The organism is Vibrio sp. 10N.247.311.14 (genome assembly GCF_041467715.1).
Classification (GTDB): Bacteria; Pseudomonadota; Gammaproteobacteria; order Enterobacterales; family Vibrionaceae; genus Vibrio; species Vibrio crassostreae_C.
In genome coordinates this window covers 1-86,611 of the sequence record NZ_JBFSVE010000017.1, presented here as the reverse complement: position 1 = coordinate 86,611, position 86,611 = coordinate 1, and the positions used below count along the sequence as shown (strand labels likewise).

Annotated in this window: 79 protein-coding genes, 3 pseudogenes and 1 riboswitch; of the genes and pseudogenes, 44 read left to right on the top strand and 38 right to left on the bottom strand. The window is 44.5% G+C overall.

The window, feature by feature from the left end; genetic code table 11:
• Positions 1 to 65: 65 nt before the first annotated feature.
• The gene (locus AB6F11_RS08670; RefSeq protein ID WP_005377002.1) at positions 66 to 356 is read right to left on the bottom strand and encodes a type II toxin-antitoxin system RelE/ParE family toxin; all 291 of its coding nucleotides are present in this window, start codon (positions 354 to 356) and stop codon (positions 66 to 68) included.
• Positions 346 to 594 carry a type II toxin-antitoxin system Phd/YefM family antitoxin gene (locus tag AB6F11_RS08665; protein ID WP_004730320.1) on the bottom strand — a complete coding sequence of 83 codons (249 nt, stop codon included), beginning with the start codon at positions 592 to 594 and terminating at the stop codon, positions 346 to 348. Before AB6F11_RS08665 ends, AB6F11_RS08670 begins: the two co-directional genes overlap by 11 nt.
• Before the next feature lie 204 nt (positions 595 to 798).
• Here AB6F11_RS08665 and AB6F11_RS08660 point away from each other — a divergent pair, with 204 nt between their 5' ends.
• Positions 799 to 1,299, top strand: coding sequence for a hypothetical protein (locus tag AB6F11_RS08660; protein WP_104216111.1), 501 nt, complete (start codon positions 799 to 801; stop codon positions 1,297 to 1,299).
• 61 nt (positions 1,300 to 1,360) lie between these two features.
• Here AB6F11_RS08660 and AB6F11_RS08655 read toward each other — a convergent pair whose 3' ends face one another.
• Positions 1,361 to 1,759 (bottom strand): hypothetical protein, encoded by a 399-nt coding sequence (locus AB6F11_RS08655; protein WP_102398497.1) that lies wholly within the window; start codon positions 1,757 to 1,759, stop codon positions 1,361 to 1,363.
• 195 nt (positions 1,760 to 1,954) lie between these two features.
• Between AB6F11_RS08655 and AB6F11_RS08650 the strand changes: the two genes are divergently transcribed.
• Positions 1,955 to 2,434 carry an Sbal_3080 family lipoprotein gene (locus AB6F11_RS08650; RefSeq protein WP_017068825.1) on the top strand — a complete coding sequence of 160 codons (480 nt, stop codon included), beginning with the start codon at positions 1,955 to 1,957 and terminating at the stop codon, positions 2,432 to 2,434.
• Positions 2,435 to 2,575: 141 nt separating this feature from the next.
• Here AB6F11_RS08650 and AB6F11_RS08645 read toward each other — a convergent pair whose 3' ends face one another.
• Together AB6F11_RS08645 and AB6F11_RS08640 are read right to left on the bottom strand one after the other, a co-directional pair.
• On the bottom strand, positions 2,576 to 2,929 hold the full coding sequence (locus tag AB6F11_RS08645) for a membrane protein (RefSeq protein WP_017068500.1): 354 nt from the start codon (positions 2,927 to 2,929) through the stop codon (positions 2,576 to 2,578).
• Positions 2,930 to 3,312: 383 nt separating this feature from the next.
• The gene (locus tag AB6F11_RS08640) at positions 3,313 to 4,890 is read right to left on the bottom strand and encodes an EAL domain-containing protein (RefSeq protein WP_102393748.1); all 1,578 of its coding nucleotides are present in this window, start codon (positions 4,888 to 4,890) and stop codon (positions 3,313 to 3,315) included.
• 381 nt (positions 4,891 to 5,271) lie between these two features.
• On the opposite strand from AB6F11_RS08640, the gene AB6F11_RS08635 reads away from it, so the two are divergent.
• Together AB6F11_RS08635 and AB6F11_RS08630 are read left to right on the top strand one after the other, a co-directional pair.
• Positions 5,272 to 5,682 (top strand): lysozyme inhibitor LprI family protein, encoded by a 411-nt coding sequence (locus AB6F11_RS08635; RefSeq protein WP_102393749.1) that lies wholly within the window; start codon positions 5,272 to 5,274, stop codon positions 5,680 to 5,682.
• 174 nt (positions 5,683 to 5,856) lie between these two features.
• Positions 5,857 to 6,648, top strand: coding sequence for a carbon-nitrogen hydrolase family protein (locus AB6F11_RS08630; protein ID WP_102393750.1), 792 nt, complete (start codon positions 5,857 to 5,859; stop codon positions 6,646 to 6,648).
• An 84-nt stretch (positions 6,649 to 6,732) separates the two neighbouring features.
• Here AB6F11_RS08630 and AB6F11_RS08625 read toward each other — a convergent pair whose 3' ends face one another.
• The 7 genes from AB6F11_RS08625 to AB6F11_RS08595 form a co-directional block, all read right to left on the bottom strand.
• Positions 6,733 to 7,734 (bottom strand): substrate-binding domain-containing protein, encoded by a 1,002-nt coding sequence (locus tag AB6F11_RS08625; protein ID WP_102398498.1) that lies wholly within the window; start codon positions 7,732 to 7,734, stop codon positions 6,733 to 6,735.
• 151 nt (positions 7,735 to 7,885) lie between these two features.
• Entirely contained in the window at positions 7,886 to 8,830 is a 945-nt protein-coding gene (rbsK, locus tag AB6F11_RS08620) for a ribokinase (RefSeq protein WP_102398499.1), read from the bottom strand.
• A 206-nt stretch (positions 8,831 to 9,036) separates the two neighbouring features.
• Positions 9,037 to 9,915: a ribose ABC transporter substrate-binding protein RbsB gene (rbsB, locus tag AB6F11_RS08615; RefSeq protein ID WP_102398500.1), complete on the bottom strand. Its 879-nt coding sequence runs from the start codon at positions 9,913 to 9,915 to the stop codon at positions 9,037 to 9,039.
• Between the two features lie 127 nt (positions 9,916 to 10,042).
• Positions 10,043 to 11,029, bottom strand: a complete 987-nt coding sequence (gene rbsC, locus AB6F11_RS08610; protein ID WP_102393752.1) for a ribose ABC transporter permease — start codon at positions 11,027 to 11,029, stop codon at positions 10,043 to 10,045.
• Complete coding sequence (gene rbsA, locus AB6F11_RS08605) at positions 11,026 to 12,531, bottom strand: ribose ABC transporter ATP-binding protein RbsA (protein ID WP_102398501.1); 1,506 nt, start codon at positions 12,529 to 12,531, stop codon at positions 11,026 to 11,028. Before rbsA ends, rbsC begins: the two co-directional genes overlap by 4 nt.
• A gap of 89 nt (positions 12,532 to 12,620) precedes the next feature.
• A complete protein-coding gene (gene rbsD, locus AB6F11_RS08600; protein ID WP_029224920.1) occupies positions 12,621 to 13,040 on the bottom strand; it encodes a D-ribose pyranase in 420 nt (139 codons plus the stop codon).
• A 201-nt stretch (positions 13,041 to 13,241) separates the two neighbouring features.
• On the bottom strand, positions 13,242 to 13,556 hold the full coding sequence (locus AB6F11_RS08595) for a winged helix-turn-helix domain-containing protein (RefSeq protein ID WP_017060852.1): 315 nt from the start codon (positions 13,554 to 13,556) through the stop codon (positions 13,242 to 13,244).
• Between the two features lie 85 nt (positions 13,557 to 13,641).
• Between AB6F11_RS08595 and AB6F11_RS08590 the strand changes: the two genes are divergently transcribed.
• Complete coding sequence (locus AB6F11_RS08590) at positions 13,642 to 14,154, top strand: outer membrane beta-barrel protein (RefSeq protein ID WP_240698121.1); 513 nt, start codon at positions 13,642 to 13,644, stop codon at positions 14,152 to 14,154.
• A gap of 115 nt (positions 14,155 to 14,269) precedes the next feature.
• Here the strand turns inward: AB6F11_RS08590 and AB6F11_RS08585 are convergent, their stop codons facing one another.
• On the bottom strand, positions 14,270 to 15,313 hold the full coding sequence (locus AB6F11_RS08585; RefSeq protein WP_102320980.1) for an endonuclease/exonuclease/phosphatase family protein: 1,044 nt from the start codon (positions 15,311 to 15,313) through the stop codon (positions 14,270 to 14,272).
• Between the two features lie 337 nt (positions 15,314 to 15,650).
• Between AB6F11_RS08585 and AB6F11_RS08580 the strand changes: the two genes are divergently transcribed.
• The 5 genes from AB6F11_RS08580 to AB6F11_RS08560 all read left to right on the top strand — a co-directional run bounded on the left by AB6F11_RS08580 (position 15,651) and on the right by AB6F11_RS08560 (position 21,987).
• Positions 15,651 to 17,546, top strand: coding sequence for an extracellular solute-binding protein (locus tag AB6F11_RS08580; RefSeq protein ID WP_017068488.1), 1,896 nt, complete (start codon positions 15,651 to 15,653; stop codon positions 17,544 to 17,546).
• 12 nt (positions 17,547 to 17,558) lie between these two features.
• Positions 17,559 to 18,647, top strand: coding sequence for a microcin C ABC transporter permease YejB (locus tag AB6F11_RS08575; RefSeq protein ID WP_004730359.1), 1,089 nt, complete (start codon positions 17,559 to 17,561; stop codon positions 18,645 to 18,647).
• 31 nt (positions 18,648 to 18,678) lie between these two features.
• A complete protein-coding gene (locus AB6F11_RS08570; RefSeq protein ID WP_017060847.1) occupies positions 18,679 to 19,701 on the top strand; it encodes an ABC transporter permease in 1,023 nt (340 codons plus the stop codon).
• A gap of 9 nt (positions 19,702 to 19,710) precedes the next feature.
• A complete protein-coding gene (yejF, locus tag AB6F11_RS08565; RefSeq protein ID WP_102320979.1) occupies positions 19,711 to 21,333 on the top strand; it encodes a microcin C ABC transporter ATP-binding protein YejF in 1,623 nt (540 codons plus the stop codon).
• 117 nt (positions 21,334 to 21,450) lie between these two features.
• Positions 21,451 to 21,987, top strand: a complete 537-nt coding sequence (locus tag AB6F11_RS08560) for an RNA-binding S4 domain-containing protein (protein ID WP_017064730.1) — start codon at positions 21,451 to 21,453, stop codon at positions 21,985 to 21,987.
• A 184-nt stretch (positions 21,988 to 22,171) separates the two neighbouring features.
• Here AB6F11_RS08560 and AB6F11_RS08555 read toward each other — a convergent pair whose 3' ends face one another.
• From AB6F11_RS08555 to AB6F11_RS08510, 10 genes are all read right to left on the bottom strand, one after another.
• A complete protein-coding gene (locus tag AB6F11_RS08555) occupies positions 22,172 to 22,615 on the bottom strand; it encodes a F0F1 ATP synthase subunit epsilon (RefSeq protein ID WP_017060844.1) in 444 nt (147 codons plus the stop codon).
• Between the two features lie 14 nt (positions 22,616 to 22,629).
• Positions 22,630 to 24,015 carry a F0F1 ATP synthase subunit beta gene (atpD, locus tag AB6F11_RS08550; RefSeq protein ID WP_102398502.1) on the bottom strand — a complete coding sequence of 462 codons (1,386 nt, stop codon included), beginning with the start codon at positions 24,013 to 24,015 and terminating at the stop codon, positions 22,630 to 22,632.
• Positions 24,016 to 24,058: 43 nt separating this feature from the next.
• Positions 24,059 to 24,928 carry a F0F1 ATP synthase subunit gamma gene (gene atpG, locus AB6F11_RS08545; RefSeq protein WP_017064727.1) on the bottom strand — a complete coding sequence of 290 codons (870 nt, stop codon included), beginning with the start codon at positions 24,926 to 24,928 and terminating at the stop codon, positions 24,059 to 24,061.
• A gap of 46 nt (positions 24,929 to 24,974) precedes the next feature.
• Positions 24,975 to 26,516 carry a F0F1 ATP synthase subunit alpha gene (atpA, locus tag AB6F11_RS08540; RefSeq protein WP_104216112.1) on the bottom strand — a complete coding sequence of 514 codons (1,542 nt, stop codon included), beginning with the start codon at positions 26,514 to 26,516 and terminating at the stop codon, positions 24,975 to 24,977.
• A 9-nt stretch (positions 26,517 to 26,525) separates the two neighbouring features.
• Complete coding sequence (locus AB6F11_RS08535; protein WP_017060840.1) at positions 26,526 to 27,077, bottom strand: F0F1 ATP synthase subunit delta; 552 nt, start codon at positions 27,075 to 27,077, stop codon at positions 26,526 to 26,528.
• An 11-nt stretch (positions 27,078 to 27,088) separates the two neighbouring features.
• Positions 27,089 to 27,559 (bottom strand): F0F1 ATP synthase subunit B, encoded by a 471-nt coding sequence (locus AB6F11_RS08530; protein ID WP_017060839.1) that lies wholly within the window; start codon positions 27,557 to 27,559, stop codon positions 27,089 to 27,091.
• A 54-nt stretch (positions 27,560 to 27,613) separates the two neighbouring features.
• On the bottom strand, positions 27,614 to 27,850 hold the full coding sequence (gene atpE, locus AB6F11_RS08525) for a F0F1 ATP synthase subunit C (protein ID WP_004730405.1): 237 nt from the start codon (positions 27,848 to 27,850) through the stop codon (positions 27,614 to 27,616).
• Between the two features lie 47 nt (positions 27,851 to 27,897).
• On the bottom strand, positions 27,898 to 28,668 hold the full coding sequence (gene atpB / locus AB6F11_RS08520) for a F0F1 ATP synthase subunit A (protein WP_017060838.1): 771 nt from the start codon (positions 28,666 to 28,668) through the stop codon (positions 27,898 to 27,900).
• Position 28,669: 1 nt separating this feature from the next.
• Positions 28,670 to 29,071 carry a hypothetical protein gene (locus AB6F11_RS08515; protein WP_017060837.1) on the bottom strand — a complete coding sequence of 134 codons (402 nt, stop codon included), beginning with the start codon at positions 29,069 to 29,071 and terminating at the stop codon, positions 28,670 to 28,672.
• A 717-nt stretch (positions 29,072 to 29,788) separates the two neighbouring features.
• Complete coding sequence (locus tag AB6F11_RS08510) at positions 29,789 to 30,673, bottom strand: LysR family transcriptional regulator (RefSeq protein ID WP_017071346.1); 885 nt, start codon at positions 30,671 to 30,673, stop codon at positions 29,789 to 29,791.
• A gap of 157 nt (positions 30,674 to 30,830) precedes the next feature.
• Between AB6F11_RS08510 and AB6F11_RS08505 the strand changes: the two genes are divergently transcribed.
• The 7 genes from AB6F11_RS08505 to AB6F11_RS08475 all read left to right on the top strand — a co-directional run bounded on the left by AB6F11_RS08505 (position 30,831) and on the right by AB6F11_RS08475 (position 40,417).
• Positions 30,831 to 31,229: a RidA family protein gene (locus AB6F11_RS08505; protein ID WP_017060835.1), complete on the top strand. Its 399-nt coding sequence runs from the start codon at positions 30,831 to 30,833 to the stop codon at positions 31,227 to 31,229.
• 189 nt (positions 31,230 to 31,418) lie between these two features.
• A complete protein-coding gene (locus AB6F11_RS08500; RefSeq protein WP_102398504.1) occupies positions 31,419 to 32,879 on the top strand; it encodes an aldehyde dehydrogenase family protein in 1,461 nt (486 codons plus the stop codon).
• Between the two features lie 206 nt (positions 32,880 to 33,085).
• Entirely contained in the window at positions 33,086 to 34,081 is a 996-nt protein-coding gene (locus AB6F11_RS08495; protein ID WP_017060833.1) for a membrane dipeptidase, read from the top strand.
• A 230-nt stretch (positions 34,082 to 34,311) separates the two neighbouring features.
• Entirely contained in the window at positions 34,312 to 35,919 is a 1,608-nt protein-coding gene (locus AB6F11_RS08490; RefSeq protein WP_102398505.1) for a BCCT family transporter, read from the top strand.
• A 263-nt stretch (positions 35,920 to 36,182) separates the two neighbouring features.
• Positions 36,183 to 37,994: a hypothetical protein gene (locus tag AB6F11_RS08485; protein WP_102398506.1), complete on the top strand. Its 1,812-nt coding sequence runs from the start codon at positions 36,183 to 36,185 to the stop codon at positions 37,992 to 37,994.
• Positions 37,991 to 38,728: a DUF3726 domain-containing protein gene (locus AB6F11_RS08480; protein ID WP_017066505.1), complete on the top strand. Its 738-nt coding sequence runs from the start codon at positions 37,991 to 37,993 to the stop codon at positions 38,726 to 38,728. The genes AB6F11_RS08485 and AB6F11_RS08480 overlap by 4 nt, the downstream gene beginning before the upstream one ends.
• Positions 38,729 to 39,124: 396 nt before the next feature.
• Positions 39,125 to 40,417, top strand: a complete 1,293-nt coding sequence (locus AB6F11_RS08475; RefSeq protein ID WP_102398507.1) for an alpha/beta fold hydrolase — start codon at positions 39,125 to 39,127, stop codon at positions 40,415 to 40,417.
• Between the two features lie 171 nt (positions 40,418 to 40,588).
• Here the strand turns inward: AB6F11_RS08475 and AB6F11_RS08470 are convergent, their stop codons facing one another.
• The 6 genes from AB6F11_RS08470 to AB6F11_RS08445 form a co-directional block, all read right to left on the bottom strand.
• A complete protein-coding gene (locus AB6F11_RS08470; RefSeq protein ID WP_004730424.1) occupies positions 40,589 to 40,771 on the bottom strand; it encodes a hypothetical protein in 183 nt (60 codons plus the stop codon).
• Between the two features lie 282 nt (positions 40,772 to 41,053).
• On the bottom strand, positions 41,054 to 41,281 hold the full coding sequence (locus AB6F11_RS08465) for a PAS factor family protein (RefSeq protein ID WP_004730426.1): 228 nt from the start codon (positions 41,279 to 41,281) through the stop codon (positions 41,054 to 41,056).
• 267 nt (positions 41,282 to 41,548) lie between these two features.
• Positions 41,549 to 43,705: a cytochrome c gene (locus AB6F11_RS08460; RefSeq protein ID WP_102398508.1), complete on the bottom strand. Its 2,157-nt coding sequence runs from the start codon at positions 43,703 to 43,705 to the stop codon at positions 41,549 to 41,551.
• A complete protein-coding gene (locus AB6F11_RS08455; RefSeq protein ID WP_017064719.1) occupies positions 43,702 to 44,316 on the bottom strand; it encodes a cbb3-type cytochrome c oxidase subunit II in 615 nt (204 codons plus the stop codon). The genes AB6F11_RS08460 and AB6F11_RS08455 overlap by 4 nt, the downstream gene beginning before the upstream one ends.
• Positions 44,317 to 45,741 (bottom strand): cytochrome-c oxidase, cbb3-type subunit I, encoded by a 1,425-nt coding sequence (ccoN, locus tag AB6F11_RS08450; protein ID WP_102398509.1) that lies wholly within the window; start codon positions 45,739 to 45,741, stop codon positions 44,317 to 44,319.
• Positions 45,742 to 45,778: 37 nt separating this feature from the next.
• On the bottom strand, positions 45,779 to 46,153 hold the full coding sequence (locus AB6F11_RS08445; RefSeq protein WP_029235248.1) for a cytochrome c: 375 nt from the start codon (positions 46,151 to 46,153) through the stop codon (positions 45,779 to 45,781).
• Between the two features lie 461 nt (positions 46,154 to 46,614).
• On the opposite strand from AB6F11_RS08445, the gene AB6F11_RS08440 reads away from it, so the two are divergent.
• Together AB6F11_RS08440 and AB6F11_RS08435 are read left to right on the top strand one after the other, a co-directional pair.
• A complete protein-coding gene (locus tag AB6F11_RS08440; RefSeq protein WP_017060028.1) occupies positions 46,615 to 47,070 on the top strand; it encodes a hypothetical protein in 456 nt (151 codons plus the stop codon).
• Between the two features lie 9 nt (positions 47,071 to 47,079).
• Complete coding sequence (locus AB6F11_RS08435) at positions 47,080 to 48,105, top strand: GGDEF domain-containing protein (protein ID WP_017069848.1); 1,026 nt, start codon at positions 47,080 to 47,082, stop codon at positions 48,103 to 48,105.
• Positions 48,106 to 48,329: 224 nt separating this feature from the next.
• Here the strand turns inward: AB6F11_RS08435 and AB6F11_RS08430 are convergent, their stop codons facing one another.
• Both AB6F11_RS08430 and AB6F11_RS08425 read right to left on the bottom strand, forming a co-directional pair.
• Positions 48,330 to 50,762 (bottom strand): bifunctional diguanylate cyclase/phosphodiesterase, encoded by a 2,433-nt coding sequence (locus AB6F11_RS08430; RefSeq protein WP_102393762.1) that lies wholly within the window; start codon positions 50,760 to 50,762, stop codon positions 48,330 to 48,332.
• A 3-nt stretch (positions 50,763 to 50,765) separates the two neighbouring features.
• Positions 50,766 to 51,797, bottom strand: a complete 1,032-nt coding sequence (locus AB6F11_RS08425) for a PotD/PotF family extracellular solute-binding protein (protein ID WP_102393763.1) — start codon at positions 51,795 to 51,797, stop codon at positions 50,766 to 50,768.
• Positions 51,798 to 52,372: 575 nt separating this feature from the next.
• On the opposite strand from AB6F11_RS08425, the gene AB6F11_RS08420 reads away from it, so the two are divergent.
• From AB6F11_RS08420 to AB6F11_RS08395, 6 genes are all read left to right on the top strand, one after another.
• Positions 52,373 to 53,173 carry a PhzF family phenazine biosynthesis protein gene (locus AB6F11_RS08420; RefSeq protein ID WP_102393764.1) on the top strand — a complete coding sequence of 267 codons (801 nt, stop codon included), beginning with the start codon at positions 52,373 to 52,375 and terminating at the stop codon, positions 53,171 to 53,173.
• A gap of 123 nt (positions 53,174 to 53,296) precedes the next feature.
• Complete coding sequence (locus tag AB6F11_RS08415; RefSeq protein ID WP_102393765.1) at positions 53,297 to 53,800, top strand: YgjV family protein; 504 nt, start codon at positions 53,297 to 53,299, stop codon at positions 53,798 to 53,800.
• A 61-nt stretch (positions 53,801 to 53,861) separates the two neighbouring features.
• A complete protein-coding gene (locus AB6F11_RS08410) occupies positions 53,862 to 54,176 on the top strand; it encodes a cupin domain-containing protein (protein WP_102393766.1) in 315 nt (104 codons plus the stop codon).
• Between the two features lie 98 nt (positions 54,177 to 54,274).
• Positions 54,275 to 54,757, top strand: coding sequence for a GNAT family N-acetyltransferase (locus AB6F11_RS08405; RefSeq protein ID WP_017069854.1), 483 nt, complete (start codon positions 54,275 to 54,277; stop codon positions 54,755 to 54,757).
• Positions 54,758 to 54,922: 165 nt separating this feature from the next.
• Positions 54,923 to 55,180: a hypothetical protein gene (locus AB6F11_RS08400; RefSeq protein WP_017060020.1), complete on the top strand. Its 258-nt coding sequence runs from the start codon at positions 54,923 to 54,925 to the stop codon at positions 55,178 to 55,180.
• 131 nt (positions 55,181 to 55,311) lie between these two features.
• Positions 55,312 to 55,608, top strand: a complete 297-nt coding sequence (locus AB6F11_RS08395; RefSeq protein ID WP_102393767.1) for a hypothetical protein — start codon at positions 55,312 to 55,314, stop codon at positions 55,606 to 55,608.
• A gap of 127 nt (positions 55,609 to 55,735) precedes the next feature.
• Here AB6F11_RS08395 and AB6F11_RS08390 read toward each other — a convergent pair whose 3' ends face one another.
• A complete protein-coding gene (locus tag AB6F11_RS08390; RefSeq protein WP_102393768.1) occupies positions 55,736 to 56,233 on the bottom strand; it encodes a fasciclin domain-containing protein in 498 nt (165 codons plus the stop codon).
• Positions 56,234 to 56,471: 238 nt separating this feature from the next.
• On the opposite strand from AB6F11_RS08390, the gene AB6F11_RS08385 reads away from it, so the two are divergent.
• The 3 genes from AB6F11_RS08385 to AB6F11_RS08375 all read left to right on the top strand — a co-directional run bounded on the left by AB6F11_RS08385 (position 56,472) and on the right by AB6F11_RS08375 (position 59,404).
• Entirely contained in the window at positions 56,472 to 57,455 is a 984-nt protein-coding gene (locus tag AB6F11_RS08385) for a DUF2860 family protein (RefSeq protein WP_102393769.1), read from the top strand.
• A gap of 166 nt (positions 57,456 to 57,621) precedes the next feature.
• Positions 57,622 to 58,116 (top strand): GNAT family N-acetyltransferase, encoded by a 495-nt coding sequence (locus tag AB6F11_RS08380; protein ID WP_017060016.1) that lies wholly within the window; start codon positions 57,622 to 57,624, stop codon positions 58,114 to 58,116.
• Positions 58,117 to 58,191: 75 nt separating this feature from the next.
• A riboswitch (purine riboswitch) is annotated at positions 58,192 to 58,291 on the top strand.
• Between the two features lie 90 nt (positions 58,292 to 58,381).
• Positions 58,382 to 59,404 (top strand): adenosine deaminase, encoded by a 1,023-nt coding sequence (locus AB6F11_RS08375; RefSeq protein WP_102393770.1) that lies wholly within the window; start codon positions 58,382 to 58,384, stop codon positions 59,402 to 59,404.
• Positions 59,405 to 59,583: 179 nt separating this feature from the next.
• Here the strand turns inward: AB6F11_RS08375 and AB6F11_RS08370 are convergent, their stop codons facing one another.
• The 5 genes and pseudogenes from AB6F11_RS08370 to AB6F11_RS08350 all read right to left on the bottom strand — a co-directional run bounded on the left by AB6F11_RS08370 (position 59,584) and on the right by AB6F11_RS08350 (position 66,175).
• Positions 59,584 to 60,249: a DUF2057 family protein gene (locus tag AB6F11_RS08370; RefSeq protein ID WP_102332870.1), complete on the bottom strand. Its 666-nt coding sequence runs from the start codon at positions 60,247 to 60,249 to the stop codon at positions 59,584 to 59,586.
• A gap of 106 nt (positions 60,250 to 60,355) precedes the next feature.
• Positions 60,356 to 60,780, bottom strand: a pseudogene (locus tag AB6F11_RS08365) (hypothetical protein).
• Between the two features lie 13 nt (positions 60,781 to 60,793).
• Positions 60,794 to 63,181 (bottom strand): ATP-binding protein, encoded by a 2,388-nt coding sequence (locus tag AB6F11_RS08360; protein WP_102393771.1) that lies wholly within the window; start codon positions 63,179 to 63,181, stop codon positions 60,794 to 60,796.
• Complete coding sequence (locus tag AB6F11_RS08355) at positions 63,174 to 64,262, bottom strand: cytochrome-c peroxidase (protein ID WP_102393772.1); 1,089 nt, start codon at positions 64,260 to 64,262, stop codon at positions 63,174 to 63,176. Before AB6F11_RS08355 ends, AB6F11_RS08360 begins: the two co-directional genes overlap by 8 nt.
• Positions 64,263 to 64,612: 350 nt before the next feature.
• Positions 64,613 to 66,175 carry an arylsulfatase gene (locus AB6F11_RS08350; RefSeq protein ID WP_102393773.1) on the bottom strand — a complete coding sequence of 521 codons (1,563 nt, stop codon included), beginning with the start codon at positions 66,173 to 66,175 and terminating at the stop codon, positions 64,613 to 64,615.
• A gap of 344 nt (positions 66,176 to 66,519) precedes the next feature.
• Here AB6F11_RS08350 and AB6F11_RS08345 point away from each other — a divergent pair, with 344 nt between their 5' ends.
• The 16 genes and pseudogenes from AB6F11_RS08345 (at position 66,520) to AB6F11_RS08270 (ending at position 84,377) form a co-directional block, all read left to right on the top strand.
• Positions 66,520 to 68,067, top strand: a complete 1,548-nt coding sequence (locus AB6F11_RS08345; RefSeq protein WP_017060009.1) for an arylsulfatase — start codon at positions 66,520 to 66,522, stop codon at positions 68,065 to 68,067.
• Positions 68,068 to 68,259: 192 nt separating this feature from the next.
• On the top strand, positions 68,260 to 70,668 hold the full coding sequence (locus AB6F11_RS08340; RefSeq protein WP_102398511.1) for a tetratricopeptide repeat protein: 2,409 nt from the start codon (positions 68,260 to 68,262) through the stop codon (positions 70,666 to 70,668).
• A 149-nt stretch (positions 70,669 to 70,817) separates the two neighbouring features.
• Complete coding sequence (locus AB6F11_RS08335) at positions 70,818 to 71,801, top strand: MoxR family ATPase (protein ID WP_102393775.1); 984 nt, start codon at positions 70,818 to 70,820, stop codon at positions 71,799 to 71,801.
• A gap of 12 nt (positions 71,802 to 71,813) precedes the next feature.
• Positions 71,814 to 72,776 carry a DUF58 domain-containing protein gene (locus AB6F11_RS08330; RefSeq protein WP_017066900.1) on the top strand — a complete coding sequence of 321 codons (963 nt, stop codon included), beginning with the start codon at positions 71,814 to 71,816 and terminating at the stop codon, positions 72,774 to 72,776.
• Positions 72,777 to 73,319 (top strand): DUF4381 domain-containing protein, encoded by a 543-nt coding sequence (locus AB6F11_RS08325; RefSeq protein ID WP_017066901.1) that lies wholly within the window; start codon positions 72,777 to 72,779, stop codon positions 73,317 to 73,319.
• Positions 73,312 to 74,391 (top strand): VWA domain-containing protein, encoded by a 1,080-nt coding sequence (locus AB6F11_RS08320; protein ID WP_102393776.1) that lies wholly within the window; start codon positions 73,312 to 73,314, stop codon positions 74,389 to 74,391. Before AB6F11_RS08325 ends, AB6F11_RS08320 begins: the two co-directional genes overlap by 8 nt.
• Entirely contained in the window at positions 74,384 to 76,108 is a 1,725-nt protein-coding gene (locus tag AB6F11_RS08315) for a VWA domain-containing protein (RefSeq protein ID WP_102393777.1), read from the top strand. The genes AB6F11_RS08320 and AB6F11_RS08315 overlap by 8 nt, the downstream gene beginning before the upstream one ends.
• Positions 76,105 to 77,487, top strand: coding sequence for a BatD family protein (locus tag AB6F11_RS08310; RefSeq protein ID WP_102393778.1), 1,383 nt, complete (start codon positions 76,105 to 76,107; stop codon positions 77,485 to 77,487). Before AB6F11_RS08315 ends, AB6F11_RS08310 begins: the two co-directional genes overlap by 4 nt.
• A 78-nt stretch (positions 77,488 to 77,565) precedes the next feature.
• Positions 77,566 to 78,471, top strand: coding sequence for a LysR family transcriptional regulator (locus tag AB6F11_RS08305; protein ID WP_017064697.1), 906 nt, complete (start codon positions 77,566 to 77,568; stop codon positions 78,469 to 78,471).
• A 19-nt stretch (positions 78,472 to 78,490) separates the two neighbouring features.
• On the top strand, positions 78,491 to 79,231 hold the full coding sequence (locus AB6F11_RS08300) for a YegS/Rv2252/BmrU family lipid kinase (protein WP_102393779.1): 741 nt from the start codon (positions 78,491 to 78,493) through the stop codon (positions 79,229 to 79,231).
• Positions 79,132 to 80,091: pseudogene (gene tnpC / locus AB6F11_RS08295) on the top strand (IS66 family transposase); the annotation flags it as partial. The gene AB6F11_RS08300 and the pseudogene tnpC, both read left to right, overlap by 100 nt.
• A 377-nt stretch (positions 80,092 to 80,468) precedes the next feature.
• Positions 80,469 to 80,753 carry a hypothetical protein gene (locus AB6F11_RS08290; protein ID WP_240698612.1) on the top strand — a complete coding sequence of 95 codons (285 nt, stop codon included), beginning with the start codon at positions 80,469 to 80,471 and terminating at the stop codon, positions 80,751 to 80,753.
• Between the two features lie 44 nt (positions 80,754 to 80,797).
• Positions 80,798 to 80,920: pseudogene (locus AB6F11_RS08285) on the top strand (carboxylesterase family protein); the annotation flags it as partial.
• Positions 80,880 to 81,515 (top strand): hypothetical protein, encoded by a 636-nt coding sequence (locus AB6F11_RS08280; protein WP_102398512.1) that lies wholly within the window; start codon positions 80,880 to 80,882, stop codon positions 81,513 to 81,515. The pseudogene AB6F11_RS08285 and the gene AB6F11_RS08280, both read left to right, overlap by 41 nt.
• A gap of 109 nt (positions 81,516 to 81,624) precedes the next feature.
• Entirely contained in the window at positions 81,625 to 83,301 is a 1,677-nt protein-coding gene (locus AB6F11_RS08275; protein WP_102319826.1) for an amidohydrolase family protein, read from the top strand.
• A gap of 92 nt (positions 83,302 to 83,393) precedes the next feature.
• Positions 83,394 to 84,377 (top strand): GTP-binding protein, encoded by a 984-nt coding sequence (locus AB6F11_RS08270; protein ID WP_065584640.1) that lies wholly within the window; start codon positions 83,394 to 83,396, stop codon positions 84,375 to 84,377.
• Between the two features lie 312 nt (positions 84,378 to 84,689).
• Here AB6F11_RS08270 and AB6F11_RS08265 read toward each other — a convergent pair whose 3' ends face one another.
• A complete protein-coding gene (locus AB6F11_RS08265; protein WP_017064690.1) occupies positions 84,690 to 85,865 on the bottom strand; it encodes a threonine/serine exporter family protein in 1,176 nt (391 codons plus the stop codon).
• Positions 85,866 to 86,611 lie beyond the last annotated feature (746 nt).

The window sequence follows — 86,611 nt, the reverse complement described above, 5'->3', positions numbered from 1 at the left end:
TAAGTACCACATAAGTGTGGCAGATCCTCGGTAGGGGGAATCCATGTCATTCGTTGATACCGCAATCAATCATCTAACCTTTTCATAGCTTTACGGTAAACATCGCTACGTTCGCGTTTTCCGACTGCTAAGACGGTTACAATGATGACATCGTCTTCAACTTTGTAGACGAGACGGTAGCCCGATTGGCGCAGCTTAATCTTATACATGTTGTCAGCTCCAGAGAGTTTTGAAGCCGGAACATGCGGGTTATCTAAACGCTCGATTAGCTTTTTCTTAAATTGTTGTTGAAGCGTTGAGCCAAGCTTTTTCCACTCTTTGAGTGCACTCTTTTTAAAGTCGAGTTTATAGGTCATCAATATTTACCGAAATACTCTCTTCAGATTCACGCTCTTTCGCAATAGTTAGTAGTTCAAGATCTTCGAGTCTGTCCATCATCATTTCGTACGCTTCGGCTGGTACGCAATAAAATGCTGGCTCATTTCGGTTCAGTACAGCAACAGGTTCACCGTAAGCACTAGTTGCAACTTTCATAGGGTTAGCTTTCAACTCAGTAATGCTTGCAGCAACATCGGCTAAAATTCTAGTGGTCATTTAATAGGTCTCTTAAGTGGTCTTTATTTTGGTCATTTTAGCCTCAATCAAGCGGTATAACAAGTTGCTTAAGAGTGATTCGCAACACGTGGCATTTTTACTATGCGTTGGTTTATGTGTTTAAGGTATTATGCGGACGCTAAGGTATTGGGTTGCTTATACCTTAACGCGGCGTTTGCCTAATCCAATAGTAAGTGAGTCTATATGACAGATAACATTTGGGAAGACAGAGAAACACCAAATCTTGAGCACATTCTCGAATTGTTCAACAACACTGAGTTGGGTGCATATCTAACAGGTCATTTATTGCTTGAGTCAGTATTAGTTCAATTAATAGAGTTGAAGCTTGATGATAGTGAGAAGATAAACCCATTTAACATGAGTTTTCCTAATAAGGTTAAGTTAGCGCTTAATCGCGGTTTAATTTGGCAATCAATGGCTGATTTTTTGATCGAAATGAATCGTATCAGAAACAGGTTAGCACATCGTTTAGGTGAGCCCATTACTTTTGATTTAGTCTTTGGTTTAGCCAAGGTTGCTCACTTGGGCGGCGTTGATTTTTCTGATGACACCATACATTCTGATTATCAGTTGTCTCAACAGTGGTATGGTATTCAAGGAATCATCCAAGAAATATTCCAAAATGCCGCACAAGACCTTTCATTTATAATAGAAGAGCATGGTGGGGAATTTCAGTTTGCTTAGGCTAACAAACGTTTAAGAATCAACCCAACCAAACAGGGCGCCAATAACGGCGCCCTTTGTGTTAGTTGGACACGCTGTAAGTGTCGTAATTGCGAAGTAAGAAGATTGCGATACAGGCTGCGAGCATTGGCCAAGAGGCGAAGAACAGTAGGTTGTTGAACGGGTCCATGTATTTTCCAAAAGAGGCGAAAGTTGAGCCTGCATGCAAGACCAAAATGGCTCCGTAGGTGTACTTTTTCCACATGCCTACAACGAATGCGCCTAAAAATCCGAGCTGCGCGACACCCAGAGCCATCATCGCATTGTTCGAGATGTCGATGCCGTAAAAGCCAGACAGTACTTTTGTCGCGTGCTCAGGGACAAGGATCTTATCCAAGCCCCAGAATAAGAAGACGATAAAAATGCCGATTCTCAGCAGTAGTAGGCTAGTCGCCAGTTTGGTTTGAAGTGTCTTTTCCATGATATCCCTTGTGATGCATTCAATGATGCGATGATTTAAATGTTCATCAAAGGAGACCCATAGCCTTCGCGTTTTCTTTCGCAGTTTTTTAGTGCCTTATGTAACAAGGAATGTCTGATTAACCTTTGCTTATATAATATGTCATTTTTTTGATGTGGTATCATTCACGCAGTTAACTGTTAATGGATATATAACGTGAAAAAATACCTACTATTATCGCTTTCGGTTTTAATTTTGGCTGGTTGTGGAGCCCCTCGTTACACTGGGAGCGCGATTCCAGAACCTACGACTGAAGTTGATGTTGTTATCGTTAAAGACGCTGAAACACGTGAAGGGTTTTTAAATACTATGGAAACGTGGCTGCAAGATAACGATTATACCTACACCGTCGTACCTGATAAGTCGAAGCACGATCTTGATAAGCTGACATTGGAGTATGAAGGCCATTGGAGCTGGGACTTAGCGTTGTTCTTAAAGCAAGCGGAGATCAATGCTTATCAGAACGGACAAAGAGTAGGTGAAGTAGAATTTAAAGTCCCATACACGGCTAACCCAAACAAATTTGGTAATGCAGCTAAGCGTATTGGTTTTATGATGGATACGGTATTTGGTAAGAAAACTGCTGAAGAAGCAACGAAAGCAGCTAATTCATCAGATTCAAAAGCGACGAACTAGTCTAATTAGTTTACTAACTTATACCTTTGTTCGCTTTCTATTTTTCTTTAAGCTCTGCTCGAATAGACGAATAGACGAATAGACGAATAGACGAATAGACGAAGCCGTCGCTTTAAAGCTGCGGCTTCGCATCTTTTCATATTAATTAAAACTCTTGTCTGAAGTAATTTTTGCTAAACCAGCAATCAACTTCCAAAGCGTGTAGATCGCGGCAACAAGAAGAACAACATAGCCAATAACAAAAACGGCTGTTAGAGCGCCAATGATAGTAAGCACAATCGAAACAAAGAATGTTTTGGTGATGTTGTCGTAGTGATCCGCAAAGACAGTCCCTTGAGCATCGGACTTTTTAACGATGCCCCAAATACCACCTGCAAGAAAACTAATACCAGTAAAGAAGCCTAATAGCATTAACGCATACGCGATGATGGCATGAGTTTTTGCATTTTTGTCCTTCTCTGAGAGCCCCGTATTAATTACTTCAGTATTTTCCATGTGATTGATTCCTAGGTTAATTTAATCACGCACATGATACGGTATTATCTTGTTGATGGTCACGAATTAGTTGCTTGTTGCATATGTTACATGCTGCGTTGTGATGTGTTTGGTATTGTGTAGAGTGTATGTCTCACTGGGTCTTTGTTGATAAAAAAGACATTAACGAAAAGATTGATTGGAACAAAAATCACGCTGATAGCATGCTAGCGATTACGAGTAGTCATAAAACCAACCAAAACACGCGTCGATAATTTAAGTCACAAATATGGTAAAAGCCTGCCTGGGTGTAAGAGTGGGGAAACGTACCGTAAGCTAAAGTGACGCGTTGTACTAAGCATTATTCTGAACTGTATCTTCAGCGCTTATCCCATCGAACCTGTTTAAAGCTGCTCACATTTTGGTGTTGAAAAGGATGATTCCTCAACGTTATCGGACTCAAAATGCTGCTGCCTGAGTAAGCTGACAGTCAGGTTTATCGGCATCGGCTTATAAAAATAGAAGCCTTGGATATAGTCGACACCGAGCTTAGATAAGATTTTCACTTGGGATTCATACTCGACACCTTCGACGATGACTTGCATGCCTAAGGAGCGTGATAGTTGAAGCATGGACTCTAGCAAAGGGAGACCAAAGCTGGATTCGTCGGATATGTTTTTCACAAACACGCGATCGATTTTGAGAATGCTGAACGGGAACTGTCTTACGAAATCTAACCCTGCGTATCCTGTACCAAAATCATCAATCGCGACTCTGACGCCCCTGTTCGATAGCTTGGTTAGGTTGTCTCTAATTTTGACCATGTCGGCATCAGAACATTCACCATATTCGGTTACTTCAAAAACCACCTGCTTGAGGATCTCAGGGTGTCTTTTAAAGATGCTGATCACTTTGTTAGAGAAGTTACTGTTAGACACTACGTTGCGGCTGATGTTGACGCTGATGTACTTTGAGTCGAACACATCTTGATTGCTTTTCAACGTCATTAATACTTTGCGCAGCACGAAGTAGGTGAGCTCCTCAATTAAGCCTAAGCTTTCAGCAAGCGGAATGAAAATAGCCGGGGAGACGTTACCTTCAATTGGGTCGTTCCATCGTAATAGTGACTCACAGCCGACGATCTCATTGGTGTTTTGGTTAACGATAGGCTGCATGTGAACATGAAGGTGTTGGTTTTTTAGCGCACTTGAAAGCGAATATTCTAAGCTGCGTTGGCTCTGCTTTTTATGCTTGATGGAAAGGAGAATAATGGTGGTGATTCCGGCCATCAAAAAGCCAAACCATAAATAACTCAACATGAAGTGAAGATAAAACTGATACCCAATGTATGAGGTGATGGTCAATGGGTAGGTGTTTGATTGTATCCGCACCTTGGCGATTGATGAGTCAATATCGGTAGGGTGGATATCTCTTTTGATTACTTCAACTTTGGCCTGTATTCCATGGCTGCTCAGGTTTGTTTCAACAAGGTCATAGATGAAGTGTGGCGGAATCATCAGGCTCACTCCGGCATCTTCTTTGTTCGAGAAAATGAGCATGATGGACTGAACTTGCGTGATGGCCGAGTTGGAATACGACAGGGTTGTTAAATTCGGGTCGTCATTGAGTCGCTGCCTGATGGTGCTGTATAGGCGAAATGAAACGTCACCATCGGTGGTTGAACAGTAAAATCGGTTCTGTTTATTGAATACCGCTGCTTCTTTTACCCAATCGGCTTCAAAAACGTTTTGTCGAAGCTGTCTAACGATCGCGTCGCAAGACTGTTCAGGTCTAACTTCAGATAAAAAACGGTCGAACCTTGATTGGATCCTTTCTAACCTAGTTTCGACTAACCTTGATGTGTCTTCGGTTAATGTTTGGTAGTGATACGGTGTAAAAGGAATGAGCATTGCCATGGAAAAAAAGAAAGAGATGGCAAAGTAAAATGAAGTCTTGGCAATGTTTTGGTACTTGATATCCATAGTTGGAGAAGCGTTACCGATTTATGTGAGCATTCGATTTAATTTATAAAGTTAGCGTTTAGGTAGCAATATAAATAATTAATAGTGTGAATGCAGGCACGAATTATTGATATAAATAATATGTTTTCTAGTTTTACCAGCAAAATCTGAGCGTTATCTCATTTATTTGAGTTGGCGAGGCGTCATTTTTGATGATTTATGCGGATAACAAATGCTTATATCCTGATAAATTTTATTGTTATTTGCTCTGGCTGAATGAGCTGAATGAGCTGAATGAGCTGAATGAGCTGAATGAGCTGAATGAGCTAAATATTGAGCCACGTTTAAATAAATAAAGTCACGACACGATTCGTTTTGGTGGTGGCAGCATAAAGGATGATTATGACAAAACTGATATCGGCACTCATAGCGGTGTGCTTCTCATTCTCTGCGTTGGCCTACGAAGGTGTTGTAGATTGCGAGAATGCGATGAATACCATCGAGATCAATCACTGTGCGGCAATTGAGTTGGAATCTGCACAAGCGGAACTGGATAAATACCTTGCGGTCAGCTTTGAGCACAATGCTTACGATGCTGAGCTGGTGGCGTCAATTAAGAAGGCTCAGGAGAGCTGGCAGGCGTACATGACAGCACATTGTGACTCTGTGTACACCCAATGGCGTGAAGGTTCTATTCGAGGGGTTATGGCGCTTTCCTGCAAGACGACGTTAACCAAGCAGCGCACGCATGAGGTGTGGGTGAATTTCTTAACCTATATGGACAGCACGCCTCCCGTTTTACCAGAGCCTTAATTAGCGCCTTAGGCAGGTTTAAAATACGTACAGGACTGTGCACCTGCTTCAACCTTTGGCGGGCGAATAAGAAAGCGATAGGGGATTGCCTTACTCTTTCGTTCTTAGTTCTTAGTTCTTAGTCTCTAGCTTGAAGCATTACAGCTTGAAGTTTTACGTAGCAAGGATTCGATTTTGAATAATGTCAGTATCACGCTTATTCAGCTTGAAGTTGAATACAAAAACAAACAAAAGAATATAGATTCGGTCTCTGATCTTTTGCAAGCGGAGCCGTCAGTTGGCGATATTACTTTACTGCCTGAACTGTTCACTACTGGGTATATTTTTAATGAGGCTGAAGAAATTCATGAATTGGCTGAAGACTTCGCCGACAGCAGTACTATTGATTCATTAACTCAGCTTGCAGCGAAGCATGACACCTTGATTGTTGCAGGCATTGCCGAGAAAGATAGCGGCCAATATTACAACAGCGTCGTGGTTGTGGATGCTTCCGGTTTACGACACAAATATAGAAAAATCAGTCAAACCAAATTCGATAAGCAGTATTTCTCGAGAGGGGAGGAACGCCTCTCGTTTGAGCACAAAGGCTTAAAGTTTGGTGTCGCGATTTGCTTTGATATTTGGTTCCCGGAGATCATGAGAGGGTATCAGTCGGTCGACGTTATTCTTCACCCTGCCAACTTCGGTGGGCATCATAGTTTTGCCATTGCTCAAGCGAGAGCCTTGGAGGAAGGGTGTCACATGGTTACTTGTAATCGCGTCGGGCAAGATGTGGTTAATGCGTTTACCGCGACTTATTGTGGTGGAAGCCGAGCCTACTCACCCAAAGGGGAGTTAGTGACTAAACTTAACGACAAGCAATCGGTAGAAACCGTGAGTATTCAAGATCCCTCGATTGCGCCGCAATACAATGGCGTCGATGTGTTAGACGAAATACAGCAAATCGCATCTGTGTTGAATCGCTAAGAAGATAAGTGAAGTGCATTAGGAGCGAAAAGGGCAAGGTTTTTTAACCTTGCCCTTTGTTGTTTAGATCTCTAAGAAGGCGCTTTAAATGGCTTTTACGCTGCTTCGTTCAACAAGAGTAGGTTCAAGTTCAACGACTTGCGGATAAGCATCTGGAGTTTGTAATCTGCTCAAAAGCGTATCCACTGCGGTTTTACCTAAACGATGTTTTGGCTGGTGGACAGTGCTTAACGCGGGTGTCATGTACTTCGACAGGTGGATGTCATCGTAGCCAATGATAGACAGATCATTCGGAATCGATGTGCCATCTTGCGTCGCAGCGTGAATCACGCCCATCGCCATCATATCGTTACTGACGAACAAGGCAGACGGCATTTCGCCACGAGTTTTCAATGTCTGATAAGAGTCAAAACCACCGTCACATTCAAAGTTGGATTCAACAATCCACTTAGGGTTGATCTCTAAATTGGCTTCTTCCATTGCTTGCTTGAAGCCTTGATAACGAGACGAAGCTTGATTGCGGTGGAGTGGCCCTGTGATACAACCAATTTGAGAATGGCCGTTATCAATCAGGTGCTTAGTTGCCATGTAGCCACCTTGGTGCGAGTTGTCTTGGATCTTATCGCTCGCAAACAACATAGGGCCCCAATCCATTACTACAACAGGCAGTTCTGGGTAGCGCTCGAATACATCGATATGTTCTCCTTCAAGGGTAGAACACATTAGCATCAGGCCATCGACACGCTTTTGCAGCAAGGTATCGATAGAGGATTTCATGCGTTCGCTATCGCCTTCGGTGTTACACAAGATAAGGTTGTAGCCTTTTTCGTAGCAACGACGTTCCACACCCTTTACCACTTCGCCAAAGAAGGGGTTGGTGGATGTGGTCACTAGCATTCCTAAGGTTTTGGTTTGCTTCATTTTCAAGCTGCGAGCCAATGCAGAAGGCGCATAGTTGAGTTCTTTAGCCGCACTGTTAACACGCTCAGCAATCTCTTCACTGACAAAGCGTGATTTGTTGATCACGTGGCTCACGGTAGAAGTCGAAACCTTTGCGAGCCGTGCGATGTCTTTCATTGTTGCCATAAAAAATCCTTGTGGGAATAACCTTCCACGTTGGGCGATATTCTGCCTGAAAACAGGGGCTTATGCTTGTTATTTGTTGTTACCGAATTTGAAGGCTAACATCCGTTAACCACGGTTAGCTCAGGAGTTAAGCCTTCAAATAGCTATCAAGCTAAGCAGACAGTCGCTCTGCCAAAAACGCATCAGTTTCAGCTCGGCTTGGAATAGACGTTTGAGCACCAAAGCGAGTTACTGAAATTGCCGCCGCAGCGTGAGCAAACTTAATTGCGCGTTCTAGTGGCATATCTTCAAGCAAGCCTGTCACCAACGCGCCGTTAAAGGTGTCACCTGCGGCAGTTGTGTCTGTTGCTTCAACACGGAAACCTGCGATTAATTCACCTTCGCTGGCTTCATTGCCTTGACCGCGATGACTCACCCACACGCCTTTCGCGCCTAGCGTGATCATTACCGTTTCGATGCCTTTCGCATGCAGAGCCAACGCAGCCTGGTGAGCTGATTCGTTGTCCATCACGGTAATGCCGGTTAGCACTTCAGCTTCGGTTTCATTGGGTGTAATCACGTCAACACAAACAAGCAGCGAATCCGACAATGGACGAGCAGGAGCCGGGTTTAGAATGACTTGCGTGCCACTCTCTTTTGCTACTTTTGCTGCGTATTCAATGCCTTCAATTGGCGTTTCAAGCTGAGTTAGCAGGTATTTAGCGCCGCGAATCTTTTCTAGGTGTGGTTCGATTTGATCGCAAGTCAGCTTGTCGTTGGCTTCCGCAGAAAGACAAATACTGTTTTCGCCTATTGCTGATACTTGGATCATCGCGATGCCAGTAGGCGTGTTGTCTGCAACGATCACACCGTCGATGTTGATACCATCTTTAGCAAAATCTTGACGAATATTGATGCCAAATGGGTCGTCACCGACACAGGCGATGAAGCCAATGTCTGCGTTTAATCTTGCTGCCGCTACGGCTTGGTTTGCACCTTTGCCGCCAGGAATGACCTGATAGTTACCGCCAATCAAGGTTTCACCCGGACGAGGGAACGAAGGAACTTGTAGTACGTGGTCAGCGTTAACGCTACCTAAAACAATCAGTTGAGTCATGATACGAGCCTTATGATATATCGTATTTGAAAATGCATGGGTCTTTCTCATGGTATTCATTGCTAGCCTTGTCAGCGGCTTATGAGAAACAGCGATGCACTATCGGGTTTTGTTTTTATGTTAAGTCAGTGAGCTAATGAACTAATGAGTTAAGCAAAGCAGGGGATAGGGGACCCCCTGCTTTATATCGCGTTACCTAGTAACTATTACTTAGCGATGATTTTTAGAGGTACTGGTACGTACTCGTCTACTGTTTCGCCTTTCAGTACTTTGTCTGCCATTTCGATACCTAGAGAGCCGATTAGGTCAGGCTGTTGTGCAACCGTTGCGCCTAGTAGGCCGCGGTTAACTGCAGCGATGCCGTCGTCTGTGCCATCAAAGCCAACGATCATTACGTCTTTACCTGAAGCTTGAACTGCACGAAGTGCACCCAGTGCCATTTCATCGTTTTGAGCGAATACAGCTTGTACGTCTGGGTTTGCAGCAAGCAAGTTTTCCATTACGTTCAGACCTTTAGTACGGTCGAAATCAGCTGGTTGGCTTGCAAGAAGTTCAAGGTCGCTGCCGTTTACTGCGTTCATGAAGCCTTCACCACGTTCACGAGCTGCTGAAGTACCTGCGATACCTTCAAGTTGGATTACTTTCGCTTTTTCGCCCACTTTTTCCATGATGAAGTGGCCTGCCATTTCGCCACCGATTACGTTATCAGAAGCGATGTGGCTCACTACGTCACCACGGCTTGCACCACGGTCTAGTGTTAGTACTGGGATGTTTGAACGGTTAGCCATGCGAATTGCGTTAGACACGGCGTCTGAATCTGTTGGGTTGATCAGGATTGCCTTAACACCACGAATGGTTAGATCTTCAATGTTCGACAGCTCTTTGCTTGGGTCGTTTTGAGAATCCAGAACGATAAGCTTGTAGCCTAGCTCTTCAGCTTTCGCTTCTGCGCCATCTTTCATGGTTACAAAGAATGGGTTGTTCAATGTAGACAGAACGATTGCCATTGTATCTTGCGCCTGTGCAGACACAGATACTGTTGTAGAAAGAAGAGCAGCAGAAATAAGAGTCGCTAATTTTTTCATGGTGTAAGTCCTTTGTGTAGGGGGAGCTAAGAGGTGAGTCCTAGCTCGTTGTTACATTATTTATAGATTCTAATATTTTGAGGTAAAACAGGGTGTTACTTGTATTAACCTAGAGTGTGAATAGGTTTTATTTGTTTTTGTTGTCGACCAATACTGCCAGAAGAATAACCACTGCTTTTGCAATCATCTGGTAGTAAGAAGATACGTCTAGTAGGTTTAGGGCGTTGTTTAGGAAGCCGATAATCAGAGCACCAATCAATGTGCCCATGATACGGCCACGACCGCCAGCTAAGCTTGTCCCGCCAAGAACTACGGCTGCGATAGCGTCTAGCTCATAACCCATACCTGCGGTTGGTTGAGCAGATGACAAACGCGATGCCACGATGATGCCTGCCACTGCAGCTAGCAGACCACAGATTGTGTAAACACCGATTTTTACTTTGTCTACGTCGATGCCTGATAGGCGAGTTGCTGATTCGTTGCCACCCAGTGCGTAAACGTAGCGACCAAAGCGTGTGTGGTTAAGTAGGTACCATACTGCTGCGAATACCACGACCATGATCCATACTGGAACCGGTACACCCATTGCGTAGCCAGTACCGAACCAAGCGAATGCGTCTGCTGTGTCTGTGAAGCCTGTTGAAATAGGACGACCATCTGTGTAAACCATGGTTACGCCGCGAAGTAGTGTCATGGTGACAAGCGTTGCGATGAAGGCTTGAACCTTACCCTTAGCGATAATCACACCACTAATCGCACCTAATGCTGCACCTGCTACAAGAGCGGTTGGTACTGCGATCATCACAGGGATTTCCATGCCAATCATGCTGGCTGCGAACGCACCACAAAGCGCCAGTACAGAACCAACACTCAAGTCGATACCCGCGGTTAAGATAACCAGCGTCATACCTACAGCGATAATTGCGTTAACCGAGGTTTGGCGCAGAATGTTTAGGATGTTGTCGACAGTAAAGAAGTTCGGGTTTAAGAAAGAAACGACAACAATCAGGAAGAGCAAAGCAATCAATGACTTTTGATCAATCAGCCACTCTTTGCTGATTAACGGTTTTTTCTTTGGAGCTTCAGTTGTTTTGCTCATGGTTTTAGTACTCATGCTGCGTCCTCGTTGATCTTTTTACCGACCGCACACGCCAGTAATAATTCTTGGTTTGCTTCTTTAGCATCAAATTCACCGCTTACACGGCCTTCATGCATCACCATGATGCGGTCACTCATTCCTAACACTTCTGGCATTTCAGATGAGACTAAAATGATGCTCATGCCGTCGGCTTTAAATTTATTAATGAGTTGGTAAATCTCTTTCTTAGCACCGACATCGACACCGCGCGTTGGCTCGTCGAGAATCAGTACTTTTGGTTTGGTCATCAAGCCCTTAGCGATAGCCACTTTCTGTTGGTTACCACCAGAAAGGTTGCCAATAATCTGTTCGCGCGTCGGGGTTTTGATGTTGAATAGCTTGATGAAGTCATCTACTGCAATCACTTCGTCTTTATGTTGGATTTGACCGCTCTTTGTTAGTAGGTCAAGTGAACATAACGACATGTTTTCTTTAACAGAAAGCCCTAGAACTAAGCCATCGCCTTTACGGTCTTCAGAGATGTAAGCAATGCCATTCGCCAAGCCATCTTTCGGGCTTACAGGGTTGATGGTTTTGTTTTCTAGGTTGATGACGCCGCGTTCACTTGGAAGGGCACCGTAAATCACTTTCATCAGTTCGGTACGACCTGCACCCATTAGGCCAGATACACCAAGGATCTCACCGCACTTTAGAGTAAAGCTCACGTCATGAACACCAGAACCCGTCAGGCCAATCACTTCAAGACAAGTTTCACCATGGCTCTGGCCGATACGTGGATATTGTTCGTCTAACTTACGACCAACCATCATTTCGATTAGGCCATCTTCGTCGGTGTCTTTTACTTCACACTGACCAATGAACTTACCGTCACGCAGCACGGTGATGTCATCACAAATCTCGAAGATCTCTTTCAAACGGTGAGAGATGTAAACAATGCCACAGCCTTCATCGCGCAATTCGTTAATCACCTTAAACAGAGATTCAGTTTCGGTATCGGTTAGCGCATCGGTTGGTTCATCCATGATGATGACTTTAGATTCAAACGATAGGGCTTTCGCAATCTCTACCATTTGCTGCTCACCAAGGCTCAACTGACCTAGAGGCGTTTTCGAGCTGTGTTTCACGTTAAGGCGTTTAAGTAGCTTGTCTGCTTCTTGGTACATCTCGTTCCACAAGATGCGACCCATGGTGCCCGTGATTTCACGACCTAAGAAGATGTTCTCGGCGATGGTTAACTCAGGAATTAGGTTCAGTTCTTGGTGAATGATACTAATGCCTGCTTGTTGAGAGTCACGCGGTCCTTTAAATGCAGCCGGTTTTCCTTGGTAAGCGATAGCGCCGCTGTCCAAGTGGTAGATACCCGTAAGCACTTTCATAAGCGTGGATTTACCTGCACCGTTTTCACCCATTAACGCCATTACGCGTCCTGGGTAAACGTTGAGGCTTGCCTTATCCAGTGCTTTCACACCAGGGAAGGCTTTCTCAATTGAGCTAAGTTCTAAAATGGCTTGAGTCATGTCGGTTCCTTTACTCGGGGCCAGTTGTATTTGGTTGTGTCTATCTTTTTTCAGCAATGACGCTGGACTGTCGTTGCGTTTCGCATGAGCTAAAACGTTACGCCAGCTTGGAAAATAACATTTGCGTATGGCGTGCATTCACCAGTGCGAATCACCGCGCGGCTTTCATGCGTTCGCTGTTTGAATTCTTCATGAGTGATGTAAGTAATCGAAAGCGGTTTGCCGCAACGCGCTTCTTCTGTCTTGATCAAATCAATCAGCGCAGCGTGGTGCTCTGGGCTCACTTTCGCAAACTCTTCTGCAATCACAACGCCTTCAATTTGAGACTCATCCAGCATGGTTTTTACTGTCTGCTGAAAACTTGGAACACCGTGAGTCAAAGCAAGGTCTATGCGAGTCACATGATCCGGAATCGGCAACCCTGCATCACAAATCGTGATTTCATCTGTATGGCCAAGAGTCGCCACTAGGTAAGAGAGCTCAGAGTTTATTAGGGTACTTTTTTTCATATCACGACCTATCGAAAAATAACGTTTAATGGGTTGAGAACAACTCAAGAAAAAGCCATCGAAACGTTTCGATAGTGATAATAGTGTGTGATTTATCATTTGCACGTTTGATTGTTTTAGAGTGTGATAACGATCATCGAAACGTTTCGATGGGGCGTTTTTTGGTGATCTTAGTCACCGCCATTGATGGCATAAATCCTTTTACGTGGGTTCAATCGATAGCGCATATCCGAACTTACTAATGGTAATGATCTGGACGTTGGATGCTCTTAATCGCGCGAACACATTGCGTAGGTTATAGACTACGTTTGCAAGAACATGTGGTGACGAGAGTTGTCCGTCCCAACACACATCAACAATATGCTCTCTTGAAATCGGTCTTCCCACATTTTCCAATAACAAGCAGAGCACTGCTAATAGGCGAGGGCGCAAAGTAATTTTGTTTCCTTGCTGGTTGGTAATCGTTCGAGCGTCGATATCAATGATTAAGCCGTTGAAGTCTATTGTGTGGTTCATCGTGTTTTCTGTTCGTCTTATTCTAAATTGTGGAGGTTGAGCAAATTGGCCTGCTGTTGGAGCGGGTAATTATTTAAGTGTGCTAATGGTCGAAGTGGGCGGATTAACTGACACGATCAGTGAGCCTATTACTTTTAAAGCCGAAGACAATACTTACCGATTAATTGCTGGTTACAAATTTAACCGCATTGTTTCGGTTGAAGCTCAATACACAGATTTTGGTGATATCGCCCTGAAAACGAAATCTGGTAATAAGGTTTTCACTTGGACACCTCAAATCTTTTCGGTAACGGCGAACCTCGGTTACACGTTTGATAATGGCATTCGTCCATTTGGCACTATCGGTCTGTCGACTATTGATCTAGACATGAAGCTTGCTGATGGCTCTCGCCCTTCAGGAGATGGTTTTGATGATTCGGGAGATGGCATCCGTATGGGTGTTGGTGTTGGATATACGCCACCTACAATGTCTTCGTTGAGCTTTCGCTTAGCGTACGAAGCCGATGCTTTTGATATCGAAGATTACGAAAACGGACACAAGACAGAAGATACTGTTGTTCTGGATTCTTTCTACTTAGGCGCAATGTACACATTCTAAGTTTCATACTTTGCTAAACGGTAAATCGGTTTCTAAATGGGGCGTCGGTTAGCTCAACCCGTTTAGCTAAAGTGGAAGGCCGCAGTTTTTGACTGCGGATTTTTTATGTTTAACTCTAGGCTTCACGAATATGAGCGGTAACAGACACGATGGCATGGTCCGTACTGAATTGGTCGTGTTCAAAGCTTGGATTGGTGAGGTGATGGTCTAACACTGTGTAGCTAGAGATCTCCATCAAACTAGACGAGTTCTGACAATCAAACTCGTTCGACATCAAAATGTAGTCCAGTACAGACCCAGATGCGCCGTAGTAATGGGTTGGCTTACGCTGTTCAAGCAAATCTTCTTCATGTAGCTGATGGTAAAGATCCCAGCTGTCTTTTAATCGAAAGTGGGATAGCCAATGCTTGCTGTTTTCGTCTCGGTTGATTGAGTAACTCAACAGCCCTTTAAACTCATCATTAAATAGAGGCTTATTAAAATCACCCATCAACACAACAGGTTGATCGGTTTGGTAGCGTTGGTTGGTGATGTATTGATGCAGCATCTGAGCTTCTAGGCCGCGTTGGGCACTAGATAGCCAAGAGCCAAGCCGTTCTTGGTGAAAACGAGTGAGCGTGTCACTTTGTGGTTTTGCACCTTGCTGAGCGTTGTTCGTATCGACAGATTCTGCTTTTGGTTCTGTCGGACGTTGTGATTTGAAGTGCACCACATAACAGTCGGTTGAACCTAAATGGGGTAACGTAATCGTCGCGTGAACAGGTGTTCTGTTGAATGAGAATTTGTCGCCAAGGTTGAATGCTGTCAGTAACGTCGAATCTGGCGTAACAGGCTGAACGTTTTCAATCGGGTAACGGGAAGCAATACCAACGACAGGTGAGGTGTATAGGTAATCATCTTCAACGTGTGCGCTATCGACCACTGCAAAGTATGGATAACCTAGGTCGTTCATCAATTGCTCTAAAGACTGCGGGCTAAATATCTCTTGGAAGCCAATCACATCGCAATCTAATGAACGAATCGCTTCAGCCATCCAATGTTGCTTCTTCTGCCATTCTTCGAAGCTGTAGATGTTCTCAAAATCATAATAAGCATTCGGTGGCTCGAGATAGTTCAGAAGGTTGAACGTTGCGAATGTTATTTGGTTTGGTTTGTTCAAAGTGTCATTCCATTTAGACCTAGGCAGCAAGGATACTCCAGTAAAAGTATAGTTTGTTGATTATTTAGAACCTAAACTTCAATTTAGAAGCGAATCAAAGGAAATCTAAGCTGTGGAGGCTTGTGTCATTCAGGCTAAGCAATCAAAGCTCACTGCATCCAATAACTTCGAGTGGTGACGAGTAATTTGTAAATAAACCGTCAGAGATAGAGTGCTGATGGTTTTATTAGTTATTACATGATGTTAGATTTGAACCTATACTTGATTTAACGGCATGCATTCAAAGCCGATAAATCAACTTGAATATAGAATTCATGACATTTGAAGGGAGAGTCAAATGGGAACAGTTTTTCGACGCAAAGCCTCGCAACGCACTCAGTTTTTCAGGTTTAATTTGAAGTCATGTGCAATCATGTTGCCGCTTATTGCTTTACAACCCTCCGTTACTTACGCTTCTGAAACCCAATCAACTCCTGCTGTCACCGTTATTGAAACCACACAACTGGTTGGTTTTGGTGAAGCAAAATATCCAGCCGATTTCACTCACTTCGATTACGTTAATCCTGATGCGCCAAAGCAGGGCAAAGTGACCTATGGCAGCATAGGTACGTACGATAGCTTTAATCGATTCGGTTCCCGCGGCGTTGCTGCAAGTTATACCGGAGAGATTTACGATACCTTGATGTTTTCTCCGAGTGACGAGATTGATGCGTACTATCCATTGATCGCTTCAAAGGTTCGCTACTCCAGTGATTTCACTTGGATGGAAATCGACATCAACCCAAATGCTAAATTCCAAGATGGCGAGCCTATCACTGCGCATGATGTTGCCTTTACTTTTGACAAGTTCTCAACCGAGGGCGTGCCTCAGTATCGTGTGTATTACAAAGAGATTAAGTCAGTAAAAGCGGTCTCTGATTTGGTTGTTCGTATTGAAATGAACAGTCCAAACCGCGAAAAACTGTTTAGCTTCGCGCAAAGCACTCGTGTATTGCCGAAACATTTCTGGAAAGACAGAAAGCTGTCTGAGCCTCTAAGTGAGCCACCAGTCGGTAGTGGTCCTTATAAGATCATCAGCTACAAATCAGGCCAAAGTGTTACCTATGGTCTAGATGAAAACTACTGGGCAGCAGACCTACCAGTTAACGTTGGCCGCAATAACTTCAAGCAGGTGCAATACGATTACTACCGTGACGACACGGTAATGTTGGAAGCGTTCAAAGCAGGGGAGTTCGATCTTCGAACCGAGAATTCGGCTAAGTTCTGGGCTAACTCTTATACGGGCGCGAACTTCGATAAAGGCTACATCATTAAAGAAGAGATCAACCACGAGAAGCCTGAAACGACTCAAGGTTTCGTCTTCAACATTCAATCACCTGTGTTCTCGGATCCTAAAGTGCGTGAAGCGTTAACCTATGCGATGGACTTTGAGTGGATGAACAAGAACATGTTCTATGGTCAGTACAAGCGTACTCGTAGCTACTTCCAAAATACCGACTACGAAGCGAAAGGCTTACCAAGCGAAGCTGAAGTCGAGTTGTTGTCTCAATACAAAGATCAGATTCCACCGCGAGTTTTCACCGAAGAATTCCAACCACCCGTCACCGATGGTAGCGGTCGTATTCGTAGCCAAATGCGTACCGCTTTCAAATTGTTGAAAGAAGCGGGTTGGGTGCTGAAAGACAAAGTCATGACCAACGAAAAGACTGGCAAGCCGATGTCATTTGAGTTGTTGATTTACAGCCCAACCACGGAACGTATCGCAACGCCGGTTCAAAAGAACCTTAAGCGCATGGGTATTGAGATGAAGATCCGTACCATCGATACCACTCAATACATCAAGCGCTTGCGTGATCGTGATTTCGACATGGTTTCGTCGTCATTTTCCGCAAACCCTTATCCTAGCCCGAACTTAATGATCGTTTGGAACTCTAACTACATTGATTCTACTTACAATACTGCAGGTGTTATCGATCCAGTGGTTGACGCGTTAACAGAAGAAATTGCGCGTAACCAACAGCACCCTGAAAAGCTTCTTACACTAGGTCGTTCACTAGACCGAGTATTGCAGTGGAATTTCTACAACATCCCGCAATGGCACGTTGGCGAGTATCGCGTAGCAATGTGGGACAAGTTTGAGCGTCCAGATGTATTGCCTAAATACGATTTAGGTATCGATACATGGTGGATTTCAGAAGAGAAGGCGGCTTTGCTTCCTGAAAAACGTCGCTAGGAGTTAGTTAGCATGGCCGCGTATATATTTCGACGTTTATTGTTGGTGATCCCCACGCTGTGGGCGATCATCACCATCAACTTTTTCATCATCCAGATAGCGCCTGGAGGCCCGGTAGAGCAAGCTGTTGCTCAATTAGAAGGGCATAACTCTGGCATTATGGAGCGTTTTTCTGGTGGTGGACAAGAAGTTGATTTAAGTGAAAGTGATCAAGCGTCTGCCAGTGGCTATAAAGGCTCACGCGGGCTTGATCCTGAAGTGGTTGAAGAGATCAAAAAGCAGTTTGGGTTTGATAAACCGATTCACGTTCGCTACTTCGATATGTTGAAAAACTACGCGACCTTTAACTTTGGTGAAAGCCTGTTTAAGGGTGGTAACGTGATTGATTTAATCATCGAGCGTTTACCTGTCTCCATTTCCTTAGGGTTGTGGAGTACGTTAATCATCTATGTGATTTCGATACCCTTAGGCATTATGAAGGCGATACATCACGGCTCTCGCTTTGATATTTGGTCGAGCGCGGTGGTGATTGTCGGCTACGCGGTGCCGGGCTTCTTGTTTGCGATTATTCTGATTATCTTGTTTGCCAGCGGTAACTACTTCAGTTGGTTCCCATTGCGAGGGCTTGTGTCGAGTAACTTCGACCAGCTCAACTGGTATCAGCAAATTGGCGACTACTTCTGGCACTTGGCGTTGCCCATTTTCGCCATGGTTATCGGTGGATTCGCCACGCTCAGCATGCTGACCAAAAACTCCTTCCTTGATGAAATCAATAAGCAATATGTAGTGACTGCGAGAGCGAAAGGCTTGGACGAGAGCAGTATTCTTTATAAGCACGTTTTCCGTAACGCCATGCTGATCATTATTGCGGGTTTCCCAAGCGCATTTATTAGTATTTTCTTCACGGGTTCTATGTTGATTGAAGTGATGTTTTCACTCGAAGGAATTGGTCTGCTTGGCTTTGAATCAACCATTCAACGTGACTATCCCGTGGTGTTCAGCTCTCTCTATATCATGACCTTGCTTGGCTTGGTGCTGAGCATTATCTCCGACCTGACGTATACCTGGGTTGATCCTCGAATTGATTTTGAAGCGCGTTAATGGCGAACGAATAACAAGGTATTGATAATAAATGTTTAACAACCCTTTAGCTGAAGCTCGTTGGTTACGTTTTAAAGCAAATAAGCGTGGTTTTATCTCCCTTTGGATATTTACCATCTTGTTTGGCTTGAGCCTGTTCGCTGAGATCATTGCCAATGATAAACCACTATTGGTTTCTTATGATAATCAGTGGTTTGTGCCGGTTATCAATGAATATGCCGAGACGGAGTTTGGTGGTGAGTTTGAAACCGAGGCCGACTACAAAGACCCGTATGTTATCGAGCTCATTGAAGACAACGGTTACATCGTGTGGCCAATCATTCCGTTTAGCTACGACACAATAAACTTCGATATTTCAGGTGCGGTGCCATCGGAGCCCGATTCGGTGAACTGGTTAGGGACTGATGATAAGGGGCGAGATGTATTAGCTCGTATCATTTATGGCTTCCGTATTTCCGTTCTATTTGGTTTTATTCTGACCATTGTATCGAGCGTGATTGGTGTCGTGGTTGGCGCAACACAAGGCTACTACGGTGGCTGGGTTGATCTATTCGGACAACGCTTCATTGAAGTCTGGTCTGGTATGCCGACCCTGTTCTTGCTGATTATTTTGTCGAGTTTTATTGAGCCGAATTTCTGGTGGTTGCTCGGGATTATGGTGCTGTTTAGTTGGATGAGTTTAGTCGGCATCGTGCGAGCGGAATTTTTACGCTGCCGAAACTTCGATTATGTGCGAGCCGCGCAAGCCATGGGTGTTGATGACAAACGTATTATGCTTCGTCACATGTTACCTAACGCGATGGTTGCATCGTTAACCATGATGCCGTTTATTCTTTCAGGCTCGGTGACCACACTGACTTCGTTAGACTTCTTGGGCTTTGGTCTTCCTGCGGGTTCGCCTTCGTTAGGCGAGTTGTTGGCGCAAGGTAAAGCTAACTTACAAGCGCCTTGGCTTGGCATTTCTGCCTTCGTCGTGCTTTCACTGATGCTTACGTTACTGGTCTTCGTTGGTGAAGCGGTGCGTGATGCTTTCGACCCGCATCAACAGAAGTAAGGATAGGTTATGACTTCAAATACAACGCCTGCTTCTCCGGTTTTGACCATAGATAAACTGTCTGTCGGTTTCGGGCGAAAAAACTCGATAGAGCAAGTGACACAAGATGTCTCTTTAGAAATATACAAAGGTGAGACATTAGCGCTGGTGGGTGAGAGTGGTTCCGGAAAATCGGTCACGGCTAACTCGATTTTAAAGCTGTTACCAAAAGGCTCGTCTCATTACTTAAACGGTAAGATCAATTTCTCTGGCACCGATATTCTGAGTTGTTCTGAAAGACAGCTACGTGGGATTCGTGGTGGTCGTATTGGAATGATCTTCCAAGAGCCTATGGTTTCCCTAAATCCGCTTCATCGAATTGGAAAACAGCTTGTTGAAACCTTAGCAATTCATCGTGGTATGCGAACCAACAAAGCACAAGCCTTGGCGATAGAGTGGCTTTCAAAGGTTGGCATTCGCTATCCTGAGCAAAAGATTTCAGCCTATCCGCACGAGCTATCTGGTGGAGAACGCCAGCGCGTGATGATCGCGATGGCACTGATCAATGAACCAGAGCTGCTTATTGCTGATGAGCCGACAACGGCTTTGGATGTATCGGTGCAAGCGCAGATCCTCGACCTTCTAAAAGACCTGCAGCAAGAGCTGGGTATGGCAATGCTTTTCATTACTCATGACTTGAGTATCGTTCGTAAGATTGCCGACAGAGTAGCAGTAATGAAAGATGGTCGCTTGGTCGAAAGTAACGACTGTCATACCCTGTTTAACGCGCCTGCTCACCCTTACACTCAAAAACTTATTAACTCTGATCCGAAAGGTTTGCCCGTTCCTGTGTCACCCGAAAGCAAACCGCTACTCGATGTAAATCAACTTCGTGTTTGGTTCCCGATCACGGGCGGTTTATTCAAGCGCACCATTTCTCATGTTAAAGCTGTGACCGACATGGAGTTCACTTTGAAGAAAGGGCACTCAATCGGTTTGGTTGGCGAAAGTGGTTCTGGTAAATCGACGACCGGTATGGCGATACTTAAGCTGGTAGATAGTGAAGGGTCAATCACCTACTCGAGTGAACAGCTTCAAGGTTTAGATCGAAAACAGATGCTTCCGTTTAGAAGCCGTATGCAAGTAGTCTTTCAAGACCCGTTTTCTGCGCTAAACCCGAGAATGTCGGTCGCTCAGGTGATTGGCGAAGGTTTGTTAGTGCATCAACAATTGGATGAGCACGAACTCGACCAACGCATCTGTGACGTAATGAAAGAGGTTGACCTCGATCCTGAAACGCGTCACCGTTACCCAAATGAGTTTTCTGGCGGTCAAAGGCAGCGTATTGCGATTGCTCGTGCTTTGATTTTAAAGCCAGAGTTTATCCTGCTCGATGAACCAACATCGTCATTGGACAGAACCGTTCAAGCTCAAGTATTGGATTTGCTGAAGTCACTTCAAGAAAAGTATGGCCTGACCTATTTGTTTATCAGTCATGATCTGAATGTCGTGAAATCCTTGTGTCATTACACCATCGTCATGAAAGCTGGCGAGGTAATAGAGAAGGGCGACACTGAGACTTTGTTTGGTAATCCGCAGCATGAATATACTAAGCAGTTGGTGAGTCTTTCGAATGTTGGTGGTGTTTTATAACGCAGAGGGTTTGTTTAAAACAAATGGGCTCTGGTTGAATTCAACATGGTCATTTCGTTGTTTTAAGATTACACTGCGCCCAATATTTCAGAAGTACATATTTAGGTAGAGGTCACCATGGACCAAGAACATTACGAAGACGCTGATTACGAAGGCCAAGAGCTGGGCGAAGAAGGCGAAGAGATTGAAATTGAAGCAATTGGTATTGATGTTTCATCACAGCCAATCGAGCTCTACAAAGTGTTTAAAATTGCTAACCTAGTGAGTGGTGGCGGTGAAGCTAAGCACATCATCTCTGAAGGCTACGTAGCGGTAAATGGTGAGCTAGAAACCCGTAAGCGTCGTAAAATGTACGATGGCGACTTCTTTGAATTCAACCAAGAATACTATGTAGTGGTGTGTGATCAGCCAGTACAAGAAGAATCAGAAAAGCCGAAAAAGAAAGAAACGCCTAAAAAAGAGAACAAGGCGAAGAAAGGTCAGTCTAAAAAGGATTCTAAGAAGAAGGAATCTAAGAAAAGCAAAGCAGAAATGCTAAGCGCAAAGGCTGAGCCAAAGAAAGAGAAAAAAGAGAAGAAACCGAAAAAGAAAGCGGATACGCCAAAGCCAACACGTGATGACAAAAGCGGCCGTAATTCGATTGAGTTCTTTTAAACTACAGTTCTAAACGACTGCTCTAAACTGCTTTTCTAAAACGAATCTTTTAAAACTATTCGTTTGAACATCAAGCAACGTTAGACCTAGGTTTTACGTTACGCAGATATCAAAAGGCTCACTAGTTAGTGAGCCTTTTTTGTATTTGTTTGCTAGCACAGCTAACGGCCAATAACGCTTATTCTCAGTGTCTTGTGTGAGAAGAAGTTAGCTCTGATGCACGTAACTGAGCAACGGCTTTCGCTAGTTCTAGCTGAGCTTGTGCAAAGTTAATGTCTATGTTGCCCTTGTTGATGTTCTCTAGAGCGGCATATTTCGCTTCTTCTGCGCGAGCGCGGTCAATGTCTTTACCATGCAAGGCCGTGTCGGCTAATAACGTAACCACATCCGGCTGAACTTCCAGCATCCCACCAGAGACATACAGCACTTGGCCTTCTGATTTAGGGTCTGTAACGAACACGGTTACGCCCGGTTTGATCTTACTGAGAAGCGGGGAGTGACCGGGGCGGATCCCCAGTTCACCGTCAGCGCCAGAAACGGCTAGGGCATACGCTGGACCTGAAAACAGCGTACCTTCCGCACTTACAATATTAAGTTGAAATGTATTATCTGTAATTCCGATAGCCATGGTGCACCTGCCTCTTAGAGTGATTTTGCTTTGTTAAGCACTTCGTCGATAGAGCCACAGTACAAGAACGCTTGCTCTGGGATATCGTCATATTCACCGCTCAATAGACCTTTAAAGCCTCTTAGTGTTTCGCTTAGCGGTACAAAGACACCTTTCTGACCGGTAAACACTTCGGCTACGTGGTAAGGCTGCGTTAAGAAACGTTCAATCTTACGAGCGCGAGATACGGTCTGTTTGTCTTCAGTAGACAGCTCATCCATACCAAGAATCGCGATGATGTCTTTTAGCTCTTTGTAGCGTTGCAGCGTTGTTTGTACTTTTTGTGCAATGTCGTAGTGCTCTTGGCCTACGATCAGCGGATCTAACTGACGTGACGTTGAATCTAACGGGTCAATCGCAGGGTATAGACCCAGTGCCGCGATGTTACGAGACAGTACAACGGTCGCATCTAAGTGAGCAAAGGTTGTTGCTGGCGATGGGTCAGTCAAGTCATCCGCAGGTACGTATACTGCTTGGATAGAGGTGATAGAGCCTCGTTTTGTTGACGTGATACGCTCTTGAAGTACGCCCATCTCTTCAGCCAGTGTTGGTTGGTAACCTACTGCTGAAGGCATACGACCTAGCAGAGCTGATACTTCTGTTCCCGCAAGCGTGTAACGGTAAATGTTATCAATGAACAACAGTACGTCACGACCTTCATCACGGAAGCGCTCAGCCATAGTTAGGCCTGTAAGTGCTACACGTAGACGGTTTCCCGGTGGCTCGTTCATTTGACCGTAAACCATGGCTACTTTGTCTAGTACACCTGCTTCTTTCATCTCGTAGTAGAAGTCGTTACCTTCACGAGTACGCTCACCTACACCGGTAAACACAGAAAGACCTGAGTGGGCTTTGGCGATGTTGTTGATAAGCTCCATCATGTTGACGGTTTTACCTACACCAGCACCACCGAATAGACCAATTTTACCACCCTTAGCGAATGGACAGATAAGGTCGATAACCTTAACGCCTGTTTCTAGAAGCTCAGTGCTGTTTGCTTGTTCTTCATAAGAAGGGGCTTCACGGTGAATCTCGTAGTTTTCTTTCTGACCGATTTCACCACACTCATCGATAGGTTGACCAAGCACGTTCATGATACGGCCTAGCGTTTCTTCGCCGACAGGAACCGTGATTGGAGAGCCTGAGTTTTCAACCGTTAGGCCACGACGTAAGCCATCTGACGTACCCATTGCAATACAACGAACGATGTTGCCGCCAAGTTGTTGCTGAACTTCCAATACTAGCGAGCTTGCTTCGTCGCTGGTGACTTTCAATGCATCATAAACGCGAGGGCTGTTGCCGCCGCTGAATTCGACGTCAACCACAGCGCCGATTACTTTAACTATTTTTCCAACACTCATTCTTAAATCCTCAAATTCTGTTCTGACCCACTTTTTTCTGCCCCTATACAGCTTGGGCACCTGAGACTATTTCACTCAGCTCTTGGGTAATCGCAGCCTGTCTCGCTTTGTTATATACCAACTGCAAATCATCAATCAGTTGGCCTGCATTATCGGTTGCCGCTTTCATGGCGACCATTCGGGCTGCTTGCTCACAGGCAATGCTCTCAACAATGCCTTGATACACTTGCGATTCGATGTATCGATGTAACAGTTCTGAGAGTATGTCTTTGGGTGCTTGCTCATAGATGTAGTCCCAACGACGCGCTTTTTTAGGCTCACCACCTTCCTCAGAATCCGAAGGGTGGGGGAGCAACTGCAAGGTCGTTGGCGCTTGAACCATGGTGTTGACGAACTGGTTGTAAACGAGATACAAGCTATCGATTTTACCTTCGTCGTAATGCCCGAGCATGGCATTCACCGTACCTAAGATGTCTTCTAACTTAGGTGTATCGCCAAGACCTGACGTTTGTGCAATAACGTTGCCGCCGCGTTGGAAGAACGAGATAGCCTTAGATCCCACTAAGGTTGTTTCTACCTCGACTCCCTTGGTGCGCCATTGCTCCATTTCTTCTAACACTTTCTTGAACAAGTTTGAGTTCAAGCCACCACACAAGCCGCGATCGGACGAGATAATGATGTAAGCGACACGCTTAGGTTCACGCTGTTGCAGGTAAGGGTGCTGGTACTCCAGGGAACCCGATGCAACATGAGAGATAACTTTTCGCATGTTCTCGGCGTAGGGCCGAGTTAGCGTCATGTTGTCTTGAACCTTGCGCATCTTACTTGCTGCAACCATTTCCATTGCGCTAGTGATTTTCTGAGTGTTACTGACACTGGCTATCTTGGTGCGAATTTCTTTAGTACTTGCCATAATCTGCTCCTATTTGTTTTGATTTCCAGCTAACAAACCGGAGCACTTACCAAGCTTTCATCCCAACAAAACCTTCTAGGATCTCTTTAAGAGCACCGTCGATTTCGTCATTGTAATCGCCTGTCGCGTTGATTTTTTCGAACAACGCAGGGTTCTGACCTTTGGCATAAGCAATCAGCTCTTCTTCAAAACGGGCAATGTTGTTTAGCTCAACACCGGCCAAGTAGCCTTTCTCTGCTGCGTAGATAACCGTTGCTTGCTCAGCGACTGACATTGGAGAGTATTGTTTTTGCTTCATTAATTCGGTAACACGCTCACCATGGTCTAGCTGTTTGCGCGTCATCTCATCTAAGTCAGAAGAGAACTGAGCAAAGGCCGCCAGCTCGCGATATTGAGCTAATGAAGTACGGATACCACCAGACAGTTTCTTGATGATCTTGCATTGCGCCGCACCACCCACACGAGATACCGAGATACCTGGGTCTACTGCAGGACGTAAGCCTGAGTTAAACAGTTGGGTTTGAAGGAAAACCTGACCATCAGTGATTGAGATTACGTTGGTTGGTACAAACGCTGATACATCACCCGCCTGAGTTTCAATAATAGGAAGCGCCGTTAATGAGCCTGTTTGGCCTTTCACTTCACCGTTAGTGAACTTCTCTACATACTCTGCATTCACTCGTGCTGCACGTTCTAGAAGGCGTGAGTGAAGGTAGAATACGTCGCCAGGGAAGGCTTCACGACCCGGTGGGCGTTTCAATAGCAACGAGATTTGACGGTAAGCAACGGCTTGTTTTGATAGGTCATCATAGATGATCAATGCATCTTCACCGCGGTCACGGAAGTACTCACCCATAGTGCAACCGGCATAAGGGGCTAGGTATTGAAGTGCTGCAGACTCTGATGCTGATGCCACGACTACGATGGTGTTTTTTAGCGCATCGTGGTCTTCGAGTTTACGAACCACGTTAGCGATAGTGGAGGCTTTTTGGCCAATCGCCACATACACACATTTGATGCCAGAATCTTTCTGATTGATGATCGCATCGATAGCTAACGCTGTTTTACCCGTCTGACGGTCACCGATGATAAGTTCACGTTGACCACGACCGATTGGCACCATGGTATCAACCGCTTTATAGCCAGTTTGAATTGGCTGATCAACAGACTTACGTTCGATTACACCGGGTGCAATCACTTCTACAGGGTCGAGTCGGTCACAACTTACTGGGCCTTTGCCATCGATTGGCTCGCCTAATGTGTTGACTACACGACCAAGAAGTCCGTTACCTACAGGTACTTCTAAGATACGACCTGTACCTTTCACTTTCATACCTTCAGAGAGGTCAGTGTAGGGGCCCATAACCACCGCACCTACTGAGTGGGTATCGAGGTTAAGTGCGAGTGCGTATTTGCCACCTGGTAGCTCAATCATCTCGCCTTGCATAACATCAGCAAGGCCATTGATTGTGATGATGCCATCACGAACCGATACGATAGTGCCTTCATTGCGAGCCTCGGTGCTCACATTAAATTTCGAGATGCGTTCTTTGATTAGATCGCTGATTTCATTTGAATTTAATTGCATAATTGTTACCTATCTCGCGTGAAGTTGATGAGCCAATCGGTCAATTGATGTGTTTAAAGAACCATCGATAACGGTTTCACCCGCTTTGATGACCATTCCACCCACTAACGTGTCATCAATAACCTGCTTCATTTCAACCTGACGCTCTAATTTCTTCTCAAGTGCAGCTGTTAGTGACGTAACTTGATCTTGTGTCAGCATTTCTGAACTGGTGACAGTGACAGGCACTACACGTTCATGTTCGTCCTTTAGCTCGCAGTACAATTCAAACAGGTCTCTTACAACAGAAAGGCGGCCGTTCTCGGCCAAGACTCGAATAAGATTAATGACGTGGTCATCAACGAGTCCTTGGCAAATATGAATGATGAGGTTTGCCAGCTCTTCTGTTTGGTGTGTAGAAGCACCTTCTGCTGAAGAAATCTGACTAGCGATCGTTTCTTCTTCCGCGACAGCCACAAGAATGGACAGCATTGAGTGCCACTCTTGTAACTGGTTTTCACCTAAAGCAAATTCAAACGATGCTTTGGCGTAGGGATGAGCAATATTGGTGTAATCTGACATATTGCCTCTCCTTAGAGTTCGCTAATCATTTGGTCAACTAGCGCTCGGTTCGTTGCGGAATCTAGGTTTTTGCTAATCAGTTTCTGTGCACTTTGAATTACTGCGTCTGCCATATCTGCCTGAAGTTCACGGCGTATCTTTTGGCGTTCGCCTTCTAGCTCAGCTCTACCTTGTTCTAAGATGCGTGCCTTTTCTTGCTCGGCTTCTTGTTGCGCTAAGCTGATGATTTCATTGCGGCGTTTTCGGCCCTGTTCAACCAGTTCAGTCACATCTTTTCTTGCATCTTCGATGAGTTGCGCGCCATTTGATTTTGCTAGTTCTAGCTCTTTCGCAGCGTTCTCTGAGTGGCGTAAACCATCAGCGATTTCTTTTTGGCGCTCGTCTAACATCGCGGTGAGAGGGGGCCATACATATTTCATGCAGAGCCAAACAAAAATCACGAATGAGATTGCTTGTCCAAACATGCTTGCATTTAAGTTCATACCTTCCTCACTAAATCTTGATTATGTATAAATCGATCTTTCAAAGCGGTTTGATTAAGCCACGGCGAAGATGATGTATAGACCGATACCAACACCGATCATCGGTACTGCATCCACAAGACCCATCATGATGAAGAATTGAGTACGAAGCATTGGAGTAAGGTCTGGTTGACGCGCAACACCTTCAAGGTATTTACCTGCTAAGTTACCAATACCAGATGCTGCACCTGCTGCACCTAAACCGATCAGTAATGCACCTGCTACATATAAAACTGCGCTTACGATATCCATTTGTATCTCCGATAAATAATTTTTTAGTTAAATTTTTTAGTTATTAATTAGTGGTGTTCTTCTGTTGCCATACCTAAATAAACAACGGTCAGTACCATAAATATAAATGCTTGCAAGAATACGATTAATATGTGGAATAGTGCCCAAGGAACACTCAGTGCCCATTGCATCCACCATGGCATTAATGCGATCAGAATAAATATCATCTCACCTGCATACATGTTTCCAAATAATCGTAAGCCTAGTGATATAGGTTTTGAAATTAATGTTATTAATTCAAGAACTAAGTTAACAGGGTATAAAAGAGGGTTATCAAATGGCTGCGTAGTAAGCTCTTTGATAAAGCCTTTCAATCCTTTATTTTTAAATGTATAAGTCAACAGTAAGATAAATACACCGAGTGCCATCGACATTGGAATATTTACGTCCGCCGTTGGTAGATCTCTAAAGTGTTCTAGACCCATTGCACGACTTAATGCTGGTATGAAATCTATTGGTAATAAATCGACCGCGTTCATTAACAACACCCAAACAAAAGTGGTTAATGCCAGTGGCCCTATTAATTTATCCTCCGCTTGAAAAATCTCTTTTACTAGGTTGTTTACAAAATCAAATATCAGTTCGATAAAACATTGAAATCGACCTGGAACACCGCTGGTGCCCTTAGTCACTACGTATCGAAAAGCTCCAATAAACAGTAAACCCGTAATCCAAGATACCAACATCGAGTCGATGTTGAACGCCCAGAAACCATCACCTGTAGTTAAGAAGGTTAAGTGATGCTCTATGTATTCGTGAGCGGTAGTTACTTGATCCATACTACACGTACTCCGATCTTGTAGAGGCAGTAATAAATGGTGTTAAGAAGTACCCAACCATAGTGAGAATATATGCGTACAATATTACTGGGTTATCCAATTTGAAAAACTGGAACGCCAAGATAAACATTAAGAACGTATAAGTTATTTTCACGACACGACTCATTTGCATTAAGTCACGTAAACTATAATTAGGATTCTTGCGCACCTTTAGGCTTGCATATATAAAACCAAACAGCGGAGGTAGCATCGCAATTCCGATACCCAAAGCCGACGATTCCATATCTACTTTATTACCAAAAAACACTTCATATAAAACTACACCGACGGCTAATACTACTTGGCAGAGAACAACTCTTTTAGCAGCAACAAGAATGTCACCACTTATCCCATTAAGCCTCATAATAAAACCTTATATTTAACAGTGTAAGCTCATATAAAACACAGTTTGAATATGTCTTGCTACTCGCATTTACTTGTTAATAAAAATTTGCTTGTTAACAAAGAGATAATCTTGCTGGTCTTATATCTCCTGACGAAATAGAACGATATAAACTAGTTCGCTCTCGTTTCGACAAAATATAAACTACGCCTAAAATTATGTGATCAAAACGACAAATATTGATATCAATAATTCCATTTTTGAAATGAATGTTTTTCATTTATGAAAGTAATAGTTCTATCACTTTATTCATGAATATTTAAGATGCTTTATCCTTGTGAAAAAGAGGGTCTTTTTAGAAGGGAGTAGCGAGCTAAATTTTCAACTTATGATCTTATCAATTAAGACTATTCAAACACTTAGGTTCATTTACAAGCTGAGTTGTGAAGTGTGATTTTGGTAGGGGTTAAGCTTGTTTGAGGCAATGATGGAAGATCTGGTTTTTCTGGTAAATTAAACGTACGTCGCTCCTTATCAATAAGCGAATATTTTTTATATTGTCGTCAGCTTGTCACTATTTGCGTGCGCGAGAGTGAAAATTCAGCGCCTAAATGTTGATGATATAGGAGTGAAATGGGGGACTGGGTGTGCGAGAAGCATGGTGCGGAGAAGAAACACCGAGTTTTGAGGAAGTAAATGGCAGCAGAGCGCTGCCTAATTTACTTAATCTAGGCTCTCTTATGACTCTTCATAACTGAGGTATTGAATACATAAGTCATGGAAAGCCTGTGCTTGTGGCGAGATCGTACGATCAGACAGTCTGAAAATGCCGATTTGTCGTTGCAAGGGTGGGTCAATTAGCGGAATCCACACCAAGCGGGTTTCATTGGTTGGGAAAGCCAGCTTAGGTAGCGTGGTCACGCCTATCCCGAGCTCTAACACCGAAAAAAGCGAGGTAATGTTCTCGACAGAGTACAGGGCTTGTTCGCTGAGCATGCGCGCAGGTGTTGGGTCCAGTAGGGTGCAAGTCCCGTTACGAATGAAGGGCTGCTTTAACAAGGTTTGCCATTCGATTCCTTCCTGTTGAGAGGCGATAGGGTTATCTTTGAGGCACACCACACCGATAGGATCAGAAAGCAAAGGCGTGAAGTCGATGCTCTCTTCTTCTAAATGGGAGCTATTACCGAGGGCAACATCCACCTCGCCAGAGAGTAATCTTGCTTCTACCCCTGCCGCATTATCATCAATCAAACTCACTTCTACATTCGGGTACTGCTCACAAAATGCCCCTAAAACACTAGGGATGAGTTTTGCGGCCACCGAAGGCACGCTCGCTATTCGAACTCTTCCTTGTTGTCCTGCTGCCGCTGCGCGTAAGTCATTGTCTAATGCTTTGTAAACGTTCAGAAATTGAATGATCTTGGGCAAACATATTTCTCCAAAAGGCGTCAGTGTCGATTTGTTGCCTGTTTCAAACAGAGGTTGGCCGAGTATTTTTTCCAACTCTTTTATCGAAGTCGAAAGTGCCGCTTGCGATCGATTTGCACGGTGAGATGCCGCTCTAAATCCACCTTCTTCGACCACCAAAACGAAATGTTTTAACTGTTGTAGCTTAATACTCATGACTCCGATCCTTCTCTAGCCCTTGCTATACCTTACTTTTCGCAAGGTGATAGATTTTATTTATCAAATGCACAAAATTTACCGTTAGATTTATCAGGCGTCAAGGTGCAGTATTTAACCATCTTGAAACATAGTTGTTACAAAGTTGGATAAAATCGTGAACGCACAAACTAAAAAACACCCAGTAAAAACCTCTCTTTTTGCTTCAAAAGCACCACTAGAGTGGGCAATCGTTAATAACGGCACTCTATACACTGCGCAGATTCCAATCGATGAAACGGGCGCAGTAGTAGAAGGCGGTATTGAAGCGCAAACGCGTCAGACTTTTAACAACCTTGTTCATACGTTGGAGTGTGCAGGCGAATCGATGGATTCTGTGCTGCAGGTTCTGATTTACGTGACAGACCGTGAATACCTAAAAACGGTAAACAGCGTATATGGAGAATACTTCAATGCACCTTATCCAAACCGTGCTGCGGTCGTCGTTGCAGGGTTAGCAAGAGAAGAAATGTTGGTTGAGTTCGTGGTTTACGCATCAGCCTCTCAACCTGAATAAAGATACTGTGAACTGAGGCAATTTGCGGATTAAAGCTGTTTTGAATTAAAGCGGTCTATTGATACAAGCGACTTGGTTCAGTTTTAGATACAAGATTTAAACGTAGTTACTTATATAAATTAACGTTTTATTCATTAATCAGATGGTTGCCAGACTCAACCGCAACCTAACCGTTACAAGGACAGAATGATGACTCAATTACAGAATGTTCAAGCAGAAAACGCACTTTACATTGGCGGCGAATGGCAAGCGGGTGTAAGCACCGTAGCGAACATTAACCCATCAGATATTTCTGAAAACATCGGTAACTTCGCACAAGCAAGTGCTGAACAAGTTCAACAAGCGATTTCAGCGGCAAAGCACGCTCAACCAGAGTGGGAAAAAACTCCGATTGAGCGTAAACAAGCAGTGCTTCAAGCAATTGGTGATGAGCTGATTGCACGTTGTGATGAACTGGGTACGTTACTTTCTCGTGAAGAAGGTAAGCCTTTTGCTGAAGGTCGCGGTGAGATTTACCGTGCAGGTCAGTTTTTCCAATACTTCGCGGCTGAAGTGCTTCGCCAAATTGGTGACAACGCAGATTCTGTACGCCCGGGTGTTTCTGTAGAAGTGACTCGCGAAGCGGTGGGCGTTATCGGCATTATCTCTCCTTGGAACTTCCCGACAGCAACAGCAGCTTGGAAAATTGCTCCAGCATTGGCTTTCGGTAACAGTGTTATCTGGAAACCAGCAAACCTAACACCAGCAAGTGCGGTTGCGCTTACTGAGATCATCCATCGCCAAGGTATCCCTGCAGGTACGTTTAACCTTGTATTGGGTAGCGGTTCAACGGTAGGTGATGCACTGATCAACTCTAAAGAAGTGAACGGTGTGAGCTTTACCGGTTCTGTTGACACGGGTCGTAAAGTGGCAGCGGCTACAGCGCCAAACTTCGTTCGTTGCCAACTGGAAATGGGCAGTAAGAACGCGCTGGTTATCGCTGATGATGCAGATATCCAAACCGCAGTTGAAGCAACTATTGCCGGCTCTTTCTCTGGTGCAGGTCAAAAATGTACAGCGTCTTCTCGTCTTGTTGTTATGGATAGCATCCACGACCAGTACGTTGAAGCACTGATTAAACGTATGAGCGAGCTGAAAGTGGGTCACGCATTAGAGGAAGGCGTTTTCATGGGCCCAGTTGTGGACGGAAACCAGCTTGAAGCAAACCTAGGTTGGGTTGAGAAAGCGCGTCAAAGCGGCGGTGAACTGGCATTCGGTGGCGAACGCTTGAGCATGCAACACGAAGGTTTCTACATGTCTCCAACGTTGTTCTTGAACACTAAGAACGATTGGGAAGTGAACCAAGAAGAAGTGTTCGCACCAATGGCAAGTGTGATTCGTGTCGCTGACCTAGAAGAAGCGATTGCGACAACCAACGACACTCGCTTCGGTCTAACAGGCGGCATCATTACTCAGAGCCTACGTACTAGCGCAATGTTCAAGCAACAAGCGCAGACCGGTTGTGTGATGGTCAACCTACCAACAGCAGGCACGGATTACCACGTACCGTTTGGTGGTCGTAAAGAGTCTAGCTTCGGTCCTCGTGAGCAAGGTCAATACGCGAAAGAGTTCTACACAGTGGTTAAGACGGCTTACCAACGTCCTTACTAATCCACTTTCTAAATAAGAATTGGATAGCTGAATTAACTTCCTAGCTATCCAGCTATCGAATTGGCCTGATTCACAGAGTCAGGCCAACATTCAAACCAAAGCAGCAAACGAACTTAGACAAGTGATTTAACCCATTTTTGAAAACATGTTATTTGAGCGTGTTTTCAAAACCGAGCTAGAACACTGAGCTTTCAATAGGAGTGGTTATGTACCAGCAACGGATTGTTATAGATGGATTGCAATACTGCAATTGGAACAGAGAATATTTCCAAACACTAAAGGCGAGCGGCATTACAGCAGTTCACGCTACCGCGGTTTACCACGAGACGGCTCGTGAAACCTTATCTCGCTTTGCAGAATGGAATTTAAGATTCGAGCAGAACGCAGACCTTATCATGCCGATTCACTCAATGGCTGATGTCGAGACTGCAAAAGCGACTGGCAAAGTCGGCATTTTCCTTGGTGCTCAAAACTGTTCTCCAATCGACGATGAGATCGGTCTTATCGAAGTGATGCGTAAGCAAGGTCTTTTGATCATGCAACTGACGTACAACAACCAGAGCTTATTGGCGACGGGTTGCTACGAGAAGAACGACACAGGTATTACTCGCTTTGGTAAACAAGCCATCGAAGAGATGAACCGAGTGGGCATGATCATAGATATGTCTCACAGTGCAGAGCGCTCAACACTTGAAGCTATCGACTTGTCTTCTCGTCCTATTTGTATCAGCCATGCGAACCCGACGTTTGCTCATGATGCACTACGAAATAAATCAAACGATGTAATTAAAGCTCTAACCGCACGCGGCGGCTTAATCGGATTCAGCTTGTACCCATTCCACCTACCAAACGGCAGCCAATGTACCTTGGAAGATTTCTGCCAGATGGTTGCGACTACGGCTGACATGGTCGGCGTAGAGCACCTCGGTATTGGCAGTGACCTATGCTTAAACCAACCTCAAGCCGTTCTTGAATGGATGAGAAATGGTCGTTGGTCTAAAGCAATGGACTACGGCGAAGGCTCTGCGAACAACTCAGGTTGGCCAGATGCGTTGCCTTGGTTCTGTGGTAGTGCGGGTATGGAAAACATATATAACGGATTGATGCGTCATGGTTTCAGCGAGTCTGAAGCTGGGCAAGTCTTGGGAGAAAACTGGTTTAACTTCTTGAAAGATGGCCTAGAGCCTCAAACCAAGGGTTAACGGTTTCTCGCGAGCCATCATCGAATTAGCAGCCTTCTAACAAACGTTCAATAAGCAAGTGCTGCTTAAACCAATTTCACTATTCAAAAGGAACAACGGTCTATTTCGCAACGCGGTAACCCAAACATGGATTAGCCTGCCCAACACAAAAAACAATAGGGCAGGTGTTAAATACACCCTTGTAGTCATCATTCAAATGACAGCTGCAAAGAAACCTCTGGAGTCAGAGTATGTCTGATTTAACCAATAGCGTGAAATCTTCAAGCTTAAATGCGGGTCAAGCACACACAACAATTAATGCAAAAAGCAACACAAACGAGTCTGAGTCTACGTCAGACAAATTAGGCCTATCCAACCCAGCACTTTGGTACAGCGGCGGTTTTATCGCTCTGTTCGTGGCACTTGCTCTATTTGATGGCGAGCTGTTATCAAGCCTAGTAAATACGGGCTTTGCATGGTCTGTAAAAGTATTCGGTCCTTACTGGCAAATGCTTCTTCTTCTGACTTTTCTTATTGGTCTTGGCCTGGCGGCAGGGCGAACAGGCAAGGTTATCCTAGGCGGCATCGCTAAACCTGAAATGGACGGCTTCCGTTGGATGGCGATCATCTTCTGTACGCTACTGGCAGGTGGCGGTGTATTTTGGGCAGCAGCAGAGCCTATCGCTCACTACGTTAGCCCACCACCATTGTACGGCGCACAAGAAAATGCACAGCAAGGCGCGGTGAATGCTTTATCGCAATCCTTCATGCACTGGGGTTTTCTAGCATGGGCCATTGTCGGTAGCTTAACGTCTATTGTGGTGATGCACCTTCACTACGACAAAGGCTTACCGCTTAAACCTCGTATTTTGCTTTACCCAGTTTTAGGCGAGCGAGCATTGAAAGGTCACACCGGCGCATTGATTGATGCATGTTGTATTGTCGCAGTAGCGGCGGGCACCATTGGTCCTATCGGCTTCTTAGGCTTGCAAGTGAGCTACGCACTGAACGCACTGTTTGATATTCCTGATGGCTTCACGACGCAGCTTATCATCATCCTGTTCGCTATCGTTCTATACACATTGTCGGCATTAAGTGGTCTTAACCGCGGAATGCAAATGCTAAGCCGTTACAACGTAATTTTAGCAATGTCATTGATGGTCTACATTCTGATCTTCGGCCCAACAAACTTCATTTTCAATGGCTACATCCAAGGTTTAGGCAGCATGATAGACAACTTCATCCCAATGGCAACATACCGTGGTGACGAAGGTTGGTTGAGCTGGTGGACAGTATTCTTCTGGGGTTGGTTCTTAGGTTACGGCCCAATGATGGCAATCTTCATCGCACGTATTTCACGCGGTCGTAGTATTCGCCAATTGGTATCAACCATCAGTCTTATTGCACCGTTCGTAACATGTTTCTGGTTCACCATTGTTGGCGGTTCTGGCCTTGCGTTTGAAATTGCAGACCCAGGCAGCGTAAGTAAAGCGTTCGAAGGCTTTAATTTACCTGGCGCGCTACTGGCAGTAACTCAGCAACTACCAATGCCAATGCTTATCTCTATTCTGTTCTTGATCTTGACGACGATCTTCATCGTAACGACAGGTGACTCAATGACTTACACCATCAGTGTGGTAGTCAGCGGTGAGACAGAGCCTAACGCAATTATTCGTACTTTCTGGGGTGTGATGATGGGGGTAACAGCATTGATTCTGATTTCCCTAGGTTCCGGCGGTATTTCAGCGCTGCAATCATTCATAGTTATCACAGCGGTACCGGTGTCCTTAATCTTGCTGCCATCACTTTGGAATGCGCCTCAAATCGCAATCAAGATGGCGAAAGATCAAGGCTTATAAAACATCAATGCCGGTATAAAGAAGAAAATGTAGAGATAAAGCTCTCTAAAAACTGAAGATAAACAAGGTGTGAGCCTTTGAAAGAAGGCTGATACAAGATTCCGGAAGGAAGATAAAAACCGTACTGGTGAAGATACACCGGGCGGCACGTATTTAGGTCAATCGATCTAGTCAGGACAAATAATAAGTGGCGAGTTCGCTTGCCTCGATAATATCAATAACGATTAAAAACGTGAAAGCTAACCAACATACTGTCGCTATATATGCTTCAAAAGACAGCAACGATCGGTTCTGAATGGCTAGCAAAATCCTATAACTATAAGGTGGTGAGCAAAATGGATGCACATCGTTCTACCTACACTGAATCAGCACTACGTGACGCAACGGTCGTCATGGCACCGGAAAGACTGGGTGCTATGCACCAAACACGCATCAGCTTCGTAAGAACTCTGATTCGTAAAATGGCGCAACAGCAATGGAAAGTGACTAAGCATGAGTGGCAACTAGACGCTCGAGGTTTTGGTCATGTTATCTATAAGCTAGAGACGCCAAATCATGTTTATCATTTGGTTGTTTTCTGCGATGAGATTGCAGACGACGAACGAAATGACCGTGTAATTGCTGAAAAGTGGGACGTAACGTTTGCTCTGGTTCTTGGTGATGTTGATGTCACCCTACTTGAGAGACTTCGTGCGAATGTACCGCTACAAGAAGCAGGCCGTAACCCTAACAATGTGCTTGTTTTAGCGCGTGCCAACAAAAGTGTACGAGTGTTTGAACATATTGTTAGTCACTTGGCTAAAGGTGTTCAACCAACGCCAAAAGAGCTAGCGGAAGTTGGCTACATCCTACGAACCACAGCGGTTTATGGTAATGGTAAGTTTGGTATTGCTGACTTTAAAATCTTGGAAAAGAATCCAGATTTTAATCAATCGTTCAGTGCTCAAATGTGTGCTGTTTATATGCTGCGTGAGTTCAGCCTAGATTGGGTTCATTACCTAGCGGAGCAACAGGGCGGTGAACAAGCGACTACCTTGCATAGAGGATTACAGCGTTACCTTGGTGTTGGTAATGCGACTGGTTTAGGCATGGCGCCATACCTTATTAACCACCCAAGTATTGTCGATCAATGGATGACAACCCGTGAACATGCATTGGCGGACGTGTTGGCTAGTCAGACCGATACGGCGTTGATCGAGCCACTACGTAGATACGTTAAAAAAGCGATTTGTCATTTAGAACAAGTTGTTACCATCAATGAAAACCAGCAAGAGTTGAACAAAACCGCTGTTGATGAGTTAAAACACGCAGAACAGTCACTAGAAGCTTCTGTAAACCATTGCGATACATGGGCGCAGTTAGTTGAACAATCTAAGCACATGAGTATGGAAGCCCAAGAAATCCTTATCTCATGCTTGATGGAATTGTACCCAGAATTAGTGGACGCCCATCAAGAGCAAATGAATTGTAGCGAAACACTCTCGCTTCCTAGTGGCAAAAAGATCCAAGACCTATTGGTTGTGTTAGAAGAAAAGTACCGTTGGGCGATCACGACTGACTTTACGAAAGCAGAAAATAACTACTGGTTCTGGTATCGCTCTCAGGACAAAGAAGAGCCAAGGCTCGGTGTTCGAGGAGAAGAAATTGGTGAAGAGCGTGAGCTGCCATTAGATATTGGTCGTCAAGCTTACCGTCTGTACCACTCCTTATTACAGTTCACACCAGAGCTTTCTCTAGCAGAGTTCTTGGTAAAACAACCGCAGCATCGTGCCATTGCGCGCCGTGTGTGGACGTTAGGTAACAAGGCGATGGGCGACATTCAAATGAACGTGCTGCACCAAGACTCGCCACCAATGCATTTGCTGCGTTGTAAGCTAGCGATGTTTGGAGCGACTAAGTTTGATCCTCGCTCAGACCGTTGGGTACGAGTGACGTTTTTCCAAGGTGCACCGTTGCTTGATGAAATTCATCAGGACGAATGGGTGTTCCCAATCTTACCAAGTGAAGCGGAGATCGCTGACTCAAATAAAGTTCCTACACATATCAACGCTCAACATGGAGGTAAATCGTTATGATCGTTTCTCACAATGAACTGGTAGCGGCCGTTAATAAAGCCTTTCTGGGTATGCGTCGTACATGTGGTGAAGCCGATGTGATAGCGAACATGGTGGCAGATTTACAAATGGTTGGCTTGGATGGTGTTCGTCATTTTAACAATGCGAGCAACTTTATGGGGCTAGAAGACGATTGCCCTGTAGACATCCAAGTGACAAGCGACAACACAGTTGAAGTGGACCTGCACAAGGCGAGCTTAGCGTGTCATCTTCCTGTGGTGATGGATTACGCCATTGAAAAAATGGTCGGTAAAAAGACGCTGAAAATCGAGCTAAACAACTGCCATAACCGTTGGTTAGCGTACAGTGAGCTTGTAAAACTCGCAGCGAAAGGCATCGCGTGTACTGCACGTTGGGACAATGGCTCAAACCCTAAGAGCACCTTGTATGTGCTTAACCGTGGTTGCGTTGCACCAGAACTGTTTTTATCAGATTCGCCACTGACATCGGACGATCATATCCACAATATGACCATCGAGCTTTCCGTCCAGGATTTCGATATCGAACGTTTGTCAGATGGCTACCAAACACACATTGAATCGGAAGCGCTTTTTAAAACTCAAGAGAAGGCGTGGAACGAGGGCATTGAAGTTGACGATGGAGAGTGGGGCGCGTTGAAAGAAACGGCGACGGCTATCCTTGTTGAAAACAGCCAACGTTCAATTCAAGGTGCAGGTGAGCTCGAGGCTTCTTAGCTTTGTTTTATAGAGCTATAAGTTACAGAAGCTCAGTTTATAGATCTTTGGCTTATAGAAACTAAACCTTTAAAGCCTGAGCTTGTTCAACCTAAAAACCTCATTTACAACAGATAAAACCAAAGAGCTTAACGTATCCTCACCTCGTTAAGCTCTTTTTATTTGTGTCCCACTTTTGTTCTTCTTCTCAATAGATCACATCTTAAACTCTCTGTTTTGACACAAGTTGTTACGCGTTGAAGGTAAATTAAGCAATTAGATGAAGTACCTTCACATTCAGGTTCAACAAACGGTTTCATTTACAAGCTAGTATGCGTATCTTGCTAACTACGGTGCCAAAGGGTGCCATTTTTATTCGTACCAATGACTTTAGAATCAGATAAAAAGGAATGAAGCGTGCAAGCTAACTTTATTGATGGAACCACCCTGTACCGTCAGCACTCTTTCGAGTTGCCACTTGATTATCAAGCCAAAGATGGACAACAGATCCAAGTCTTCGCACGTGAGCTGGTTGATCTCGCTAAAGATGAGCAAGAGCTGCCGTGGTTGATCTACTTTCAAGGCGGCCCAGGTTTTCCTTCTCCACGGGTGAGTGGTCAATCGGGTTGGCTAAAGCGTGCATTACAAAACTACCGTGTTCTGCTTCTAGACCAACGTGGTACTGGCAACAGCACGGTTATCAGCCATGAAACTTTGGCGCATTTGTCTCCAGAACAACAAGTCGAACACTTAACGCATTTCAGAGCGGATAACATCGTTCGTGACGCTGAAGCGATTCGTGAACAGTTTGGTATTAAGCAATGGTCGACGATTGGTCAAAGCTTTGGTGGCTTCTGTACACTGAGCTATTTGTCACTGTTCCCACAGAGCTTGCAGCGTTGTTATGTGACGGGCGGCATTCCTTCTATTGAACGAGAAGCTGACGATGTTTATCGTGCGACTTACAAGCGTGTAGAAGACAAAAACAGAGCTTTCTTTGCTCAGTTCCCACAAGCACAAGCTATGTGTCGCGAGATCTCTGATTACCTGCTCAACAACGATGTGAGACTGCCAAACGGTCAGGTGTTCACAGTTGAACAGTTCCAGCTAATAGGTATTAATCTTGGTGGCGGCGAAGCAAACCTTCCAATGTATTTCACACTGGAGAGTGCGTTTGTTGAAGTGAACGGTAACAGACAGCTGAGCTACAGCTTCCTAAATCAAATGCAGCAAGAGCAGGGTTACTTAACTAACCCAATTTACGCAATCTTGCATGAATCGATTTACTGTCAAGGTACAGCGTCTAACTGGTCTGCACATCGTGTTCGTGAGCAGTACCCACACTTCAACTACCAATCGGGCAGTGAGTTCTGGTTTACTGGTGAAATGGTGTACCCATGGATGTTCGACCAACTTGAAACGCTAAAGCCACTGCGTGAAGCCGCGAACATGTTGGCTGAAAAGTCGGACTGGGGCACTTTGTACAACGCAGAGCAGTTGAGCAAGAATACAGTGCCAATGGCGTGTGCCGTTTACGCCGATGACATGTACGTTGAGTTGGATTACAGCCGTGAAACATTGGCGAACATTCCTAACTCGAAAGCGTGGATCACCAATGAATATGAACACAATGGCTTGCGAGTAGACGGCGAAAGGATTGTCGATAAATTGATGACGATGGTTGAAGCGTTAGAAAATCTGCCAAAGTAATCAAGCTATTTGCACTAGAAACAAGATGCGTTAGAAGCTTTCTACTTTAGAAACTATCTACGTTAGAAATACGATACGCCAGAAACAAGAAAACGCTGCACCCATGCAGCGTTTTTTTATGTCATCGAACTATTCGATTTAAGGAACTAGGAGGGGTAGCCCTTGAAGCCATTAAGGTTGGATGACGATATCTTGATTTTCAGTGGTCGATAAGCTGGCGCGGTTCTGTTCGATAAGCTGAGCCGCATAAGAGGGAGTTACAGCTTGAATTTCGCCTTTTGAACGAATCGTTAATGCTTCCCACGCATGATCACGGTATTTGCCTGTTTGTGTATATTCAATAAGTACTCTCATGATTCTTCCATCCGATGTGTGGTTAACGTGCTACTAACATTAGCGCCATTATTGTGGTTACACACCTGTTAAAAATGGAACATAAGATTAACCAAATGAGAATGCGTGTAACTTGAAAAACAGACCCAACTGCACTTATCTTCTTAACCGCGTTTATCGCAACTAACCGTATTTATCGCAACTAACAGCATTTATCGTAACCAACCTTACTTATCGTAAATAGCGTCCATAAAAAAACGCTGCACAATGGCAGCGTTAAAGTTGAGATAGGTTGAAGATTGCTTAGCTGTTTTCTAAGCCAACAATCTTGCGTGCAGACATCACTGCACTATCCAAATCGGTCAATCTACCAGCACTTGCTGGACCAAGAACTGATGAATACAAAGCCAACTGCTTCTCAAATGATAAATCTAATTGGTTATATAGATTTTGGCGGATTTGAGCGTGTTGCTGAGGCTTTGCGCTCGACAGGCCTTCCAACGTATCGTAGATGAGTGTAGTTGTATCCATAACTGTCCTTAGTACATCTTTAGAAAATTTTGCATATTATGCACTTGGTGTCATCTTTGTTCTGCGAGATTGATCGCATTATGTGCAGCTCTGCTTAATTGTGTAATCAGTTAGTTACAATTGTGTTGTACGGCAAAGTATCGAAAACTTGGGTTTGGGCAAAAGAAAAGGAGACACAGTGGTCTCCTTTTGGCTTGTTAGGCAAACATAAAAGTTACGTGCTGTTCGCTGCTTGTTGGGCCAATCGGCTACGCACAGCTACAGCGCCTATCGTATGTTAATGTTCTTATCTCGATTTTCGTACATTTCAGGTGTGGTGTGTAATCCACCTGCATAGCCTGCTGCTTCAAGTGTTTCTCTTACCTCTCGAACATGCTCAGCCGTGACCGGTTCATTTCTGTCGCCAAGGTTTAAACGCACAAACGTGATTAACTCAGCTAAGCGTTGATCCGACAGTACATCCTCAAAACTTGCCATTGGCATGAAATTTCTGTCTTTGTCGAGATAGGTGGGTTGCAAGCCGCGCACCGTTACCGCAATGGTATTGAATGGGTCGCTGTGCATGATAATACCGTTGTTCAACAGAGTAGGGGCGATTGGATCGCGACCTTTACCATCGTCACCATGACAGGCCCCACAGGTCTGACGATACGTGGTGTAGATTTCACTGGCATACGCAGCTTCATCAAACCCTTTAGGCTGTAACTGAACGGCATCACTGGCAATGGTGTTGTTGATGTCTCCACTGAGTAGGTAATAGGACATCGACTCAATATCTTCACGCGTCATCAAGCTTAGGCTGTTTTTCACTACATCAGCCATACCCGCAAAAGCGGTGCCTTTGTCTGAATGTCCTGTGTGTAAAAAGTCTGTGAGTGTTGCTTCATCCCAACCATCGATATAGAGCTCATTGGCTGTAATATCAGGCGCGTTCCAACCGTCGATCAAGTTACCTTGGAAAATACGTTCTGGTATCAGTGCTTGGGCAATATTTCGAGGTGTATGGCACTCCGAACAGTGACCAAGTCCTGCGACCCAATATTTGCCTTGTTGCCACTTATCGACATCCTCAATTTCTCCTTTGAGCTCTTCTGGTACTTCATAATCAATAGGGTCTGTATCCATAAATACGATGTTCCAGCCAAGCAAACCTAAGCGAATATTGGATGGAAACATCATGCTGTTGTCATCATTGCGTCGTGGCACGGCAGTGATTGACTGCATGTATTCCCACAAATCGACCATGTCTTGGTCGGTGAGGTATTGATAAGAGGTGTAGGGCATTGCAGGGTACAGGTAACCATTCTTACCTTTACCTGCAACTAACGCAGCTCGGAAATCGTCGAAGTCATAAGTCCCAATACCTTCGGTAGTGTGTGGCGTTATGTTGGTTGAATACACGGTGCCGAAGGGGGTGACAAAGGGTAGGCCGCCAGCAAAGGGTTCGCCACCTTCTGCACTATGACAAGCCACACAGTCACCGGCATAAGCGAGATATTCTCCGCGCTCAACAGATGATGCTTTCAAACTCGCGAGCCGTTGTTGCTCTACGTCACCAGCGTGTCGGATATAAGCCCCAAGCGCGAGTATCTCGTTCTCACTGAGCTGCTCATCAAACGCAGGCATTAGGTTGTTCAAACCGTAATTGATGGTGTGCTGAATCTCTTCAATACTCCCTCCGTGAAGCCAGATATCATCGGAAAGATCAGGTACGCCAATCGCTGGGTTAGCGACAGCACCATCGGCATGACAAGACGAACAGTATTGGACGAACAAGGTTTTACCGAGCTCGACTTTAATCTCCGGCACATCGGTATGACGTTGGTTGAGGGAGGCTAGATAGTAGGAGACTTTTGCCACCTCGTCTGGGCGCATGATTTCACTCCAACCCGGCATCGCTCCATTTCGCCCTTTGGCAATCGAATGGATCACAGCTTCATCACTACCACCATAAAGCCACTCTTGGTCTATCAGATTAGGAAAGTGCTTTTGTCCCTGTGCGTTATCTCGGTGACAAGCGGCACAGTGAGTTTGGAACAGAATCCTACCGCTGTTCACGATCTCTGGGACGGCAGCCAATCCCTCTAACGTAGTTTCGCTGGTTTGTGCAAATTGCTCATTGAGAGTGGTGGATGGTGAACTGAGCTTATCATCGCTTTGTTCCCAATCGACTAACCCTTCCCATTCGCCAAGCCCGGGGTAGAGCACCAAATAGCCTGCAGATAAAAGAAATGCGACCGCATAGCTTACAAATAACAGCTTAGGTGGAGGCGCATCTTTCTCTTCAATCTCATCAAAGGTGCCAATGGTGTGGTCGTGATCGGCCTTGTGATTGCTACGCCAGTATTTAACGATAACCGATACCATCAGAACAAAGAATATTAAGGTTAAGAGTACCGCCCATAGATTCCAGAATGTGCTCATTGTGATACCTCCTGTGACGTATCTTTACCCAGGCTTTGTAAATATCGAATCAGCGCTTCACCTTTGGTTTTGCCTCTTACTTGCAAACGGGCATCACCAATTTCTTGATCGGTATAAGGCACACCTAAGGTACGTAACACTTCCATTTTGGCGCTAATATCATCGCCAGTCAGAGTCTGCTCAAATAGCCACGGGTAAGAGGGCATGATCGAGGTCGGTACGACTTTTCGAGGGTCAATTAAGTGAATAGCATGCCATTGGTCAGAATACTTTCTACCTAAGTTAGTGAGGTCAGGACCAGTACGTTTAGAGCCCCACAAGTTAGGAAACTCATAGATATCGTCTGCTTCTTGGTTCGGGCGACCATTACGCTTCACTTCTGGCTCTAGAGGGCGAACCATTTGTGTGTGACAAACATGGCAGCCTTCACTGATGTATATGTCTCGGCCTGCTAACTCAATCGGTGTGAGAGGCATCGCTAAGCTGCCTTTGGCAATATCATCGCCACGGACAATGCTTGGCACTACCCAGACCAATAAAGAGAAGGAGGCCACGACAACAGTGGTCAAAATTAAAATGACGATTGAATGTGTAAAGTCTTTACTCATCATTTAAGCTCCTTCATTAACAGTGTGTTTAGCATCATTTGTTACGGGCATACGAACCGTTTTGTACAAGTTGACAGCCATTAAGAACAATCCAAGTACAAACAGCGCGCCACCAAAGAAACGCATGAATAGCCAAGGTGCTTTAAAGTCCATAGCTTCTACAAAACTGTAAATCAGTTCGCCATTTTCATTTTGAGCGAGCCACATATATCCCTCGCCGATGCCTGCGATCCAAAGTGCTATTGCATAGACGGCGACGCCAGCATGAGCAAGCCAAAAGTGCCATTTAATCAGTCGTCGTGACCATAGATCGGTTTGGCCCCATAAGCGTGGAATGAAGTAGTAAAAAACCGCTATCCCTGACATCCCAACCCATCCGAGAGCCGCGGAATGTACGTGCCCGATGATCCATTCGGTGTTGTGTGCCACCATGTTGAACCAGCGAATAGCGAGTAGCGGACCTTCGAATGTTGCCAAGCAGTAGTAAAGAATCGCTGAGAAAAAGAATAAAAGAATGTAGTCGGACTTCAGCTTTTCTTTATTTTGTAGGAGGGTCATTGCGCTATTGAACGCGCCTGCCCAAGAAGGGAGCCACAGGATCAAAGACATAACGATGCCGATGTTCTGAATCCAGATGGGAACAGAAGAATAAACCAAATGGTGCGTTCCGGCCCACGTGTAAAAGCCGACCAAGCCCCAGAAATGGATCACAGACAAACGGTACGAGTAGATAGGTCGATCCGCCGCTTTGGGTATGAAATAGTAGTTCATGCCAATCACACCAGCGGTCAGCAAGAAACCGACGGCATTATGTCCCCACCACCATTGAACAATCGCATCTTGAGCGCCTGCAAACACAGAGTAGGACTTCATCGCCAACACAGGCATCGCGAGGTTGTTCACGATGAAAATCATTGCAACGACGATAATGAATGCAGCAAAGAACCAGTTAGCCACAAAGATATGGCTGACCTTTCGTTTAGCAAGGGTGCCAAAGAACAACACCGCGTACAGCACCCAAACCAACACAATCATCAAGTCGATTGGCCATTCAAGCTCCGCATACTCTTTTGAGGTAGTGTGGCCTGCGGGTAAGGAAATGACCGCAAGTAACAGGATGAATTGCCAGCCCCAAAATACCATCCATGAAAGGCTTTTGTTGAACAAGTCACAATGGCCTGTTCGCTGGGCAATGTACAAAGACGTCCCCATCAAGATATTCACGACGAAGCCGTAAATTACTCCAGAGGTATGTAGCGGACGCAGTCGACCAAATTGGAAATACTGAGAATCAAAGTTTAAGACTGGCCAATATAATTGCGCGGCGAGAATCACGCCGATGATCATACCTACAATCGCCCACACTAAGGATGCAATGATGAAGTACTTCACGACCTTAATGCTGTATTGCGTTGTCACTTGTTCCATAACAAGGCTCCTTGCCTAGAGGTTTTGAATCGCTGACTTAATTTGAATCGCTGAGCGAGCCTGCTTCGTTGCCGAGCACAGAATAGAAATAGGAAATGTCACGGATGTCTTGGTCTGAGAGCGTGTCGGCTTGTTGTTGCATGAGAATCGCTAAGCCACTGGTTCTTTCTCGAGTCTGGTAATCTTTCAATGAAGAGATGAGATAACCCACTTTTTGACCGCGAAGGTTCGGGTAGGGATCTTGTGTTGAGATGCCATCAGCGCCATGACAGGTCATACACACTTTAGCTTTTTGTTTACCTAATTCGAATTGTTCTTGATTAACTTCAGCAGAAACAGGAAACATGACCAGCGTCATTACTAGGGTAGAAAGTGTCGCCATGGGGTTAAATTTTTTTATATTCAAACTCATTCTCGATTCCCTTGATTATGAAATGAGTAAGCTTTCTAAGATCAATACACGAGATCAATTGGTGGAGAAGAAACGACTGGAACTCGTTATTAGGTCTCTTAAAGCTGCTTACGTTCGATTAAAGGTTATGCAGCAACCAGCATTCTCGCTACTTACTTACTCATATTTATTGTTAATTTTGTTGTTTGATACGTATTCATAAGGCTGATTGGTTTACTTACGCAGAGTAAAATACGAGTTTTTCTTACTAACCAGTCGAGAAGAAATACGTCAAGCGGGTAGGGAGCGCTGAACGAGAGCGGTGATGGAAGAGACAGAGAAACGGCGAAGTTATTGAAAAACAGCGAGGTGTAGGAGCATTCGGAATAAAGTGATACCAATCAATCTGAGTGGTATCGGTACAAGTTAAATGGTCAATTTATACTAGACTCAATTTAGTGACCTTTTAAATGGAGTTTAGAATGAGAACTGTATTCTTGTTGATGCTTTGGCTTTGCTCGTTTTCGATTTTTGCAGCCTCAGAGTTAACGGTTTTCGACCACTCCGGGCAAAAGCATGGTTTTAGTAGAGAGCAACTCCTGTCACTTCCTCAAAAAGAAATTACTACCACCTTGCCTTGGGTCGAGGGTCTGACCGTTTATAGTGGCGTGACGTTACAAACGGTGCTTGGAAATATGGATTTACCGATATCATCACAAGTTACTTTTGTGGCATTGAATGACTATAAAATTGCGGTGCCCAAAGAAGATTTTGATACCTATGAACCCATCATTGCGATTAAAAAGAATGGTGAGTTTATGTCTGTGAGAGAAAAAGGCCCGTTTTGGTTGATTTACCCACTCTCTGCGAACCCTGAAACTAATACCCCTGATTTCCATGCCAAGATGATTTGGCAGATTCGTGATATTCATCTGTAGAGGCTAATTATGAAGAAGCTGTTGTCTATGGCTGCAATCAAAGTCGTTGTTTTGTCTTTGGCCGTGGTTGTTCTATCCGTCAATATCTACAGCGTTACTCGAATTAATGACATCAACAAGAGCTTTTCTAATCGCCAAAATGAGGCCACTTGGTTTGTTTTTCAACTCGTCAAAGAGTATGCAAACTTCTTGATGGTTAGCCATGCAAAGACGATTGATTATGATGAACTTTGGTTGGCATATGACATTACTTGGAGTCGTTTTGATATTCTGATCAACAGCACTGAATCGTCCAATTTTATTCGCTCAGCAAACTTTAAACCGTACTTTACCGCAGAGTTTGAAAAGTTTAAGTCGTTAGAATCCTCAATTAAGTTGGTGAATCAAGGCGCTTTGCCTAAGGAATCACTGCAGAAGAAAATTGATATTTGTTACAACACGCTGGTCGAATTTATTAACGAAAAGTTTCGACTCCAAAGCCCGGTTATTGAAGAAAACACCACAATGGTCGACAAGTTGGTGATGATGCATCAGATAAGCAGCGTATTTCTGGTGTTGCTACTGCTTGTGACAGGAGCGATTTTTTACGTCGACTTTGCAATCAAACGAAAACTTCATTCTACCGACTTCATTACTGGCTTTCGCAATCGAGTCTCGCTCATGCAGTTTGTTAAGAACAGCTATCCAACAAACGGTAATTTCGACCTTTACTTTGTAAGAATCAGAAACCTTAGTGAGATAAACCAAAAGTATGGACTTGAATATGGAGACTTGGTGGTGAGTTCAGCTGCTAAGTCCCTGACGGCAAAGGTACCGGAAAGTACTATCTCGTTTCGTAGTAGTGGCAGTCAGTTTCTATTCTTCATTCCTGAGCAATTGTACACAAGTGATGAGATACAGGAAAAATTCAATGACGTGCTTAAGGATTATATCTCTGCGGGGAATTTAGAATTGATGATTGACGCTGTAGTCAGGCATAAGAAGAACATCAGCTCTAAAGATATGATGGAGCTACTAACGACGATGCAGAGTTAATCCCCGCATCAGCGATAAGTTAGATCATTAGGTTTTGTTGACTGTACGCTCACCATTCTCCCGCTTCACTATCATGGCTTTTGCCATTCTTTATTTGCCTCCTCATTCAATGTGCAGCCAATAGAGAGCTCCTGCTCTGATGAAGATAGTTCTACTACTAGTTATAGCTATAGTGGCTTTCCGCGCTTGAATAGGAAGAGAGGCTTTGAGGTTTAGGTTTAAGGTTACTGCTTTTGAGTGAGTGCAACGATTCGCTCGTTAGATCTCGAACTGCTAACAGACTGCGGGTTTAAAATTGCTTGCGGGTTATGGTTTCGAACAAACTCGATGAATTCCAGATAAGTGAGTGGCTGACTGAAGAAGTAGCCTTGTATTAGGTTACAGTTGGCTTTTCTGAGGTAATGATACTGTTCTATCGACTCAACACCTTCTCCGACGACTAGCGTGTCACAAGAGTGGCCTAAGTTAACCATAGATTCGACCATCTTGCGGTCGGCCTTGTCGTCTACCATGTTATCGATAAAGCTCTTATCAATTTTGAGCTCATCCACAGGGTAGTGGAGAAGTTGGTTAAACGCTGTGTAGCCCGTACCAAAATCGTCAAGGGAGACCTTTAAACCTAAGCTTCTGAGGCTCTCGATAGTCTGCACCGTAAGCTTGGTACTTTTCACGTAACTGGTCTCGGTAATCTCTATAATAATGTTGCCAGGTGGCACTTGATAACGTTCGAGTACTTTACGGATATTGTCGGCAAAATTACGGTTGTAGAGCTCCATCGCCGAGATATTAATTGACAGAGTGCCCTTGTATTTATGAAGTTCTGAAAGCTCTTTATAGCTTTTGATCGCGGTGCCAATGACCCACATGTCGAGCCTGGCAATAAGGTTACTCTTTTCTGCAACTGGGATAAATTCTTCTGGTCCCGCATCGATATCGAATAAGGCTGGGCAACGAATCAGGCACTCCGCGCCATCTATCTGAAGTGTCTTGGCGTTAAAAATAGGCATAAAGCGAAGTTCAAAGTTGTCACTTTCGCAGCACTCTAAGAGTCTTTTCTCTACAACGTCATGGCGTTCCAAGGTATGTAACAACTCTTCGCCATAAACAATATGACTTTCGCCATCACTATGAGACTTCGCATTAGCTAACATTTCATCGATGCACCGGTGCCAAATCTCATCGAACTTTGGCGTGTCGAGCGGTAAAACACCTGTTGCGAGTGATAATCGAAACCCATAGTAGTCAAGGAAGGTGGTGCCGGTCAGCGTATTGTTGATGTTCTCAATTTCTTCGTTTATCACTTGGTTCTTACCCATCTCCAAGATCGCGATAAACTGATTCCCTCCCAGTCTGGCTAAAGAGTAATCACTGCAACTAAAGCCCAAAGAGGCTTGTTGGTTTTGTAGTGTCTCTTTCAGTGCTTTAGCTAAGCTTATCAGTACATTATCACCAACTTTTGCCCCGTAGAGATCGTTAATTTTACGAAAATCGATGATGTCCCAACAAACCACATAGCAGTGTGGGCTCATCGAGCTTTTTAGTCGTACATCAAGGTGTCTGATGAAAGAGCGTCGGTTAGCTAGCTTGGTGAGTTGGTCGAATTCGGCTTCGAACTTCAACTCTGTTAATGAGTCTATGTACGCGTTCTTTAAACCATCAATTTCACTTTGCCCTGATGAGCGTTTGAAGTATCTAAGTTTGAGCCCGCCGATCGATATCTCTTGAAGTAAGTCTTTAAGCGGTCGCACGAGTTGGTAACGTACCACTAAATGTACGATCAACATGATCGTAAAGAGAGTACCAAAGCCACCTAACAAGGTTTGTTTAGCGATGATGGCTTTCTCATGGTTGAACTTTTGTTCTCGAATATTTACTTGCGCGATGAGATGTCGGCTGGTCATCTGCACATTGATATTATCTTGGGTTTGCTCAATTGATTTGATAACGAATTGGGTATTTTCAATGTTGGCAGCGTCTGAGGATGGCTCGATTAAGAACTGAATATTGTCATCGTCATTGTATTTGATTAGCAGGCTAGAGAGTTGCATCAGAGGCCCATCAGCAATCAAGATGTAGCGATTTAAACTGTTACTTGCACGTTTGTCTTGAGGAAGGAGGTAAGGGTCAATTGCTGCAACATACGAGTATCTGAGCTCTCCACTGATCGAGATATAAGAGAAGCCTTCGTAGGAGAGTTCATTTTTGCTTATTAACGAGGTGTATATATCGAAGACTCTTTCGTAAATCTTGTCAGGGATCTTTAGCCCCTCGAAAGGATCGGCTCTGAGAGTCGAAAGCGTTAATTTGAACTTAGGGTCCACGATATAAACATTGCGTTGCCCAAATTGATTGACGTGATTCTGGCTTAATACTCGGAGTACTCGTTTTTCCAATAGCGATAGAGTCGTGTAGTCGCCAGGATTTTGAATGTAGCGGAGGAACTGCAACGAAGAACCGATATCTTTAACTAGTAAGGACAAGCCGAGCTGCTCGTATTCCGCCGCGACTAAAGCGGTGTTCACATCAGATTGCACCTTGTCCAAATACATGTGCTTAGCATGATTTGATGCGAAGTTGTACATCACGATTCCTGCTATCAGGAGCACAAATGTCAGCGTTGGTAAAAGTACAAAATAGAGCTTCTTCAATACTGGCATGAGTTATCTCAAACTGTCGACAATACGATTGCGAATTTGAATGCTACTCGGTTCTAACGGCTGATAAAGGTAGCTGCGATCTAATACTTCTTTATTCGGGAAAAGCTCGGGATCGTTTTGATACTCCTGAGAAGTGAGTGCTTTTGCTTTTGAACTTGGCGTTGCAAACCATGAATCCATTGCGTTTTGAGCGGCGATTTCGGGTTGCGATAAGAAGGAGAGAATCGTGGTTGCCTGTGGAGATCGCTCTCCGTTGTTAATTGCAGCCATACACTCTAACCATAAGGTTGTTCCTTCTAGAGGCACTGTGTAGGCCCAAGATGCCTCAGGTTCGGCATCATTAAGCACATAGCTGTCACCTGAGTATCCGTAGGCGAGGTCGATGTTGGCTAAGTGTTCGGGATGACGAATATAATCGACAACGTATTCATTACTTTCAAGGTGAGGCTTCTGTGCTTGTAGCGTTTTGTAAGCGACTCGAAGTTCTTGTTCGTTGTTGGTAAACGGCTCAAATTGATTCATCAGAAGCGCAGCACTCACCAAATCCGTAGGCTCATAATACATGCTGATTCGGCCGCTGGTTTTGGTTTCAGGGTCTAGAAGAGCGCCCCAAGACTTGGGAGTCTCAACTTTTCCGCTTCGGTATAAGATGCCGGATGTCCCCCAAGCGTAGGGGATTCCATATTCGCCACACCCATCCACCCATCTTGAGTCAAAGTTGCTTGAAAGGGATTGCTGCAAGTCGCTCAGGTTGTGGAATAAGTTCTGTTTAGCCAGCGCTTTCAGTTTAATACTTTCAATGACAACCAATTCAAACGCACCTCGTCGTTCACTCAATAGCACTTCATCACGAATGGACTCGTCAGAAAAATATTGCTGCTTTAGTGAGATGCCGTAGGTATCACTCAACTGGGTAACGACGCTGTCAGATAAAAATTCATCCCAATTGTAGAGATAAATATCATGCTGCTGGCCAAATACAGGGCTAGCCAAAAAGGATGTTGACGCAAGTATTGATACGCAAAACGCTTTCACTGACGGATTCCCTTTCGTACGTGATAACTAAATCGTAGCCCAAAATTTGCAACATGATTCAAATTTAGGCACTTAATTTAACTTCAACTTCATGCATTTCATGCAAATAGCAACTTGCTACTCCTACTTGATACCGAACCTTTATCGTGTGAGGCAAGGATGACTCCGTCGTATCGTATTCAACACAAGTACGTATTCCAGTTTATTGTCCGTGAATGGATTATTTAAATTAATATTCATCATAATATCCATTCTTACAAGTTATTATGCAAATATTAAGCATTAAATAATGATGCGGTGATTACCTTTTTCGGGTTTTCGCTCGTATTAATCGTCGTTATTCCTTTGTTTTGCCATCGCGATTTACTCTTATGTTCAATGTTCTTTTATCCCTAAAAACACTTCTATAACGTTTTGTTTATCATTTGTTTCGTTTCTCAATAAGTATCGATAAAGTTGTTGCTAAAGACTTGTAGCACAAGGTGATTGTGCTTATTGTGGGCAGCAATATCTAGGTTATGTCCCAACGAGCCATGATTGCCGGTTTGGGAAATGTTGTGCATTTAGGAGCCATTGTGGATTTAGAGATATATCAAGTAGATTCGTTTACAACTCAAGCGTTTAAAGGGAACCCTGCCGGGGTCTGTATCTCCAAAGAGCCGTTGGATGAGTCGTTAATGTTTTCAATCGCTGAAGAGATGGCGGTATCTGAAACGGCTTTTCTCGCGCTTAACACTATGACGCTTAAATGGTTCACTCCCGAAGTCGAAGTGAAGCTGTGTGGACATGGCACACTGGCAACGGTTCATGTGATGAAAGAACAAGGACTGCTTGAGACAGGTGATAAGGTCGTGTTTAACACCTTATCTGGGGAATTATCTGCCGCCGTTTGTGAATCGTCTATCGAGCTTGATTTTCCTAGTACACAGCTATCATTGCGTTCTGAACCCAACCTCACGCTGCTTGAACACCTAGGTTTAGATCCGCATCAAGTAGTTTCATTCAGAGAATTTGACTCTAAGCAGTTAATCGAAGTTTCCAACGAACAAGTGTTATTGGAGCTTTCACCAAACTTTGATGCGTTAAAAGGTATTCAAGGGCGAGGTGTAGTGGTGACAGCATTGGCAGCAAATACGGAACTTGATTTTGTTTCTCGCTACTTTGCACCTTGGGTTGGGGTTAATGAAGATCCTGTGACTGGCTCGGCACATTGCGCATTGACGCAGCACTGGGCAGAAAAGCTCAACAAAAGCAGTTTCAGTGCTTATCAGGCGTCTCGTCGTGGTGGTTATCTGTCGACAGAGCTCTCAGCTAATGGGCGAATAAAGTTAATCGGTTCTGCGACCACTGTGATTAGTGGCGTGTTGAAGCTTTAGATCTCTATAGAAGTTTTAGAGCGCTGTTTGACCTGTATCGTTGGAACCGCCTAGTACGTTTTATTCGACTGTTCACAGTTAAAAGAGGCGGCTAGGGCGTAATGTATTATTGAAGGAATCACCGTGTCTGCCTTTTATCTTTCCCAAGTATTAGTCGCGATAGCCATTTGTTTTGATCTTCTGTCATTCCAATTCAAGGAAAGGAAGAAAATCGTCACTTGTCTGTTCTTTGCTGGCGTTCTTATTTCGAGTCACTTTATCCTTCTTGAACAGTGGACAGCGGCAAGCTTAATGACGATTGCCACGATTCGCTATTTGACGAGCGCATTTTCTACCTCGTCTAAGTTTAAATATTTGTTTTGTTCGATGTCGGTGGTCGCAACCGCAGTGACTTACTCGGGGCTAACCAGCATATTGAGTTGCTTTGCCTCCGTATTTCAAACCTTTGCAGCCTTCAATAAAGATGACCGTCGATTAAGAGAATTGATGATCATCGGAACCAGCTTTTGGTTGATTCACAATTACTTAGTTGGTTCGCCAACAGCGGTTGTTATGGAGGCGCTGTTTATCTGCAGTAACTTGGTGGGCTATTACCGTTTTTACTTCAGAAAGAGTGCCACTGCTTAGGTTTACAACTGAAGCTAAGGCCCAAATTATTAATCAATTCAATACTAGCTAGGAGAGCTTGATGCCAAACATTTACAATGATGTTCCTTCATCAATACCCAATGAAATATTCAATGACCTGATTGCCAACGACAACATTCGAATCGAGAGAATACTCTCATATGGTCACAGTTCTCCTGAAGAGGGTTGGTACGATCAAGATGAGCATGAGTGGGTGATGGTGATCGATGGGCAAGGGGTGATTGAGTTTGAAGATGGTCGCATTGTTACCTTGTCTAAAGGGGATTATCTCAATATTTCCGCAGGTGAAAAACACAAGGTGCTGAGGACGGATAAAGATGCGGTGACGATCTGGCTCGCTGTGTTTTATCGTTGATATCTTGCTCTAAAGCTGAGGCTGTTAGGTTATAAAGCTTGCTGATTCAGCTGTTTATTTTCACCTCAGAAAGGACTTAAGACAAAAAGGAGTATGTTGTGATTAGAATTCGAAACTATCAAGCGAATGATGACAAAGCACTGTGGGAGATCTTCTTTCATACGGTACGTAACGTGAATGTTCGAGATTATTCTCAACAGCAAGTCGAAGCTTGGGCACCCAGTAGCTTTGACTTTGCGTTATGGCAAAAGCGTATGAATGGGTTACAACCCTTTGTGGCTGAACTCGATGGTTGCGTAGTTGGCTATACTGACCTGCAACCAAGTGGCTTGATTGATCACTTTTTCTGTCACCACGAATATCAAGGGAAGGGGGTAGGGAAAGCGTTGATGGAACATGTTTTCACTGTGGGTCGAGTTCGTGGTATATCGAGATATTTCTCTGAAGTAAGTATTACCGCAAGGCCTTTCTATGAGCATCTTGGTTTTAAGGTGGTGAATGAACAGGAAGTCGAAATGCGTGGTGTAAAGCTGACCAATTACGTGATGGAAAAGGTAGTTGAAGATAGAAAAGTCAGTTGAATAGGCGGGCTAGTGTTCGTAGGGATACAGAAACCGAGTTTGAAATATTAATGAACCTTTTTAAGGATAACTTTTCCTGATCTATTGATATTGTCGATGAGTTCAAATTGTGTGCAAGATAATTTGTCTAATCTAAACATTGAATGAATACAAGGAGTGTTGTTCATGAGTCATGTGAGTAGATCTAAACTATATACATTGGTGTCGATGTTGTCCTTCGCTGTTGGCGTTCTTGCCTTAGATGCTGGGGTGTCGGGGTTATTTCCTCTCTTTGTTGTCGTCATCTCATTCTTTTCATTTGTCATCAACTCGTTTCTTTGTTTGTTCGGAGGTAAACGCGAAGATGGCTTTGATGCCTATCAAAAAGCAAATCAGACTCGGTCGCGAGCACTGGTCAAAGGCTTAGAAGACTCGAACAAATAAACCTATGCCTTCAGACGAACGGTAATCTCATTTTTGACACAGTTTTCACCTGCTTTTTGTTCTCTTATTCAAGAAAAATCATCTCTTTAGAGATAATATTCACTTCAACTAATATCAGTGAAGGAAGTAAAGTGGGTATTGAAGCTTTAGCGTTTGTGATGGACGCATTAATCACCGCATGTTGTATGTACATCGCCTCTAAAATGTCTTTCGTGGTCGCAGATTTTAAATCCCTTCTTACTATTGCTGTTATCGTTGCTCTGGTGTCATTGATTCCAACAGTAGGTTGGGTGTTAGGGTTGATTCTGTTTGTGTACCTACTCGGGAAAGCGACGCACTCTAGTATTGGTGACTGCATCTGGGTAGTGGTCTTCACGAAGGTGGTATCGATGGCGGCCTTTCTGATATTCGGGCGCTTGTTTATGTAATCCGGGTTCTTGCTTATATCAAGGCAGGCTTGGCTAGTTTGATACCGATCTTAACTTGGTATTTAAACGTCAAAAGGGTGTGAACCTGTCACACCCTCTAAGAACCTTTGACTTGTGTTCATCTTTATTATTTAGGCAGTAATACAGCATCAATCACATGGATAACACCATTGCTTGCTTCAACATCTGCCATCACGACCTGCGCTTTGTTGATCATCACGTTGCCGTGATCAATTCCTACCATTACCGCTTCGCCTTGCACTGTTACGGCACTATCAAGCTTCATCACTTCAGACGCCATTATTTTCCCTGGCACCACATGATAGGTCAGTACTGCGATCAGCTTGTCTTTGTTTTCTGGCTTCAACAGCATATCAACCGTTCCTTCTGGTAGCGCAGCGAACGCTTCATCCGTTGGCGCAAACACTGTGAAGGGACCGCCACCTTTCAATGTTTCAACTAAGCCTGCCGCTTTTACCGCTGCTACCAAGGTGTTGAAAGAGCCGTTTTCAGCCGCCACGTCAACGATATCTTTCTTCATTCCGTGGTGATCAGCGTGAGCAAAAGCCGTAAAAAGAAGCGTCGCAACTAGCACTGACATGGTTTTGATTAATTTATTAAACATATTGTCTTCCTTTGAGTTTTGTCCGTTATTTTCGAGAGGTATTACGAAAGCCCAATCGTGATAGATCAATTTGTTGTGTCTTTGAGTGAATGGTTAGCGATATCGACAGCGTCAAGCGAATAAACTTATATTGTTAAATGCTTGTTACAATTCCATTTTGATGCTTATAGTTATTTGATGCTTATAGTTATTTGATGCTTATAGTTATTTGGTGATTATTCAAGTAATGGATGTGAATATGAGGTTTGTTTTACCATTAGTCTTTTCTGCATTGGCTTCAATGCCTGCATACAGTGGCCTTGCTCCAAGTGAAGGCTTCAGCGGTAACTTCAGTGTATTGGCCGGTTTCTACTCTGACAGTAGTAATTTGAGTACTGAACAAGATTCGAATCAAGCCACCAACACCCAGGAAGGGGAGAGTGAAAACCAAGGGCTACTCGGCTTTTTGGGTACTGTTCAATATACTTTTGGCGAATCGCTGACTCACCAAGTGTATGCGGGTACGACACGAGAGGATATTGCAACAGGTACCATTGCGTTTGAGATCGGTTATCGATATCAACTTTCTGGTGGCACCATATTGGATTTTTCTGTTATTCCTACGCTTATCTCGGGTAAGGCTTGGACGGATCCGTATGCTGTTGGCGTTAATCGAAATGAAACGGATGTGAAAGGTAATGTAGGACGACTGCAGCTCACTAATATCGGTGGAACTGGTTTTCGAACGGATCTCGCATTTGGGCAATCAGATGTTGATGAAGAGCTATCTGGTAGCCAAGGCTTATCTCCGGAAGATACTGTGCTGCTGGATAGGGAAAGAACCTATGTGTACGCCAAAGCAGGATACCGCTTTATCTTACCAAACCACGCAGGTCTATTTGTTCCTTCAATGGTGTATTTCCACTCAGACGCAGAAGGAGGAGCACTCAGCTTCGATAGTTATGGTATTGAATTAAACTACGCGAAGAGAATCGGTCGTCATGGTTTTGTTGTCACCCTAGATGCAAGTGATCGTGAATATGATGAGTCGAATCCAATTTACGGGCAAGTACGTGAAGAGAATGAATTCGGTGCATTCTTAGCTTATGAGTTTGGTGGTTTGATGGGCTATAAAGATTGGGCGTTCATTACTTTACTGGGTTTAAGAAGCATAGATTCTAATATCGATTTCTATAACTCCGAGCAAGTATTAGCGAGTGTGGGTGTGGATTATAAATTCTGATATTCACACTATTTTAAAAATACTCATCAAAGCAGAAGTTTAAGTTCAGTCTTACTATTTGTTTAATTATTTCGGGCACTTACACCTTTAAAGGTTGTAGGTTCCCGTTGCTATCCGTAATATGAAAATTAGCTTATGGATAGAAATAATAGGATAAGGAAGCGCTTTGGAAATACAAATTAGACATTTAGAAGCAACGGATAGCCAAGATATTTTCGATATTTATCGCCGCCCTTCAGTTTCAGAAAACACCTCACAAAAGCCTTATCTTAGTTCTGAACAAGTGGAGCGACTGTTTGGTCATTCAGACCATTTCACTCTGGTTGCGGAAGTCTCCGGCAAAGTAGTGGGTCACATTACTTTATTCATGACCACCAAGGTAAGAGACAGGCACTGCGCTGGTCTTGGTATTGCTATTCACCCGGATATGCATGGTAAAGGGGTCGGTAAGGCGTTAATGCAAGAAGCGATCAATCAGGCGGATAACTGGCTTAATCTCGTGCGTCTTGAGTTAGAGGTTCATGCCGATAACCACGCCGCTATTGCTTTGTATGAACGTGTAGGCTTTCAGTTAGAAGGCACAAAAAGACTCAGTACGTTCAAAGCGGGTAAGTACATCGATATGTTGCTTATGTCGAGAATACGACCAGATTACCGTTGAGATCGAACCAAACAGGTTCCTGCTTTAGAAATCGGTTAATGAGCAATTGATTAGTGAAATTCCCATTAAACTCTGTATAGTAGCAACCGTTTGCTTCGTATAACCCCAATGATATGGTTTGGGGGTCTCTACCAGCTCCCGCAAAGTGCTGATTACGAAGGGTTTAGATCACAATTGTGTTCTTACTCTTTGTAATGGCGTTCAAGAAAACCTCCTGTCTATTATTCAGAGTAAGTGCACACCTAAAATCCATAGTAGGTGAAATATGAACGCATTTATTCAAGGGCTCCCAAAAGTAGAGTTGCATTTACACATTGAAGGTTCGCTCGAACCTGAGTTACTTTTCCAGCTTGCTCAACGCAATGGCATTGAGCTGCCTTATTCATCCCCAGAGCAACTAAGACGCGCATACGAATTTGATGATTTACAGTCATTTCTGGATATCTATTATCAAGGTGCTGATGCACTGCGCACAGAACAGGATTTCTACGACTTAACATGGGCTTATCTAGAACGCTGTAAAGCCGACAATGTTATCCATACTGAGATTTTCTTTGATCCTCAGACACATACCGATCGTAGCATTGCATTCGATACCGCTATTAACGGCATTCATCGTGCGCTTGAACAGGGTCATAAAGAGTTGGGCATTACCTCTCAAATCATCGCATGTTTTCTGCGCCATTTATCTGAAGAGAGCGCCATTCAAACGTTCGCAGAGGTATTGAAGCATCAAGATAAGATCGTCGGGGTTGGACTGGACTCTTCTGAATTAGGACACCCACCAGAGAAGTTCAAGCGTGTATTCCAACAAGCAAAACAAGCGGGCTTCTTGACGGTGGCGCATGCAGGAGAAGAAGGGCCGGCTCAAAACATTGTCGATGCGATTGAAATGCTCAGCGTGAGTCGAGTGGATCATGGTGTCCAGTGCATGACAGACGAAGCTCTAATCGAAGAGCTGATTGAAACCAAAATGCCACTGACGGTGTGCCCACTGTCGAATATTAAATTGCGTGTATTCGATGTGATGGAAGACCACAACATTGTCGAACTGCTCAGAAAGGGTGTGGCTGTAACGATTAACTCGGATGACCCTGCTTATTTTGGTGGTTACATGTCGGATAACTTTAATGCGGTGAGCAAAGCTCATGAGATGACGCATCAGGAGTTAGCGCTGTTTAGTTTGAATGCGATAGACGCGAGCTTTATTGAAGCGCCATTGAAGCAGCAATATCGAGAGCTTGTTCAAGGTTACTTAGCTAAAGCTGATTTTGACCAGAATTTCTAGCCGCTGTGCCCATTTACTAGCAGCTGAGTATAAAGCGCTAGGATGGCCAACTAAAGTGGATGTTAAAGTGTTATCGACTGAGTCTGCTTAATCTCTATAAGCCTAAATCATCTAGATGAAGACAAAAAAGAAGCTGGCAGTTTGCCAGCTTCTTTCATTTTTAAATTAAGCTCATTGAGCTACTTGTTCACGTAGTCTTTGAATTTCTGCTTGGTTTCAGCATCCGCTTTTTCGTACCAGAAATAGAGCATCTCTTCAGCTGTATTTGCTGCATTTCCGTCAATCTTTGTTGGAAGCGTTACCGGTTGTGCGACAGCAGCTGCTACGCCCGCGCTAGAACCTACTGTAAGTGCAGCGATGCCGCCTTTCTGGTTGTACTCCTTCGCTTCTTGCGGGTACTTACGACCAATCTGCATGCCATCTTTGATAAGTTTGTCTTGCTTAACACTGATTGCATTTTGGTTTTCATCAACCAGTTTCCAATCTAAGTTTTGAAGGCCTTTTTTCGCTTCGTTGGTGTTACGGAACTTAGGCATGTCAAACGTCAATGCTGTGTCTGTCGCATCAAAAGTAGCAATAATGGTATCGCTATCGACAAACTCTCGGTCGTTACCTTGGCTGAAAGCCAGTTGATATTTGAAAACGATTTGGTTTACGCCATCTGGAACGGTGATCGTTTTGCTCGAAGAGAAGAAACCACCGTCGAGATCAGGTTTAGCCTCATTAACAGCTAAGACTTCGACTAAAGCATCTGCGCTAGAAGGAACTTCAATTGTTACGTCAGCTAACACTTGTGGTGCTGCGATAATTGTCGAAAGCAGCGCAATGGATTGTAATGTTTTCATAGTCATACAGTTATTTAGGTGAGTAGTTCTACACTCGCATGCATAAAGAAGTATTTCAAGTTGCCTTGTCTCGATTTGGAAAAATTCACCGAAACTTAACCAAAGCCTAGTTTTTGAACGTGTCGATTGTATGGTTTCTGTGCGAGTGAGGGCGTGATCTTGAACTTTCCTCTGTCACGTCATCATCGACGTCCAGTGAGGCTTGAGGAGAAGGTAAAGAGATATAAATAGGAATAATTGCCGCCACCCAAATGGTATAGATGGTAATGACTCGGTTGAAGGCGACAAACCAGGTTTCGCTGCCGCTACCAGATAAGTAGTAACCCAATAAGGTAAGTAAGGTGCAGCCAATAGCCCACATCACGGCTGATAGTGGATCTTTCGTTGTGGCTGCGAGCAAGACTATCGTTATGTAGGGCACGGCCATGGCAATGCCCAAAGGAACATGACAGTCGACCACAAAAATGATTGTGGCACCGAGTGCTAAGAATAAATGTGGCCAGTGCTAGGTAAATTTACATTCCATATCATATGACACCTTCTTTTACCCCGTTTTTCGTTGCTGATGGAGTTTGTGTATTAATCGTGTTGCTTGATGGCTGTTGACTATCAAGCGATTGATGAGTTGCTGAAGTAATTCAGCCTCGGGCATGATGTGCTTCTCCGTTACCTTCTCAGCTTCGGTTGCGAGCTCGAATACTTCACTCATTTCATACCTTGATGCAATCGCTTTAACCGCCTTTAATGTTCTGGATAGATCATCTTGCTTGGCATCCGAAAATAGCTCTATCAACTCATCGATTTCGTTTTCTAGCTCATCAACGAGAGAAGTTAAGCATTTGAGTTTCTCGTCTGTTTTAAGCTCATCGTTAGTTAAAAATTGGCTACGCGACAGTTCTTCCTCTGTGAGTGGCAATTTGTTCTTAGGGTGACGCGTTAACATCGTGATGTTACTTTTTTCCTTGTTTGGAAGATTGTGTGTGTTAACGGAGTGATGGCGGTTGACCTCAAACTGTTGGTGAAACTCGTTGATGGCGTTTTGTAAGCTGTTTTTCTGTAACGGTTTGGTGAGTACAAAGTCTGCGCCTGATTCGATGAATTCATCGTGGGCCTCTTTGAATACATCGGCGGTACATGCAAAAACAACCGTAGTCAGCTTGAGTTCGCCACGGATTTTTTGAATCGCTTCAATACCGCTCATGTTGGGCATATGGTTGTCCATTATGATCAGGTCATATTGGTTTGACGCCAACTTATCTAAGGCCTGTAAACCGTCGTAGGCATTCTCAACCGTTAAGTTTATCGACTCACAGAACTTCCTAATCACCATTGCGTTGATCTTGTTATCTTCGACTAACAATACTGAGAAGTCATCGAGAGTCTCATTGGTTTTGGTTGGCGTTTGGTCGATGACTTGTTCTTCAAGCTCATGCATTTCTAACGGCAAAGAGATCTTAAATTGAGTGCCCAAACCAAGCTGGCTGGAAACCTTAATTGTTCCGCCCATCAGTTCGACTAACTGCTGAACAATGGAAAGCCCTAACCCTGTGCCACCAAACTTACGGGTTGTTGAAAGCTCAGCTTGTTCAAAGGCGGTAAATATATGGTCGATCTTGTCTTCTGCTATACCAATACCCGTATCCGTCACTAAAATATTCACGATTGGTGGAGTAGTAGGGGCTATCAAGAATTCTACTTCGACCTTTCCTGACTCAGTAAATTTGACTGCATTGCCTGCTAAGTTAAATAAGATCTGACGTGTACGTGCAGAGTCACCAATCAACTGAATATTGGTAGGAATGTTATCTTTAATGATAAAAGCGAGGCCTTTGTCTTCTGCAAGAGGTGTCAATGTTTTATCAAGGTGTGTCACGACGTCGGTGACAGAGAACGGGCTGTATTCCAACTCCATCTTGCCTTGCTCCACCTTAGAAAAATCAAGAATGTCATTCAATATGGTGACGAGATGCTGACCAGAGTCAATGATGATTTGGGCGTGTTTACGAGTATTCTCGCTGTGTGAATCCTCCTTGATTATCTGAGCGATGCCTAATACGCCATTCATTGGGGTGCGTAACTCGTGGCTCATGGTAGCGAGAAAGAGAGATTTTGCTTCGCTGGCTTTTTCTGCTTTGTCTGCGGCTTCTTGATAGGAGAGGTTGTTTCTTTTGAGTTCGAAGACTCGAAAAATAAACATGGTGAATGAGAACGCTAAAGTCAGCAACGCCAAAACGATAATAAGCTTAACGATGATACTTTTAAGTTGGTCTTGCAGATCGGTAAACTCATGCTCAATATGTTCAATATACTCCATGCTGTGTGCTGAAAGTACTTGAGATAACAGCTGACTTTGTTGTTGGTTGAGTTCGGTAAACGTTTTATAAAGGTTCGCCAGCTCGGAGTTAACACCTGAATGGTTAATTTCGATTCCCCCAACCAACACACTCGCAAGAAGCGCGCTTTGAATGTCGATATTTGCGTTGTTTATCTCAGCATCAGTTGAGTTGCTCTCTGTGAGTTGTAGAGTCAAAGATTGCAAAATAAACTGACGAGCCACACTAAGTCCTACTAGGTTGTCTAGCGTATCTAAGTTCGACATTGAAGCATCGTAAAAGCGATCCAATAATTGCGCTGTCGGTAAGTGTTTAAAGAACGTAGAGTGAATATTCTCGCTTTGATAACTTTCTCTGAGTAGTTGCAACTCTCTTTCTAAAGCAACCAAATCTGCAGACATTTGATAAGGGTTGGAAATACCCGCAAGCGCTGCATTGGTGATATGATCACGCATTTCTAATACTTCATGGCCTAACTGCCGAATAGGCACTCCATATTCGGTGACCTTTTCATGCTCGGAGTAGGTCAGCATAATAAAGCTAATTAAGCCGATGAAAAGCGATACAAACAGTAGAAATATGAGTCTGATCTTATTCATTTTCAAACTCCATTAACATTTGAGGACGGTTACCGGTTAGGGATTCGAGGAAGACTTTAATATCGTTTATGGTCTGTTTTTCAAACGTTTTACCGAGTTGGCTTTCACCCATTATTTTGATCGCTTCTTCGAGTGTGGCTGTTTGCCCGTCATGAAAATAGGGTGCAGTGATCGCCACGTTTCTTAAGCTCGCAACACGAAATAAATCCTTATCTTGTGGTTTAGCGGTAAACATAAAACGACCTTGGTCTTCACTTCGCTCGGCTCCTGTTTTCGATAACCCAAAGTAACCAAATCGCATCACCATGCCTCCACCAATGTTGGTACCTTGGTGGCAACGAATACAGCCTTCTTCTTGAAAAGTTTCCCAACCTCGTTTGGCGGTTTCAGAAAGTGCTGCGCTGTCACCTTGTAAATACAGGTCGAAAGGGGCATTGGGTGTGGTCAAACCCTGCATAAATTCAATAAGAGCAGCCTTAATTGAAGCTTCGTCAATGGGCGTTGATTGTTCTTGGAATAAGTCGATGTAAGTTTTCGATTGAGACACATAATCCGTAATATGTTGCCAGTTTGAATCCATTTCATCGACGTTGTGCACTGGGCCATCAATTTGATCGCCGAGGTTGTTTACTCGACCATCCCAGAAGAACCGATAGTTAAAGACTGCGTTAAAAACGGTGAGTGAATTTCTCATCCCTGCGCCGTTTACGCCAATCGAAACTGGAATTACCTCTGCGCCGTTGGTTTGCAGGCTATGACAACTTTCACAGCTCACACTGCGGTTAGAAGAAAGGTTCGGGTCTTTAAATAGCACCCAACCAATTTTGGCCAGCTCATGATTTATCTCGGGAGAGTTTGGAATCGGAGATATGGGTTGGCTTGAAGCGACGGTTTTATGTGCGTGCTTTTCTTCGGAATGGGCGGAGTGCCCTGAAGAGTGATAGTCACCATGATTGCTTTCATGGGCGTGATTTTTTTTGTGTTCGAACGAGGTGTGCATTTTTGAAGAGGCCGCGTCATAAACTAGCAAAGCGACTGAAACGACAATGATGCTTATTCCTGCTAAATATGGCGTTTTCATAACATTAGTCCATCTAGTTTGACAATTATGGCAACTCAGAATCCTTCTGATATCACCTTCATTTTACTTTCCAATGATAGGTGTTATTTATAAAGCTAGTTGCGCATATGTGATGTTGCAAGACAAGTGGTAGGAAATTAAATCGCTTAGGCGGTTATCTAGCGGGGATTGATAGGGAGGTCTAGTCAGAATTGAATGAAGCTCTTTCAAATGAAATCAAGCCGAATGGCGTTAAACGAAGAAAGCCGTGGTAACTCAAGTGAGTTATCACGGCTTTCGTACTCGATTATGTACTTACTATAAATCTTAGTTAAATACACATCTATACAGTTTGCATCGCCTAGATAGGCTTATTTAGCTTGCGCTGCTGCCGCTTCTAGTTGCTTAAGTTTACCTTGAAGCATGTATGCATTCTGGTTGAAGTTACCTGGGTTCAGTACTTGGCTATTCTGCATAGGGTAATCTGGTAGCGTCGTCATAAACTCTTGAACCTGATTTCCTACTGGAACGAATAACCACATGTTGTCAGCCATCCAACGTAGGTACATGCCAGATTCGTGTGGTGCTTTTTCGAATGGGTCAGCACGTAGGTGAACAACTTGAGGCCAGTTTGGTTGGAAACGCACGGCATCAACAATGTTACCGTCCATTACAGCAAATGAAATCTTGAAGTCGTTCCAACGAACAGCGTTCAATTCAGCATTTGCCGAGAAGTAAAGCAGGCTGTCACGAGGGCCTTTCTCTTCTTTACCTTGGAAGTAAGGTAGGAAGTTGTAACCATCTAGGTGTACACGCCAGTTTTTACCGTTGTAAGTTGCACCTTTGTCAGACGCTAGCTTCTCAACCACTTTATCATCACCAGCTGCTGCTAGTAGAGTAGGGATCCAGTCTTGGTGGCCCATGATGTCGTTGATCTTAGTTCCCGGTTTGATAGTACCAGGCCAGCGAACTAGCTGAGGAACACGCATACCACCTTCGTAAGTTGTACCTTTTTCACCGTGGAAGTAAGTTGCACCACCATCAGGCCAAGATACGGTTTCTGCACCGTTATCGGTAGAATAGATGACGATTGTGTTGTCTGCGATCTTAAGCTCATCAAGCTTGTCTAGAAGAACACCGACTTGGTCATCGTGCTCTAACATGCCATCTGCATAGATGCTGATACCAGATTTACCTTGGTACTTCTCTTGTAGACGAGTCCACACGTGCATACGTGTTGTGTTGTGCCAGATGAAGAATGGTTTGTCAGCTTTCACTGCTTTTTCCATGAACGCTAGAGATTCTTCTAGGAACTCTTCATCTGCGTGCTCCATACGCTTACGCGTCATAGGGCCTGTATCTTCAATCTTACCGTCAGCAGTAGACTTGATTACACCACGAGGGCCGTAGTTCTTACGGAACTCTGGGTCTTTAGGGTAGTAATATGTTTCTGGCTCTTCTTCGGCGTTTAGGTGGTACAGGTTACCGAAGAACTGGTCAAAACCGTGGTTCGTTGGAAGGTGTTTGTCTTGGTCACCCATGTGGTTCTTACCGAACTGAGCTGTCATGTAGCCTTGTTCTTTAAGAAGGTCTGCGATCGTTGGAGCCCAATCAGGGATACCGTGGTCCGAACCTGGCATGCCGATAGTCAATAGACCAGTACGGAAAGGTTCTTGACCTGTTAGGAATGCAGCACGACCAGCAGTACACGATTGTTGACCGTAGTGGTCAGTAAATAGTGCGCCTTCGTTAGCAATACGGTCGATGTTAGGTGTTTCGTAACCCATCATACCGTTGTTGTATGCACTGATGTTGAATACACCAATGTCATCACCCCAGATAGCAAGAATGTTTGGTTTTTCTGCTGCTGTTGCCGCTGAAGAAGCTGCTAATAAGCCAACACCTAATGCTAGTTTATTAATTTTAGTACCCATAAGGACTCCGATTCACTTTTAAGATTAATGCGTTAGAACAACGCATCGATGAGCAAATGTTATTCTCAAAATTCCGTTACGTCCTTTTATAGTGCTTATAACCAATCGTTATGATGCTTAGGTAACCTATTGATTAATATCAGCTCTAGTGGGTACGTAGAATAAAGCCTTAGTTTGTGTGTGATCCTTATCATGTTTGTTGGCGTAAACCTTATCGATGATTTCTGTATCCGTATCTCAATAAAAATGACAAAAAGATTAATAGCTTAGGGAATCTCGCGCATGTGTAAAAAATGGACTATACGTTGTAGGGCAGGATGCAAATAACTTACGAAGAGGTTTCTATGACAGCGAAATATGGCGCTAAACGTCGATTAGCGATTTTGGGTACAGCGATGATGGCCGCGTCCAGCGCCACTTTTGCGGCTGAAAAGCCAAATATATTGGTTATTTGGGGGGACGATATTGGTCAATCCAATGTGAGTGCATACACCTTCGGTCTCATGGGTTACAAAACCCCGAATATTGATAGCATCGCGAAAGAAGGGATGATGTTTACGGACTATTACGCAGAGCAATCTTGTACTGCGGGTCGCTCTACCTTTATCACGGGACAAAGTGTATTACGAACGGGTTTGAGTAAAGTAGGTTTGCCGGGCGCAGACATTGGCTTACAAGCAGAAGACGCGACAATCGCAGAAATGCTGAAACCTATGGGTTACATGACAGGTCAATTTGGTAAAAACCACCTTGGCGATAAAGATGAATTCCTTCCAACAGCACACGGGTTTGACGAATTTTTTGGCAACCTTTACCACCTAAATGCTGAAGAAGAACCAGAGAATGAAGATTACCCAACCGATCCTGAGTTTCGTAAGAAATTTGGCCCTCGTGGTGTCATTAAGTCATTCGCTGATGGCAAGATTGAAGATACCGGTCCACTGACGCGTAAGCGTATGGAAACGGTTGATGAAGAAACACTAGACGCGGCACTTGATTTTATGGATCGCGCAGTGAAAGCGGACAAACCATTCTTCGTGTGGTGGAACGCGACACGTATGCACTTTAGAACGCACGTGAAAGCCGACAGTAAAGGCGTAACCGGTGTCGGTAACTACGCTGATGGTATGGTTGAGCACGATCGACACGTTGGGCAACTATTGAAGCAAGTGGATGAGTTGGGTATCAAAGACAACACGATTGTTTTCTACTCAACGGATAACGGCCCTCACATGAACTCTTGGCCTGATGCGGGTACAACCCCGTTCCGTGGTGAGAAAAACACCAACTGGGAAGGCGCATACCGTGTACCAGCAATGGTTCGTTGGCCTGGTAAGATTGAACCAGGAACCGTATCTAACGAAATCATGCACCATATGGACTGGATGCCAACCTTCGTTGCCGCCGCTGGTGATGACCAAATCAAAGAGAAACTACTCAAAGGTCATACTGCCGGTGATAAAACGTTTAAGGTTCACTTAGATGGTTACAACTTCCTTCCTTACCTAACGGGTGAAGAAGAGAAAGGCCGTCGTTCGGAGATCTTCTACTTTACCGATGATGGTGATTTAGCGGCGCTTCGTTACAACCAATGGAAAGCGGTGTTCATGGAGCAGCGTGCGACGGGTACCATGCAAATTTGGGCTGAACCGTTCGTGACGTTACGTCTTCCTAAGCTGTTTAACCTGCGTATGGACCCATACGAAAACGCAGACATTACATCGAATACATACTACGATTGGTTGTTAGACCATGCTTATATGTTCGTTCCAGCACAGGCGTATGTCGGCAAGTTCCTAGAAACCTTTGCTGAATACCCGCCACGCCAAAAAGCCGCGAGCTTTAGCTTGGATCAGGTAATGGAAAAACTTCAGGAATCTCATAACAAGTAAGTGATTGTTTGAGTGAAACTGAACAGATTGAAGAGCTCTTAGGAGCTCTTTTTTTATGCGCATACCGATGAGTAAATCCCGGTCGTGAATATGAGTCACAACTATCGAGCTCATTGCCACTAAATAATTGTAAATTCGTTGTTTTTACGTCTACCTTATTAAGCATAAGGATGTATAAAAACAAGGAATGTTATGTCTGCATGGTTGTGCTCACTGGTAAACGGATTGAAACACCAGCGAGTCGCAGTATTATCCGCAATCTTGTCTTCACTGATGTTGTCGCTGTTCAGTCTGAACGCCTATGCCAACGAGCAAGACCCTAATATCAACTCTGATATTTCAAAGGCCAACTCTGTAGCGTCACCCGTTAGCTCTGACGCTTTACCTATCGGTTCTAAAGCCAGCTATGTCGGTTCGGAAGCATGTGTTGATTGTCATAGTGAAGAAGTCGCAGCGTGGGAGGGCTCTCATCATGATATGGCGATGAAGCACGCTACAGACGAATCTGTATTAGGCGATTTCAACGATCAAACATTCACTCATGACGGTAAACCCAACCGATTTTTCCGCAAGGGTGAAGAGTTCTGGGTCAATATTGAAGGGCAAGACGGCCACTTTAAAGATTACAAAATCAGCTATACCTTTGCCTTTGAACCACTACAACAATACATGGTTGAATTTGAAGACGGCCGTGTACAGTTGATTCCTTTCGCTTGGGATTCTCGCATTGAGGGCGAAGGCGGTCAACGCTGGTTTCACCTCTATCCTGATACCACCAACACCGATGAATTCTACTGGACCAATAGCGGTCAAAACTGGAACTTCATGTGTGCTGATTGCCATTCAACGAACCTAGAGAAAAACTACGACAGCGCGAGTAATACCTACAACACTACTTGGTCTGAGATTAATGTCGGTTGTGAAGCGTGTCATGGCCCTGCGAGTGAGCACGTTGAAAAGGCTCAGCTAGCAAAAGCTAACGGTGGAAAGGATGCTCCAGTCTCGGCGCATTATGGTTTTGACCGCGACTTGTCGAAGTCGGTCAAAGAGTGGATCTATCAAGAGGGTAATTCAACCCTGCAACCAAAAGACATCATCCATACCAATCAAGTTCAAACCTGTGCTCAATGCCACAGCCGTCGTACTCAGTTAAATGAAACGGGTGATCACGTTAACGGGTCTTTCTTTGATAAGTATCGCTTGAGCTTGATTACCCCAGAGCTTTACCACAACGATGGTCAAATCTACGATGAAGATTACGTTTACGGATCTTTCCTTCAATCCGTGATGGCTGAAAAAGGCGTCACATGTACTAACTGCCACGATCCTCATACCGCTGAACTAAAAATTGCGGAAGAAGCCGTGTGTAGCCAATGTCATATTGCATCAGAATACACGCCTGAAAAGCACACATTCCACGAAGCGAATACTGAAGCTTCACAATGCACGACTTGTCACATGCCAGAGACGACTTACATGGAGGTCGACCCAAGGCGTGACCACAGTTGGCATATCCCACGTCCTGATATTAGCCAACACATTAAAACGCCGAACGTGTGCACTAGCTGTCATGCAGATCAAACCGACCAGTGGGCAGATAAGCAAATCGGTGAGTGGTTCCCAGATTCTAAGTATCGTAATCAGCAGCACTTTGCCGTTGCCTTTTATGCTGACTCGATAGGGCACAGAGGTGCAGAGGATGCGTTGGCATACTCGGCTCAGGACTCTAGCTTAAGCAATATCATTCGTGCATCGAGCATAGAACGTTTGGGCGGTAATACGGGTAAGAATACGCTTATTTCGCTGGCAAGAGCGGTGAAACATGATGATGAAATGATCCGTTTGGGTGTGGTACAAGGCTCGTCTGGTTTCCCATTCACTGACCGTTGGCAAATTCTAGAGCCGCTACTGAAAGACCCTGTATTGTCGATTCGTTCAGAAACCGCAGGCGCATTAGTGCGTTATTGGGGAGAAATGAACCCTCTGCAGAAAGACCAAATCAAGCCTGCATTAGAAGAGTACATTGAAATACAGCAATTTAATGCCGACAGAGGATTTGGACGTACTAACCTAGGCAACGTTTACCGAGATTTAGGCCAGCACGACAAAGCGACTGAGTTTTATCTAGGCGCTATCGAGATTGAGCCTTATTTCGAAAACAGCTACGCCAATTTAGCGGATTTGTATCGAGCGCAAGGTAACGAGGCAAAAGCGTTGTCGACCTTGAAGCAAGGTATTGAAGCTCAGCCTAAATCGAGTGTTTTGCCATACAGCACAGGATTGTCTCTGCTTCGTGTGAAAGATTACGAACAAGCAACGGACTACCTTAAACAAGCCGCTGAAACTGCGCAAACCGACCCTCAATATTGGTATGTGTACGGATTGGCTTTGGAAAAATCGGATGTGCTTGCGGCAAGTCAATCACTGCATAAGGCTTACCAATTTAGCCGCAACCCACAGCACCTGTATGCCCAGTGTGAAGTGTTGGCGCGAAACAGTCATATACCGGGCGTACCAAAGGCGTTTGAGCAATGTATTTCATCATTGAGCAAAGTGGCACCGCCGGAAGCCATTAACCAATTGAAAGCTAGGTTTAAATAAAGCGATGAGGTGAGCTTGGCTATCGAGCTTGCTGCTTATTCCGCTTGTAACCAATTATCGCGTTTATAACTGTTTATCATGTGTATAACTAATAGTTATGGGGCTTGTGAGTAGGATGTACGCAGCCAGATTGAATTAAGGGAAGACCTATGAACCATGCGCAACAAGCAATAAACCAACTGATTGAACAAACAGAGAAAAGTGTTATCGGTCAGAGCCACGTCGTTCGGGCTCTGGTGATAGGGTTATTGACTAATGGCCATGTGCTTTTAGAGGGACTTCCCGGTACAGCGAAAACTCGCTCAGTAAAATCGCTGGCGAATCTACTGAACACCAGTTTTGGTCGAATTCAATTTACGCCAGACCTGCTGCCATCTGATGTGACGGGCACGGAGGTGTATCAAGAGCTTGATGGAAAGCCTCAGTTGCATTTCCAACCGGGTCCTATTTTCAACAGCATTGTATTAGCCGATGAAGTGAACCGTGCGCCTGCAAAAGTACAGGCTGCTCTGCTTGAAGCGATGGCGGAAGGGACGATTACGGTGGGTGGTCAAACTCACATCCTGCCAGATTTGTTCATGGTGCTAGCCACACAAAACCCAGTTGAGCAAGAAGGTACGTATCCACTGCCTGAAGCACAAATGGACCGTTTCATTATGAAAGTGACAGTCGACTATCCAGAAGATGAAGCTGAACGCGACATCATTCGACTTGTGCGCAGTGAGGAACTCGGTAGCGAGACCAGTTCAGAATTAGTCACGCCACAACATATTGAACCTGAGTTGGTACTTGAAGCTCGGCGCCAACTTCCAGACATTGCCGTTTCTGATTTAGTTGAGAACTACATTGTGGCCTTGGTGATGGCAACTCGTAAGCCAGAGCGTTACCCAGAATCAAACTTGTCTAAATGGATTGAGATTGGTTCAAGTCCGCGTGCTTCCATCGCGTTGGATAAATGTGCTCGCGCTTATGCATGGTTGCAAGGACGTGACCATGTCACGTTGGACGATGTGCGTGCCATGTTACTGACCGTATTAGGTCACCGATTCTCGTTGTCTTACGACGCATTGGCCGATGGTGTTGACCATCAAAGAGTGGTTGAAGAACTGCTCGATAATGTTGAGATTGGATAACTAGGGGGCGTCATGGCGAAGCCAACACAAGCTCCCAAATCGCAAGGCCTTGATCCACGACTGTATTGTGATTATTCAAGGTTAGTGCGAATTCAGGCTCAAGCTGAGTCGTTTTCACTGTTACCTCATTTAAAAGCGGGCAGCGTACTTTCGGGCAGACATAACTCTTTGTTCCGTGGTCGTGGTTTGAACTTCGAAGAATTACGTCATTACCAATTGGGTGATGATATCCGTAATCTCGATTGGAAAGTTACGATGCGAACGGGTAAGCCTCATGTTCGTAGCTATACCGAAGAGAAAGACCGTAATGTGATGATCTGTGTCGATCAGCGCAGTTCGATGTTCTTTGCGTCTCAAAACACCATGAAATCTGTTGTGGCTGCCGAAGTGGCGGCATTGTGTGGATGGCGAGTGCTGAAAGATGGTGATCGTGTCGGCTTCGTTTTGGCGTCGCACCAAAAACTGTTTCATACCAAAGCTCAACGTTCTCAATCTGATTTGTTGGCTCAGCTAAAACATCTTACCAAAGCCAATCAAAGCTTAGGCGTCAATGTAAGTGATGGCGATAATGTTGGTTTTAGTCAGTGGATTGAACTGATCAAACGAATGAGACTCAAGCAATCAACCTTGATATTCATTAGTGACTGGCGAGACTGCCGAGAACAACATCTCGATCGACTAAAGCAGTTACAGCAACACAACGATATCTTGGCCATTATGGTCACCGATTCATTAGAACAGTCATTGCCTCAAGATCTTGCAAGCGCAAACTGGGTGGTGGGTGATGGTCGCTTTCAACTTAATCTGGATAGCCAATCTAAGGTTAACCTCGCAAGTGAAAGCCTTGCCCAAAAAGCGGCACTTCAGAAACTGTCCCTTGCTAAATTGATGGCGATGAAAAACCTCCCTTATATAGAATTAGACACGTCGGGCAATCACATATCACAGCTGCAGAAACTAGTGGGAGGGCGCTAAATGGCTGTTGAACATACGCCTCCAAGTACTTATATCCTTCGCGACCTACATGATGTCGCCATTCCTGACAGTGTGAGCTGGGCTCCTCAAACGATCGGCTGGAAGATCCTTGGCGTTATTCTGTTATTGGTCGCTATCTATCTGGCTTATCGCTTGGCGTTAAGGTGGTGGAATAACCGTTATCGCAAAGAAGCGCTTCAAGAACTCATGGTACTGGATGCAAGAGACAAGAACTCAACCGAACGAACCTTTAAAGTCCTCAAAGTGGTGCTTCGTTACCTAGACAGCAGTAATGCCAAGTTGTTTGGCCAAGCTTATGTGAACCGTTTGAACGCTTATCTGCCTGTTAGCGCCAACACGAGTGAAAACAGCAATGCGTTCTTTGCCGATGAAGTTTCGGAATTATGGATGCAAAGCCTAATTGACCCTAATGTGCGTTTGAGCTTTGAACAGCGTTTAGAGGTAATTCAAACCGCGATGATGTGGCTAAAACTTCACAAGCCGAATGTACAGGTAACGGTTGAGGGGCAAGACAATGTTTGATGTTTTATCTGCCAGTTTTGAATTTGCGCATCCGCTGTGGTTTATTGCGCTGCCTTTACCGTTGTTGGTCTACTTTGCGGTGCCAGCTTATCGAACCAAGCAAATGGCCATCAAGGTGCCATTTTTCAGTGAATTGGTTGAAGCGATTGGTGAAGCGCCGTCTGAAGGGGCAAGCCAGCTAACACCAAGCTGGTGGCAACGAACCACGTTGATTATTACTTGGGCATTAGTGGTGTGTGCGCTCGCTAAACCAACCATTCTTGGTGAGCCGCAAGTTCGCGAACAATTAGGTCGTGATGTGATGGTAGTGGTTGATTTATCTGGCTCAATGGCAGAACAAGACTTTACCTCTAAGCGGGGCGATAAAATATCTCGTTTGGACGCGACCAAAGAAGTGCTGGCTGATTTTGCGACTACCCGAAAAGGGGATCGACTCGGTTTGATTCTTTTTGGTGATGCAGCGTTTGTACAAACACCGTTTACAGCTGACCAAGATGTGTGGCTTGAACTGCTTAATCAAACCGATGTCGCGATGGCAGGGCAAAGCACGCACTTAGGTGATGCAATTGGCTTGGCGATTAAGGTGTTTGAACAAAGCGAAAAGCAAAGTGCTGCCGTTCAAGATTCAAGTGTTAATGCCAACGAAAAAGAGAAAGTCGTGATCGTACTAACCGACGGTAATGATACGGGAAGCTTTGTTGAACCGGTTGATGCCGCCAAAGTTGCGAAGGCGAAAGGCGTTCGTATTCACGTGATCGCCATGGGTGACCCACAAACCGTTGGTGAAGTGGCTTTGGATATGGAAACCATCAATCGTGTGGCGCAAGAGTCTGGTGGTGAATCTTTTGAAGTACTTAACCGCGATGAATTGACTAAAGCCTACGCTCAAATCGGTGAACTAGAACCACAGTTATATGAAAGTACCACTTATCGTCCTAAACAGGGGCTGCACCATTACTTAATGGCGATTGTTGTTGTGATGTATCTGACTGCCTTTAGTCTGGCGACTTTACGTAGAAGGTCGCTTTTGGCTTCTAAAACTAAAAAATTGAAAGGAGAGGATGATGCCTGATTCTCTCACTCTACAACAGTTCTTTACCCAGTTTCATTTTATCCGACCTTTGTGGTTGTTGGCCTTTATTCCGATGTTCTTCCTGCTATGGGTTCGTTGGAGAGAAGAGACCAAACCAACGTGGAAAGACATTCTACCGGCACATTTACGTGATGCTTTGACGATTGGCGAAACAGGCTGGCGTAAGCAGCTGCCATTGAAGCTATTGGTGGTGATTGTTACTATCGCCATCATCATCTGTTCTGGCCCAACATGGCAGCGTGAGGCTTCTCCTTTTGGTGAAGACAAAGCGTCGATGTTGGTTGTGCTTGATAACAGTGAATCCATGCTCGCTAAAGACTTACCACCGAGTCGCTTGGAACGATCTAAGCAGAAAATTAGAGACTTATTGGCAGCTCGGAAAGGCGGTAATACGGGCTTAGTGGTTTACGCAGGCAGCGCACACGTCGCGATGCCCGTCACTCAAGACAGCAAGGTATTCGAACCGTTTCTAGCGGCTATTACACCCGATATCATGCCGGTATCAGGTAAGTCAGCAGAAGAAGCATTGCCATTGATTAATCAGCAACTGTCTGGTGAGTTAGGCTCTTCTGTACTGCTGGTATCAGATGGTGTAAACCCAAGCACCATTAGGGCGTACGAGAGTTTCTTTAACGACAATCCGTATCAGTTGCTCATTCTAGCCGCAGGAAACAGTAATGTGGTGAGCGATAACCCAGTCGACCTAGATTCATTGCGTAACTTAGCGAGTAAGACGGGTGGACGAGTGGTTGAGGTGACCGTTGATGATTCGGATATCCAACAACTGAACAGAGCGGTTGAAAGAAACATGCAGCTCAACGGCGAATCTTCAATGCCTTGGAAAGACATGGGCTATGGCTTGCTTATCCCAATGGCGATTATCATGTTGTTGTGGTTCAGAAAAGGATGGTTGGTGCAGTGGTGTGTCGTTGGTCTAGTGATTTCGGGCAGCATCTATTCACCAAGCACTTTGGCGAAAACGGTCAACTTAACCGCTGATAAACCGGTTGTGGTGGAGTCGGTTACGGCTTGGGACAAAACAGCTCAATGGTGGTGGGACTTATGGTTAACGCCTGACCAACAAGGTCAACGCCTGTTGAATCAGAAAGAATACCTTGAAGCGGCAAAACATTTTACTGACCCAATGAGAAAAGGTGCGGCTTACTACTATGCTCGTGATTTTAAGCTCGCACACAGTGCATTCCTGCAAACCAAAACCGATTATGGTTTGTATAATGCCGCGAGTGCTTTAGCTCGACAGCGAGAATACCTTGCCGCGCGAGACCTTTTGAAATCATTAAGCGAGAAAGAGGATCTGTCACCAGAACTAAGAACGGATGTGGAGAACAATCTTGCAGTGCTTAGCGGGATTGTCGAAGAGGTAAACCGAACCAGTGAAAGTCAGTCCGGAACCACAGATGGCCCTGAAGAATCTTTAGAACTCGAAGACGATCAGCCGCGAACGGGTGATGGCGCTGAAGAAGAAACGGTAGCGGAATTGATGCTCAAGGAAACGCTTAATGCCAATGAAATTTTGGGTAGCCAAGAGCTTGCCGATAAGTGGTTGAAGCGAGTAGAAGCCGATCCTAAGTTCTTCTTGAAATCCAAATTCCAAATTCAGTTAAGAGATCCTGCGCCTTCTATCGAACAAGCGTCAAAACAGGAACAGGCATCAAAACAGGAGCAAACCCAATGAGTCGATATGATTTAGCTCTTGAAGCCATTCAATCAAAGAGAGTGCGATTCAGAACCCATAAGTGGTTACTGTCGATGACTCTTATATCGAGTTGGTTTTCTCCTTTTGTTGCTTCTGCTGCCGATATCTTCGATCTCCAAAAAAGTGGTGACGTTGAGCTTATCGCTTGGGTAGGGGAAAAGCCAAAGTCAGGCGATAAGATAACGCCGACTAAAGTGAGCGTTAATGAGCAGGTAATTCTGAATATTGAGGTGGCGACGCCGCGTTGGTTAACGGGAGGGACTCGAATCGGCAGTATCGAAATCCCTAACGTGATCGCTAAGCAACGTAACCAACTCGCGACTAATTACACGGAACGGGTCAATGGCACTACATGGTCGCGTCAACGATGGGAAGTGACGCTCTATCCGATGACTTCTGGCGAGTTTGTCATTCCAACCGTGCCGGTTCGCGTCCAAGTTTCTGCACCTGATGGTTCTAACGTTGGCGGCACGCTTTACACGCAGCCAATTAAGTTTGAAGCTTCGTTGCCTTCAGGTTTACTTGATAATGAATCGCCTTGGTTTTCTGCAACAGAAGTAGATATAGAGCAACAATGGCAACGCTCGAGTGAAAACTTAAAAGTAGGCGATGCCATTACTCGAACGGTAACCATCAAGGCCAAAGACAGTTTGTCTGTTTTACTGCCGGACGTGTTGAACAATGAATCGACCCAGCAATACCAAGCTTACCCGCAGCCTAATCGTTTAGATGATACTCAAGATCGTGGTAACTACCGTTCCAGTCGAATTGAGGAGACGGTTTATGTTATTCAGCAGGGTGGTGAATTTACGTTGCCAGAGTTTTCATTTCAGTGGTGGGACTGCAAGAATCAACGCCTTGAAACCGTGGTGATAAAAGGGAATGTGTTTGAAGCCAAACACACAGTCCAATCTTTCATCAAGGCTTACATGTCAGTGTTTATTAGCGTTGGTCTGGCACTGTTGTTCAGTGTGGCGTGCTTTGTTTCTGTTAAACGTTATTATGCGAACCGCCCAACACCGAGTTGGCTGGTACTACGTCGTTTAGTTAAGCAAGGTAATTGGGCTGCATTAAGAACCTTTATCTACCGTCAATTGCGAAACCAAACCTCTCAGTTAGAACTGAATAAAGTGCAACTGGATAAAGCGCAACATGGTAAATCAAATGGACAAAAGCGTTGGCTAGAAGATAGCGAAGCCCTTCAACAAGGATGTGAAGATAAAAACGTATTCACTCGTTTATGGAAAGGGTTACGTAACTTGCCCAGTGACACATCAAAGTCAAGCAATTCTCGTTCAATTGCCGCTCGCTTGAAAATCCCTAAAGCCTTGCCAAACTTAAAAGATAGAACTAAGTAGCAAACTTTAGTCATTCGCATCGAACATAATCGGCAGCTTCTCTACTATGGGGAACCTGCTTCTTTAATATGGAACTGTATGAAAAGTACCGAACTCAATCTAATTCCTATATTTGTTGCTATCTATGAAGAGCAGAACTTATCTAGAGCTGCTAATCGCATGGATATAAGCCAACCAGCAGTGAGTAAAGCACTTGCAAGGTTGAGAGATATCTATGATGAGCCACTGTTTCATCGCACCACATCAGGCGTAGAGCCAACCACATTCGCTATTGATATCTATCCTGCAATGGCCGCTGCACTTAAAAACTTTACTTCTACCTTATCCGCATCAAGAGACTTCGATCCTAAAACCTCAGGCCGCGTGTTTTCCATTGCCTGCGTCTCGGCGGCGAGCTACGAAATGATGCCAAAAGTCATGCGGTTAATCAGCCAAGTCGCACCAGGTATCGCGTTAGAGGTTCATCCTCTGTTTACCGAAGACTATGAGTCTGATTTAAGGCTGCAAAGACACGACGTGATTGTTGATATGACGCCTAAAGGAAGAACCATGCTTAAGCACGAGGTGATTTCTACAGAAGAGCTGGTCGTGGTGTGTAGTAGTGATCATCCTACGGTTGGCGATACCATCGATATGGAACAGTTCTTAGCACTCGAGCATGTGGTGGTCTCTAGGTGGCATGCGCGCAAAAGCTTATTAAGCTCTGAGCACTATAGTGACCTTGAGAAACGTAGAATCGTGTATCGCGCAGCGGGCGTTGTAGAGATGCTTCCTGTTATCGAAGGCTCTGAGTACATCGGAGTAATGCCTATTTCATCAGTGCGTTGTTTTGCTGAAAAGTACGCGGTAAAAACACTACCATTACCCTTCGAGTTGGAAGACCTCGATATGTGTATGATTTGGCATCCAAGCCGTACTAATGAACCAAGCCATAAGTGGTTACGAGCTAAGATCAAAGCGGCAGCAAAAGAGTTATCAAGTTAGCCTATACAAGGACATAGCCATGGACAGCATTCGCGTGATTTTAAACGGAAAGAAAGCCAATATCCCGGAATTAAGGCAAGCCACCTTTGCGGCGAGGGACAATGATATTGACCTGCAAGTTAGAGTGACTTGGGAATCGTCGGACATGTTTCGTTTGGTAAGCGAGGCAATATGCGATGGTGTCAAGCGTCTGATTGTTGTCGGTGGCGATGGAACGGTGAATGAAGCCGTTAACGCGCTCAACCTGTTCCGTGCCAGTGAAAGACCACAACTGGCGCTTGTCCCAATGGGCACTGCGAATGATTTTGCTACCGCAACGGGAATACCTAACGATATTTCGGGTGCTTTTGAACTAGCGCTGGAAGGCAAGGCGTTTGCGGTGGATAGCGCGCGTGCGAATGACCGCTATTTTATGAATGTCGCTGCGGCGGGTTTTGGTGCTGAAGTCACAGCTGAAACGCCAGTCGAGCTTAAAGATTTTCTCGGTGGCGGTGCGTATACACTAACAGGTGTGGTGAAAGCACTTGGCTTTAAGCCCTACAGTGGCACGTTGCCCATAGACAAAGGCAGCTTTACCGGCGAGATCCTTGTTGGTGCTTTTTGTAATGGTCGCTTAGCGGGTGGAGGACAAGAGTTAGCACCCAATGCATTGATTGATGATCGCTGTTTACCCAGTCGGGTATCGAGCTATCACGCGCCACCATGGCAAGGTGGGTTATCCAAGTCAGTGAGAAGTTCGCCCCGCTGTATGTGGCCTTGAAGGAGAACCTACTTCAACAAGTGGTGGTTCAGGCGGATGAAACGCCGCTCAATGTGCTCAAAGAAGAGAAGCAGTGTTATATGTGGCTTTACTGCTCAGGCGCTGACTCGCCCGAAGCGGCACTGCCGAATGTGAAAAAATCGCCTTGTACGACTATCAAAACAGTCGCGCGAGGGTGTGCCCCGTGGACTTTTTAGGTGACTACAACGGTTATCTACAAACCGATGGCTACACGGCTTATCATGGTCTGCATCACGTCACTAATGTGGGGTGCTTAACGCAAGTTCATGGACGCGAAGAAGCTTCAAGGGGAAGGTAAATCGGGCAAGGCTGATAAAGTTCTGGCTAAACCCCAAAAGCTCTACGGGATAGAATCACGCTTAAAAGGTGCGCCTGCCGAAGAACGCAAAGCAGAGCGTTAAGCGTATGCCAAGCCGATACTGGATGAGCTTTACCAATGGATGACAACCCAGAAGGTGATAGGCTCTAGCCCACTAGGCAAAGCAATAAAGTACTAGCTCGGGCAATGGCCTAAACTCATTCGTTATATCGACGATGGTCACTTATCTATCGATAATAATCGCGCTGAACGCGCAATTAAACCGCTGGTTATTGGCAGGAAAAATTGGCTATTCTCCAACACACCAAACGGTGCTGAGGCGAGCGCGATGCTTTACAGTATCGTCGAGACTGCAAAAGCCAACGGTCTTATCCTCTAAGACTACATGGTCAAGTGCATGAAAGAGCTCGCGAAAGCAGAGCCTGATATCGACGCACTTCTACCTTGGACCTCTTCGGGTCAAGTCAAAACAGACCTCAACAATATTGGCTTTGGCCTCGAAACTTACGTTTGGTGCTAACTATGCCATCGGACTCTAATAACATATTTGGGTTCTTTGATGAGTTTGAAGCTTCAGAAGGAGAGTCACAGCAACCCCCTATAGAGCTGTTTCAAGAACCCGTTGAAATTTTATCAACCCTAGATAGTCAGCCAAAGAAGGTACAACAAGAAGTCTTTGTGATAAATAAAAAGCGACATCCACTCACGGTAGTGAATATATGTAGGATCACGTCCTGCATAAGCGATTTATTCAAATTTAAAGAGTGAATTAATATCGCACCATAAAGAAAAAATACTTCAAATACTCCAGAAATGAGCATGGCTGAGCATAGGGATTCTCAGGTTTGATGATACCAATATCAGGTCAGATGGCCGAACACATTTATGGGTACAACCATGAATTTAACGCATCGCTCACTCATGGTTATCGCTATCACTATTGCTCTTTCTGCGTGGGGTAGTGATGAAACCAGCTCACGTCCTATTAAGCCAGAACCGCTTCAGACATTACCAACAGAGCAGGTTTCAGTATCCATCGGGGACGCGACTCTTTTCGCAAATAGAGAGTCTGTTGTGATCAATACCTTAGCAGGTGACGAGCAACGCGTATCCATTGAAGCGTTTAAAGGAATCACTTACGCCGATCAACAACGTTTTCAGCACAGTCACTCCGTCAATTAGAACACAATGCTGATAGCGCTATAGATGCGACACAATTTGGCGCCGTGTGCCCACAGCTTAAAATAACCCAGCAAGAGCAATCTGAAGATTGCTTGAATCTTAATATTTGGCGTCCTTCGGAGACCAATGGTTCAGAGTCATTACCCGTGTATGTCTTTATTCATGGTGGGGACTTTGAATATGGCGCAGGTTCTGATACCGACATTAACGGTGATACCGTCGTGGCTAAAAGATACCATTCGATATACGGGTGGCGTTGGCGCTGGAAAGGCGAACCTCGATATTTTCAAAGAGTTCAGTATAGGTGCGTCGTACAACAAAACGATTCAATTCGGCACAAAAAACTCGGGAGTCGCTGCGCTTCAGCAGCTCCAGTTTCGAGTGGCAAACACACCATTGATGCTGGGTGTGAAACAGATTATTGGCCAGAGCTCGGTAGAGTTTGAGACCAGTAATGAAGATGTGAATAACGCTATCAATGGCGTTATTCAATATTTTATGGGCGAAAGCTCGGTGACCTCTGGGCTGGGTGTTGTCGCGGAATACGATAATGCGATTGATAATCGTTGGACCGTTTCTGCGTTTTATGGCCTGGATAAAGCGACAGTAGAGGGCAGTCTGTCAGACGATGAAAGTGTCGATGCGTATGGTGCTGGATTTCGCTATCAGATAGCTTGCCGATATGGGTTACACATGGGGGTAGACCTCGCTTTTAGTGACGTTGACAGCGCGTTTTATATAACGGTTGGCAGTGGATTCTAATGATGGAAAGGTGGGTGTTAGTCAATCGATTGATTTTTCTACATGCAGCATAGTTTTCATAGCAATCATGAACTAATATTCTTTTACAACAAACATAACAGGTATCAATATGAAAAATTACGACCCAAATGAATTGGACGCTACGCAAGTATTACTTGATGGTGTCGATACAGATAAACGTTCGACTTTGACTAAGTTAGCGGTTGGGGCTGCGGCACTGCCTTTTGCCTCTGTTTTACATGCAGCCCCTGAAAAACTGGTTGGCCAAAACATCAAACTGATGCCTAACGAGAAAGGGCCATTTGATATCGTTATCGAAAATGGCCGTGTTGTTGATCCTGAAACTGGACTCGACGCAATTCGTCACGTCGGTATTAAAGGTAAGCGTATTGCTGCAATCTCAGACAAAAAGCTGCAAGGCAAAACAATCATCGATGCTGAAGGTCTCGTGGTTGCACCTGGCTTTATCGATATGCACGCTCACGGACAACAACTTCCTGCTGCCCGTGCTCAAGCATTCGATGGCGTAACCACCGCTCTTGAGATGGAATCTGGTCTATTCCCAATCGGAACGTACTACGATATTACTGCTGCTGAAGGTCGCCCGATTAATTACGGCGCTTCTGTAGCATGGACTTACGCTCGTATTCAAGCAAAAGAACCTACGATGCCTGCTCCTGATGGTACGATTGTTTGGTTCCAGAAAGCTTTTTCTAAAAACAATTGGCAAAATACCCTAGCAACCCCAGATGAATTAAAACAAATTCTGGGCTCGGTTGAGCAAGGTCTTAAAGAGGGGGGCTTAGGCATTGGTATTAACGCGGGTTACGCACCAGGTTATGGCCACAAAGAGTACTATGATCTTGCTAAACTAGCAAAACGCTATGAAGTACCAACTTACACTCACGTTCGTTACCTAAACAGCGCAGAGCCAAAATCAAGCTTTGAAGCATACCAAGAACTCATTAGCCTGTCGGCGACAACGGGTGCACACATGCACATTTGTCACCTCAACAGCACGTCAGTACAAGATATCGAAGATTGTGCCGATTTAGTTCAATCCGCCATTGATCAAGGTTTAGCCGTTACTACTGAAGCTTATCCTTATGGTGCTGGCTCTTCCGTTATTGGCGCAGAAGTTTTCCGTGGTGACGATTGGTTACAACGTTGGGGTGTACCAAGCGCTAGCTACATGGAAGCGAATGGTAAAGCACTAAACCAAGAAAAAGTCACTGAACTACAAGCATCAGCGCCCGGTACCGTGGTTGTCATGCACTTCTTAAAACCCGATGAGAACAAAGAAGATCGCGCTAAAATGGACCGTTCAGTATTGTTCCCAGGTGCAGCTATCGCTTCAGATGCAATGCCTTGGATGGATGATAAAGGCGTATTAATTGAAGGTGATGTATGGCCACTTCCAAGCAACGCAATAGCTCACCCTCGCTCACTTGCTTGTTTCTCTCGTTTTATTGAAAAATATGTCGAGGAATACAAAGCGGTAACACTAGTAGAAGCGATGGAAAGAACTAGCTTAAACGCATGTCGTATTCTTGAGGATGCTGTGCCACAAATGGCAAATAAAGGTCGTATTCAAGTAGGTAAAGATGCTGATTTAGCTATTTTCAAACTTGATGAAGTAAAAGCCGTTGCAACATTTGATAAACCAAATGCCCTTTCTACAGGCATGAAATACGTACTTGTAAACGGGACACCTATCATTGAAGCTGGTGAAATGTTGTTAGATTCAAACCCAGGTGAAGCGGTTCGCAACAAAGTTACTGGCTAAGTTATCCTGACTTAAAAGGTTGGGCATTAGCTCAACCTTTTTTATTGCTTACCGAGTAAATATAGACAACGAAAATCGAAAGAGAGCATGCTATGAGCAAGAAGCCTATTCCAGTAACAATTTTAGCCGGATTTTTAGGAGCAGGGAAAACGACCCTACTAAACCATATATTAACCAATGCAAATGGAATGCGCATGGCTGTGATCGTCAATGATTTTGGATCAATCAATGTTGATGCGGAGTTAGTTAAATCTGAAAGTGAAAATATGATCAGCCTAGAGAATGGCTGTATCTGTTGTAACCTTGCAGAAGGACTAGTCGTTTCGGTAATGCGTTTACTCGCATTAGAGGAACGCCCAGACCATATTATTGTTGAAACTTCAGGTATCGCAGAACCCAAAGAAGTGGCACTTCAATTTGAAGATCCGGAACTGCAAGCACACGCACCTTTAAATGCAATCGTGACGACGATCGATGCGGAAAACATTTTAGGGCTAGAAGGCCCAATGGAGACGTTGTCGAAGCAGCAAATTCAAGTGGCTGACATTGTTCTGGTTAATAAAGTTGACCTAGTCGATGCTGATAAACTAGAGCAAGTCAAAGCATGGTGCCGAGTACAAGCTCCGTTTGCTAAATTGATTGATATTTCATTCGGCGAAGTGGATTTACCTATCTTATTTGATGCCCCTGAAAGTACGCGCTTTGTCACTAACAAAATAGCGGCTGATCAAAAGGAATGCCAGCACCATGATTGTCATGATGAGCACTGTCATCACGTGAACCATGATTTCGAAACATTCAGCTTTGAAACTGATCAACCGCTTAATCTACAAAGTTTGTATCCTCTACTGCAACAGTTTTCAATTGATGCTTATCGCATGAAAGGTATTTTAAATTTAACCGATCGTCCTGATCATCGCTGTGTATTTCAGTGCACGGGTCAGCGAGCCAATGTGACGGTTGGAGATGCATGGGAAGATGATGAATCTCGTTCGTCACGGTTAGTCTTCATTGGACCTAAAGGTGGCCTTGATAAAGAGAGTATGCGTAAAAAACTGAACGCACTGGTGGCGTAGTTAGAACGGAAATGGAGTAGATGGCAAGCCTATCAACCTAGCGCTTGCCTATACCTAGCTTACCTCTGCCTACTTTGCATTGACTCATCCTAAGCATCCTTATCTTATTGAATTATTGGCTAATTTCGATTCTATTCGGTTTTTCCAAATCCATATTGCTCATTCCCCTCGCCATCTGAAACAAAATAGTCTTATCGATTTTCGAGACTCTGTTCATCAGTACCTTCTCAGAATCGTTTAACGTCAAAAAGCAGATAAAGACTCAATCGTGGGTTATTGGGGCGTGTTGATCAGCGATTGTTAGCTCGATGGTTAGTCCTCAATGATGGAATCAAAATGACGACTAAATATAGAATAAACCATGATTTGTCCCGCCATAATCGCGCCAAACATCAGCAAGGCGGACAGACCAATATTCGGAATGGGTAAAATGGAGGTCGCAAAGAAGGACTCACTTGCTCCGACAATGATTCGACTACCGGGGACAAGAATGATGATCCCTTGAATAATGTATATGAGTGGTGGAACGTGACGCAATTTTCCCATCCCCAACCCGTAAAGCGTAATGAGTATTGTGCTTACCCATGTACCTACAACCCAATCGGAAGTAAACCAATGTGGCCCCCACATGCCAATTGCCGCGACAGGAAGGCCTAAGAGAATTTCTGTCATACTTGCGTTGAAAATAAGGCCAATAGCGACAGAAATCCCGATCAGTGCGGTGACATGAAGAACGAATGGGATTTCATCAATAAATACCGGTACCGATAATGGTTGATTGATTATGTTGGCTAAGCCTAACCCCATAACAATGCCGATGAATATTTTCATTACTATGAGTGCGCTTTGTGCAAGCAGTTCGATACCTGACCGAAAGTCATTGAGAGCAAGACTGGCTAAGCCGTTGGTGACGGTTAACCCAGGAATAAAAAGGACAATGGAAGAAATGCACAGTGCCAATGTTGGTAAGCCGGGAACCTGTGCCGCTATCATACCGGTTAAAAAACTGGCTACTAAGGCGACAAAGAACTCGACAAGAATGCTTCTTGGCCCAGTCAGGAAAATTTGTGCTAGCCAGGCTATAGCGCCCAGAATAATGGATAAACCGACCGCCAGATAAGTACTGCCAACTAACATTAAATAACATGGCGGAAGCAATAAATTGGCAAAGCACAAGGTACGATTCGAGTAGGTTTCTGAACCTTCGTAATGGGAATGAGTCGAAAACCCTTTAAGCGTTGCGACTAAATCACGTAAGTTAACCGAGGGTGGTTTTTTGTTTTCCATCACGACTTTTTGCGTGGGTTGCTCAAAAATAGTGATGACTTTTGTCGGGGTCACATCAATAGAGACATCAATGTTCTGGCGTTTTGCATAAGCTTGAGTGTATTGAGCTACCGAGTAAGGCGCACAACCAGATTGATGTAATCGGTCCGAAAAGCTCAAAATTTCTTGCTGGCATTGTTCGATATGATTTGTTTGTTTCATTCTGTTTGTTTCTCAATAACCAAGGCGATATATGTTTGAGGGGCATTCTAATTCAATAGTATCCTCATTCAAGCGTAACCAATAGTCGTGTATAGAGGACGGGCTCCTACAAACGAACAAGGCAATGGTTAAAAAGATAGGATTCATTGAATGAGAGGTTATCAGTTTATCGTTGAGGTAAATCAGTCATTGTTGAAGCTGCAACCTCAAAAATAGATCCGCTCACGCAGCTATTTGAAGGCGTAAAACTCCAAATCCATGAGGTGATTGATTTAACTCTGAGGCTTTTAGAAAAGCTCGGTAATGAGTAAAGGAAACTAATATTTAGGAAATGGAAGCCTAAATAAGATTGATGATGAGCGTTAGAATCACAACTAGAATGGAACCGACATAAGCAATTTCAATAATGTTTGAATCAATCCAGTTGCAGTATGCTTGAATTGCTAAACTCAGTTTGTTTTTCATAATGGCCTTTGGAAAATTAACCGAAATCTACTGTAAATAATAGCTTATTATGAGTGAGCTTTGATGACGGTTTCAAAGGTTCCTTAGCGCTAACAGTGTGATTGCGGCGCTCAGGTATTAACAATATCGTCCCGTGGGTTCATGGGGCGGATACAGTCGATAAGGTTTAAGAGCAGAAAGTTGGGCTAAAAAAGAGCCGCTTATTTGTGGTTCATCGCGGCTTTCCAAGAAGTAGTCGGTATCTCGATACCCATACCCCATTCGCTTGATTAGCTTTATCT

Coding starts and splice junctions, on each gene's coding strand:
- AB6F11_RS08670 (WP_005377002.1), bottom strand. CDS start 356: ATGACCTATAAACTCGACTTTAAAAAGAGTGCACTCAAAGAGTGGAAA.
- AB6F11_RS08665 (WP_004730320.1), bottom strand. CDS start 594: ATGACCACTAGAATTTTAGCCGATGTTGCTGCAAGCATTACTGAGTTG.
- AB6F11_RS08660 (WP_104216111.1), top strand. CDS start 799: ATGACAGATAACATTTGGGAAGACAGAGAAACACCAAATCTTGAGCAC.
- AB6F11_RS08655 (WP_102398497.1), bottom strand. CDS start 1,759: ATGGAAAAGACACTTCAAACCAAACTGGCGACTAGCCTACTACTGCTG.
- AB6F11_RS08645 (WP_017068500.1), bottom strand. CDS start 2,929: ATGGAAAATACTGAAGTAATTAATACGGGGCTCTCAGAGAAGGACAAA.
- AB6F11_RS08640 (WP_102393748.1), bottom strand. CDS start 4,890: ATGGATATCAAGTACCAAAACATTGCCAAGACTTCATTTTACTTTGCC.
- AB6F11_RS08635 (WP_102393749.1), top strand. CDS start 5,272: ATGACAAAACTGATATCGGCACTCATAGCGGTGTGCTTCTCATTCTCT.
- AB6F11_RS08625 (WP_102398498.1), bottom strand. CDS start 7,734: ATGGCAACAATGAAAGACATCGCACGGCTCGCAAAGGTTTCGACTTCT.
- rbsK (WP_102398499.1), bottom strand. CDS start 8,830: ATGACTCAACTGATTGTTTTAGGTAGCGTTAACGCTGACCACGTACTA.
- rbsB (WP_102398500.1), bottom strand. CDS start 9,915: ATGAAAAAATTAGCGACTCTTATTTCTGCTGCTCTTCTTTCTACAACA.
- rbsC (WP_102393752.1), bottom strand. CDS start 11,029: ATGAGTACTAAAACCATGAGCAAAACAACTGAAGCTCCAAAGAAAAAA.
- rbsA (WP_102398501.1), bottom strand. CDS start 12,531: ATGACTCAAGCCATTTTAGAACTTAGCTCAATTGAGAAAGCCTTCCCT.
- rbsD (WP_029224920.1), bottom strand. CDS start 13,040: ATGAAAAAAAGTACCCTAATAAACTCTGAGCTCTCTTACCTAGTGGCG.
- AB6F11_RS08595 (WP_017060852.1), bottom strand. CDS start 13,556: ATGAACCACACAATAGACTTCAACGGCTTAATCATTGATATCGACGCT.
- AB6F11_RS08590 (WP_240698121.1), top strand. CDS start 13,642: ATGGTCGAAGTGGGCGGATTAACTGACACGATCAGTGAGCCTATTACT.
- AB6F11_RS08580 (WP_017068488.1), top strand. CDS start 15,651: ATGGGAACAGTTTTTCGACGCAAAGCCTCGCAACGCACTCAGTTTTTC.
- AB6F11_RS08575 (WP_004730359.1), top strand. CDS start 17,559: ATGGCCGCGTATATATTTCGACGTTTATTGTTGGTGATCCCCACGCTG.
- AB6F11_RS08570 (WP_017060847.1), top strand. CDS start 18,679: ATGTTTAACAACCCTTTAGCTGAAGCTCGTTGGTTACGTTTTAAAGCA.
- yejF (WP_102320979.1), top strand. CDS start 19,711: ATGACTTCAAATACAACGCCTGCTTCTCCGGTTTTGACCATAGATAAA.
- AB6F11_RS08560 (WP_017064730.1), top strand. CDS start 21,451: ATGGACCAAGAACATTACGAAGACGCTGATTACGAAGGCCAAGAGCTG.
- AB6F11_RS08555 (WP_017060844.1), bottom strand. CDS start 22,615: ATGGCTATCGGAATTACAGATAATACATTTCAACTTAATATTGTAAGT.
- atpD (WP_102398502.1), bottom strand. CDS start 24,015: ATGAGTGTTGGAAAAATAGTTAAAGTAATCGGCGCTGTGGTTGACGTC.
- atpG (WP_017064727.1), bottom strand. CDS start 24,928: ATGGCAAGTACTAAAGAAATTCGCACCAAGATAGCCAGTGTCAGTAAC.
- atpA (WP_104216112.1), bottom strand. CDS start 26,516: ATGCAATTAAATTCAAATGAAATCAGCGATCTAATCAAAGAACGCATC.
- AB6F11_RS08535 (WP_017060840.1), bottom strand. CDS start 27,077: ATGTCAGATTACACCAATATTGCTCATCCCTACGCCAAAGCATCGTTT.
- AB6F11_RS08530 (WP_017060839.1), bottom strand. CDS start 27,559: ATGAACTTAAATGCAAGCATGTTTGGACAAGCAATCTCATTCGTGATT.
- atpE (WP_004730405.1), bottom strand. CDS start 27,850: ATGGATATCGTAAGCGCAGTTTTATATGTAGCAGGTGCATTACTGATC.
- atpB (WP_017060838.1), bottom strand. CDS start 28,668: ATGGATCAAGTAACTACCGCTCACGAATACATAGAGCATCACTTAACC.
- AB6F11_RS08515 (WP_017060837.1), bottom strand. CDS start 29,071: ATGAGGCTTAATGGGATAAGTGGTGACATTCTTGTTGCTGCTAAAAGA.
- AB6F11_RS08510 (WP_017071346.1), bottom strand. CDS start 30,673: ATGAGTATTAAGCTACAACAGTTAAAACATTTCGTTTTGGTGGTCGAA.
- AB6F11_RS08500 (WP_102398504.1), top strand. CDS start 31,419: ATGACTCAATTACAGAATGTTCAAGCAGAAAACGCACTTTACATTGGC.
- AB6F11_RS08495 (WP_017060833.1), top strand. CDS start 33,086: ATGTACCAGCAACGGATTGTTATAGATGGATTGCAATACTGCAATTGG.
- AB6F11_RS08490 (WP_102398505.1), top strand. CDS start 34,312: ATGTCTGATTTAACCAATAGCGTGAAATCTTCAAGCTTAAATGCGGGT.
- AB6F11_RS08485 (WP_102398506.1), top strand. CDS start 36,183: ATGCTTCAAAAGACAGCAACGATCGGTTCTGAATGGCTAGCAAAATCC.
- AB6F11_RS08480 (WP_017066505.1), top strand. CDS start 37,991: ATGATCGTTTCTCACAATGAACTGGTAGCGGCCGTTAATAAAGCCTTT.
- AB6F11_RS08470 (WP_004730424.1), bottom strand. CDS start 40,771: ATGAGAGTACTTATTGAATATACACAAACAGGCAAATACCGTGATCAT.
- AB6F11_RS08465 (WP_004730426.1), bottom strand. CDS start 41,281: ATGGATACAACTACACTCATCTACGATACGTTGGAAGGCCTGTCGAGC.
- AB6F11_RS08460 (WP_102398508.1), bottom strand. CDS start 43,705: ATGAGCACATTCTGGAATCTATGGGCGGTACTCTTAACCTTAATATTC.
- AB6F11_RS08455 (WP_017064719.1), bottom strand. CDS start 44,316: ATGATGAGTAAAGACTTTACACATTCAATCGTCATTTTAATTTTGACC.
- ccoN (WP_102398509.1), bottom strand. CDS start 45,741: ATGGAACAAGTGACAACGCAATACAGCATTAAGGTCGTGAAGTACTTC.
- AB6F11_RS08445 (WP_029235248.1), bottom strand. CDS start 46,153: ATGAGTTTGAATATAAAAAAATTTAACCCCATGGCGACACTTTCTACC.
- AB6F11_RS08440 (WP_017060028.1), top strand. CDS start 46,615: ATGAGAACTGTATTCTTGTTGATGCTTTGGCTTTGCTCGTTTTCGATT.
- AB6F11_RS08435 (WP_017069848.1), top strand. CDS start 47,080: ATGAAGAAGCTGTTGTCTATGGCTGCAATCAAAGTCGTTGTTTTGTCT.
- AB6F11_RS08430 (WP_102393762.1), bottom strand. CDS start 50,762: ATGCCAGTATTGAAGAAGCTCTATTTTGTACTTTTACCAACGCTGACA.
- AB6F11_RS08410 (WP_102393766.1), top strand. CDS start 53,862: ATGCCAAACATTTACAATGATGTTCCTTCATCAATACCCAATGAAATA.
- AB6F11_RS08400 (WP_017060020.1), top strand. CDS start 54,923: ATGAGTCATGTGAGTAGATCTAAACTATATACATTGGTGTCGATGTTG.
- AB6F11_RS08390 (WP_102393768.1), bottom strand. CDS start 56,233: ATGTTTAATAAATTAATCAAAACCATGTCAGTGCTAGTTGCGACGCTT.
- AB6F11_RS08385 (WP_102393769.1), top strand. CDS start 56,472: ATGAGGTTTGTTTTACCATTAGTCTTTTCTGCATTGGCTTCAATGCCT.
- AB6F11_RS08375 (WP_102393770.1), top strand. CDS start 58,382: ATGAACGCATTTATTCAAGGGCTCCCAAAAGTAGAGTTGCATTTACAC.
- AB6F11_RS08370 (WP_102332870.1), bottom strand. CDS start 60,249: ATGAAAACATTACAATCCATTGCGCTGCTTTCGACAATTATCGCAGCA.
- AB6F11_RS08360 (WP_102393771.1), bottom strand. CDS start 63,181: ATGAATAAGATCAGACTCATATTTCTACTGTTTGTATCGCTTTTCATC.
- AB6F11_RS08355 (WP_102393772.1), bottom strand. CDS start 64,262: ATGAAAACGCCATATTTAGCAGGAATAAGCATCATTGTCGTTTCAGTC.
- AB6F11_RS08350 (WP_102393773.1), bottom strand. CDS start 66,175: ATGGGTACTAAAATTAATAAACTAGCATTAGGTGTTGGCTTATTAGCA.
- AB6F11_RS08345 (WP_017060009.1), top strand. CDS start 66,520: ATGACAGCGAAATATGGCGCTAAACGTCGATTAGCGATTTTGGGTACA.
- AB6F11_RS08340 (WP_102398511.1), top strand. CDS start 68,260: ATGTCTGCATGGTTGTGCTCACTGGTAAACGGATTGAAACACCAGCGA.
- AB6F11_RS08335 (WP_102393775.1), top strand. CDS start 70,818: ATGAACCATGCGCAACAAGCAATAAACCAACTGATTGAACAAACAGAG.
- AB6F11_RS08330 (WP_017066900.1), top strand. CDS start 71,814: ATGGCGAAGCCAACACAAGCTCCCAAATCGCAAGGCCTTGATCCACGA.
- AB6F11_RS08325 (WP_017066901.1), top strand. CDS start 72,777: ATGGCTGTTGAACATACGCCTCCAAGTACTTATATCCTTCGCGACCTA.
- AB6F11_RS08320 (WP_102393776.1), top strand. CDS start 73,312: ATGTTTGATGTTTTATCTGCCAGTTTTGAATTTGCGCATCCGCTGTGG.
- AB6F11_RS08315 (WP_102393777.1), top strand. CDS start 74,384: ATGCCTGATTCTCTCACTCTACAACAGTTCTTTACCCAGTTTCATTTT.
- AB6F11_RS08310 (WP_102393778.1), top strand. CDS start 76,105: ATGAGTCGATATGATTTAGCTCTTGAAGCCATTCAATCAAAGAGAGTG.
- AB6F11_RS08305 (WP_017064697.1), top strand. CDS start 77,566: ATGAAAAGTACCGAACTCAATCTAATTCCTATATTTGTTGCTATCTAT.
- AB6F11_RS08300 (WP_102393779.1), top strand. CDS start 78,491: ATGGACAGCATTCGCGTGATTTTAAACGGAAAGAAAGCCAATATCCCG.
- AB6F11_RS08290 (WP_240698612.1), top strand. CDS start 80,469: ATGAATTTAACGCATCGCTCACTCATGGTTATCGCTATCACTATTGCT.
- AB6F11_RS08280 (WP_102398512.1), top strand. CDS start 80,880: ATGGTTCAGAGTCATTACCCGTGTATGTCTTTATTCATGGTGGGGACT.
- AB6F11_RS08275 (WP_102319826.1), top strand. CDS start 81,625: ATGAAAAATTACGACCCAAATGAATTGGACGCTACGCAAGTATTACTT.
- AB6F11_RS08270 (WP_065584640.1), top strand. CDS start 83,394: ATGAGCAAGAAGCCTATTCCAGTAACAATTTTAGCCGGATTTTTAGGA.
- AB6F11_RS08265 (WP_017064690.1), bottom strand. CDS start 85,865: ATGAAACAAACAAATCATATCGAACAATGCCAGCAAGAAATTTTGAGC.